The sequence below is a fragment of the Streptomyces sp. NPDC058683 genome (assembly GCF_042716195.1).
GTDB lineage: Bacteria > Actinomycetota > Actinomycetes > Streptomycetales > Streptomycetaceae > Streptomyces.
Map to the genome: position 1 here is coordinate 166,407 of NZ_JBHXSK010000001.1, position 115,343 is coordinate 281,749.

General features: G+C 69.8%; 98 protein-coding genes and 1 pseudogene (2 of these 99 cut by a window edge). 64 read left to right on the plus strand and 35 right to left on the minus strand.

Annotated features, from left to right (window positions below; all coding sequences use genetic code 11):
* Positions 1 to 560, plus strand: the 3' portion of a protein-coding gene (locus ACFWXC_RS00915; RefSeq protein WP_384470914.1) for a VOC family protein. The gene continues 382 nt to the left of window position 1, outside the view; 560 of the gene's 942 nt are visible here — the last part of the coding sequence; the start codon falls outside the window, past its left edge; the stop codon is at positions 558 to 560.
* Between the two features lie 181 nt (positions 561 to 741).
* Here the strand turns inward: ACFWXC_RS00915 and ACFWXC_RS00920 are convergent, their stop codons facing one another.
* The gene (locus tag ACFWXC_RS00920) at positions 742 to 1,779 is read right to left on the minus strand and encodes a LysR family transcriptional regulator (protein WP_384470917.1); all 1,038 of its coding nucleotides are present in this window, start codon (positions 1,777 to 1,779) and stop codon (positions 742 to 744) included.
* Positions 1,780 to 2,173: 394 nt separating this feature from the next.
* On the opposite strand from ACFWXC_RS00920, the gene ACFWXC_RS00925 reads away from it, so the two are divergent.
* The 4 genes from ACFWXC_RS00925 (at position 2,174) to ACFWXC_RS00940 (ending at position 5,694) form a co-directional block, all read left to right on the plus strand.
* Positions 2,174 to 3,112, plus strand: a complete 939-nt coding sequence (locus ACFWXC_RS00925) for a fumarylacetoacetate hydrolase family protein (protein ID WP_384470920.1) — start codon at positions 2,174 to 2,176, stop codon at positions 3,110 to 3,112.
* Positions 3,109 to 4,041: an amidohydrolase family protein gene (locus ACFWXC_RS00930; protein ID WP_384470923.1), complete on the plus strand. Its 933-nt coding sequence runs from the start codon at positions 3,109 to 3,111 to the stop codon at positions 4,039 to 4,041. Before ACFWXC_RS00925 ends, ACFWXC_RS00930 begins: the two co-directional genes overlap by 4 nt.
* A 91-nt stretch (positions 4,042 to 4,132) precedes the next feature.
* Positions 4,133 to 4,984, plus strand: a complete 852-nt coding sequence (locus ACFWXC_RS00935; protein WP_384470926.1) for a hypothetical protein — start codon at positions 4,133 to 4,135, stop codon at positions 4,982 to 4,984.
* Between the two features lie 110 nt (positions 4,985 to 5,094).
* Positions 5,095 to 5,694: a TetR/AcrR family transcriptional regulator gene (locus ACFWXC_RS00940; protein WP_384470929.1), complete on the plus strand. Its 600-nt coding sequence runs from the start codon at positions 5,095 to 5,097 to the stop codon at positions 5,692 to 5,694.
* A 135-nt stretch (positions 5,695 to 5,829) separates the two neighbouring features.
* On the opposite strand, the gene ACFWXC_RS00945 is transcribed toward ACFWXC_RS00940, so the two are convergent.
* From ACFWXC_RS00945 to ACFWXC_RS00955, 3 genes are read right to left on the minus strand one after another with little or no spacing between them, the layout of a single operon-like run.
* On the minus strand, positions 5,830 to 6,990 hold the full coding sequence (locus tag ACFWXC_RS00945) for an acyl-CoA dehydrogenase family protein (protein WP_384470932.1): 1,161 nt from the start codon (positions 6,988 to 6,990) through the stop codon (positions 5,830 to 5,832).
* Positions 6,987 to 7,580, minus strand: a complete 594-nt coding sequence (locus ACFWXC_RS00950; protein ID WP_384470935.1) for a carboxymuconolactone decarboxylase family protein — start codon at positions 7,578 to 7,580, stop codon at positions 6,987 to 6,989. Before ACFWXC_RS00950 ends, ACFWXC_RS00945 begins: the two co-directional genes overlap by 4 nt.
* Before the next feature lie 37 nt (positions 7,581 to 7,617).
* Positions 7,618 to 8,277 (minus strand): cupin domain-containing protein, encoded by a 660-nt coding sequence (locus ACFWXC_RS00955; protein ID WP_384470938.1) that lies wholly within the window; start codon positions 8,275 to 8,277, stop codon positions 7,618 to 7,620.
* A gap of 1,046 nt (positions 8,278 to 9,323) precedes the next feature.
* Between ACFWXC_RS00955 and ACFWXC_RS00960 the strand changes: the two genes are divergently transcribed.
* From ACFWXC_RS00960 to ACFWXC_RS00990, 7 genes are all read left to right on the plus strand, one after another.
* Complete coding sequence (locus tag ACFWXC_RS00960) at positions 9,324 to 11,570, plus strand: MMPL family transporter (protein WP_384470941.1); 2,247 nt, start codon at positions 9,324 to 9,326, stop codon at positions 11,568 to 11,570.
* Between the two features lie 133 nt (positions 11,571 to 11,703).
* The gene (locus ACFWXC_RS00965) at positions 11,704 to 12,927 is read left to right on the plus strand and encodes a sensor histidine kinase (protein ID WP_384470944.1); all 1,224 of its coding nucleotides are present in this window, start codon (positions 11,704 to 11,706) and stop codon (positions 12,925 to 12,927) included.
* Positions 12,924 to 13,601, plus strand: coding sequence for a response regulator (locus ACFWXC_RS00970; protein ID WP_384470947.1), 678 nt, complete (start codon positions 12,924 to 12,926; stop codon positions 13,599 to 13,601). The genes ACFWXC_RS00965 and ACFWXC_RS00970 overlap by 4 nt, the downstream gene beginning before the upstream one ends.
* A 199-nt stretch (positions 13,602 to 13,800) precedes the next feature.
* Entirely contained in the window at positions 13,801 to 14,670 is an 870-nt protein-coding gene (locus tag ACFWXC_RS00975) for a fumarylacetoacetate hydrolase family protein (protein WP_384470950.1), read from the plus strand.
* 350 nt (positions 14,671 to 15,020) lie between these two features.
* Entirely contained in the window at positions 15,021 to 15,995 is a 975-nt protein-coding gene (locus ACFWXC_RS00980) for an MFS transporter (RefSeq protein WP_384470953.1), read from the plus strand.
* A 184-nt stretch (positions 15,996 to 16,179) separates the two neighbouring features.
* A complete protein-coding gene (locus ACFWXC_RS00985; protein ID WP_384470956.1) occupies positions 16,180 to 17,202 on the plus strand; it encodes an ornithine cyclodeaminase family protein in 1,023 nt (340 codons plus the stop codon).
* 29 nt (positions 17,203 to 17,231) lie between these two features.
* A complete protein-coding gene (locus ACFWXC_RS00990) occupies positions 17,232 to 18,248 on the plus strand; it encodes a dihydrodipicolinate synthase family protein (RefSeq protein ID WP_384470959.1) in 1,017 nt (338 codons plus the stop codon).
* Between the two features lie 82 nt (positions 18,249 to 18,330).
* On the opposite strand, the gene ACFWXC_RS00995 is transcribed toward ACFWXC_RS00990, so the two are convergent.
* Positions 18,331 to 19,350: a LysR family transcriptional regulator gene (locus ACFWXC_RS00995; protein ID WP_384470961.1), complete on the minus strand. Its 1,020-nt coding sequence runs from the start codon at positions 19,348 to 19,350 to the stop codon at positions 18,331 to 18,333.
* Positions 19,351 to 19,504: 154 nt separating this feature from the next.
* Positions 19,505 to 20,539: an aldo/keto reductase gene (locus ACFWXC_RS01000; protein WP_384470964.1), complete on the minus strand. Its 1,035-nt coding sequence runs from the start codon at positions 20,537 to 20,539 to the stop codon at positions 19,505 to 19,507.
* Positions 20,540 to 20,706: 167 nt separating this feature from the next.
* On the opposite strand from ACFWXC_RS01000, the gene ACFWXC_RS01005 reads away from it, so the two are divergent.
* From ACFWXC_RS01005 to ACFWXC_RS01030, 6 genes are all read left to right on the plus strand, one after another.
* Positions 20,707 to 21,189: a flavin reductase family protein gene (locus ACFWXC_RS01005; protein WP_384470967.1), complete on the plus strand. Its 483-nt coding sequence runs from the start codon at positions 20,707 to 20,709 to the stop codon at positions 21,187 to 21,189.
* Positions 21,190 to 21,369: 180 nt separating this feature from the next.
* Positions 21,370 to 22,311, plus strand: coding sequence for a fumarylacetoacetate hydrolase family protein (locus ACFWXC_RS01010; RefSeq protein WP_384470970.1), 942 nt, complete (start codon positions 21,370 to 21,372; stop codon positions 22,309 to 22,311).
* A gap of 220 nt (positions 22,312 to 22,531) precedes the next feature.
* Positions 22,532 to 23,710 carry a thiolase family protein gene (locus ACFWXC_RS01015; protein WP_384470973.1) on the plus strand — a complete coding sequence of 393 codons (1,179 nt, stop codon included), beginning with the start codon at positions 22,532 to 22,534 and terminating at the stop codon, positions 23,708 to 23,710.
* Positions 23,707 to 24,423, plus strand: a complete 717-nt coding sequence (locus ACFWXC_RS01020; RefSeq protein ID WP_384470976.1) for a 3-oxoacid CoA-transferase subunit A — start codon at positions 23,707 to 23,709, stop codon at positions 24,421 to 24,423. The genes ACFWXC_RS01015 and ACFWXC_RS01020 overlap by 4 nt, the downstream gene beginning before the upstream one ends.
* Positions 24,420 to 25,073: a 3-oxoacid CoA-transferase subunit B gene (locus ACFWXC_RS01025; RefSeq protein WP_384470979.1), complete on the plus strand. Its 654-nt coding sequence runs from the start codon at positions 24,420 to 24,422 to the stop codon at positions 25,071 to 25,073. Before ACFWXC_RS01020 ends, ACFWXC_RS01025 begins: the two co-directional genes overlap by 4 nt.
* A 79-nt stretch (positions 25,074 to 25,152) precedes the next feature.
* A complete protein-coding gene (locus ACFWXC_RS01030; RefSeq protein ID WP_384470982.1) occupies positions 25,153 to 25,758 on the plus strand; it encodes a TetR/AcrR family transcriptional regulator in 606 nt (201 codons plus the stop codon).
* Positions 25,759 to 25,875: 117 nt separating this feature from the next.
* Here ACFWXC_RS01030 and ACFWXC_RS01035 read toward each other — a convergent pair whose 3' ends face one another.
* The 5 genes from ACFWXC_RS01035 to ACFWXC_RS01055 all read right to left on the minus strand — a co-directional run bounded on the left by ACFWXC_RS01035 (position 25,876) and on the right by ACFWXC_RS01055 (position 30,654).
* On the minus strand, positions 25,876 to 26,799 hold the full coding sequence (locus ACFWXC_RS01035) for an MFS transporter (RefSeq protein ID WP_384470985.1): 924 nt from the start codon (positions 26,797 to 26,799) through the stop codon (positions 25,876 to 25,878).
* Between the two features lie 202 nt (positions 26,800 to 27,001).
* Positions 27,002 to 27,940, minus strand: coding sequence for an amidohydrolase family protein (locus ACFWXC_RS01040; protein ID WP_384470988.1), 939 nt, complete (start codon positions 27,938 to 27,940; stop codon positions 27,002 to 27,004).
* On the minus strand, positions 27,937 to 28,875 hold the full coding sequence (locus ACFWXC_RS01045; protein WP_384470991.1) for a fumarylacetoacetate hydrolase family protein: 939 nt from the start codon (positions 28,873 to 28,875) through the stop codon (positions 27,937 to 27,939). The genes ACFWXC_RS01040 and ACFWXC_RS01045 overlap by 4 nt, the downstream gene beginning before the upstream one ends.
* Before the next feature lie 120 nt (positions 28,876 to 28,995).
* Complete coding sequence (locus ACFWXC_RS01050; RefSeq protein WP_384470994.1) at positions 28,996 to 29,448, minus strand: flavin reductase family protein; 453 nt, start codon at positions 29,446 to 29,448, stop codon at positions 28,996 to 28,998.
* Positions 29,449 to 29,709: 261 nt separating this feature from the next.
* The gene (locus tag ACFWXC_RS01055; protein ID WP_384470996.1) at positions 29,710 to 30,654 is read right to left on the minus strand and encodes a VOC family protein; all 945 of its coding nucleotides are present in this window, start codon (positions 30,652 to 30,654) and stop codon (positions 29,710 to 29,712) included.
* A gap of 475 nt (positions 30,655 to 31,129) precedes the next feature.
* On the opposite strand from ACFWXC_RS01055, the gene ACFWXC_RS01060 reads away from it, so the two are divergent.
* From ACFWXC_RS01060 to ACFWXC_RS01085, 6 genes are all read left to right on the plus strand, one after another.
* Positions 31,130 to 32,347: an acyl-CoA dehydrogenase family protein gene (locus ACFWXC_RS01060; protein WP_384470999.1), complete on the plus strand. Its 1,218-nt coding sequence runs from the start codon at positions 31,130 to 31,132 to the stop codon at positions 32,345 to 32,347.
* A 69-nt stretch (positions 32,348 to 32,416) separates the two neighbouring features.
* Complete coding sequence (locus tag ACFWXC_RS01065) at positions 32,417 to 33,304, plus strand: alpha/beta fold hydrolase (RefSeq protein WP_384471002.1); 888 nt, start codon at positions 32,417 to 32,419, stop codon at positions 33,302 to 33,304.
* Positions 33,305 to 33,337: 33 nt separating this feature from the next.
* Positions 33,338 to 33,994 carry a CoA transferase subunit A gene (locus ACFWXC_RS01070; RefSeq protein ID WP_384471005.1) on the plus strand — a complete coding sequence of 219 codons (657 nt, stop codon included), beginning with the start codon at positions 33,338 to 33,340 and terminating at the stop codon, positions 33,992 to 33,994.
* Positions 33,991 to 34,629, plus strand: a complete 639-nt coding sequence (locus ACFWXC_RS01075) for a 3-oxoacid CoA-transferase subunit B (RefSeq protein ID WP_384471008.1) — start codon at positions 33,991 to 33,993, stop codon at positions 34,627 to 34,629. The genes ACFWXC_RS01070 and ACFWXC_RS01075 overlap by 4 nt, the downstream gene beginning before the upstream one ends.
* A gap of 42 nt (positions 34,630 to 34,671) precedes the next feature.
* Positions 34,672 to 35,160 carry a cupin domain-containing protein gene (locus ACFWXC_RS01080; protein WP_384471011.1) on the plus strand — a complete coding sequence of 163 codons (489 nt, stop codon included), beginning with the start codon at positions 34,672 to 34,674 and terminating at the stop codon, positions 35,158 to 35,160.
* Between the two features lie 147 nt (positions 35,161 to 35,307).
* Positions 35,308 to 36,789, plus strand: a complete 1,482-nt coding sequence (locus ACFWXC_RS01085; RefSeq protein ID WP_384471014.1) for an aldehyde dehydrogenase family protein — start codon at positions 35,308 to 35,310, stop codon at positions 36,787 to 36,789.
* Between the two features lie 118 nt (positions 36,790 to 36,907).
* Here the strand turns inward: ACFWXC_RS01085 and ACFWXC_RS01090 are convergent, their stop codons facing one another.
* Entirely contained in the window at positions 36,908 to 37,507 is a 600-nt protein-coding gene (locus ACFWXC_RS01090; protein ID WP_384471017.1) for a TetR/AcrR family transcriptional regulator, read from the minus strand.
* Between the two features lie 377 nt (positions 37,508 to 37,884).
* On the opposite strand from ACFWXC_RS01090, the gene ACFWXC_RS01095 reads away from it, so the two are divergent.
* Complete coding sequence (locus ACFWXC_RS01095; protein WP_384471020.1) at positions 37,885 to 39,927, plus strand: MFS transporter; 2,043 nt, start codon at positions 37,885 to 37,887, stop codon at positions 39,925 to 39,927.
* 150 nt (positions 39,928 to 40,077) lie between these two features.
* Positions 40,078 to 41,208: a PP2C family protein-serine/threonine phosphatase gene (locus tag ACFWXC_RS01100; protein WP_384471023.1), complete on the plus strand. Its 1,131-nt coding sequence runs from the start codon at positions 40,078 to 40,080 to the stop codon at positions 41,206 to 41,208.
* 15 nt (positions 41,209 to 41,223) lie between these two features.
* Here ACFWXC_RS01100 and ACFWXC_RS01105 read toward each other — a convergent pair whose 3' ends face one another.
* From ACFWXC_RS01105 to ACFWXC_RS01120, 4 genes are read right to left on the minus strand one after another with little or no spacing between them, the layout of a single operon-like run.
* The gene (locus tag ACFWXC_RS01105) at positions 41,224 to 42,753 is read right to left on the minus strand and encodes a sensor histidine kinase (protein ID WP_384471026.1); all 1,530 of its coding nucleotides are present in this window, start codon (positions 42,751 to 42,753) and stop codon (positions 41,224 to 41,226) included.
* A complete protein-coding gene (locus tag ACFWXC_RS01110; RefSeq protein WP_384471029.1) occupies positions 42,750 to 43,499 on the minus strand; it encodes a response regulator transcription factor in 750 nt (249 codons plus the stop codon). Before ACFWXC_RS01110 ends, ACFWXC_RS01105 begins: the two co-directional genes overlap by 4 nt.
* Before the next feature lie 30 nt (positions 43,500 to 43,529).
* Positions 43,530 to 45,791: a glycosyltransferase family 39 protein gene (locus tag ACFWXC_RS01115; RefSeq protein ID WP_384471032.1), complete on the minus strand. Its 2,262-nt coding sequence runs from the start codon at positions 45,789 to 45,791 to the stop codon at positions 43,530 to 43,532.
* 34 nt (positions 45,792 to 45,825) lie between these two features.
* The gene (locus tag ACFWXC_RS01120; RefSeq protein WP_384471035.1) at positions 45,826 to 47,100 is read right to left on the minus strand and encodes a glycosyltransferase; all 1,275 of its coding nucleotides are present in this window, start codon (positions 47,098 to 47,100) and stop codon (positions 45,826 to 45,828) included.
* 1,126 nt (positions 47,101 to 48,226) lie between these two features.
* On the opposite strand from ACFWXC_RS01120, the gene ACFWXC_RS01125 reads away from it, so the two are divergent.
* Genes ACFWXC_RS01125 through ACFWXC_RS01135 form a run of 3 tightly spaced genes read left to right on the plus strand, consistent with a single transcriptional unit; the run spans position 48,227 to position 51,101 of the window.
* Positions 48,227 to 49,225, plus strand: a complete 999-nt coding sequence (locus ACFWXC_RS01125; protein WP_384471037.1) for a sugar ABC transporter substrate-binding protein — start codon at positions 48,227 to 48,229, stop codon at positions 49,223 to 49,225.
* A complete protein-coding gene (locus tag ACFWXC_RS01130) occupies positions 49,222 to 50,322 on the plus strand; it encodes an ABC transporter permease (protein ID WP_384471040.1) in 1,101 nt (366 codons plus the stop codon). The genes ACFWXC_RS01125 and ACFWXC_RS01130 overlap by 4 nt, the downstream gene beginning before the upstream one ends.
* Positions 50,323 to 50,324: 2 nt before the next feature.
* Positions 50,325 to 51,101 carry an ATP-binding cassette domain-containing protein gene (locus ACFWXC_RS01135; RefSeq protein WP_384471043.1) on the plus strand — a complete coding sequence of 259 codons (777 nt, stop codon included), beginning with the start codon at positions 50,325 to 50,327 and terminating at the stop codon, positions 51,099 to 51,101.
* Positions 51,102 to 51,419: 318 nt separating this feature from the next.
* Here the strand turns inward: ACFWXC_RS01135 and ACFWXC_RS01140 are convergent, their stop codons facing one another.
* Together ACFWXC_RS01140 and ACFWXC_RS01145 are read right to left on the minus strand one after the other, a co-directional pair.
* On the minus strand, positions 51,420 to 53,840 hold the full coding sequence (locus tag ACFWXC_RS01140; protein ID WP_384471046.1) for a SpoIIE family protein phosphatase: 2,421 nt from the start codon (positions 53,838 to 53,840) through the stop codon (positions 51,420 to 51,422).
* A 123-nt stretch (positions 53,841 to 53,963) separates the two neighbouring features.
* A pseudogene (locus tag ACFWXC_RS01145) lies at positions 53,964 to 54,877 on the minus strand (transposase family protein).
* Positions 54,878 to 55,919: 1,042 nt separating this feature from the next.
* Here ACFWXC_RS01145 and ACFWXC_RS01150 point away from each other — a divergent pair.
* The 9 genes from ACFWXC_RS01150 (at position 55,920) to ACFWXC_RS01190 (ending at position 64,142) form a co-directional block, all read left to right on the plus strand.
* On the plus strand, positions 55,920 to 57,125 hold the full coding sequence (locus ACFWXC_RS01150) for a tyrosine-type recombinase/integrase (RefSeq protein WP_384471049.1): 1,206 nt from the start codon (positions 55,920 to 55,922) through the stop codon (positions 57,123 to 57,125).
* A 465-nt stretch (positions 57,126 to 57,590) separates the two neighbouring features.
* On the plus strand, positions 57,591 to 58,910 hold the full coding sequence (gene pcaC, locus ACFWXC_RS01155) for a 4-carboxymuconolactone decarboxylase (RefSeq protein WP_384471051.1): 1,320 nt from the start codon (positions 57,591 to 57,593) through the stop codon (positions 58,908 to 58,910).
* 28 nt (positions 58,911 to 58,938) lie between these two features.
* Complete coding sequence (locus tag ACFWXC_RS01160) at positions 58,939 to 59,574, plus strand: MBL fold metallo-hydrolase (RefSeq protein ID WP_384471054.1); 636 nt, start codon at positions 58,939 to 58,941, stop codon at positions 59,572 to 59,574.
* Between the two features lie 36 nt (positions 59,575 to 59,610).
* On the plus strand, positions 59,611 to 60,390 hold the full coding sequence (locus ACFWXC_RS01165) for an exodeoxyribonuclease III (RefSeq protein WP_384471057.1): 780 nt from the start codon (positions 59,611 to 59,613) through the stop codon (positions 60,388 to 60,390).
* Between the two features lie 16 nt (positions 60,391 to 60,406).
* The gene (locus tag ACFWXC_RS01170) at positions 60,407 to 60,814 is read left to right on the plus strand and encodes a DUF6278 family protein (RefSeq protein ID WP_384471060.1); all 408 of its coding nucleotides are present in this window, start codon (positions 60,407 to 60,409) and stop codon (positions 60,812 to 60,814) included.
* A 149-nt stretch (positions 60,815 to 60,963) separates the two neighbouring features.
* Complete coding sequence (locus ACFWXC_RS01175; protein WP_384471063.1) at positions 60,964 to 61,707, plus strand: amino acid ABC transporter ATP-binding protein; 744 nt, start codon at positions 60,964 to 60,966, stop codon at positions 61,705 to 61,707.
* Between the two features lie 16 nt (positions 61,708 to 61,723).
* On the plus strand, positions 61,724 to 62,641 hold the full coding sequence (locus tag ACFWXC_RS01180; RefSeq protein WP_384471066.1) for a glutamate ABC transporter substrate-binding protein: 918 nt from the start codon (positions 61,724 to 61,726) through the stop codon (positions 62,639 to 62,641).
* A gap of 11 nt (positions 62,642 to 62,652) precedes the next feature.
* Positions 62,653 to 63,297 (plus strand): amino acid ABC transporter permease, encoded by a 645-nt coding sequence (locus ACFWXC_RS01185; RefSeq protein WP_384471069.1) that lies wholly within the window; start codon positions 62,653 to 62,655, stop codon positions 63,295 to 63,297.
* Positions 63,294 to 64,142 carry an amino acid ABC transporter permease gene (locus tag ACFWXC_RS01190; protein WP_384471072.1) on the plus strand — a complete coding sequence of 283 codons (849 nt, stop codon included), beginning with the start codon at positions 63,294 to 63,296 and terminating at the stop codon, positions 64,140 to 64,142. The genes ACFWXC_RS01185 and ACFWXC_RS01190 overlap by 4 nt, the downstream gene beginning before the upstream one ends.
* A 43-nt stretch (positions 64,143 to 64,185) precedes the next feature.
* Here the strand turns inward: ACFWXC_RS01190 and ACFWXC_RS01195 are convergent, their stop codons facing one another.
* Together ACFWXC_RS01195 and ACFWXC_RS01200 are read right to left on the minus strand one after the other, a co-directional pair.
* Complete coding sequence (locus ACFWXC_RS01195; RefSeq protein WP_384471074.1) at positions 64,186 to 65,790, minus strand: alpha/beta fold hydrolase; 1,605 nt, start codon at positions 65,788 to 65,790, stop codon at positions 64,186 to 64,188.
* Positions 65,791 to 65,907: 117 nt separating this feature from the next.
* Complete coding sequence (locus ACFWXC_RS01200) at positions 65,908 to 66,672, minus strand: hypothetical protein (RefSeq protein WP_351730115.1); 765 nt, start codon at positions 66,670 to 66,672, stop codon at positions 65,908 to 65,910.
* 143 nt (positions 66,673 to 66,815) lie between these two features.
* Here ACFWXC_RS01200 and ggt point away from each other — a divergent pair, with 143 nt between their 5' ends.
* Positions 66,816 to 68,609 (plus strand): gamma-glutamyltransferase, encoded by a 1,794-nt coding sequence (gene ggt / locus ACFWXC_RS01205; RefSeq protein WP_384471077.1) that lies wholly within the window; start codon positions 66,816 to 66,818, stop codon positions 68,607 to 68,609.
* Positions 68,610 to 68,684: 75 nt separating this feature from the next.
* On the opposite strand, the gene ACFWXC_RS01210 is transcribed toward ggt, so the two are convergent.
* Together ACFWXC_RS01210 and map are read right to left on the minus strand one after the other, a co-directional pair.
* Positions 68,685 to 71,228, minus strand: a complete 2,544-nt coding sequence (locus ACFWXC_RS01210; RefSeq protein ID WP_384471080.1) for an ATP-dependent Clp protease ATP-binding subunit — start codon at positions 71,226 to 71,228, stop codon at positions 68,685 to 68,687.
* A gap of 641 nt (positions 71,229 to 71,869) precedes the next feature.
* A complete protein-coding gene (gene map, locus ACFWXC_RS01215) occupies positions 71,870 to 72,649 on the minus strand; it encodes a type I methionyl aminopeptidase (protein ID WP_384471083.1) in 780 nt (259 codons plus the stop codon).
* Positions 72,650 to 72,706: 57 nt separating this feature from the next.
* Here map and ACFWXC_RS01220 point away from each other — a divergent pair, with 57 nt between their 5' ends.
* From ACFWXC_RS01220 to ACFWXC_RS01260, 9 genes are all read left to right on the plus strand, one after another.
* Positions 72,707 to 72,958, plus strand: coding sequence for a helix-turn-helix transcriptional regulator (locus ACFWXC_RS01220; RefSeq protein ID WP_351730127.1), 252 nt, complete (start codon positions 72,707 to 72,709; stop codon positions 72,956 to 72,958).
* Positions 72,959 to 73,084: 126 nt separating this feature from the next.
* A complete protein-coding gene (locus ACFWXC_RS01225; protein ID WP_384471087.1) occupies positions 73,085 to 74,536 on the plus strand; it encodes a hypothetical protein in 1,452 nt (483 codons plus the stop codon).
* Between the two features lie 137 nt (positions 74,537 to 74,673).
* Positions 74,674 to 75,516 carry a nitrilase-related carbon-nitrogen hydrolase gene (locus ACFWXC_RS01230; protein ID WP_384471090.1) on the plus strand — a complete coding sequence of 281 codons (843 nt, stop codon included), beginning with the start codon at positions 74,674 to 74,676 and terminating at the stop codon, positions 75,514 to 75,516.
* The gene (locus ACFWXC_RS01235) at positions 75,513 to 76,799 is read left to right on the plus strand and encodes an aspartate aminotransferase family protein (protein WP_384471093.1); all 1,287 of its coding nucleotides are present in this window, start codon (positions 75,513 to 75,515) and stop codon (positions 76,797 to 76,799) included. Before ACFWXC_RS01230 ends, ACFWXC_RS01235 begins: the two co-directional genes overlap by 4 nt.
* Before the next feature lie 217 nt (positions 76,800 to 77,016).
* Positions 77,017 to 78,600, plus strand: a complete 1,584-nt coding sequence (locus ACFWXC_RS01240; RefSeq protein ID WP_384471096.1) for a PucR family transcriptional regulator — start codon at positions 77,017 to 77,019, stop codon at positions 78,598 to 78,600.
* Positions 78,601 to 78,770: 170 nt separating this feature from the next.
* Positions 78,771 to 79,613, plus strand: a complete 843-nt coding sequence (locus ACFWXC_RS01245; RefSeq protein ID WP_351730141.1) for a nitrilase-related carbon-nitrogen hydrolase — start codon at positions 78,771 to 78,773, stop codon at positions 79,611 to 79,613.
* Between the two features lie 105 nt (positions 79,614 to 79,718).
* On the plus strand, positions 79,719 to 81,122 hold the full coding sequence (hydA, locus tag ACFWXC_RS01250; RefSeq protein WP_384471099.1) for a dihydropyrimidinase: 1,404 nt from the start codon (positions 79,719 to 79,721) through the stop codon (positions 81,120 to 81,122).
* A gap of 11 nt (positions 81,123 to 81,133) precedes the next feature.
* Entirely contained in the window at positions 81,134 to 82,153 is a 1,020-nt protein-coding gene (locus tag ACFWXC_RS01255) for a TIGR03842 family LLM class F420-dependent oxidoreductase (RefSeq protein ID WP_382544992.1), read from the plus strand.
* A 134-nt stretch (positions 82,154 to 82,287) separates the two neighbouring features.
* Entirely contained in the window at positions 82,288 to 83,814 is a 1,527-nt protein-coding gene (locus ACFWXC_RS01260) for an NCS1 family nucleobase:cation symporter-1 (protein WP_384471102.1), read from the plus strand.
* A gap of 22 nt (positions 83,815 to 83,836) precedes the next feature.
* Here ACFWXC_RS01260 and ACFWXC_RS01265 read toward each other — a convergent pair whose 3' ends face one another.
* The gene (locus tag ACFWXC_RS01265; RefSeq protein ID WP_384471105.1) at positions 83,837 to 84,520 is read right to left on the minus strand and encodes a hypothetical protein; all 684 of its coding nucleotides are present in this window, start codon (positions 84,518 to 84,520) and stop codon (positions 83,837 to 83,839) included.
* Between the two features lie 237 nt (positions 84,521 to 84,757).
* Positions 84,758 to 85,036 (minus strand): GlsB/YeaQ/YmgE family stress response membrane protein, encoded by a 279-nt coding sequence (locus ACFWXC_RS01270; RefSeq protein ID WP_351698876.1) that lies wholly within the window; start codon positions 85,034 to 85,036, stop codon positions 84,758 to 84,760.
* Between the two features lie 236 nt (positions 85,037 to 85,272).
* Between ACFWXC_RS01270 and ACFWXC_RS01275 the strand changes: the two genes are divergently transcribed.
* The 4 genes from ACFWXC_RS01275 to ACFWXC_RS01290 all read left to right on the plus strand — a co-directional run bounded on the left by ACFWXC_RS01275 (position 85,273) and on the right by ACFWXC_RS01290 (position 89,294).
* Positions 85,273 to 85,635, plus strand: coding sequence for an ArsR/SmtB family transcription factor (locus tag ACFWXC_RS01275; RefSeq protein WP_384471108.1), 363 nt, complete (start codon positions 85,273 to 85,275; stop codon positions 85,633 to 85,635).
* Between the two features lie 237 nt (positions 85,636 to 85,872).
* Entirely contained in the window at positions 85,873 to 87,576 is a 1,704-nt protein-coding gene (locus tag ACFWXC_RS01280; RefSeq protein WP_384471111.1) for an LCP family protein, read from the plus strand.
* A gap of 285 nt (positions 87,577 to 87,861) precedes the next feature.
* Positions 87,862 to 88,602, plus strand: coding sequence for a hypothetical protein (locus ACFWXC_RS01285; RefSeq protein WP_384471113.1), 741 nt, complete (start codon positions 87,862 to 87,864; stop codon positions 88,600 to 88,602).
* A complete protein-coding gene (locus tag ACFWXC_RS01290) occupies positions 88,551 to 89,294 on the plus strand; it encodes a YcnI family protein (RefSeq protein ID WP_384471116.1) in 744 nt (247 codons plus the stop codon). Before ACFWXC_RS01285 ends, ACFWXC_RS01290 begins: the two co-directional genes overlap by 52 nt.
* A gap of 164 nt (positions 89,295 to 89,458) precedes the next feature.
* On the opposite strand, the gene ACFWXC_RS01295 is transcribed toward ACFWXC_RS01290, so the two are convergent.
* Entirely contained in the window at positions 89,459 to 90,367 is a 909-nt protein-coding gene (locus ACFWXC_RS01295) for a helix-turn-helix transcriptional regulator (protein ID WP_384471119.1), read from the minus strand.
* 218 nt (positions 90,368 to 90,585) lie between these two features.
* Between ACFWXC_RS01295 and ACFWXC_RS01300 the strand changes: the two genes are divergently transcribed.
* Positions 90,586 to 91,563 carry an aldo/keto reductase gene (locus tag ACFWXC_RS01300; RefSeq protein ID WP_384471122.1) on the plus strand — a complete coding sequence of 326 codons (978 nt, stop codon included), beginning with the start codon at positions 90,586 to 90,588 and terminating at the stop codon, positions 91,561 to 91,563.
* Between the two features lie 49 nt (positions 91,564 to 91,612).
* The gene (locus tag ACFWXC_RS01305) at positions 91,613 to 92,641 is read left to right on the plus strand and encodes a zinc-binding dehydrogenase (protein WP_384471125.1); all 1,029 of its coding nucleotides are present in this window, start codon (positions 91,613 to 91,615) and stop codon (positions 92,639 to 92,641) included.
* Positions 92,642 to 92,767: 126 nt separating this feature from the next.
* Here the strand turns inward: ACFWXC_RS01305 and ACFWXC_RS01310 are convergent, their stop codons facing one another.
* Positions 92,768 to 93,688, minus strand: coding sequence for an SDR family oxidoreductase (locus ACFWXC_RS01310; RefSeq protein ID WP_384471128.1), 921 nt, complete (start codon positions 93,686 to 93,688; stop codon positions 92,768 to 92,770).
* Between the two features lie 83 nt (positions 93,689 to 93,771).
* Between ACFWXC_RS01310 and ACFWXC_RS01315 the strand changes: the two genes are divergently transcribed.
* From ACFWXC_RS01315 to ACFWXC_RS01335, 5 genes are all read left to right on the plus strand, one after another.
* Positions 93,772 to 94,398 carry a TetR/AcrR family transcriptional regulator gene (locus ACFWXC_RS01315; protein WP_384471131.1) on the plus strand — a complete coding sequence of 209 codons (627 nt, stop codon included), beginning with the start codon at positions 93,772 to 93,774 and terminating at the stop codon, positions 94,396 to 94,398.
* 56 nt (positions 94,399 to 94,454) lie between these two features.
* Positions 94,455 to 96,257 carry a gamma-glutamyltransferase family protein gene (locus tag ACFWXC_RS01320; protein WP_384471134.1) on the plus strand — a complete coding sequence of 601 codons (1,803 nt, stop codon included), beginning with the start codon at positions 94,455 to 94,457 and terminating at the stop codon, positions 96,255 to 96,257.
* A gap of 142 nt (positions 96,258 to 96,399) precedes the next feature.
* Positions 96,400 to 97,248 (plus strand): inositol monophosphatase family protein, encoded by an 849-nt coding sequence (locus ACFWXC_RS01325; RefSeq protein ID WP_384471137.1) that lies wholly within the window; start codon positions 96,400 to 96,402, stop codon positions 97,246 to 97,248.
* Between the two features lie 86 nt (positions 97,249 to 97,334).
* Positions 97,335 to 98,744 carry a phytoene desaturase family protein gene (locus ACFWXC_RS01330; protein ID WP_384471140.1) on the plus strand — a complete coding sequence of 470 codons (1,410 nt, stop codon included), beginning with the start codon at positions 97,335 to 97,337 and terminating at the stop codon, positions 98,742 to 98,744.
* On the plus strand, positions 98,741 to 99,250 hold the full coding sequence (locus ACFWXC_RS01335; protein WP_384471143.1) for an O-acetyl-ADP-ribose deacetylase: 510 nt from the start codon (positions 98,741 to 98,743) through the stop codon (positions 99,248 to 99,250). Before ACFWXC_RS01330 ends, ACFWXC_RS01335 begins: the two co-directional genes overlap by 4 nt.
* A gap of 49 nt (positions 99,251 to 99,299) precedes the next feature.
* Here the strand turns inward: ACFWXC_RS01335 and ACFWXC_RS01340 are convergent, their stop codons facing one another.
* Both ACFWXC_RS01340 and ACFWXC_RS01345 read right to left on the minus strand, forming a co-directional pair.
* Positions 99,300 to 100,199 (minus strand): LacI family DNA-binding transcriptional regulator, encoded by a 900-nt coding sequence (locus ACFWXC_RS01340; protein ID WP_384471146.1) that lies wholly within the window; start codon positions 100,197 to 100,199, stop codon positions 99,300 to 99,302.
* A gap of 32 nt (positions 100,200 to 100,231) precedes the next feature.
* Positions 100,232 to 101,149, minus strand: coding sequence for a LysR family transcriptional regulator (locus tag ACFWXC_RS01345; protein WP_384471149.1), 918 nt, complete (start codon positions 101,147 to 101,149; stop codon positions 100,232 to 100,234).
* Positions 101,150 to 101,294: 145 nt separating this feature from the next.
* On the opposite strand from ACFWXC_RS01345, the gene ACFWXC_RS01350 reads away from it, so the two are divergent.
* Positions 101,295 to 102,191 (plus strand): SDR family oxidoreductase, encoded by an 897-nt coding sequence (locus ACFWXC_RS01350; RefSeq protein WP_384471152.1) that lies wholly within the window; start codon positions 101,295 to 101,297, stop codon positions 102,189 to 102,191.
* A gap of 100 nt (positions 102,192 to 102,291) precedes the next feature.
* Here the strand turns inward: ACFWXC_RS01350 and ACFWXC_RS01355 are convergent, their stop codons facing one another.
* Positions 102,292 to 103,653, minus strand: coding sequence for a HupE/UreJ family protein (locus ACFWXC_RS01355; protein WP_384471155.1), 1,362 nt, complete (start codon positions 103,651 to 103,653; stop codon positions 102,292 to 102,294).
* A gap of 3 nt (positions 103,654 to 103,656) precedes the next feature.
* Positions 103,657 to 104,859: a DUF3500 domain-containing protein gene (locus ACFWXC_RS01360; RefSeq protein ID WP_384471157.1), complete on the minus strand. Its 1,203-nt coding sequence runs from the start codon at positions 104,857 to 104,859 to the stop codon at positions 103,657 to 103,659.
* A gap of 136 nt (positions 104,860 to 104,995) precedes the next feature.
* Between ACFWXC_RS01360 and ACFWXC_RS01365 the strand changes: the two genes are divergently transcribed.
* The 4 genes from ACFWXC_RS01365 (at position 104,996) to ACFWXC_RS01380 (ending at position 109,330) form a co-directional block, all read left to right on the plus strand.
* Positions 104,996 to 105,721, plus strand: a complete 726-nt coding sequence (locus ACFWXC_RS01365) for a response regulator transcription factor (RefSeq protein ID WP_384471561.1) — start codon at positions 104,996 to 104,998, stop codon at positions 105,719 to 105,721.
* Positions 105,718 to 107,184 (plus strand): sensor histidine kinase, encoded by a 1,467-nt coding sequence (locus tag ACFWXC_RS01370; protein WP_384471160.1) that lies wholly within the window; start codon positions 105,718 to 105,720, stop codon positions 107,182 to 107,184. Before ACFWXC_RS01365 ends, ACFWXC_RS01370 begins: the two co-directional genes overlap by 4 nt.
* Before the next feature lie 174 nt (positions 107,185 to 107,358).
* Positions 107,359 to 108,837 carry an AlkA N-terminal domain-containing protein gene (locus ACFWXC_RS01375; protein WP_384471163.1) on the plus strand — a complete coding sequence of 493 codons (1,479 nt, stop codon included), beginning with the start codon at positions 107,359 to 107,361 and terminating at the stop codon, positions 108,835 to 108,837.
* A gap of 10 nt (positions 108,838 to 108,847) precedes the next feature.
* Complete coding sequence (locus ACFWXC_RS01380; protein WP_384471166.1) at positions 108,848 to 109,330, plus strand: methylated-DNA--[protein]-cysteine S-methyltransferase; 483 nt, start codon at positions 108,848 to 108,850, stop codon at positions 109,328 to 109,330.
* A 16-nt stretch (positions 109,331 to 109,346) separates the two neighbouring features.
* Here the strand turns inward: ACFWXC_RS01380 and ACFWXC_RS01385 are convergent, their stop codons facing one another.
* From ACFWXC_RS01385 to ACFWXC_RS01405, 5 genes are all read right to left on the minus strand, one after another.
* Complete coding sequence (locus ACFWXC_RS01385; RefSeq protein WP_384471169.1) at positions 109,347 to 110,690, minus strand: D-arabinono-1,4-lactone oxidase; 1,344 nt, start codon at positions 110,688 to 110,690, stop codon at positions 109,347 to 109,349.
* Positions 110,691 to 110,738: 48 nt separating this feature from the next.
* Positions 110,739 to 112,010 (minus strand): MFS transporter, encoded by a 1,272-nt coding sequence (locus tag ACFWXC_RS01390; protein ID WP_384471172.1) that lies wholly within the window; start codon positions 112,008 to 112,010, stop codon positions 110,739 to 110,741.
* A gap of 80 nt (positions 112,011 to 112,090) precedes the next feature.
* Complete coding sequence (locus ACFWXC_RS01395; protein WP_384471563.1) at positions 112,091 to 113,269, minus strand: amino acid deaminase/aldolase; 1,179 nt, start codon at positions 113,267 to 113,269, stop codon at positions 112,091 to 112,093.
* A gap of 128 nt (positions 113,270 to 113,397) precedes the next feature.
* Positions 113,398 to 114,237, minus strand: a complete 840-nt coding sequence (locus ACFWXC_RS01400; RefSeq protein WP_384471175.1) for an SDR family NAD(P)-dependent oxidoreductase — start codon at positions 114,235 to 114,237, stop codon at positions 113,398 to 113,400.
* A 130-nt stretch (positions 114,238 to 114,367) separates the two neighbouring features.
* Positions 114,368 to 115,343 carry the 3' portion of an SMP-30/gluconolactonase/LRE family protein gene (locus ACFWXC_RS01405; RefSeq protein ID WP_384471178.1) on the minus strand. The gene runs 5 nt beyond the window's last position, so only the last 976 of its 981 coding nucleotides appear in the window; the start codon falls outside the window, past its right edge — the gene reads right to left on this strand; the stop codon is at positions 114,368 to 114,370.

Here is a 115,343-nt window from a genome sequence, read left to right on the forward strand (position 1 = left end):
AGCACCGGCGGATCGAGGAGCGTGAGTCGATCCCGGTCCGGCTGTCGCACGTGGTGCTCAACTCCCCGGACATCAACAAGACGCGGGAGTGGTACGAGCGTCATCTGAACTTCGCGCTGTCGGACACCATCCGGCACCCGAAGATCGGCGATGCGATGCACTTCATGCGGATGAACCCGCAGCACCACTCCATGGCGATCGCCGCGGCTCCGCACCAGTCGCTGCACCACATCTCGTTCGAGATGCGTGGTCTCGACGAGTACATGCGCGGTACGGGCCGGGTGAAGAAGTCCGGCGCCACGTTCATGTGGGGGCCGGGGCGGCACTTCGCCGGCGACAACACGTTCAGCTACTTCCTGGACCCGCAGGGGAACATGGTCGAGTACACGACGGAGCTGGAGATCCTGGACGAGGACACCTGGCACCCGCACGTCTACGACCCGTCCAAGGACGGGGTGTCAGACCAGTGGGGCACGGCCAACAACCCGATGGAGGAGGCCATCGGCAAGGAGACCCACAACGAGGCCGACCACAGCGCCTTCATCGCTCCGCCGGTCTGAACGACCCGGCTGACCCGGTCCTGCGGATCTTCGCTCGACCACAGCTGATCTCAGTGGCCCGCCCGTCAGTCAACGGATGCCACGGTGAGCGGGAGAGCCGTGACGACCGAGGCCCGGTACGGGCAGATTCACCGAGAAGGGCCGCGGCGATTTCCTCCGCGGCCCTGTGCCTTCGCACCCCTCAGAGTGCACCGATGGCGGAGAGCACTCGGTCATCGGCCTCCAGCTCCGGCAAGGACGACGATCCGGTGTCGGCCTCGCCGGCGGCGACATCCGCGATCATCTGTCGCAGCCAGACGTGCGCCGGATCCGTATGAGCCAGATCGCTCCAGTACATCGTCTCGTGGAGCTCCGGCATCGGAAACGGCGGCTCGAACACCTTGAGGTCGGCGATGTCGCGGAAGTGGTGGGCGAGGCGCTCCGGGACCAGTCCGACCAGCCGGGTTCCCTTCACCAAGAAGGGCGCCAACATGAGGCTGTCGGCGACGACGTCCCTACGGCGGTCGGCGCACCGGTCCTCGGCCGGCCGCGGACCGAGGAAGGTCGAGAGTTCACTGATGAGCGAGCCGGTTCCGGGTTTCTGCGCCAGGAGAGCGCTCATCCATGGCTGCCAGGCGATGGCCAGATGGGGGAGGGACTCAATCAGGCTGAGGGGCAGTTCGTCACCGACATCCGGGTTGTCGGCAGAGACAATGCATACGAATCGTTCGGTGGACAGCCGTTGCGAGTGGATTCCGTCCAGATCCACGCCCGCGCCAATGACGAGATCGGCGCCATGGTGTCCGAGCATGCGGGGCACCAGATCGTTGAGCTGGCGCGCCTCAAGACCGACGCCTGGCGCCTGGGCCGCCGCACGACAGAGGGCGGGCTGGAGAATCCGGAGCATCGTGTAGTCGGACATGACCAGCGAGAAGCGGCGCGAGGCCACGGCGGGATCGAATGTGACCCGGTGCTCGATCGTGTGCCGGACCCGCGCGACCACGTCCTCCACCGGTTCGATGAGGGTCTGCGCCAGCGGCGTCAGCTCATAGTGGCGGCCGACTCGGGTCAGCAGCTCATCGTCGAACATGCGCCGCAGCCGGCGAAGCTCGGCGCTGACCGCCGACTGCGTAAGGTTCAGCTGCTCACCTGCCTTGGTGACGCTGCGGGTATGAAGCAGGGCATCGAGCGCCACCAACAGGTTGAGATCGAACTTACGAAGATTCACGGCTGACGTCATGATCACCTGTCCAAGGAACGGGGACGCCCTGGGCCCGGTACCCGAGCCGATAGTAAGGTACGTTACCGTACTATAAAGTCGGCGTAACGTCAGGACCTCGCGCACAAGGCGAGCACCTGGGCTCGCCCGCTCCCTGCCGCCTCTCGCTCCCGCTGCTGCCCGACGCCTGCTCCAACGAGGCGCCGATCATTACCTCTGGTCATGCCAGAGATGGATGAGCGTGCTTTCCCCGAACCTCATTACCTCTCCATTCCTTGCTATCTTCCATCGAGGGGAAGAGCGGAATGCCATGAAAGCGACGTCGCTCCCAGAAATCGGCGCTCCGGACCTGGTAATTCGATGACGAATTTCGCGAGGGTTTACATATGGGCCCGTCGCAGAGAAGGGTGTGTTTATGACTTTCGGACTCGGTACGTTCTCCGCCGCAGACGGTGTTGCCTTTCCCGGCTTGGTCGTCGACGGTCGGGTACACGACCTGCGGCCTGAGTTCAGCGACACGCTGTCGATGCTGAACGACTGGGAAGCCTCGCTGGGACGGCTCCGCGAGCTGGCCGTCGCGCTGCCGGGTGAGGGCCTGGCGCTCGACAGCCTTCGCCCGCTCCCGCCGGTGGCCTCCGGGCAGGTCCTGTGCGGCGGCGCCAACTACTACACGCATCTCGAGCAGCTGCACGCCGCGCTGCTGCGCAAGCAGGGCGACCAGCGGTCGGACGAGGAACTCTTCGCCGAGGGCCGGAAGTTCGGGCGCAGCCGCCTGGACGGGGAGGCGTTCGTCTTCGCCGCGCTCCCGAGCACGGTGAGCGGGGCCACCGACGACGTCGTGCTGTGGGGCCCGGGCGAGCAGCACGACTGGGAGCTCGAGCTCGCGGTGATCATCGGCCGCGGTGGCCGGGACATCGACGTGACGGACGCGCTGGACCACGTGGCCGGCTACACGATCTCCAACGACATCAGCACCCGCGACGTTATGAGCCGTCCCGACGTAGGAATGACCGACTACCTGATGACGAAGGTCAGGCCGACGTTCTTCCCCACCGGCCCGTACTTCGTGCCGCGCGAGTTCGTGCCCGACTACCGGGACCTGCGCATCACACTGAAGGTCAACGGCGAGGTCATGCAGAACGAAAGCGTCGACGACATGATCTTCGGGGTCGAGCAGCTGGTCGCCTACGCGTCGACGATCCTGGAACTGCGCCCCGGCGACCTGCTGCTAACCGGTTCCCCGGCCGGCAACGCCGGCCACCACGGCAACCGCTGGCTCGTCCCCGGCGACGTCATGGAGGGCGAGATCACCGGCCTGGGAGTGCAGCGCAACCGCTGCGTGAAGCCGGCATGAGGATCGACACCCACGTCCACATCAGCCCGCAGAACCTGCCCGCTCCGCCCGTTCCGGCTGGTCTGCCCCGCCCGCCGTCGCTCACCGCCGGCGCGATTCTGGGCATGTTGGACCGCTACGCGATCGACGGGGCGGTGCTGTCCCCGATGGCCATGGGCCTGAACGCGGGGGGCGGCGCCCAGGCGGCCAAGCTGGCGCGGATGATCAACGACGAGCTCGCGGAGACCGTGCGCTCGCACTCGACCCGCTTCGCCGGGCTGACGGTACTGCCGCTTCCCGATGTCGACGCCGCGGTCGCGGAGGTCGCCCACGGCCTCGACGTGCTGGAGCTGGACGGCGTCCTGCTGATGACGAACTACCAGGGCACGTACGCCGGCGACGAGAGCTGGGAGCCTCTGTACGCGGAGCTGGACCGCCGTGAGGCGTACGTCTTCCTGCATCCGACCCTGCCCGCATGCGGAATGCCGCTGGAGCATCCGCCGTGGCTGTACGAGTTCACCTTCGACACGACGAGGGTGCTGGCGAACCTGATCTACAACGGGATCTTCGAGCGCTTCCCGCGGATCCGCTGGCAGGTGGCGCACTGCGGAGGCGCCACACCGTTCCTCGCGGAGAGGATCGCCTCGCTGGCCGTCCGTGAACCGCAGCTCGCGCGGAAGGCGCCGGCCGGCGCTCTGGCGTACCTTTCCCGCCTGTACTACGACACGGGTCTGTCCAACAACGAGATCGCCTACCGGACGACCCGTCTGGTGGCTCCCGCGGACCGGATCGTCTTCGGCACCGACTGGCCGAACCTGCCGCTGCCGGAAGACGGCGACGACCCTGCTCCGGGGCTGGCCTTCCTCGACGAGGAAACCCGCTCGGCGCTGGACGCCAACGCCGCCGCACTCGTGCCCCGGCTGGCCGCCCTCATCGCCGCTTCCACCTGACCGACCACCGGGCGAGGCACCCCAGGGCGGAGCAGTTTGGCCGCTCCGCCGGTCCGATCTGCCCACAGAGCTGGAGCCACGGAGGAGACAGATGTCTGATGACACGTCGACCGGCGAGGATGCCAAGCCGCCGTTCCTGCCCGGAGAGCTGAGAACTCTGCGACTGGTGGCCAGCGAGCCGGTGCCCGAGAGGCTCTTCGCCTGCTCGGCGAAGGTGCGCGAGGACGTCGCGGCAGCTCTGCGGTCCCTGTTCGACAAGGGGATCGATCTGCCTGCGGAACTCGATTCCCTCTACCGCAAGCACATCGCGTACAACCACGGGTTGCGCGAGAAGTTCTACGAGGCCGGCCCCTCGGCCGACTTCACCGAGATCCTGTACATCTATCGGACCGAAACCCTCGAAGAGGCCCGTGAACTGATGCACGCCGATCCGCTCTTCACGGGCGGCGCCATCGGCGGAGAGTGGTTCTTCGAATGGCGCGTCCACGCTCCGCTCTACAAGGCCGGTCCTCACGTGCCGCCACTGCCGGAGCAGGAGCTCGAACTCGAGGTCACGATCACCACGCCCGAGACGCTTGTCGCGGCGTTCGGCAGCTTCGACTTCGATGCCGAACCGCTGCGCGCCTGGCGGCTGGACGGAGCACCACGCCCCCTGTTCGATGTGCTGCACGCCTACAACATGCACGGCCAGGGCGGTATCGCGGCGATGGGTATGGCCTGGGGCTGCGGGCCTACCGGCGACTGGAAGCACGCACTGCACATCTTCGCCACACCGACCGTCGAGATGGCGAAGTTCTACAACGAGGGTGACGCCCTGTGCCGCTGGGGTATCGCGAAGGACTTCCGCTACTTCGAGTGGTGCATCCACTACCCCGTCAGAAAGGCCACGCCACGGCACAAGGAGATTCTTAAGCGCTTCGTCGAGAACTCCGACGCATCCTGAGCACCTCGACGGCGCCCTCGACAACGAGCGCGCCGTCGCCTCTCCATGACGTGAGCACGGCATCGTATTATGGTACGGAACCGTACAGTTTTATCGAGGGGTTTTCTGGCATGCACGAGCAAGCAGTGCGCAGCGCTGTCCGCCGTCCGCGTATGACGCCGGATCGTGCGAGCGAACTCCTTGACGTCACGCTGGATATCCTGCGTGAGGTAGGATACGGCTCGCTGTCCATGGACCTCATCGCCTCCCGGGGGCGATGCAGCAAGGCCACCATCTACCGGCAGTGGGGCAGTAAGGCGCAGATGGTGGCGGCCGCGGTGGCGGCGCTGCGGCCGGCCGACTCGGTCGGCGGCGATGCGGGAAGTCTCCGCGGCGATCTGCTCTTGCTGTTCGAGCAGTTGGGATCACGGGCGGACAAGGACACGACCATGATCGCGGCTCTGCACCACGCTTTGCTGACGGACGCGAAGCTTGCCGAGGCGTTCCGTGTGTCCATGCTGGAGCCCGCGCGGGAGGAGCTCGCGGGGATTGTCGAGCGTGCGATGCGGCGCCAGGAGCTGCCTGACCGCCCTGGGGCGGCGCAGTTCCTGCCGAGCCTGGTGTGGAGCGCGTTGGTGGCACGCCCCTTCTTCGAGGGCCTCACCGCGGACGCCGACTACCTGGAGCAGTTCGTGGACGACGTCATCTTGCCTGCCCTGCAGCACTCGTGAGCCCTGCCATGTACTTGAGATCAGCGTTATGAGGGCATTCTCGAGCTTCACGCCGCGGCGAACGACGGCGCCCTTGATGGCCGACTCCGCATAGCCGGCCATCAAGGGACGATTCACATCAGGCACCCTCGGGGGCTACCACAACTCCGGGCTCTCGACCCCGAGGCGGAGCTTGCCGTACCGTGCCGCGGATGCGTCCCACTGGACGGCCGCCTGGTGTGATCCAGCGTTGACGTCCCGGTGCATCCGCGCCAGGAAACTCGACTTGAACAGCGCGCCCGCGCCGGAAGCCTCGAAGAGGCGGTTGACGGCGGAGACGGAGAGTTTCGCCGCGTAGCACTGGTTGCGCCAGATACGGGCCCGGTCCAGAGGGGACAGTGCACCGCCGGCAGCGCCGAGCTCGATGAGTTCACGCAGGTCGGTACGGAGAATGCTGCGTGCGGCGTCCGCCTCGGCGGCCGACTCGGCGACGCGGAACTGCCCTCCCGGATCCTCGGCCATCGAGACCCTGTTCGGACCTCGCTTGGTCACCCGCTTCTGGGTGAGGTCCACGAACTCGTTCACCGCCCCCTGCGCGATGCCGATCAGTGGTGTGGCCAGCACGGCCGGCATCACCTCGAACTGCGGAACACCGTAGGAGCCCCGCCCGTGCTTGTCGCGCCACTCCAGGTTGGGCGGGCCGCCCGCCTTCATCTCCCGGTGGCGGGGGACGAACACCGGCTCGTCGATGACGATCGTCTTGCTGCCGGTGCCCTTGAGACCGGAGACGTACCAGTCGTCGTCGATCGATATGTCCGCGCGCGGGACCATCAGGGCGTACAGGGATTTCGATTCCAGGTCGAGGGCGCCGAGCATGACCCAGTCGGCGTGGTCGACGCCGCTGGAGTACGGCCATCGGCCGGAGATCCACCAGCCGTCCTCGACCCGCTTCGTCTGTCCGGTCGGCGCGTACGCCGACGACGAGATGACGTCGGGCGAGGCGAAGTACTCGTCCTGCGCGGCCTCCGAGGCCGTTCCCATCCACCAGTTGTGACTCTGGGACACGGTGTAGAACCAGCTGGTCGCGCCGCAGACCTGGCCGAGCCGCCAGCCGATCTCGAAGCTCGTGTCGATGTCGAGGCCGTAGCCCCCGTACCGGGTCGGGTTGCCCACGCGGATGAGTCCCGCGTCCTTCAGGTCGCGTACCGTCTCGTCCGGGACGCGCCGCAACTCCTCGGTCTCAGCGGCTCGTTCCGCGATGACGGGCAGTAGCTCCTCGGTCCGGCCGATGAGTTCGGCCGCGGTAAGAGTGGTCACGACTTCGCCTTTCGGCCCTTGATGTCCTTCAGGAACTGGCCGACCGGGTCGAGCTTGTACGGCTCCTCGAGTTCGACGTCGAGCGCGGCCATGATGCGGGCTCCGTTGTTGTAGTAGGCGATGTTGAGAACCAGCTCGACCAGTTCCCGCTCGCTGAGGAACTCGGCGGCCGCATTCCACGTCTCCTGCGACACGTGGACCTTGACCGTCGACTCGTACGCGAGCCTGATCACGGCGCGCTCGCGGTCGTCGAAGGCCTCCGACGTCTCGAAGTCGAGGATGCTCGCGATCTGCTCCTCGGTCGCGCCGTGCAGGACGGCGGGACCGGCGTGGTGTGCGATGGCGTACTCCACGCCGGTGGCGTGAGCGACCGTCAGGATCGCCAGCTCGCGCAGCTTGTCGTTGATCACTGTGTCGGCACGCAGCGCCTGCCCATAGGTGAGGGAGGCGGCAAGCACCTGCGGGGAGTGCGCGGTGAGTCGGAAGACGGCGCCTATGGGCTTCGGCCGCTCGGTTTCCAGGCGGTGCCAGGCGGCCTGCGCCTCTGGTGTCTTCATGTCCTCACTGTCGAGGTACTTCACTCGTGCCACAGTGGGCTCCTCTCGGATCTGGCAGTGAAAGGTCAGGTCAGGCCTGGGGCGGCTTGGGCAGTGTGATGGGGGTCGGCGCGAGTTCCCGGCCGTCGACGACGACCGGCTTGGCGTCGACGAGGATGAAGGCGACGGTGCACGACTCGTCGGTCTCGTTGGCCCAGATGTGGTTCGTGCCACGCTGGACGACGACGTCACCGGCCTTCAGCTCCACCCGGTCTCCGCCGTCGAGTTCGAGCACCAGACGGCCGTCGAGGACGATGCCGTAGTCGATCGAGAGCGTTCGGTGCATCGGCGAGCGATGTCCGGGCTCGAGCCGGCCGATCCTGAAGACCGTTCCGCCCGCTACCGTCACGCCTGCCCCGCGCAGCGCGCCATCGGTGTCGTCCATGTTGTCGGCAGGTGATGTGGCGGTCGTCCAGACCAGGTTCGAGAACGGATTCGGCCCGGTGCTCACCTGGTCGCTGATGACCACCGCTCGGCCCTTGTCGTCGTGGCCGGTCACCACACGGCGGATCTCCGGTGCGCTCATGGCGGACAAACACCTTCCCTGGCGGACTGTGCAGTGAGGCTTGGCTCGGTGTGTGCAACGCCGGCCGTTCTCCGGTTCCGCGGCGCTGACTGAAGAAAGCGAGAAGTGCATTTCCTTGCCTTCTCGCAAATGCGTCCTGCCGGAGGTCGATTCAACTTCCGCCATGACTGGTTTCCTCTGCTGATTGTGCATCCAAGCGAGAGGGTTTCGGTAATGGGGAGCGGTCATGCCAGACATGCGCGTTGTTCATACGCGGAGGGGAAGACACCTGGTGCGCTGCATCGGTATTTCACCTGCTTGATTCCGTGGCGGTCAGCGTGCGTCGGGGACGGACTGCAGGGGGCCCCGACGATCGTGCGGGGCAAGGCTGGTGCGGGCGGCTGCGACAGCAAGTCGGCGACGGAAAGCGACAAAGCCGCGGAGCAGAGTGGGCCGATATATGTCGACGTCACCCCAGATCGTGAACACATTCGCTGAGCTGCCGCTGCTGCAATTCCGCAGTGCGCCGAGTGGCCTGGCTGTCCCTTCGCCCGACGAGGATGCGATCGGGGTCCCGCTCCCTCGTCCATCGCCGCTCCACCCCGCTACGACGTGCCGCGCCAAGGCGTCGATGATCAAGTAGCGGGGCGAAGGTGCCGCCGACCTCTCGGGGGAAGCGACGCAGCGGCGCGTGGATCCGGGCCACCCGCCAGCCGCTTGCACAAATGACCCGGCGGCCTGCGTCAGCGAGGTGTCCTGACGGCAACCGCCACCGCGCTGCACCTGTCAGTGCACACGAGAACCTCCTGCTCACCGGGGTGCAAATCGTGGCCGAGATGACGCTGGCCACCGAGTGCCCGGCGTGAACATGCAGGCCGGCCCGGCAACAGCTGCGCCGGGAGTCGAGTGGCGGCTGTCGTACGGCCGGAAACACAGGCAGGTCGCCGGCCCCGCCGCGCGCTGAGTGCCCGGTGGTGAGTCCTCTCTCCGCAGGACCCGTCGTTCTCACGGACTACGTGGACCTCGCCGGACGAACCCGGATCTCCTTCATCGGCAGTAGGCGCGATTGCGTGCCGGGCGACGATGCCGATGAGGCGCCCCGCCACGAAGGATGGCTGCATGCTTCGCGCCTCCCGTCGGAGGCGCACTGCCTACCGCTGCTCCGGTGGCCCGCCGTGCCTTGCGGCGCGCAGGTCGCCCGTTGTCGAGATCCAGACTGGAGTGCCTTCGTCGTGGCCACTTTTCTCTATCGACTGGGCCGAGTGTCGTTCCGTAAACGACACTGGTTCCTGTTGCTCTGGGCGGCGGTACTCGCCGTCGCCGTCTTCGGCGCGGCCAAGGCTCCGGCCGCGCCGAAGGACTCATTCTCCATTCCCGGTACGGAGTCCCAGAAGGCGTTCGACCTCCTGGACGAGCGCTTCCCCGACAGCGGCAGCTCCGACGGAGCCACCGCCAGGCTTGTCTTCGTCGCCCCCGACGGACAGAAGATCACCGCGGCCGGCAACAAGGCGGCGATCGAGCACACGGTGAAGGAACTCGCCGACGGCAGTCAGGTCCAGAGTGCCCTCGATCCCTTCACGACGCATGCCGTGAGCAAGGACGGCACCACCGCCTACGCCACCGTCAACTACACGAAGTCGAACAGCGAACTCACCGACGCCACGACCACCGCGCTCAAGGACGCGGCGCAGGACGCCCGCGACTCCGGTCTGACCGTGGAGATCGGCGGCGACGCCCTGCAGTCGATGGAGATGTCCTCCAGCAGCGAGCTGATAGGTGTCGCCGTCGCGGCAGTCGTCCTGCTGATCGCCTTCGGGTCCATCGTGGCAGCCGGCCTGTCGCTGCTCACCGCGCTGTTCGGCATCGGTACCGGCGTCGCCATCATCACCGCGCTCGCCAGCACCATCGGCTTCTCCTCCACGACCACCACGCTGGCGCTGATGCTCGGGCTCGCCGTCGGCATCGACTACGCGTTGTTCGTGCTTTCCCGGTACCGGTCCGAACGGATGGAGGGCCGGGATCCCGAGGAAGCCGTCGGGCGGGCCGTCGGTACGGCGGGTTCCGCCGTGGTGTTCGCCGGCCTCACCGTGATCATCGCCCTCGTCGGCCTGTCCGTCGTCGGTATCGGGATGCTCACCAAGATGGGCCTGGCCGCGGCGTTCACGGTCCTGATCGCGGTGCTGATCGCCCTGACCCTGCTGCCCGCGCTGATCGGCTTCTTCCCGAAGGCCGTGATGCCCCGGTCCGTGCGCAAGCAGGCCAAGAAGGGGAAGCCGGCCGAGACTCCCGCGCACGGCGCCCACTCGTCGGAGAAGCCGCGCCTGAGCACTCGCTGGGCTCGCTTCGTGATCCGTCGGCCGCTGCTGGTGCTCCTGTTCGGTGTGGTGGCCCTGGGTACCTGCGCCGTGCCGGCGCTCGATCTCCAGCTGGGCAATCCGGGCGACGAGTCGAAGCCCACGTCGACCACCGAGCGCCGGGCCTACGACGACCTGTCCAAGGCCTTCGGTCCCGGCTTCAACGGCCCGCTGACCGTTGTTGTGGACGCCAAGGGCGCCGACGATCCCAAGGGCGCCGCCACGACCGTCGTCGAAGACCTCGAGGCCACGGATGGCGTCGTCAGTGTGACGAAGCCGATGTTCAACAAGGCGGGCGATACGGCCGTGCTCACGGTCACCCCGTCGACGGCTCCCAGCAGCACCGAGACCAAGGACCTCGTCCACACGATCCGGGACGAGGCCGACGGCATCAAGGCCGGCACCGGCGCGGACATGCTGGTCAGCGGCAACACCGCCGTGAACATCGACATGGCCGACAAGGTCACCGGCGCGATCCTGCCCTACCTCGCGCTCGTCGTCGGGCTGGCCTTCCTGCTCCTGATGGTGGTCTTCCGCTCGGTCCTTGTTCCGCTGAAGGCGGCGCTCGGATTCCTGCTGTCGGTGTGCGCGTCGCTGGGCGTGATCGTGGCGGTCTTCCAGTGGGGCTGGCTCGCCGACCTGCTCGGCGTGCAGACGGTGGGCCCGATCTCCAGCATGATGCCGATCTTCCTGATCGGCGTGGTCTTCGGCCTGGCCATGGACTACGAGGTCTTCCTCGTCACCCGCATGCGTGAGGCGTACGTCCACGGCGACCGGCCCGGACAGGCGATCGTCTCCGGCTTCCGGCACAGTGGCAAGGTCGTCGTGGCCGCGGCCGTGATCATGATGTCGGTGTTCGCCGGGTTCATCGGGATGAGCGAATCGACGATCAAGATGATGGGCCTGGGTCTCGCCTCGGCCGTCTTCTTCGACGCGTTCCTCGTCCGCATGACCATCATCCCGGCCCTGCTCGCGCTCCTCGGGGACAAGGCCTGGTGGCTGCCGCGCTGGCTGCAGAAGATCCTGCCGAACGTGGACGTTGAGGGCGAGAAGCTGAACCGGGCAGTCGAGTCCGCTCAGGGCGCCGGGTCCGACGACGCGGAGCGCGAACCGAGCCGCGTCTGACCGCCTCCTGGTCTTGCACGGAGCGGTGGGCCACCCCCTCCAGGAGGGACGGCCTACCGCTCCGCCGCGCGTCACGAGCGTCATCGGGGATGCTGGTGGAACAGGGAACAAACAAGGGACACGGCTGAAAGACATGATGATCAGCGACTGGCGCGACAAAGCGCGCCGCCACCCACGTGCGGCGGACGGTGCCCTGGCCGTGGCCACCTTCGCCATGGGAGTCGTCGCGAACGCCCTGCCTCCGGGGAGCCCCACGCACCTGAGAGTTCCCGCCACACACGTGGTGGTGATCGTCGCCGTGGGAGCGCTGTCCCTGTTCCTGCACCGCGGTCACCCACGGCTCACAGCGGGGCTCACCACGGCGTGTGCGCTTGTCCTGGCGCTCAGCGGCATCCAGCTCAACCCGCTGCTGCAAGCGCCGTGTCTCGTGGCACTCTTTTTCCTCGCCCTCCGCACCGATCGGCGTACGGCCCGGGTCGGAGCGGTCACCGCCACCATGACCCTGCTCGCGGCCACGCTGGCCCGCGACCCCGAGTCCCCCTGGGGGCTCGTCATCGTCGGGATGATGTCGTGGACGCTGCTGCCCGGAGCACTCGGTGACGCTGTGCGCAGCAACACCGAGTATCTCGCCGCCGCCGAGGCCCGGGCGGAGCTCGCCGAGCACACGCGCGAGGAGGAAGCCCTTCGCCGGGTGAGCGAGGAGCGCCTGCGGATGGCCCGCGATCTCCACGACGTGGTCGCTCACCACATCGCGCTCGCCGCCACGCAGGCCCGTACGGCGACGTACCTCATGCATCACCACCCGGAGCGCGCACCGAAAATGATGGCGAGCTTCGTCGACTCCACCGATGAAGCGCTGAGGGAACTCCGGGCGACCGTCGGGCTGCTGCGCCAGAAAGGGGACACCGACTCCCCGCGGGACCCGGCCCCCGGACTCGCCCAGCTTCCGACCCTGCTGGAATCCTTCGAGCGCGTGGGACTGAGTGTGCACGTCATCACCGAAGGGGAAGCCCGCCCGCTGTCGCCCGGTGTGGAACTGACGGCATACCGGGTCGTCCAGGAAGCGCTGACCAACGTCACCAAGCACGCGGGCACCGCCAACGCCACGGTGCGTCTCACCTACACCCCGAGCTGGGTGACCATCAGCGTCGACAACGACGGCCGAGCCGACGTCGCGGCACCCCTCCCTGATCGGGTCTCCGGCTACGGGCTGATCGGCATGCGGGAACGCGCACAGTCCATCGGCGGTCGGCTGCAAGCCGGGCCCAGGGCGGAGGGCGGCTTCACCGTCACGCTGGGCCTCCCGATGCACAAGAAGGCACAGCATCCGAATTCCGAGGAGATACCGCTCCAGTGACCATCCGCGTACTGCTCGCCGACGACCAGGCCCTCGTCGTCGGTACGTTCCGCCTCCTGATCGATCTGAGCGAGGACTTCGAGGTCGTGGGCGTCGCCGCCAACGGCAGAGAGGCCGTCGACCTGGCCCGCGCCACCCGCCCCGATGTCGTCGTCATGGACATCCGTATGCCGGTCCTCGACGGAATCGCGGCAACCGCCGAGATCACAGCGGACGAGACGTTGCGCGCCACGAAGGTGCTCGTCCTCACCACGTTCGAGACCGACGAGTACGTGGCCGAGGCCATCCGCGCGGGGGCCGCCGGATTTCTCGGCAAGGGCATCGGGCCGGAGGAACTCTTCGCGGGCATCAAGACGGTGGCCGGCGGCGACGCGCTCCTGTCGGCCACCGCCACGCGAGCGCTGATCTCCCAGTTCCTCGCCCCACCCGAGGCCAGTGGAGCCACCGTTCTCAGCGACGACGTGCTTCCCGAACTCACCGCGCGAGAGCGGGAGGTGGTCGCCGAGGTGGCGGGCGGCCTGTCCAACGACGAGATCGCGCAGAAGCTGTACGTGAGCCCGCTGACCGTCCGTAGCCACGTCCAGCGCGCCATCGCGAAGCTCGACGTGCGGGACCGGGTTCAGCTCGTGGTGCGGGCCTACCAGTCCGGCCTGGTCCGGGCCTCACGCGAGTAGAGCGGGAGCATCCGAATACCGCCCCCTGCGCCTACTTCGCCGTCATGGAAACCATGAATAGCTCGGATGAACACCGTGCGTTTTGAGAGGGCTTGGATTTGGCTCCGGTACCGAACAAAGTGGGGGTATGACTTTCGGACTCGGTACTTTCTCCGCTGCGGACGGTATTCCTTTTCCCGGTTTGGTGGTCGATGGTCGTGTGTACGACCTGCGGCCTGAGTTCAGCGACACGCTGTCGATGCTGAACGACTGGGACGCCTCGCTGGACCGGCTCCGCGAGCTGGCCGTCGCGCCACTCGGGAAGGGCGTGGCGCTCGACAGCCTCCGCCCGCTCCCGCCGGTGGCCTCCGGCCAGGTGCTGTGCGGCGGCGCCAACTACTACACACACCTGGAACAGATGCACCGCTCGATGCTGCGCAACCGTGGTGACGAGCGGCCGGACGAGGAACTGCTGGCCGAGGGACGGAAGTTCGCCCGGGGCCGCAGGGATGGCGGGGCGTTCGTCTTCGCAGGCCTCCCGAGCGCTCTGAGCGGGGCCACCGACGACGTCGTGCTGTGGGGGCCTGGCGAGCAGCACGACTGGGAGCTCGAGCTCGCTGTGGTCATCGGTCGGGCCGGCCATTACATCGCCGAGGAGAACGCGCTGGAGCATGTGGCCGGCTACACGATCTCCAACGACATCAGCACCCGCGACGTGATGAGGCGCCCCGCCCTTGGGCCGATGACCGATTTCCTGACGTCCAAGGTGCGTCCGGCGTTCTTCCCCACCGGGCCCTACCTCGTACCGCGCGAGTTCGTCGACGACTACCGCCGGCTGCGCATCACCCTGAAGGTCAACGGCGAGGTGATGCAGGACGAGAGCGTCGACGACATCATCTTCGGCGTCGAGGAACTGGTCGCCTACGCGTCCACGATCGTGGAGCTGCGCCCCGGCGACCTGCTGCTGACTGGTTCACCGGCCGGTAATGCCGGTCACCACGGCAACCGCTGGCTCGTCCCCGGCGACGTCATGGAGGGCGAGATCACCGGCCTCGGCATCCAGCGCAACCGCTGCGTGAAGTCTGCGTGATGCGCATCCGGTGCAGGCGTGGGAACACCGCCCGGCCTGCACCGCTCCATTGTCGAGCTCGGCTTTTGATGGCTGCGCAGCGGATCACCGGTAGCTGGCCGTGAAACCGGCCGACAGAAATGGTCGGCGCCATCTCACGGTCGGGACTTTCACCGACTCCGACAGGGTCACCCGTCTGCGCCCGGTCATCGACGGCCTTGCGCACGAACTGCGTCGACTGGCCGAACACCCGCTCGCCGAGAGCGCCTGGACCCGCTCCGAGCCCGAGCCGTCTCGCCCCAGCCACCCGCACCGAGCCGGTTGTCGCGGACACCCGGAGCAGGCCGCACGCAGCGGCGGGAAGAGGAAGCGTGAGCAACGAGACATCGAACGAGGCGCGCGTGGAAGCTCCTCGAACCACGGTGGAAGCTGAAGTCGCAGAAGGAGAGACGCCCGACGCGCGGCCCCTTGACGCACAGGCCCCGGATGCGAAGCCGGAAGGTGCCCAAGCCGCCGCTGATGTGGGCGCCAGGCTGGCACGGCTGCCGTTCACCGGCCACCACCTGCGGACGGCGATCATCCTCGCCCTGGGGGGTATCGGCGCCACCTTCGGCCTCACGGCGATGAACGAGGTGAAGACCGCCCTGCGCGACACGCTCCACATCAGCCTCGTCCAGGCCGGTTGGGCCGGTGCGATCGCCATCGTGGGATCGATCGTGGGCGAGCGTCTCACCGCGGTCTTCGCACAACGCCTCGCTCCCCGAAGGGCACTCGCACTCTCCCTCGTCGCGTACGGCACGTTCAGCTCCGCGTCCGGACTGGCTTGGGACTACACCAGTCTGCTGGCCTTCCGCGCACTCTTCGGTCTCGGCGTGGGAGCCATGATTTTCCACCTCGCCGCGACGGTCCGCGAGTCCATCGGATCGCCTCGCCAACGAGCCCTCGCCACCGGGGTGCTGATCTGCCCGGCCTTCGGCTTCATGTCCTCCCCGATGGTCGCTTCCGCGGCCCGGCACCTGTTCTCCGACGAGACCGCCTGGAGGGTGACCGTGCTCGCCGGAGGCTTTCCCCTGCTGGTCGGTCTGTACGCTCTGGCCCGCTGGCCGGAGTCGCCGCGCTGGCTGGCGGCCCACGGGCGCTACGCCGAGGCCGACCGCATGGTGCGCGGCATCGAGGACTCCCTCGTACGGAAAGGCGTTCACCTGGAGGAGCCTCGGAGCAGGCCCCGGGTCGAAATCGCCCCTCGGGTGCCCAAGGTGTTGTCCCATCCGTATGCGCGCCGCACGCTGGCCTGCGTGGCGCTGGGCCTGGGAGTCTTACTGACGCACAACATGTATTTCAAGTAGCCAGCGATATGGTTCAGTACGGGGCACACCGTTCTGCAATCCATGAGTAGATTTGCGGCGCGAATAACAGACATTCTCTGAATTCATTTCTGATTGCACTGCGGCCCTGCGCAGACTGGTGGTCGCGAGGGCGGGCGTACATGCCCTGCGTGAGCAGATCAACGGTGTCAGGAGAGCAAGCACGATGAATGCACGGGTTGGCGACGCACCGTACTTCGTGTCGAACCAGGCGGCGGAGACCGTCTTCGACATGGGCGAGGCGATCAGTGCGCTGCAACGCGCCTACGCCGGCCCCGTCACCCTGGCGAACAGCCCTTCCCGGACGAATGTGCGCGGCGAGGGGCTGGATTTCCGGGTACTGCCCGCTGCACCCGCGGGCTCGCGGTACTTCGGCGCCAAGATGATGGGCGTCACCTTCCAGCCCGGCGGAGGCGGGTTCAAGGGCGCCGGCTACGTCATCGTCCTGTTCGACCGCGAGAAGAGCGAGATCGGGGCGTTCGTCGACGGCAAGTTCATCACCGGGTACCGGACGGCCGCGACCTCCGGGGCGGCCCTGGACCGTCTCGCGGATCCCGGGCCCGTCCGGCTGGGTGTGCTCGGCAGCGGCTTCGAGGCCACGACGCATGTGCGGGCCTTCGCGAAGGTCCGGAAGATCAGCGAGATCACGGTCTACAGCCCGACCCCGGAACGCCGCGCCGCATTCGCGCGGACGACGGCCGAGGAGCTCGGGATCCCCTGCGTCGCGGCGGAAAGCCCGGAGGCGGCCCGGGAGTACTTCCGCGAGAGAGCCGACGTCGTCCTCGCCGCCGCACGCTCCCACGGCGAGAAGCCGATCCTGTTCGGCGACGACCTGCGTCCCGGCACGACCGTGGTCTCCATCGGCTCGACGGCCCCGCACCAACGTGAGCTGGACGTCAGTGTCGTCGAACGCTGCGACGTCATCGTCTGCGACGACGTGGCCGAGGTGACGGAGCAGACCGGCGACCTGATCGCCGCCGACGAGGCCGGTGTCTCCTTCCGGGACAAGTGCGTCTCGCTGCACGCCCTCATGAGCGGTGAGGCACAGGCGGCCGTGGGCCGAGCCGGCATCCGGATGTTCAAGTCGGTCGGCGGCGGCCTCCAGGACGTGGTGACGGCCGGGATCGTGCTGGACAAGGCGGTGGCGGCAGGGCTGGCCGTTCCGCTGCCGGCGCACTTCGCCCACTGACCGACCGCCCGGAGACAGGAGAGGAACCCATGGCGTCGTACACCCGCGAAGAGGCTCGTGACTGGGCCCGCGCACACCTCAAGGGCGTGATCAATGTGATCATCCCGTCGTTCACCACTGATCTGGAGGGAATCAACGAGGCCGCTGTCCGCAACGACGTGCGCAAGCAGTTCGAGTACGGCTTCGACGGCGCGCTCCTCGTCTCCGAGGTCGTCCTCAGCCTCGACGAGTACCGCCGGTTCTGCGAGGTCGCCGCGGACGAGGCGAAGGGCGGCCAGACCTTCGTCCACCACTCCGCCTGGAGCACCCTGGAGCAGGCCCGGAAGGCACTGCGGGTGGCGGAGGACACCGGCGCGGAGCTGGTCCTGCTGACCTATCCCCCGGGCTTCTACCCGACGTCCGAGGAGGACGTCTACACCTACACGAAGGCCATCTGCGACTCGACGCGCCTGGCCGTGATGCTGTTCCCCGTGCCCACCTGGGGTTTCGGCTCACGGATCCATCCGTCCGAGATCCCGGTCGGGTTGATCCGGCGGCTCATCGACGACTGCCCCAACATCGTCGCCATCAAGGCCGAGGGCGGCGCGCCCACGGCGATGGGCCTGATCGAGTGTTACCGGCACTTCGGCGAGGAGATCGTCATCAGCTGCCCGATCGAGGCCGAGCTCATTCCCCTCGCCCAGGTCATGCCCATCGAGCTGTCCGCCACCAGCGACCACGAGTACTACGGCCCGATGATGCCGCGGATCATGAAGCATCTGCAGGCCGGTGAGTTCGACGCGGCGACGGATCTGTTCTGGCAGCTCCAGCCCGCCCGCAAGGCGAAGATGGGTACGGCGTCCGCCCATGGCCTCGGGCTCATCAACCGCACCATGTGGAAGTACCAGGCTTGGCTGCAGGGTTACAGCGGCGGACCGCTGCGCCACCCGACCATGCGGATCCACGACGCGCAGATGAACGCCCTGCGCAGGGGCCTCGTCGCCGCGGGTCTGGAACCGACCAAGGACCTCGACAGCGAGTTCTTCGTCGGTCGTTACCCGAGCTGAAGCCGGTGAGGGAAGGGTGGGCCGACCCCTTGCACGGACCGCCCCTCCCATGGCCATCGACGACGAGGAAACACCCTCCGGCTCACACCGCCGTGAGCATCCGCCGGTCAGGATCGGGCCCCGCCAGGGACGGCTCGGGGATGCCGGCGGCGACGTCCATGATCATGCCGCGCAGCCAGGCATGGGCCGGATCGGTGTCGGCCAGATCCGTCCAGTACATCGTCTCGTGCAGGTCCGGCGCCTTGAACGGCGGCTCCATGATCCTGATGCCGGCCATCTCACGGAAGTGCTCGGCCAGGCGCTCCGGAACGACGGCCACCAGACGGGTTCCCCTCACGAGGAAGGGGGCCAGGGTGAAACTGTCGGCGATCACGTCCGAGTGGTACACGGCGGACAGATCGCCCGCCGATCGCGGGCCCATCAGGCCGACGAGATTCCCGGTGAACGACCCGGCACCGGGTCGCTGCATATGAGGGTTGCCGAGCCAGGACTGCCAGGCGATCGAGAGATGGGGCAGTGATTCGAACTGCTCCGCGGTCAGTTCGTCGCCGACCTCCGGATTGTCCGCGGAGACGATACACACGAAGCGATCACTGAACAGCCGCTGCGAGTGAACGCCGTCCAGGTCCAGGTTGGGCCCGATGACGAGATCGATCCCGCTCTGCCCGAGCAGCCGCTGAATCTGGTCGTTGAACTGGCGCGTCTCCAGACCGACCCCCGGCGCCTGCTTCGCGGCCCGGCACAGGGCGGGCTGGAGCAACAGCAGCATGGCGTAGTCGGACATGACCACGGAGAACCGGCGAGCCTCGACAGCCGGGTCGAAGGTCCGGCGGTGCTCGATCGTCCGCTTGATCCGGGCGACCACGTCACTCACCGGCTCGATGAGGTCCTGCGCCAGCGCCGTCAGCTCGTACTGCCGGCCGACCCGGACGAGCAGTTCGTCACCGAACATGCGCCGCAACCGCCGAAGCTCGGCGCTCACGGCGGACTGCGTCAGATTGAGCTGCTCGCCCGCTCTGGTGACACTGCGCGTGCGCAGCAGCGCATCCAGCGCCACCAGCAGATTGAGGTCGAACTTCCGGAGATTTGCGCCTGGCGCCATAACCACCTCGCCGTGCGTTCACAGAGCCCGTCGGCATGCCGAGCGACTCTGGAAGCGGATCATGTTTAGTACGATACGGTTCCGTACTAAACATGGAGCGTAGGTGTAACGCGGGAGAAACGCAACAGCTCCATACGAGGTCAGGAAGTGAACGTCAGGCGGACTGTCCCCCCTCGGCCAGCAGGGCGTTCACAGCCGTACGCTCTTCGTCGGTCAACGGTTTCGTCGCCGCGGCGACTTGCGGCGCCAGGGCATCGGGCGAGCGCGGGCCGACCAGCAGTGAGGTCACCGGCTTGTGGGCGAGGACCCACGCCTGGGCGAGCTCGCCCATCGTCCGGCCTGCCGCCTGTGCCACGGCCTGGAACCGATCGAGGAAGGCGAAGGTGGACTCCGTCCAGTACATGTCCATGTACCGCTGCAGGGAGCCGAGGCCGGTCGGTTTCGCGGAGTCCCGGGCGAAGCGGCCGGTGAGCAGATCACCGGCGAGCGACTGGTGCGCCAGGACGCTCACGCCGGCGGCCCGCGCCGCGGGGAGGTACTCGGTCAGCGCCCCCCGCTCGAGGATGTTGAACCGGGTCTGCACGCACTCGTACCTGCTCACTCCGAGCTTGTCACTGGCCCACAGCGCCCGGTACAGCTGCCACGGGGCGGTCTGCGACACTCCGAGGTAGCGCACCTTGCCCGCCCGGACGAACCCCTCCAGGGTCTCCAGCGTCTCCTCGATCGGCGTCTCGTAGTCCCAGAAATGGGGTGCGTAGACGTCGATGTAGTCGGTGCCCAGCCGCCGCAGGCTGGCTTCCAGCGCCTGGGTCAGATGCTTGCGCGACAGCCCCCGCGAGGTGGGAGCGATGCCCTTGCGCCACAGCGCCGCGTGATCCAGCGCGCCGTCGCCGTGCGTGGCGTTCAGCTCCTCGCGGCCGAGCGGGACCTGAGGCGTTCCCACCCGGTAGCCCGCCTTGATGATCAGCACCGCGTCGTCGCGCCACGGCCCGAGGTGCTTTCCCAGCGCCTCCTCGGCCGCTCCGTCGCCGTACACGTCGGCCGTGAAGAAGGTGTTGACACCGCTGTGCCGCGCCGCTGCGATGACATCGGCGGCCTCGTCCTCGGGCAGGCCCTCGCCGAGATACAGCCCGCCGAATACGAGACGCGAGACCTTGAGTCCCGTGCGCCCCAGGTTGCGATATTCCATGCGCTCCCGCCCATCGCCTCTGATGCCTTCCGGCTTTCCAGTATCGACAGGGAACCGCACCGGCGGTCATCATTATCGGTCATACCAGGCATGAATAGATTCCCTTTTCCGTCAGCCTTTCCGGCGTTCACGCGCTGCTACGGTACCTGTGAAAAAGGGAGGACCGAATGGCAATAGACCAGATTGCGTTTCGCCACGCGATGACGCAGTTCGGCAGCGGCGTGACCATTCCCGTCACTGTCGACGACGCGGGGCAACCACGCGGATTCACGGCCAACAGCTTCTGCTCCGTGGCGATGGACCCGCCCCTGGTCCTGGTGTGCCTGGCCCATGGCGCCGAGTCCTACCCGGTGTTCCGCGACGCTCAGCGGTACGCGATCCACGTACTCGGCGCCGACCAGGGCCCGGTCGCCCTGCGGTTCGCGGAGAAGCGCACCGACAAGTTCGAGGACGACCAGTGGACCACGGGAGCGGACGGGCTGCCCGAGCTGCGCGGTGCGCTGGCCCGTGTCAGCTGTGAAGCCCACGCGGTGTACGACGGCGGTGACCACGCGATCCTGGTCGGCCGGGTCGTGGAGGCGGCCGTCGACGACATGGAAGGCCGGCCCCTGCTCTACTTCCGGCGGAAGTTCCTCGACGCCGCGGCATGATCACGGCCCGATGGACCACGGCCACAGCGTTCCATTCTCCATGAACTAATTCCCACCCCTGTGTGCGGTCCACTTCGGTTGAACCCCCGCCAGGCAATGTCGGGCGTGAATGTCTCATATTCACGCCGGTCATCGGACCATGCCTTGGACGACTGCACATGACCAAGTGAAGGTGTGCACATGTCTTTCGCAATAGGGACGTTCTCCGGCGCCGACGGCGTCGCTTTCCCCGGACTCGTCGTCGACGACCGTGTCCACGATCTGCGACCGGAGTTCACGGACACGCTGTCGATGCTGAGGGACTGGGACACCACCCTGGTGCGGCTGCGCGAGCTGGCGGCCGCGCCTCCCGGCGTCGGCCAGTCCCTGGCGAACCTGCGGCCCCTTCCCCCGGTGGAGCCCTCCGGTCAGGTGCTCTGCGCCGGCGCCAACTACTACACGCACCTGCGCCAGATGCACTTCTCCCGGCTCAAGCGCCTGGGTGACCCGCGGCCGGACGAGGAGCTGCGCGCCGAGTCGGCGCGCGTGGCGGCGGAGCGGCCGCACGGGGAACCGTTCATCTTCGCCGGACTGCCCAGTGCCCTGAGCGGAGCCGACGACGACGTCATTCTGTGGGGCCCGGGGAAGGACCACGACTGGGAGCTCGAACTCGCCGTCGTCATCGGCAAGGGCGGCCGTGACATCGCCGAGGAGGACGCGCTCGACCACGTCGCCGGTTACACGATGTCCAACGACGTCAGCACCCGCGACGTGATGAACCGGCCCAACTTCGGGATGACCGACTTCCTGGCGACGAAGGTCCGGCCGACGTTCTTCCCGACCGGCCCCTACCTGGTCCCGCAGGAGTTCGTCCCGGACTACCGTGCTCTGCGGATCATCCTGAAGGTCAACGGCAAGATCATGCAGGACGAGAGTGTCGACGACATCATCTTCGGCGTCGAGCAGCTCGTCTCCTACGCCTCGCGCCTGGTCGACCTCCGGCCGGGCGACCTCCTGCTGACCGGTTCCCCGGCGGGCAACGCCGCGCACAACGGGGGCCGTTGGCTGGTGCCGGGTGACGTCATGGAGGGCGAGATCACCGGCCTGGGAGTCCAGCGCAACCTCTGCGTGAAGCCATCCTGACCCGGACAGAAGTCCGGCACCCCATTGCAGGGACTTCCTCCGGCTCCTCGTCGAGGGTAGGGCAGCCGGCAGGAAAGATCAGCGGGGCCCACACTCCCACTCCCGTGGGCCCCGCTGAGCGGGGCGCGGTCCTCCGGATTCGCCGCGTCCACAGATCGAGCCCACGCCGTGGACGGCGGCTCGCCCACAAGCTTCAGCAGGTACTCGACTAGGAGAAGTAATGAACGGGAGTTTCCTCTACTCGGCCGTGCGCACCCCCTTCGGCCGCCACGGGGGAGCCCTGACCGGGGTCAGGCCGGACGATCTGGCCGCCACTGTGATGAGCGCGCTGGTGGACAAGACCCCGCGACTGGAGCCGGCACGCATCGACGAGGTCGTGTTCGGCAACTCCAACGGTGCCGGTGAGGACAGCCGCAACGTCGGCAGAATGGGCGCGCTCCTGGCCGGTCTGCCCGTCACCGTTCCGGCGACGACGGTCAACCGCCTGTGCGGGTCGAGTCTGGACGCGGCGATGATCGCCTCCCGCACCGTCGAGACCGGTGACGCGGATCTCGTCATCGCAGGCGGTGTGGAGTCCATGACCCGCTCGCCGTGGGTGCTGCCCAGGCCGCAGAAGCCGTACGCGCCGACCGACGCCACACTGGTGTCCACCACGCTCGGCTGGCGGCATGTGAATCCGCGGATGCCGAAGGAGTGGACCGTCTCGCTGGGTGAGGCCAACGAGCAGCTCCAGGAGAAATTCGGCATCTCCCGCGAGCGCCAGGACGCGTTCGCGCTGCGTTCGCACCGGCTCGCGGCCCGGGCGTGGGACGACGGTTTCTACGAGCCGCTCGTCACCCCGGTCGCCGGCGTCGTTCTCGGGCGGGACGAAGGGATCCGCACCGACACGACCCTGGAGAAGCTCGCCTCGCTCAGGACGTCGTTCCGGTCCGATGGAACGATCACGGCCGGCAATGCCTCCCCGCTCAGCGACGGCGCCTCCGCCCTGCTGATCGGCTCGCAGCGGGCCGCTGACCACGTGGGCGTCCAGCCACTGGCGCGTATCGCCGGGCGCGGTGCTGCCGCACTGGAGCCGCAGATGTTCGGATACGCGCCCGTCGAGGCGGCCGAACGCGCGCTGGCAGGCGCCGGTATCGACTGGGGCGACGTCGGCGCGGTGGAGCTCAACGAGGCGTTCGCCGTGCAGTCGCTGGCCTGCATCGACGCGTGGGGCATTGACCCGGAGATCGTCAACACCCGCGGCGGCGCCATAGCCCTCGGTCATCCGCTGGGCGCGTCCGGCGGCCGGATCCTGGGCACCCTGGCGCACGTGCTGCGGGAACGCGGTGCGCGGTGGGGCGTCGCCGCGATCTGCATCGGAGTCGGACAGGGACTCGCCGTGGTCCTGGAGTCGGTGTGATCGAGACCTGCCCGGACACCGACAGCGCGGTGCGTGGCATCGCCCCGGGATCCACCGTGCTCATCAGTGGATTCGGAGGCGCGGGCATGCCGTTCGCCCTGGTCGATGCCCTGTGCCGGACCGAGGTCGGTGACCTCACCCTCGTCAGCAACAACGCGGGCAACGGCACCACGGGCCTGGCCGCCCTGCTGGCCCGCGGCATGGTCCGCAAGGTCGTCTGCTCCTTCCCCCGGCAGAGCGACTCCTACGTCTTCGACGAGCTGTACCGAGCCGGCAAGGTCGAGCTCGAACTCGTGCCGCAGGGCACCCTCGCCGAACGCATCCGCGCCGGTGGCGCCGGGATCGGCGGCTTCTACACCCCCACCGGGGCCGGCACGCCCCTGGCTGAGGGCAAGGAGACCCGCGTCATCGACGGACGGGACCACGTCCTCGAATTCCCGATCAAGGGCGACATCGCGCTGATCCGCGCCCACCGGGCCGACCGCATGGGCAACCTCGTCCACCGCAAGACGGCACGCAACTTCGCCCCGATCATGGCGGCCGCAGCGACCCTCACCGTCGTCGAAGTCGACGAGATCGTTCCTGTCGGCGCTGTGGACCCCGAAACAGTCGTCACGCCGTCCATCTACGTCGACCGGCTCGTCGCCGTCGACCGGCTCGTCGCCGTCGACCGGCTCGTCGCCGTCGACCGGCTCACGGAGGCGACCGCATGAAACTGCTCACCGACCGCACGGTGGAGCATACCGACCGTGGACCGCTCGACCGCGTCGAACTGGCCGCCCTGGTGGCGCGGGACATCCCCGTCGGCGCCTACGTCAACCTGGGTATCGGACAACCCACTCTCGTCGCCGACCATCTGCGGCCGGAACAGCAGGTCGTCCTGCACACCGAGAACGGCATGCTCGGCATGGGCCCCCAAGCGCACGGTGACGCGGCCGACACCGATCTCGTCAACGCCGGCAAGATCCCCGTCACCGAGCTGCCCGGTGCCGCCTACTTCCACCACGCCGACTCCTTCGCCATGATGCGCGGCGGCCACCTCGACGTGTGCGTGCTCGGCGCGTTCCAGGTCAGCGCCGCCGGGGACCTCGCGAACTGGCACACCGGCGATCCGCACGCCGTACCCGCCGTGGGCGGCGCCATGGATCTCGCCATCGGGGCCAAGCAGGTCTTCGTGATGATGACCCTCTTCACCCGTCAGGGAGCCGCCAAGCTCGTCGACGCCTGCACCTACCCCCTAACCGGCCGCGGCTGCGTCAGCCGCATCTACACCGATCGCGGTGTCTTCCTTGTCACCTCCAGTGGCATCGAGGTCCGTGAAACCTACGGCACCACGGTCACCGAACTGGGCCAACGGCTTTGACACCCGGGCCGAACGCCGTCAGCCGCAGAGCCGACCGCTCTTCTGATGCCTGACGGTGAACCTGATGGAGGCAGGACCCATGACGAACGCGGACCCACAGCGGCGCCGCCGGATGACCCCGGTACGCAGAGCCGAGATCTACGAGGCGGTCCTCGCCCTCCTGAAGGATGTCGGCTACGAAGCCCTGACCATGGACGCAGTCGCCATCCGGACAGGCTGCGGCAAGGCGACCCTGTACCGCTGGTGGGGTGGCAAACCCGAACTGGTCGTACGAGCCATTCGACACGAGTCGCCCGAGGCCGCTCCCGTGGCCGATACCGGCTCACTGCGTGGTGATCTGCATGCCCTGTTGGCCCTTGAGGACGACCGCACGATGGAGCGGCGCACAGCCCTGCTGCGCAGTGTGGCGATGGCAGTCAACCACGATCGAGTACTTCTCGAAGGAGTACGCAGCCATTTGGTAGGCCCCCAGACCGCCGCTGTCAGACACGTGATCCAGCGGGCCATCGGCCGAGGTGAAGTCGCCGCCGACTGCGCAGCCCTGCCCTTCGTGACAGAGGTGACGCTGGGGGCTCTGATCGCGCGCACCCTCTTCGAGGGCGAACCACCGACGCAAGTCTTCCTCGCCGCCTATGTCGATGCCGTGCTCGTCCCGGCGCTCACCGCTCCGGCCAGGCGTAGTTGAACGGGCTTCGAGAGCCGTCGGCCCAGGGTGCCGTCAGCCGGCTGACCAACCCGCGGTGAAGCCAAGCACGAACGCCGCCGCCTCGTACCGGTACGAGGCGGCGGCGCGGTCGGTGATCTACTGGAAGTAGATGTTGTAAGCGATGAAGACCGTCAGACAGAACACCGCGAAGGCGAGCGTGTGCCGCACGATCGGGGGGATCCGACGTCGTTCGGGGTCGACCCGGGGCGTGGTCCGGGGCTCCGCGAGCTGACCGCCGCGCCGCAGGACGGAAGCCTCGACGCCGCTCACGATGCGGTCGGCCTCGGCGAGCCGCCCGTTGGCGGCCAGCCAGCGCGGCGACTCGGGCACCCGGGCCACCGCGTACAGGCCGACCAGCACCGGAGCGCCGCCGATGAGCAGCATCGTCCGGAACGCGGTCTCGTGGGACATGGCCGAGATGGCCGCGGAACCGAAGGCGGAGGAAGCGAACAGGCCGAGGCTCGGGCTGAACACGGCGAGCACGATGAGCGGCTTGCGGCGAGGCGATGCCGCGGACTCGCGGACCACCGCACCGAGGGCGGTGATCATGGCTCCCAGGCCGATCCCGAACAGGGAACGGAAGACCATCAGGCTCGCGTAGTTCCACGCCAGCCCCGACAGGGCGCCGAACGTGCCGTACACGACGAGGGAGATGGCGAGCGCCCTTCTGACGGCCAGGCGCTTCGCGACGATCCCGGTGAGGGGGCCGCCCAGGACCGCGGTGGCCATGGCGATCGCGCCGGCCCAGCCGGCCTCGACGCGGCTGAGGCCGAACATGTCGCGCACCGCGGGGAGCAACGGGTCCATCAGCGTGAGATCGAAGGTGCCGAAGATCCCTGCCAGGGCGAGGACGATCGCCATCTGCAGGTGGTAGCGCGTGAACGGCAGCCGCTCCAGTCGGGCCGCTATCCGATCGTCGGCCGGGAGGATGTCGGTGGACTGCTGCTGCGGGGTCTTCGTGTCCGGGGGCTGCGCACCGGACCTCTGTGCGCCGACGGCTCCCGCTGTTTCGTTGCTCACGGTTCCTCATCCCGCCGCTGTGCGCGGCCTGGTGCAGGCGTCCGCCACGAGACCGGTCCGGCGCTCCTCCCGTGGAGCACCGAACCGGTTACCTGATCAGGTGTGAGGACGCCGGTGGCGGGGGCGGCGGGGCGGTCCCGCTGCCTGGGTGATGTGGATCGTCTCCGGCGACGGTCGCCGACGGATCAGGCAGAACGTCCCGCTATCTCAGGCCGGCCTCCCGGGCCGCCGCGATCCGCGCGGCGAGCCGCGGCACCAGCACGGCGGCGTTGGCGTCCAGTGCGGCACGCTCGGCGTCGTCGAGGAAGGCCAGGCCCGGAGCAGGGTCCGAACCCTCCTCGGGCAGAGGGCAGTTCGGCCAGTCGGTGCCGAACACGAGCCGGTCGGCCGGCACCACCAGGCGCGTCCCCCGGTAGGCGAACTCGTTGTTGGCCAGACCGGTGTCGTAGTAGAAGCGCGAGAGGTACTCGACCGCCCCCGCGGGGGCACGCTCGGCGAGCTTCGGCGCACGCTCGGAGAGCGAGCCGATCCGGTCCGCGAGGAACGGAGCCGTGCCGCCACAGTGCGCTATCTGCCAGCGGATGCCGGGGTACTCCTCCGCGACGCCGCCGTAGATGAGGTTGGTCACCGCGCGCGTGGTGTCGAAGGGGAACTCGTACAGCCACGGCGGGTGCTCCAGCGCCTGCCCGTTGCCCGGCATGGTGGGGTGCACGAAGACATAGGCGCCCCGGCGGTCCAGTTCGGCGTAGAGAGGGGCCCAGCTCGGGTCACCGACGTAGGTGCCCTTGTAGTTGGTCATCAACAGCACGCCGTCCAGTCCCAGGACGTCGAAGCCGTAGGCCAACTCGGCAAGCGCGGCGTGGAGGTCGGGCAGTGGCAGCACCATGAGTCCGGCGAACCGGTTCGGGTGGGCACGGACCGCCTCGGCGACCTCCTCGTTGACCAGCCGCGCGCGCTTTCCGATGTCGGCCGGGTCGCCGAAGAAGACGCCCGGGGCCACCGGCGACAGCACCGCGCCGTCGATCGAGTAGCGGTCGATCATGCCCAGCAGCGCCTCAGCGGAGACGAAGGGCGGGGCGGGCATACCGGGCGGCGGGGGGCAGCTGGCGGTGCTCAGGTGGACGTGGGTGTCGATCCTCATGCCGGCTTCACGCAGCGGTTGCGCTGCACTCCCAGGCCGGTGATCTCGCCCTCCATGACGTCGCCGGGCACGAGCCAGCGGTTGCCGTGGTGACCGGCGTTGCCCGCCGGGGAACCCGTCAGGATCAGGTCGCCGGGGCTCAGCGCCACCAGCGTCGACGCGTGGGCTACGAGTTCCTCGACCCCGTGGATGATGTCGCTGACGCTCTCGTCCTGCATGACCTCACCGTTGACCTTCAGCGTGATACGCAGATCCCGGTAGTCGGGCACGAACTCGCGCGGCACGAAGTAGGGACCGGTGGGGAAGAAGGTCGGCCGGACCTTCGACGCCAGGAAGTCGGTCATCCCGGAGCCGGAAGCCCGCATCACCTCACGGGTGCTGATGTCGTTGGAGATCGTGTAGCCGGCCACGTGGTCCAGCGCCTTCTCCACCGGGATGTAGTGGCCGCCACGGCCGATGACCACGGCGAGCTCCAGCTCCCAGTCGTGCTGCTCACCCGGACCCCACAGCACGACGTCGTCGGTCGCCCCGCTCAGAGCGCTCGGCAGCCCCGCGAAGACGAACACCCCGTTCGTCTTGCGAGCGATCGCGAACTTCCGCCCCTCGGCGTGCAGCTCCTCGACCGGCCGCTCGTCACCCCGGTTGCGGAGCATCGCGGCGTGCATCTGCTCCAGATGCGTGTAGTAGTTGGCGCCGCCGCACAGCACCTGGCCGGAGGCCACCGGCGGGAGCGGGCGGAGGCTGTCGAGCGCAACGCCTTCGCCGGAGGGCGCCGAGGCTAGCTCGCGGAGCCGGCTCAGGGACGCGTCCCAGTCGTCCAGCATCGACCGCGTGTCGCTGAACTCCGGCCGCAGGTCGTACACACGACCGTCAATGACCAGACCGGGAAAGGCGACACCATCGGTGCCGGCGAATGTTCCGAGTCCAAAACTCATGGGGCACACCTTGCGTGATCACGGGTCCTCATCCAAGACCCTGTTGAATGAATGGCGCCGATAGCAGTTATTCACGGCGTGCATGTCGCCAGAATTCCAATCGGCCGAGATGGCGATCGCTCAGCTGGCGACCGGGTCGAGAAACCGCCGCCGGAAGTACAGCAGCGGCGCACCTGCCGCCTCGTCGACCTCCGCGTGGACCACGCGGCCGATCAGGATGGCGTGATCTCCGCCGTCGTGCACGGCATGGGTGACGCAACTGACCCTCGCCAGAGCGCCGTCGAGAGCGGGCAGTCCGTCCGCGGCCTGTCGCCAGCGCCCCTCCTCGAACTTGTCGGTCCGCTTCTCCGCGAAACGCATGGCGACATCGGACTGGTCCGAGCCGAGTATGTGGATCGCGAAGCGCCGGCTGTTCACGAACGCGTTGTACGACTCGGCGCTGCGAGCGGGGCAGACCAGCACCAGCGGCGGGTCCAGGGCCACCGAGCAGAACGCGCTCGCGGTGAACCCCCAGGACCGCCCGGAGTCGTCGGCGGTGACCGGTACGGTGACACCGCTTCCGAATTGCGTCATCGCATTACGGAAAACATTGTTGTCCACCACGGGAAAATCTCCTCCTTCGTCTGATCCGGACGATAGCAATGAAATATCGGCCACGACCTGGACCGAGGGCGGCAGTTATTCATCCCTGGTATGAGGGAAGGAAATGCCCGAGCCGACTGTTCACGGGCAGCATTCAGCACGACGAATACGAAAAGGCCGGTCGGACCCCACGGGAGAGCAGCTCACCCCCGCCTCGGTCGGGCGAAGCGGAGGCTGCGGCGCGTCGGGGGCTCAGACCGGCGGAGCGATGAAGGCGCTGCGGTCGGGGTCGTTGAAGGCGTGGTCCCCCGTGTCCTCTTCCTTCGGGTTGTTCGCGGTGCCCCACTGGTCCGCGACGTTCTCCTTGGAGGGGTCGTAGACGTGCGGGTGCCAGGTGTCCTCGTCGAGCTGCTCCAGCTCCGTGGTGTACTCGATCATGTTTCCCTGCGGGTCCAGGAAGTAGCTGAACGTGTTGTCACCGGCCACGTGCCGGCCCGGGCCCCACAGGTACCTGGCCCTGCCGTCCTTCTTGACCCGGCCCGTGCCCCGCATGTACTCGTCGATGCCGCGCATCTCGAAGGACATGTGATGCACCGACATGTGCGGGCACTGGGCGATGCCGATGGAGTGGTGCTGGGAGTTGATGCGCATGAAGTGCATCGCGTTGCCGATCTTCGGGTGCTGAATCGTGTCGGACAGCCGGAACCCGAGGTGGCGGGCGTACCAGTCACGCGTGACGTCCAGGTTCGGAGAGTTGAGCACCACGTGCGACAGCCGCACGGGGATCGACTCGCGCTCCTCGATACGGCGGTGCTTGCGCGGGGAGACGTCGGCGCTGACCTCCACGGTCCGGCCGTCGACGTCGAAGAAGCGGAAGCCGTAGCCGCCGCCGGGGGTGTCGATGCGCCCCGGCTGCGCGATCAGCTTGACGCCGTCGGCGAGCAGCTGCTCGGCCAGCGTGTCGACGTCCACCGTGGTCGCGGCACCGAAGGCGACCAGGTCCAGCCGCTTCTCCTCAGCCTTGCGCACACGCACGATGTACTGTTCCGGACTGCCCTCGGCGGCCAGAAAGGCGATCCCGCTGTCGTCCGCGACCTTGGTCAGGCCCCAGGCACTCGAGTAGAAGTCCAGCTCCTTGTCGTAGTCCGGCACGGCGATGTCCACATGCCGCAGATGGGTGAGCAAACGGTCGGTCATGATCGTCCTTCGGTGATCGACGGTGGTGCCGCGGAAAAGGCTCCGAATTGAAAGCCGCTCTGGCGATTTACGCCCTGCGGCGGATACCCTCTCCTCGCCAACTGTGCCAGCCGTGGCGGACCATTTGAAATGCATCCCCTGAATGTCAGGCATGCATGGCATCACTGGCGCCCACCCAATACCGTGCCGTTGGGGCATGGTCTCCGACCTGGGAATATTCATCCGAGAAATGTCGGATATCGATGCCGTGCGTTTGCCGTACGCGCAGGCCTGAGCGCAATGTAGGTCGCATCGTCGCGGAAAAGATGCGCCTGCGACGCAAAAGCCCGGAATAAACGGGTCCGGGCTTGGAGGGACCAGTCGAGAACGCCCGTCGTCACCTTGTCGGCCGTCGGATCGCGCGGGCCGCCGCTCCTCGCCCCACCCGATCTCGATCCCCCCACTGTTCAGAGAGTCTTGCGTCCTAGGAGGGCCCATGTCGTACCAGAGCGTTTCCGAGCCACCTCTGTCGGAACCGACCTCTTCGGGACGGGGAGGCGCCGAGGCCGCTCCCACCCCCGCCGAACTCGTCGCGCGTGCCGAAGAGCTGGTACCGGTCCTCGCCGAGCGTGCGGCCAGGACCGAGGAGCAGCGACGCGTCCCGGACGAGACAGTCCGCGATCTGGTCGACGCCGGGCTGATCCGGATCGCCACGCCGCAGACCTACGGCGGACACGGCGTGGACATCGACACCCTCTTCGAGGTCGGCTGGCGGCTTGCCCAGGGCTGTGGAGCGACCGGCTGGTTCTACAGCGTGACCCAGAGCCACAACTGGCTCATGGGCACGGCCTCCAAGGAGGTCCAGGACGAGTACTTCGCCTCGCCGGACGTGATCTCCTCCTCCGCCTTCGCACCCACCGGCAAGACCGAGCAGGTTCGGGACGGCTGGCAGATCTCCGGCCGCTGGCCCTTCTCCAGCGGGGTCGACCACGCGGAGTGGGTGTGGCTCGGCGCGATGGACATCCCGCGCAAGCGGCAGGCCTACCTCCTGGTCCCGCGCAGCGAAATCAAGATCGTCGACGACTGGTACCCGGCCGGGCTGCGGGGCACGGGCAGCAAGAGCGTCGTCATCGAGGAGTCCGTGTTCGTCCCCGAGTACCGGGTGTTCTACCCGGGGCCGGCTCATCCCGAGGCGCGGGACCGGCACGGGCGGGCGTCCTACGCGATGCCGCAGTCGCAGGTCATGCCGATCTGGCTGTCCACGCCGCTGGTCGGAATGGCGCAGGGTGCCATCAAGGAATTCGCAAGGCGCACCCCGGAGCGCCGCCTGCCGGGCGGGCGCAGCCACGCCGACCTTCCCGGTCCGCAGCTGCGGCTCGCGGAGTCGGCCGCCGAGGCCGACGCGGCGATGGCCCTGCTCCGTACCGACCTGCGCGACCTGATCGAGTTCGGCGCGGCCGGCAAGCAGCTGACCGACGAGGAGCGCGCCAGGTTCCGGCGCAACCACTGCTACACCGCGAAGCTGGCCGTCAGCGCCGTCAACCGGCTCTACGACGCCTCCGGCGCGAACGCGATCCTCGACCCCAGCCCGATCTCCCGTATCCACCGCGACGTCAACGCCGGCTCTCACCAGATCGCGGTGGCGTGGGACAACATCGCCGAGCTCTACGGCCGGGTCCTGCTCGGCGTCGAGCCGAACATGGCCATGTGGTGACGGTCTGAGGCCCACACCGGCACGGTCGGCAGCGCAAGCGGGACACATCTCAAGGAGAGAAGGCAGTCAATGAGTTCGGTGGAGATCAACGGCGGCATCGTCGTCTACGAGGTCCTGGGCGAGGAGGACGGGATCCCGGTCGTCCTGACTCCGGGCGGTCGCGCGCCCAGGGGGTTCCTGCGGTCGCTGGGTGGGCTGCTGGCCGAGGGCGGGTTGAAGGTCCTCATCTGGGACCGGCCCAACGGCGGTGAGTCGGACATCCAGTTCGGTGACCGCTGGCCGACCGAGTCGCACATGCACGCTGACACCCTCCAGCAGCTGATCAAGCACCTCGGCTGGGGACCGACCGTCGTCGTCGGCGCTTCAGCGGGCGCCCGGGTCTCGATCATCACCGCGCTCGAATACCCCGAGATCACCCGTGGGCTGTTCCTCTGGCACATCGCCGGCGGCATCTACCCCACGCTGGCGCTGGGCAACGCCTACATCGTCGAGAACATCACCACGGCCCGCAAGGGCGGCGTCGAGGCCGTGATGGAGCTTCCGCACTGGAAGCAGCGGATCGAGCAGAACCCCCGCAACAAGGAGCGGTTCGAGGCGCTGTCCAGCGAGGAGCTCATCAGCGTCCTCAAGCTGTGGCTGTCCGCCTTCATCCCGACTCCCGGCCAGGTGATCCCCGGCGTCCGCGACGACGAACTCGCCACGATCAGCGCGCCCACCGCGATCATCCGCAGCGGCGAGAACGACGAGGAGCACCCGCTGCTGACCTGCTACTCGGTCCACGCCCTGATCAAGGGCTCCAAGGTGGTCGAGCCGCCGTGGGAGGAGGACGCCTGGGAGAAGGCCTTCGCCAACACCCTCAAGACCGGCGGCCCCAACAACGCCTTCGCCCTCAACGACAAGGCGGCGCCGCTGATCCTGGACTTCGCCCGCACCACCGGACCGGGCGCCGGCGCCTGACGCCGGGTCCGAGGTCCCGAGGAAGGAATTCACATGGACACCGTCTTCGAGCACGCGAAGACGGCGATCGCCCGGGTGCGGGACGGCGACACCGTGATGTGCGGTGGCTTCGGGCCCGCCGGGCTTCCCGTTCGCCTGATCGACGCGCTGCTAGAAAGCGGTCGGCGTGATCTGACCATCATCAGCAACAACCTCGGTCAGCCGGGCAAAGGCCTGGGCGCGCTGCTTCGCGCGGGACAGGTCCGCCGGGTCGTCGGCTCGTTCTTCTCCGGCAACCCCGAGGTGGCGGCCGCCCAGCGGGACGGCGGCCTGGAGGTGACCCTGCTCCCGCAGGGAACGTTCGCGGAGGCGATCCGGGCGGGCGGCGCGGGCATCCCCGCGTTCTACACCCCGACCGGTGCCGGGACGGTACTCGCTGAGGGCAAGGAGTCACGGGTGTTCGAGGACGGCCGTACGTACCTTCTCGAACGCGCGCTCATGGCCGATGTGGCCCTGGTCCACGCCAACCGGTCCGACCGTCTCGGCAACCTCCTCCACCGAGGTGTGGCGCAGAACTTCAACCTCGCGATGGCGACGGCGGCACGCCTGGTCATCGCCGAGGTCGACGAGGTCGTACCGACCGGTGAGCTCGCTCCGGCGGAGATCAGCACCCCTCATCTGTACGTCGACGTGGTGGCGGTGCCCCAGTGAATCCCAGCGACATCAAGAACCTGATCGCCCGCCGTGCCGCCGCCGAGCTGCACGACGGGGACGTGGTCAATCTGGGCATCGGCATCCCCACCCTGATCCCCACGTTCCTCGACGGGCGCCGGGTCCATCTCCACAGCGAAAGCGGCCTGTTGGGGGTGGGGCCGCCGCCCTCGCCGGACGAGTTCGACCCGGACCTGGTGGACGCCGGCCGGCAGCCGGTCACCGCGGCGCCCGGCGCATCCTGCTTCTCCAGCACGGATGCCTTCGCCATGATCCGCGGCGGCCACGTCGACGCGACCGTACTGGGAGCCCTGCAGATCTCCCGCCGAGGCGACCTGGCGTCGTGGATGGTGCCGGGCCGGGACGTCCTGGGGGTCGGCGGCGCGATGGATCTCGCCATCGGCGCCCGGAAGGTCATCGTCGCCACCACCCACCGTGACTCCGCCGGCCGCTCCAAGCTCGTGCCCCAGTGCACCTACCCGCTCACCGCCGAGGCGGTGGTCGACACGGTCGTCACCGAACTCGCCGTCCTCGACGTACGCGACGGGCAGCTGGTGCTGCGCGAACTGCAGCCCGGCGTCACGAAGGACCACGTGGCCGCGGCCACCGAGGCGCCCTTCGACTCGGCGATCTGATCCCGCCCCTCCATCGGCCTCCATCGACAGAAGGAATCCACCATGCCCGCACCCGACATCCGCCGCGTCGTGACCGGACACGACAGCGAGGGCCTCGCCGTCATCGCCAGCGACCGGCTGCTCGACGAGCCGAGCAAGTTTGGCCGTGTCATCTGGACGACCGACACCAGCCCCGTCGACAACACGGACCCGACGGACGGCGCGGAGCGCAAGGTCGGCGTGACCGCCAAGGGCGGCACCGTGTTCCGCATCGGCGAGCTCGAGCCCGGCCACCGCTCTCCCATGCACCGCACCAACTCCATGGACTACGCCATCGTCCTCGGCGGCGAGCTCGGCCTGGAGCTCGACAGCGGGGAGCAGACCAGGCTCAAGACCGGTGACGTCGTCGTGCAGCGGGGCACCAACCACATCTGGTTCAACGACACCGACGAGCCCGTGGTCGTCGCCTGGATCCTGATTGACGCGGAGCCCGTGAAGATCGGCGACCGGGTGCTCGAGCCCACACCGCTGCACCGCCCGAGCGACAGCTGACACAGCCGGCACCACGCCCGGCGGGCGACCGAGGGCTCGCCCCGGCCCACATGCCTGGGAGAACACGCAGGGCCGCCGCCCTCATCGAGAGGCCCGCAGCCCTGGGTGACGACCGTTGATCTGTTGGCCCCTATCTGAGGAACCCGCATGAGCACCGTTACCGAGCATCAGACCGCCCCGTCCCAGCCCCTGTGGGAGGGGAAGATCTTCAACGGCTCCTGGACGCAGGGCGCGAACGGCACCATAGAGGTGACCGCTCCCGCGACCGGCCAGGTCATCGCCACGGTGGGCGCCGCCTCGCCCGCCGACCTCGACGCGTCTGTCGCGACCGCGCGGGTGGCCCAGCGCGCCTGGGCCAAGCTGCCCTACGACCAGCGGGCGCAGGTCTTCCGCAAAGCGGCGGCCTTGCTGGAGGCCGACCCGGGCCGCATCCTGCGCTGGCTGATCCCCGAATCCGGTTCCGCCGCGGGCAAGGCCGGCTTCGAGGTCGCCGGCCTGGTCGTCGGCGAGCTCCACGAGGCCGCCGCGCTCAGCTCCGAGCCGTACGGCGAGCTGCTGCGAAGCTCCAAGCCGCGGCTGTCCCTGGTGCGCCGTCTCCCCCTCGGCGTGGTCGGCGTCATCTCGCCCTTCAACTTCCCCGCCATCCTCGCCATGCGATCGGTGGCGCCCGCGCTCGTCCTCGGCAACGCGGTGATCCTCAAGCCCGACCCGCGAACCCCCATCGCCGGTGGTCTCGCCCTCGCCGAACTGCTCGCCGATGCGGGTCTGCCCGAGGGACTGCTGCACGTGCTGCCCGGCGGAGCCGATGTCGGGCAGGCGCTGGTGGCCCACCCGGACGTGCCCTGCATCTCCTTCACCGGCTCCACCCCGGCCGGCCGCGCCATCGGTGCGGCGGCGGCGCCGCTCCTGAAGAAGGTCCACCTGGAGCTCGGCGGCAACAACGCGCTGCTGGTCCTGCCCGACGCCGACCTCGACGCGGCCGCCTCGGCGGGAGCCTGGGGCTCGTTCCTCCACCAGGGTCAGATCTGCATGACCACCGGCCGCCACCTGGTGCACTCCTCCGTGGCGGAGGAGTACGTGGCGAAGCTGGCCGCGAAGGCCGACGCGATCCCGGTGGGCGACCCCACCGACCCCGGCAACGCCCTCGGCCCGATCATCGACGAAGGCCAGCGCGACAAGATCCACGACATCGTCACGCGCAGCGTCGAGCAGGGCGCGGTCCTCGCCGCCGGCGGCTCCTATGAGGGCCTGTTCTACCGGCCCACCGTGCTCGCCGGGGTGCCGCGCGACTCGGCCGCCTTCACCGAGGAGATCTTCGGCCCGGTGGCGCCCGTCACGACGTACGAGACCGTCGAGGAGGCCATCGACATCATCAACTCGTCCCCCTTCGGGTTGTCGGTCTCCGTCCTCACCCAGGACGTGTACGGCGCCCTCGAACTCGCCGAGCGGATCGACTCCGGGGCGGTCCACATCAACGACCAGACCGTCGACGACGAGGCCGCCGCCCCCTTCGGCGGCACCAAGGCCTCCGGCACGGGCGGCCGGTTCGGCGGCAAGGCCAATCTCGACACCTTCTCCGAGGTGCAGTGGGTCACGGCGCAGGGCGAGATCCAGCGCTACCCGTTCTGACCCTGTCGACACCCGCAGGACAAACCAGCTCCGGGGGCACGACGGCCCTGTCAACTGCCCTGACTCACCCTGTCGTGCTCCCGGCCCCACCGCATACCGACGTCCCCGGACCGCACGCTCACGAGTGCTGCAAGGCAGGCAGCAACACATCGTCCACGAAGCGGACGAGGTAGTCGGTGTCCGCCGTGACACCCTCGAACAGGGGACGTGCCACGATCGCACTCAACATCAGATGAGGCAGGAACCGCGTCGCGGCAGGCCGGCTCGACAACTCCCCACGGGTCACCGCACGTTCGATGACGCGCTTGAGGCCCTCCTCCTCAGGTTCCAGAAGAGACGTGCGGAACGCCTCGGCAAGATCGGCGTCCGTCAGCAAGGCGTGGTGAAGAGCGGCGATGACCATCGTGTCCTGGTCCGGTCCCGCCACCAACTGCTGGAGCCGGGAGAGCAGATCTCCACGCAGAGTTCCTGTGTCGATGCAGTCCGAGGCGACCGGGCGCAGTAGTGACACCGCTGCCACCATCATGCCCGCCTTGTTCCGCCACTGCCTGTAGAGCGTGTTCTTGCTGCAGTGCCCTCTTGACGCGATGAGGTCCATGGACAGTGCGCCGTATCCGACCTCGCGCAGCGCATCGAGCGCCACCATGAGCAGTTCGGACTCCCGCTCAGGCGTCACACGCGGACGGCGGACGATTCTGCGCACTGCTTCGTCGGGCATGTCGGAAATCCCTCGGTGGAACTGAACGGTTCCATACGAAGACTAATGTGCTGGAGCCGTCGGGCCGACTCGGCAGGGGGGAGCGGGGCGCACCGGGCACCCTCACCACAGCGACTGATCAAACTGCGTTCCCGCAGCGTTAAGGCCGCCGTATAGTACGATACCGTAGCGTACTTTAAGCTTGGATACGCCACCATGAACCGCCTCCACATGGCCAGGTGGTGGTTGGCCCGGGTCGGTCGGCATGCGAGTTCACAGCAGTGGCGCGTGACCTCGTTCATCGCCGGACCGTCCGCATCTCTGGGTCCCTCGGCCGGCCGGGGGACCCGAATGGCCGCCACTGGTTCCGGACGGCACGCAGAAGAAGCACGAGTTCCATGAGTGAGGCCACGGTGCAGAGAAGTCCCCAGGTACTCAGCGGCAGACAGACGAACCTCGCGTTCGTCGCGATCCTGCTGGCCATGCTGATGGCAGCGCTGGACCAGACCATCGTCTCCACCGCTCTGCCGACCATCATCACCGAGCTGGGCGGGTCCGGGCACATGGCCTGGGTCGTCACGGCCTACATGCTGGCCGAGGCCATCTCGACGGTGCTGGCCGGCAAGTTGGGCGACCTGTTCGGCCGTAAGTGGGTCTTCCAGATCAGCGCGATCGTCTTCCTCGCCGGGTCGATCCTCGCGGGCGCCTCGACCAGCATGACCATGCTGATTGTGGCGCGTGCGATCCAGGGCATCGGCGGCGGTGGCCTGATGGTCACGGCCACGGCGCTGATCGCGGATGTGATCCCGCTGCGCCAGCGCGGCAAGTACCAGGGCGCACTCGGTGCGGTCTTCGGCGTGTCGACGGTGCTCGGCCCCACCCTGGGCGGCTTCTTCACCGACAACGGCAGCTGGCGCTGGTGCTTCTACGTCAACGTGCCGATCGGCATCGTGGTCCTCATCGTAGTGGCCCGGGCCATCCCGCAGGTGAAGGCCGCGATTCGCCCGGTGATCGACTACGCGGGCATTGCCTTCGTGGCCCTGGCTTCGTGTGCCCTGGTGCTCGCTCTCGAGTGGGGCGGCAACGAGTACGCCTGGGGCTCGGCGATGATCATCGGACTGCTCGTCGGCTCCGTCGTGCTGTACGCCGCCTTCGTATGGGTGGAGTTGCGGGCCGAGGAGCCCATGCTCCCCATGACGTTGTTCCGGCAGCGGGTGTTCACCGTATGCGCGATCCTCAGCTTCATCGTCGGCTTCGCGATGATGGGCTCGATGTCGTACCTGCCGACCTATCTCCAGTACGTCGACGGAGCGTCCGCGACCTCGTCCGGGCTGCGCACGGTGCCCCTGGTGCTGGGTCTGCTGGTCACCTCGGTGATCTCCGGCAGCGTGATCAGTTCCACCGGCCGCTACAAGGTCTTCCCGATCGTCGGTTCGGCCCTCATGGGTACCGGCCTGTATCTGATGTCCACGATGGGTCCAGGCACCGGCGTGTGGCTGGAGTCGCTTTACATGCTCCTGCTGGGAATGGGCATGGGCTCGGCCATGCAGGTCCTCACCATCGCGGTGCAGAACACCGTCCCCTACAGCCAGATGGGCACCGCGACGTCCGGAATCACCTTCTTCCGGTCCATCGGAGGATCGTTCGGCACCGCGATCTTCGGCACCCTCTATCAGAACCAGCTCGCCGGTGAACTGCCCACGGCACTGCGCCAGAGCGGTGTGTCCCAGGAGGTGGCCGGGAGCGCGTCGGTACTGTGGAAACTACCGAAGGCCCAGATCACCCCGGTCCTCAACGCCTATGCGGACGCCCTCACCTTCGTCTTCCGCTGGGTCGTCCTCGCGGCCGTCGTGGGCTTCGTGGTCGCCTGGTTCCTCAAGGAAGTACCACTGCGCGACAGCGCCCGGGCCGAGGCGGCCGACATGGGAGACGGCTTCGCCGCCCCCGACTCACAGGACAGCGTCGCTCGGCTCGAACGCGAACTCGCCGCCGTCATGGGCAAGCTAAAGGACGACCCGGCAACACGCGAGGACTTCCTCACCGCCTCCGGGAGCGGCCTGGACCGCAGCCAGGCATGGGCACTGGGCGAGATCTACTGGTACGACAAGCTCAAGGGCGAGGCATCCCAAGACGCCATCGCCGAAGCCCACAGGGTTCCCCCTGCGGCCCTCACCCCCCTGTTCGACAAGGCAGTACGGGCGGGACAAGCCGAACGTGACGGTGACGCACTGCGGCTGACCTCCGCAGGAGAAGCCGAATTCGACCGGCTGCGCGCCTCGTGGCAGCGCTGGCTCGACACCCGCCTCCAGGACTGGGACCTGACCGACCCCGCCGACCGCGCCCTGTTCGACCAGGCCGTGACCAACATCGTGACCAGACTCATCCTCGAGAACGAACCGCCGGGCACGCTGATCTCTCAGGCCGCGGAAACCGGGAGCTAGCAGGCCGGCCACTTCCACGGCGACGTTGCGCGGCAGCCGTCGGCTCCCGCGCAACGCACGCCGTGGCCCATTCGGGTCGGAAAGGGCTACGGCCTTCACTCCCGCGTACCCGCATCCGTACTGAAGTTCCCCATCCGACCAGGAGATGTCGTGCCTCGTAGTCGCCCCGAGCCTTCAGCCGAGGCCTCAGAGACGATCAAGCCGCCGAGCAATGGCGAGTTGCTGGCCGGCATGCTCGGGATGACGCTGCTGGTCCTGCTGCTCGGTGTCGTCGCTGACTCCGTGGCATGGCTCGTGGGCTTCATGGTGTTCCTCCCCGCAGCGGCGGCGGCGCTGTGCACCGTCCGCCAAACAGTGTTCGTCTGCGCCTGGACGGCAACTGCGGCCACCCTCATCTCCTTCGTCTGGGGCGGAAACCGGGGATCGCTTCTCGACGGCGTCCTGATGACGCTCTTCACCGTGTGCCTGGGAGGCGCGTCGGTCTACGCCTGCCGCAGGCGCGTCCAGGGCGAGCAGGACATGCTCCGGCTTCGCTCCACGGCCGGGGCCATGCAACGGCAGATCCTGCGGCCGCTGCCGCTCGTCACACCTGACGTCCTGGTCCACGGCTTGTACGAACCCCTGCAGGAGGACCGGCTCGTGGGCGGCGACATCTACGATGTCATCGACTCCCCCTGGGGCACCCGCGTACTTGTCGGAGACGTACAGGGCAAGGGACTGGCCGCGCTGGGCGCCGCGTTCGCAGTCATCGGCGCATTCCGCGAGGCAGCTCACCGTGAACCCACGCTGACCGCACTCGCCGACGTTCTGGACTCGTCCGTCGTGCGGCACAACTCCTACGCCGACAGGGCCGGCGACGACGAGCGGTTCGTCACCGCCCTCGTCGTCGGCATCGATGCCCACGACGAGGTGCAGGCCGTCAACTGCGGACACGTACCACCGCAGCTGCTGCATGACGGCAAGGTGAGCACACCGGACCTCGACGTCGGCGTCCCCCTCGGGCTCGCGGCACTGGCCGAACAACCCGTGACGGTCAGCTGGTTCCCGTTCCCAGCCGGTGCGACCCTGGTCCTCAGCACCGACGGGCTCACCGAGACCCGGGCGGCCGACGGTACGTTCTACCCCCTCGATGAACGCCTGGCCGCCCACACGGATGTCGCCCCGACGACTCTGCCACGGGCCCTGTACGACGACGCCCGCGCATTCGCCCGTCCTGGCGAGCCGCAGGACGACTTCGCCGTCCTGGCCGTCCGCCGTTCCCCACGGCGTGTTGCCCACTGATCACGGCCGGCCTTCTCAGGCGTGCCGGACGCCGTGGGCCAGTGGGAGAACCAGCCGAAAGGTGCAGCCCTCGCCCGCGCCGGTGTCCAGTTCCACACGCCCGCCGTGGCCCTGGGCGATCGCCGACGCGATGGCGAGGCCGAGGCCGCTGCCGCCCCGGTCACGGGAGCGGGAGGGGTCGACCCGGTAGAAGCGCTCGAAGACCCGCTCGGCCTCCTGTGCGGAAAGTCCGGGACCCTGGTCGGCGACCTCGATCACGCCGATCGGCACGGACACGGCCAGGGGAGGGCAGGCGCTGGTCCGGCCGGGCCGGTCGGTTCCGCCGGTGATCGCTCCGGCCCAGGCAGTACCGACGCGCACGTCGACCGGGGTGCCCGGGGGCGTGTGGACGAGGGCGTTGGACACGAGGTTGTTGACGACTTGGAGCAAGCGATCAGGATCGCCCACCGTCTCGACGACCTCCAGTTCGGCGTCCTCGGTACTCGTGTCGAGCGGGCTGAGCGTCACACGGTGCTCGCCGTTCGCGCGCACGGCCGCGGCGCTCACCGCGTCGGCCGCGAGTGACAGCAGGTCGACGGGGTCGCTGCGGTAGGCGGGCTGCTGGTCGAGTTTGGCGAGCAGCAGAAGGTCGTCGACAAGGAGGTTCATGCGCTCGGCGTTGCGGGCGATCTGTTCGTCAGCCTCCCGGCGTTGCTCGGCGGGGCGGTCCGGGTGGCGCAGGGCGAGCTGGGCGAAGCCCTGGACGGTGGTGAGGGGGGTACGCAGTTCGTGTCCGGCGTCGGCGACGAACCGACGCAGCCGCGCCTCCGAGAACTCCCCTTGCTGCAGGGCCTGTTGGAGGCGGTCGAGCATGTCGTTGAGTACGGTGCCCAAGCGGCCGGTCTCGGTGCGTGGGTCGGTGTCGGGCAGCCGTAGACCGAGTTCCCCGGCGGTGATGCCCTGGGCGGTGTGCTCCATGCGGGTCAGCGGCAGGAGGCCGAGGCGGACGACCGTGCGGCCGATGGCGATCAGACCGACCAAGGCCGCGCCCAGGACGATGGCGTTGAGGGCCAGTTGCTTCGACAGGGCTCCTTCCACCGTGTCGAGTGGCAGGGCCACCACGTAGGTGGTGCCGCGCGTCGGGGCTGCGCGCCACAGGACCCGCCATTGGCCGTCCCCCGACTCGGCGGGAATGGTGGTCTCCCGTCCCCGCGTCAGATGCAGCTCGCCCGTGGACCGGGCGAGCTTCGGGCCCGGCGTGCTTCCGCCGCCGAGGGTGCCCTGCTCCTCACCCGAGGCGTTGTAGAAGGTGACCCGGAAGTCCGATGGAAGGGTCCCGGAGTCCGGCACGGGTCGGACAGCGGGGTCGGGGTGTTGTGTGAAGGCCCGGTCCGGGAGGGCGAATTCGGTGAGCTGCTGGTCGACGCGGTTCAGGAGCCAGGAGTGCATCCCCGCGACCCCGATGGCCTGCGTGGTCAGGACCACGGCCGCGGCCAGCAGGGTCACGCCCCACACCAGCCGGCCGCGCAGCGAGCGGGGGCGCAGGGTCCACCGACGCCGGATCACTTGTCGGCTCCCGCGCTGTGGCCCTGGGGAAGCCTGAGGCAGTAGCCGACGCCACGCACGGTGTGCAGCAGGGGCGGATCGAAGCGGTCGATCTTGCGGCGCAGGTATTTGATGTACGTCTCCACGATGCGGCTGTCGCCCGCGAAGTCGTAACCCCACACCTGGTTGAGGATCTTGGTCTTGCTCAGCACCCGGTTGGGATTCTCCAGGAGATAGGTGAGCAGGTTGAACTCGGTCGGCGACAGTTGGATGTACTCGCCGGCCCGGTGCACTTCGTGGGCGTTCTCGTCCAGCTCCAGGTCGGCGAAGCGCAGGATCCCGCTGTCGGTGCCGTCCGGGCCGGACAGGTGCTCCGGGTAGGTCCGGCGCAGGATGGCACTGATGCGCAGGAGCACCTCCTCGATGCTGAACGGCTTGGTCACGTAGTCGTCGCCGCCCGCGCTCAGTCCCGCGATGCGGTCGGCCAGCTCACCGCGGGCCGTGAGGAACAGCACCGGCGTGCGGACCCCGGCCGCCCGCAGCCTGCGGGTGACCTCAAGGCCGTCCAGGTCGGGGAGCATGATGTCAAGGAGCACCAGGCCCGGCCGGCACTCCTCGACCTCCCGCAGTGCTTCCTGGCCGCTCGCGGCACCGAAGACCTCGTAGCCAGACAACCGCAGCGCCGACTCCAGCAGCATGCGGATGCTGGGGTCGTCCTCGACCACGAGGAGGCGGTGCGGAGCGGGCGCGGCAGCCGGGTCGGGCATGGTGCTGTGTGGTCCGTTCTGCCGGGGCCGCTAGTTGGTGCGGGTCTTGGCGGCGCAGTCGTACAAGGTTGTGCTCATACCGCCCATCATGCCGCCTGCGGCGGAGCCGCTCCCGTTGGTGCTGCCGCCATACTCCTTGGCGGGTACCTCGGTGCAGTTGTCGCTGATCCAGGTCGACCGCTTGGCAGCCGCGCTGTTCTCGCCACCCATCCGGGCGCCCATGCCGCCGGATGAACCGAGTACGTAGCGCAGGTCTCCGTTCTTGGTCCATTTGTCCAGCTGCTGCAAGGAGGGAGCGTTGTCGCTGCCGAGGAAACCGCCCATGCCGATCACCGTGGCGTCGCTGTTCAGGATGTAGGCGGCCGCTCCGGTCGCTCCGCCGTCGACGGCGAGGGTGATGCGGGCGCCTTTGGAGTGCTCGGTGGCGTAGGCGAGGATCTTGTGCTGATCGGAAGTGAGGGTGGTGCCGCGGTCCCCTCCGCCGAATCCGCCCGGCCGCTCGGTGAAGCCGCCCGAGCCACTGCCGGTCCCCGGGAACGAGGGCATCGTGCCGCCGGAGCCCGGCCCCGGAGCTGCGTTCCTGCCTGAGCCCGTACCGGGACCACCGCTGCCGCCGAACCCTTCCGGCATCTCGAAGTCTTCGGGCAGATTCCCACCGCCGCTGCCGCCCGGCATCTCGAAGTCCTCGGGCAGATTGCCGCCTCCGCTGCCCCCCGGGATCTCAAAGCCCTCAGGCAGGTTGCCACCGCCGCCACCCGGTACGCGCCCGGAGCCGAAGGACATCGTCACCGGTCCGGCCGTCGGATTCGCTCCGCCCATGGCCGATCCTGAGCCGCCCGGCACGCTCACGGCCCAGGCACCCGGAGCCAGCACGATCGCCAACACCCCTCCACCGAGGGCGGCCACCACCAGCCGTGAATTCGACATCGCCGCGACCAGCAGCCCCACCGAGGCCAGCCCCAGCAGCAGTACCACCCAGGCCAGCCAACCGTGCCAGGACGGAACCCGCCGCATCACGACCACGGCCCAGCCCACGGTCAGCAGGACGGTCCCGGCACCCACCGGCAGTGCCCAGCGGGCCCCGGCTCGATGCGCCCGCGCCAGTGCGGTGACCAGGCCGCCCGTCAACGCAGCGATGGCGGGGGCGAGTTGGGTCGTGTAGTACGGGTGGAACGTGCCTTCCTGGGTGGAGAACACGAGAGCGCAGACCAGCAGCCAGGTCCCCCACAGCACCCACCCTGAGCTCGGCAGTGCTCGGCCCGCCGTGGCGGCGCCGCGCCGACGCAGCACCGCCCCGGTCACGGCCACGGTCAGCGCCGCGGCGCTGACCGGCAGCAGCCAGCTGATCTGGCCGGCCACCTGATCGTTGAACAGTCGCAGCAGGCCCGCCTCACCGCCGAAGGCGCCACCGATGTTGCCCATGCCGCCGCTGCCCGCGCTCTCGCCGAAGATCCTGCCGAGCCCGTTGTAACCGGTCACCAGGTCCCAGGCCCCGCCGTCGGTGCTGCCGCCGATGTACGGCCGGTCGCCCGGCCACCAGGCGACCGTTGCCACCCACCACAGCGAGGAGACGGCGCACACCGCACCGGCGATCAGGAGCCGCCCGGCCCGTGACAGCCAGGTGCCGGTCGCGCCGACCAGCCAGGCCGCGGCGAGTGCCGGCAGCACCATCCAGGCCGCCATCATCTTGGTGAGGAAGCCGCAGCCGATCAGGAATCCGCTCGCGCACAGCCACCACGTGCCGTGTCGGCCCGACTCGGACTGGAGGGCACGCGTCAGCGCGTACGCGGCGGTGACCAGGAAGAGCACCAGCAGTGTGTCGGGATTGTTGTCGCGGTTGATCGCCACGGTGATCGGGGTCAGGGTCATCACCAGGGCGGCGAGGAGCGCCGTACCCTCGCCCGCCCAACGTCGTACCGTGCGGTGCAGCACGAAGACGGTGGCGACCCCCTCCAGCAGTTGAGGCAGGAGCAGCGCCCACCCGTGGAGTCCGAAGATCTTGCTGCTGATCACCTGCGGCCAGAGCGCGGCCGGGGGCTTGTCGACCGTGATCACTCCGGCCGGGTCGAAGGAGCCGAACAGGAAGTTCGTCCAGCTCTGGCCCATGGACTTGACGGCGGCCGAGTAGTAGCTGTTGCCCCAGCCGAGAGAGCCGAGCGCCCAGCCGTACAGCAGCGCGGACAGCAGCAGGATCGCGCCCAGCGCGACGGGGGCCGCCCAGCGCGGCAGGGCTCGGCCGATGCCGGGAAGGCGCGTGACGGTGCCCGAAGGCACCTCGGTGGTGTGTGTCACGGGGAGATTCGCTCTCGGGTCTCGGGGAGGGGGATCAGGACGCGCGGCGGAACACGGCCAGCCGCAGTACCAGGAAGCGAATGCCGGTCACCAGGACCGAGGAGACGGCCAGTACGAGCGTCTCGGCGGCCGCCGACGCACCGGGCACGGCGTCGCGGAAGACCAGGACGGCGGCCGAGGTGATGAGGTAGCCCACGACGAACAGTGCGCCCGCGCCCAGGTGGACGCGTCCGGCGCCGACGCCGTCCGCGGAGTAGCGGAAGGTGAGCCGGCGGTTGGCCTCGGTGTTGAGGAGTGTGAGCACGAGCAGGGAGACGAAGTTGGCCGCGGCGGGCTGCCACCAGCCCCGCAGCAGCCAGTAGAGCAGGGCCTGCCCAAGGGTCGAGGCGATGCCGATGAGGACGAAGCAGCCGATCTGCCAGGCGAGTTGGGAGCGGGCCGCGTCCGGGGCCAGGACCGCGTCGGGGTGTTCGGCGGCCGGTTGCGGGCGGGCCGGAACGGGGACGCGCGCGGCACCGGACGCCTTGAGCCGGGCCATCCGCCACAGGCCCTTGAGATCGTCGGTCGCGGTGCCGACGACGTCCACCCGGGTGTCGACGTCCTCCACCCAGTCGACCGGCACCTCGTGGATACGCAGTCCGTTGTGCTCGGCGAGCAGCAGCAGTTCGGTGTCGAAGAACCAGGCGTCGTCCTCGGTCTTCGTCAGCAGCGGACGCAGCGCCTCGGTGCGGGCGGCCTTGAACCCGCACTGCGCGTCGCTGAAGCGGGCACCGTGGGTGACCCGGATCAAGGCGTTGTAGCAGCGGGAGATCAACTCCCGGCGCGGGCCGCGCACGGTTCGGGCGCCGGGGGCGAGGCGGCTGCCGATGGCAAGGTCGGAGTGGCCGCTGGCGAGCGGGGCGATCAGCGGCAGCAGCCCGTCGAGGCCGGTGGACAGGTCGACGTCCATATAGACGACGATCTCGGCGTCGCTCGTGCCCCAGACGGTGCGCAGCGCGAGGCCTCGTCCTTTGCGTTCGAGGTGGACAACACCGACGCCGGGCAGTTCGTCGGAGAGTTCCCGGGCCACGTTGAGGGTCCCGTCGACGCTGGCGTTGTCGGCCACGGTGATCCGCCAGGGGTACGGCAGCTCGTCACGCAACCGCGCGTGCAGGGTGCGGATGCAGCCGGGCAGCGCGCGTTCCTCGTTGTAGACCGGGATGACGATCTCGACGGTCGGCGTGCGGGTCGCGGCCGGGTCCGCGGCGTCGGCCAGTGTCGGCGGCTGGAAACTCCGGGCCGTACGCAAGCCACTGGTTGTCTGCGTCATGGGTTCCTCGAGGGATGGGGGTCGGTGGGGGCGGCTCCCGCGCACGCCCACGTCCTGGCGGCGCACGGGTCGACTCTGACCTGTGCGACAGGGGAAACGCGGGGAGGAAGCTGGGAACTGACGGGGAGTCCGCTGTCAGTCCCTCCGCCGACTGGCGGCGGGGTACGTCGCCGATCCTTGCTACAGAAGATGAGAGGACGAGGTCAGCGGGCCGAGAATCGGCCGAGAGAATGCTGTGCGACCACCCCGGCGACGGCCGTGGCATGACGTGCCCGTTCGGGCCGGTCCATGGGCCTACGGCATGAATGCCTTCGGCGCTGGTGTGGAGGTCCGTCGGCTGCGTCCCTGAGGGCAGGAGCGTGCTCTCGTCGTTCTGGTCTGCGCGATCGCGGCGATCTCGATGGAGCCACCTGTCTATGAGCTGCTCGGTGGACTATCGACAGGCCTGTAGAGCAAGTGCGGCGTCCGTCAGTCCATCCATCCTGTTCTCTGGCACTGGCTCACGTAGTGGCTACCACTTCGGCGCAGCAAACTTCCGCGTACGGAAGCGATCAGCGGATTGAAGCCGCTGGTTTCGCCGGCGGTCTGCTGATGTCGGTGCTCGGTCCAATGAAGGCGCGAGAGAGGAAGGCTTTCCTTCGGCCAGATGAACGCGGACGGTGTTCCCGATCGCATTGAATGCGAATGCGACTTCGATGGAGGGAACCAGGGCTGTCATCGTCGAGGCTCGATATCAGTAAGAGAATCGCCGCACATCAGTGATAGCGCGAGCCCCCGCGTCATTGATGTCATCAATAGCCGCTATTCGCGGCAGTGCTGTGCAGGAATCTCGCAGTTTCTGTGATGCACGACCTACGGTTGCGCCCGGTACCTGGTAGTGCACGTCACCACGCAGCCCTCACCAGAGAGACACGAAAAGCCACGCGGGTCAAAGCCTGGGCGCACCTGCTCAGAATTCAGGACGGCGACGACTTCACGTGAGCGACGGGACGAACTGTTCAGCCCACGCGACATCACAGGACCGGACCGGCATCACCGGTGCCATCCGCGCACGCCGGCACTTCGTGAGCACCACTGGTACGAGCCCCGGACGGCAGTGAAGCCGTCCTCGGAAGTAGGAGCACAGATGCAGTACGCCCGCCCCCTTCGTCGTGCAGTGACTGCCGCGGTCTCCGTAGGCGCACTCACCGCACTCGCCGCTTGCGGCGGCACCACGGACCCCGCCGGCAGCACTGACGCGAAGAAGTCCGGTGAAAGTGGCTCCGGGAGCAGGACGATCATATTCTCGCCCGGTTACGCCAGCTCACCGGCCTTGCAGGAGCTGGCCAAGGGAGTGAAGGCCGAGGCCCAGAAACAGGGCTACAAGGTCATCGTCCAGGAAGCCAACGGCAGCGCACAGACACAGCTCAACCAGCTTCAGAGCGCGGTACAGACCGGTCAGGCCGCGGGCGTCTACGCGCTGATGCTCGACCCGAAGACCGCAGGCCCCCTCGTGGAGTCGGCGCAGAAGAAGGGTGTGCCGATGGTCATCACCGGCACACCCTCGGACTACGGGCTGTCCGGGATGACGCAGGGCATCACCTTCGACCGTACGGACAACGCGGCCATCGGCAAGGCACTCGGCACACAGCTCGGTACCTGTATCAACGAGAAGCTCGGAGGGAAGACCGAGGTCATCCACACGGTCAACGTCCCGGGCATCTCCGGCGCGGCCGCGACCGAGGCGGCCACGAAGGCTGCCCTGACCGCCACTGCCCCTGGTGCCAAGATCGTCGCCACGATCCCGGCGGCCCCGGACACCGTGAAGGCTCAGACCGACATAGGCAACTCCCTCCAGGGGCACCCCAACACCCAGGCGGTCGTCGGTGCCGTCGACGAAGCTGCTCAGGGTGCGATCGGGGCGTTCGCCTCTGCGGGCAAGAAGCTTCCATGCCTGGTCACCGCCGGAGGGGCTCCGGAAACCCTGGCGAAAGTGAAGACCGGGAAGATCTACGCCCTCGTCGCCCTGGACTACCAGGCGGATCTCAACCAGGCCATGGACGCACTGTTCAAGTTGGTGAAGGACCCCGCCGCGAACGGCGAACAGCTCACTGTGCCGCAGAAGATCACAAAGGCCGGCCAGTGACGACGGCGCCCACCGGCCGGCAGGCTGCGCCGTCCGAGGCAGAAGACGAGACCGAGGACCGGGGAGCAGTCGCTCCCGCGCCCCACAGTCTGCCGCGATCCGTCTCCACGCTGGTCTTCCTGCGCGATCAAGGTGTCTTCGTGATGTGGGGCATCCTCATCGTGGTCTTCGCCTTCCTCGGGTCACCGTACTTCTTCACCATGACGAACGCCGTCCTGGTAGCCAACGCGGCAGCGATCACAGCGATCTTCGCCGGCGGTGTCGCCATCGGCGTCATGACCGGATCCCTGGATCTCTCCCTGCCCGGAACGGCCGCCGTCGCCAGCTGTGTGTGCGGCTGGCTCCTCACCCATGGCGCTCCCACCTGGCTGTCCTTGGCCGCGGGGCTGGCCTGCGGACTGGTCGTCGGCTTGCTCAACGGCCTGATCGTGCTGCGCGGCTTCAGCTCCATCATCGTGACCATCGGCGCCTTTTCCGCGCTCTCAGGTCTGGCGGCCGTCATCTCCCACGGCCAGTCGTTCCCCGGTCTGACCCAGCTGAACTTCATGGGGACCCACCACTACTTCGCCTACGGAGGTTTCACAGGCATTCCCGGTCCCGTCTTCATCGTCGCCGCCGTCTACGTCATCGGATTCCTGTTCCTGACGCGTACCCGCGACGGCCTGCGGGTCATGGCGGTGGGAGCGAACGGCGAAGCCGTACGCCGCGCAGGAATCAACAGCGGCGCGTACCGGCTCATCGGCTTCGTCATCTCGGGGGTATTGGCGGCTCTTGGGGGTCTCGTCAGCACCGCGACGGTGACACTGGCCAGTCCGACCGCTGACGCGTCGATCATCTTCAACTCACTCACCGCCGTGTCGCTCACCGGCATCGTGCTCTCCGGAGGCCGCGGCAGTTTCCCCCGGGTCCTCGTGGGTGCGCTGATCCTGGCGACCATCTCGAACGGGCTCACCATCCGTGGCGTGCAGCCCTACTGGGCGACCGTGTCCACCGGTGTGCTTCTGATCGGTTCGCTCTTCGTGGAGCGAGCCATCCACACCAGCGTCGCCAAGCGCTTGATGTCCGCCAATCTCTCGGTCCATCAGAAGGGGGTGTAGGAATGGCTGTCCCCGCGATGGAACTGTCCGGTATCGAGCACCACTACGGATTCGTACGTGCGCTTGACGGTATCGACTTCCGCGTCGACCCCGGAGAGGTCGTAGGCCTGCTGGGAGACAACGGCGCGGGCAAGTCCACGTTGCTGAAGGTGATGTCGGGTGCACACCGTCCGACGCAAGGCACGATCCTCGTCAACGGGGAGACCCGCACCTTCCACGCACCGAAGGATGCCGCCGCCGCCGGCATCCAGATGGTCTACCAGGACCTGTCCCTGGTGGAGCCCCAGGACATAGCGACCAACCTGAATCTCGGTCGGGAGATCCTCTACCGGGGACCGCTCGGCTGGTTCGGGTTCGTCAACCACAAAGCACAGCGCCGTCATGCGGAGGAGCAACTGGACAGACTCGGTGTCCGCACCGCGCCGATGATGCGCCCGGTGGAGCTTCTGTCAGGCGGTCAACGCCAGGCCATCGCCTTCGCGAGAAGCGCCATCCGGGTCGCCGGAGAGGCACACGGAATTCTCCTGCTCGACGAGCCCACGGCAGCGCTCGGATACGAACAGACGCGCCAGGTCGAGGACCTCATCCGGAAACTCGCCGAGCAGGGAACAGCAGTCGTGGTCGTCTCGCACGACCTGCCCTTGTGCTACGAGGTCACCCATCGCATGGTCATCCTCAACCGAGGACGCAAGGTCGCAGATGTTCGAACGGCCGAGGCAGACCGTGACCGCGTCGTCGGCTGGATCACCGGATCCCAGCCCTCGATGTTCGGTCCCTGACGGGCGAGCCGACCGGACGACTCCACGTCGCCGTGGTCGTCACGGTCGGCGCGACCGACGGCGGGCAGACGGAAAATGGGCTCGTCGGCAGGTGGCGAAGGATGCGTCCGCGGACACCCTGACGGTGACCGCGGCCCTCACCAGCGGCGGCGAGGCGCCCTGCCTGCCGGGCCTGTCCTTACACCAGCTGACCGATCTCCATCCGGGCAACTGCTGCACAACGTCGACGGCGCTTCAAGAGCCGCTTCCGGGATTTGGCTTCGGGGGCTCTCGGTCTGGTTCCGATCCGGCACCCACCGCAATGCGCGGCGACCAGGGCTACGCGAGGTGGTCAAACGCTCGAGTCAGCGGTTGTTCGGCCCAGATCGTCTTACCGGAGTGCTGGCTGTACCGGCTGCCCCAGCGCGTGGAGAGTTGGGCGACAAGGAACAGGCCGCGGCCTCCCTCGTCGCTCCATCGGGCCCTGCGCAGGCGGGGCTGGGTGTTGCTGGGGTCGACGACCTCGCAGACCAGCACCTCCTCACAGATCAGGCGCAGCCCGACGGGGCCGCCGGCGTAGCGGACGGCGTTGGTGACGAGTTCACTCACGATCAGCTCGGTGGTGAAAGCCAGTTCCTCCAGGCCCCAGGCGGCCAGTTGACGGGCGGTGGCCTCGCGGGCCTCGGCCACGACGGCCGGATCCGCGGGGAACTCCCAGCTCGCGAGGGACTGGGCCGGGACGGCGCGCGTGCGGGCCAGAAGGAGTGCGATGTCGTCACGAGGCGGGGCGTCGCCGAAGTCGACGAGAATGGTGCGGCCGATGTCGTCCAGTGCCCGGCCGGGTTCGGAGAGTGCCGCGAGGCGGTCCGTCAGCCGCAGCAGCTCACTGTCGATGTCGCCGTCGCCGCTTTCGAGCAGTCCGTCGGTGTAGAGGGCGAGGACGCTGCCCGGGTCCAGATCGATGACGGTGGTCTCGAACGGCATCCCGCCCACCCCCAGGGGCGGACCGGGGAAGATGTCGATCACCTCGACGGTGCCGTCGGGCCGGACCGCCACGGGCGGTGGGTGGCCCGCACTGGCCAGGGCGCAGTGGCGCGAAACAGGGTCGTACACGGCGTACAGACAGGTGGCGCCGACGGCGTCGCCGGGCTCGGGCCCGGGCTCCCCGGCGAGTTGCTGAACGAGATCGTCGAGATGGGTAAGGAGTTCGGTGGGATCGAGTTCGAGGTCGGCGAGAGTACGGACGGCGGTGCGCAGCCGGCCCATGGTGGCGGTGGCGTGCAGACCGTGGCCGACCACGTCCCCGACGACCAGTGCAACCCGCAGAGAGGGCAGGGGGATGACGTCGTACCAGTCGCCGCTGATCCCTGCTGCGTCGCCGGCGGGCTGGTAGATCCCCGCGGCCTCCACCGCCGGGGTGTCGGCGGTAGCCGCGGGCAGAAGGCTTTGCTGCAGCCCGAGCACCGCGCGGTGCTCGCGGGTGTAGCGGCGGGCGTTGTCCACGCTCAACGCGGCCCGGGAGACGATCTCCATCAGCAGGTCCGCGTCCCCGGGACACAAGGGCTCCGGCTGCTCGGTGCGCCAGACCGAGACGGAGCCGAGCACCAGGCCGCGTGCGAACAACGGGGCCCACACCCCCGAGTGTCCGTGCTCGGGCACCAGCAGCTGAATCACCGCGGGGTCACCGATCATGGCGCGTACCTCCGCCGGATCGATGAGAACGGCACGGCCGTGCTGCCAGCTCCGCAGATCGGCCGTGTCCGGTACCGAGAAGGGCGCTCCGCCGAGTTGGAGAAGGGCAGCGGGCCAGCTACCGGTGGCCGCGGCCACGGCGACCCGGCGCAGGTGCAGATCTCCGCCGCCGAGGATTTTCGGCGGCTCGTCTCCCTCGAGCACGGCTTCCGCGAGGTCGACACTGGCCAGGTCCCCGAAGGCGGGGACGAGGACGTCCGCCAGGTCTTGTGCGGCATGGGTGACGTCGAGAGAGCCACCGATGCGGGTGGCGGCCTCGTGTAGCAGATCCAGCTCACGGTGGGCCTGCCGCCGCCTGATGGTGTCCGTGACCAGCACGACGACACCCGTCGCAGCCCCATGGCAGTCTTCCATCCGGAATGCCGACAGCGACAAGGTCCCCTGCCGCCCCGGTTCCCGCGGCGACCGCACCGGCAGGTCTTTCCCCGTCAGCGGCTCACCCGTGGCCAGCACCCGGCCCAGCGCGGTCTCGATGGCCTCGGCGTGCTGCGGGGCGAGCACGTCCGTCAGCCGGCCGCCTGGGAGCAGGGCGAGGCCACCGAAGGTGTCGGGCGAGACATTGGTCCGTGCGACGGTGAGGTCCACGTCGTGAACAATGATCCCGACCTCGTCCTGGCCGAGCAGAGAACGCAGCACACTCGCGCCCTGCTCCCAGTCGGTCACCTGCCGAGCGGGCGCGAACAGCAGAAAGGACCCAGAAGGGTCCGACGGCAGGGTCCGGTAGGCGACATCGACCGAGCCGCCTGAGCGATGCCGCAGAAGCGCTCGGCCCCCCGCCGGGATCCCCGCTTGCCACCCCACGGTCCCGAATGTGTGATCGGACGCGCCAGCGAGCAGGGACCGGACCGGGCGGCCACATACCTCTTCGGCCCCGCGGTCCAGGAGCTCGGCGGCCATCCGGGACCAGCGAACCACGGTGCCCTCGCCGTCGAGCACGACCGTCGCGATACCGGCGAGTGCGTCCAGTGCGTCCTCCGTCTCTCCAGCTCCAGCAGTGGACCCGCGCATCTCACTTACTCCTCAAACTCGGCTGCCCCACCCCTCAAGGCAATATGCCCATTATGTCGATATTTGTGGAACTCTGGAGCCTGGTTCCCGGTGAGGTGTGTCTCGCCTAATCGTGGCCTGTTTTCAGGCGGTGACGGTGCGGTCGGAGACGAGGCTGGCGATGGCAGGGTAGGTGTCGGGCAGGCGGTCGCGGCGGTGGGTCCAGCGGGCCAGTTGCTTCCAGCGTTTGTGGTCGGCGAGGGCGTGTTCGACCGTGATGCGGTCGGACGAGTGCCCGTGACGGTCACGTTCCCACTGCGCGACTCGACCAGGCAGTGCTCCGGGTCGTGGCCTTCTCGGCGGGGTGATGGCCTGGCCGGGGTGGTCGCGGCTCAGGCCGAGGTAGCCGTCGTCCAGGAGGACCTCCACTTCGGGGAAGTGCTGGAAGCAGATGGCGATGCCTTCGTTGCGGGCGGCTGTGGCGTCATGCATGTGCCCAGGCCGTAGGGCATCGGTCCATAACGTGCGGCCGTGCCAGTCCGCGATCACGGTGGCCTTCATAGTGTTCTGTTTCTTCTTGCCGGAGACGAACGCCCGCCGTCCGCCGCGGCCAGCCGGTGGCCTGCGCACCTGGATCTCGGTGGCGTCAGGCGCAGCTCGATGTTCTCGGCCCGGGCATAGGCGAACACATCCGTCAGCGTCCGAAGACGCAGGCCAGGGCTGTCCGGGACCGCGCACCCCCTCTCAGCCAGGAGCGTGCGTACCTCTCCGATTGTGCGCGTGACGGTGGAGCGGTCGACGCCGAACAGCAGTCCCAGCATTGAGTGCGGCAAGTCGTGCCGCAGATGGATCGGCGTGGCCACCAGCCGGTCGACGAACACCAGCTGATGGCGGGCGCCGGCACCTTCGGCCCGCTTCCGGACTCCGCCTCGCGCGGCATGGCGACGACCGCCGACCCCGGCCTGTCACGGCACGGCTAACTCCTGGGCCAGGCACGCGAGATGACGTCGAGAGAGCCCCGTGAACAGCCGATGTGCCAACACCGCCCGATTGACCATGATCGCCACAGCGGGATCATGCCATCTGCCTGGCACGACACCTCACCCGCTATCACGCACCAACTCGTAATAGGGCCTGCAGAGAATCAACTTGTGGGTTTTGAGACTTGACATCGCAGGTCCGGGCGCTGGCTACCCCCAAGTTGTTCTTCTGCGAGCCCTTAGTGTGCCGTTCAACGGCGCATCGCCCGGTCGTGGGTTGTTGTCCTCGTCGCGGACGGACCCGCCCTGTCGACACTAGTCGTCGCTTACTTCATCATTTGGGTGGAAAAAGCCGAATCATTCCCCTTGGTTTCCCAGGGCGGTCGTGATGCTGCGGCGAGCCTTTCCCGCGTCGCCTCCTTACCGGATCAATCCCTCATGAAACGATAAGTAGGAGATTCGCCGACGGCAGACAAGAAATAGCGCCGAAAGACTGGAAAGCTAGGCCGGGACCATGTCAATGTAAAACGTCCCGCGAAACGCCAGGCCAGACGGTGCTACTCGTCGGCTGCGCTCAGTTTCCGAAACGGCTCGGAATGACGCGTTGCGTGAGTTGTCCCGCTGGCGTGGCCCCTACTTGGGAGGCCCGACTGTCAGACTCCGCTATCTGATCTGTCCGCTTCACTTCACCCGCACTCTTTGTCCCTGGCGGACTGAACGCTTGGGTCGGTCAAATGGCGGGTGACTACCTTGCGGTGTCCATCGGGCTCTGCGTCTGCGCGGCCGGACTGTTCGGTGAGCACTCCTGCACTCCGAGCCTTGCGCTCATATCAGCTTGCCCTCCCCGATGGTGAGCTCAAGCAGACGCCGGGTTCGTGATGCAGCGCGCAACATAGACGACGATCGCCGGTTAGCCAAACCGGCGATCGTCGCGACCATTGAGCACGTCCGCATTTGGCTGTACTTGGCGGTGGAGCCGTAGCGGACAGGGCAGAAGGCAGCGCTCCCTCAACCCGCCTGCGAGGAAGAGGAGGGGCATCAGCTGCTGCAGCCCTGATGCCCGCAGCGCCCTTCGCTGAAGCGCAGCGGCTCTTGTGCAGTTTCCACACCCTCAAGGAGAGTGAGTATTCTGTCCGATCCCATCAAGAAACTTCCGTCGAACTCGAAGGGGAAGATCCGATACCGGTTTGTTGTCGACGTAGGAATCGATCCCGAAACGGGGAAGCGTAAGCAGTTGCGGCGTACCTTCGACTCGTTGAAGGAAGCTAGGGCCGAGTACGCGAACATAACTAATCGGCGGCATGATGGGTCGCTTGTGTCGCCCAACAAGATCACCGTGGGTGAGTGGCTCGACCGATGGCTGGCCATGAAAGCGGAGGATCTCGAAGAAACCACCATCTACAACTACGGGATTACCCTGGACCGAGTTCGAGGGAGGCTCGGTAATATCCGCCTCCAGGACCTTACTGAAGAGCACGTGGAAGAGTGGAGGGACTGGGCGCTGGCGCATGGTCGCGTGCGTGGTAAAAGGGCGGGGACGCCACTCAGTGTCACGAGTGTGGACATGAGCCTTGCTCGACTGAAGGAAGCGCTTGGGAGAGCTGTTACCCGGCGGTTGGTGTACGTCAATGTCGCTGCGCACGTGACCATTCCCCGGAGAGCACGCAAGGAAGAGCGGAAGACTAAAGAGGAGGTGCCGCCCTGGAATGTCCAGGAGGTTCAGAAATTCATACATGGAATTAGGAGTGAGCGGCTCTATGCTGCGCTTCTTCTTTCACTGATGGGGCTTCGTCCAGCTGAAGTCTGCGGCCTCCGCTGGGAAGACGTTGACTTGGGAAACGCCACGATCGTCATTGCCAACACGCGCACGATGATGGGCAACCGGTACGTGGTGGAGAAGGACACCAAGTCTCTTGCGGGTGAGCGGGATCTGCCGCTGCCAGCGCTGGTGCTGGGAGCCCTCAAGGCATTCCGGGCGCTCCAAGCCGAGGAGAGGCTCGCTCTGGGGGAGGCGTACACGGTGTCGGGCTACGTGCTGGTGCACGAGGCGGGCGACGCCTTCACGATCAAGCAACTTCGCCGACGCGCGTACCGGCTTATGGAGCTTCTCGGGCTCCGTCGCGTCAGGCTCTACGACGCACGCTCGTCGTGCTTCACCTTCCTGGCCAACAACGGTGTCCCGGACCATATCCTCGCGCGATGGGCCGGACATACGAACGTGAAGACGACCAAGCGGTGGTACGTCAAGCCGGATGTAGAAGATCTCCGCGGAGCCGCCACCACTTGGGATGGCCTGCACGGGGGTGCGGCGGAGGGGCAGGAGTGAGCCACGCGGACTATCAGCCGAGCGACTTGCGAGCCGCATGGCCAGCAGGATTGGGGGAGGTGGAATCGGAGTCCGCTTGCTGGTTCTGGACATGTGGCTGTAACTGGGAACATCCGGCTACGGCCAAGCCTTCTACCAAGCGTTCACCGTGTGGTCTTCAAGCTGCTGTTGGGCGGGATTCCGGAAGGTTTCCAGGTGAGTCACGCCGAGCCTCCTCCGTGCCACCACACTCGATGCTGCAACCCGACCCGTCTGGAGTCCGTGATCAAAGAGGAGAGCGTTGCTCGCAGCGACTGAAGGAGGGCACGCGCCCGGAGCGCCCACTGTCAACACGGCCACGAGTGCATGCCGGAGAACGTATACCTGTATTTTCGTTGGCAGGTCCGGCAGTGCAGGAGTGGGGCATGGCCCGCTAGGTTCACCCCGGCGATGTGACATCTCGTGACAGATGAGAGGGTCAGGCGGGTGAGTGAGACACCGACGAACACCCTGCAATACCGCTTTGACGGGCCAGAAGACGCTCCGGTCCTGATCCTCGGTCCCTCACTGGGTACCACATGGCACATGTGGGACCGGCAGGTCCCGGAGCTGACCCAGCAGTGGCGGGTCTTCCGCTACGACCTGCCCGGGCACGGCGGCTCCCCGGCGCACCCGGCCGGTTCCGTCACCGAGCTGACCGCCCGGCTGCTGGCCACGCTCGACTCCTTCGGCGTCCAGCGCTTCGGCTACGCCGGCTGCGCGCTCGGCGGTGCCGTCGGCATCGAGCTGGCCCTGCGGCACCCGGAGCGGATCGCCTCCCTCGCGCTGGTCGCCGCCTCACCCCGGTTCGGGACGGCGGACGAGTTCCGGCAGCGCGGTGTGATCGTGCGGACGAACGGCCTCGACCCGATCGCCCGGACCTCGCCGGAGCGCTGGTTCACCAGCGGGTTCGCCGCCGCGCAGCCCGCGATCACCGAGTGGGCCGTCCAGATGGTGCGCACCACCGACCCCGGCTGCTACATCGCCTCCTGCGAGGCCCTGGCGGGCTTCGACGTACGGCACGAACTCGCCCGGATCGGCGTGCCCACGCTCGTGCTGGTCGGCTCGGACGACCAGGTCACCGGGCCCGCCGAGGCCCGCACCCTGGTCGCCGGGATCCCCGACGCCCGGCTCGCCGTGGTACCCGGCGCCTCCCATCTGGTCCCGGTCGAGCAGCCCGCCGCCGTCACCGACCTGCTGGTGCGGCACTTCTCCACCGCCTGGCAGCCCGCCTACGACTCGACCACGGGCCAGATGGCCATCCCGGCCGCCCCGCTGAAACCGGTCCTGCTCGCCGCACCGCAGGTCGTGCCCCAGGTCGCTCCGCAGGTCACGCCCATCGCCGAGATCGCCCCGGCCGTCGCGGTGCCGCAGCCGCTCGGGCGGCCCGATCCCTACGACGCGGGACTCAAGGTCCGCCGGGAGGTGCTCGGGGACGCGCATGTGGACCGGGCGCTGGCGCAGGCCGACGACTTCTCCGGGGACTTCCAGGAGTTCATCACCCGCTACGCGTGGGGCGAGATCTGGGACCGGCCCGGACTCGACCGGCGCTCGCGCAGCTGTGTCACGCTCACCGCGCTGGTCGCGGGCGGCCACCTGGAGGAGCTGGGTTTCCACGTCCGTGCGGCCCTGCGCAACGGCCTCACCCCGGACGAGATCAAGGAAGTCCTGCTCCAGGCGGCGGTGTACTGCGGGGTGCCGGCGGCGAACAGCGCGTTCCGGGTCGCCCAGCAGATCATCCGCGAGGAGACCACTCCCGAGGACTGACGGACGGCCCGGGGGCAGGATGGTGACCATGAAGCTCACGAAGAAGTCCCACGCGTGCGTGCGCCTGGAGAAGGACGGGCGCACGCTCGTCCTCGACCCCGGAGGTTTCAGCGAGGAGGACGCGGCCGTCGGCGCGGACGCGATCCTGATCACGCACGAGCACCCCGACCACTTCGACGAGGGCCGGCTGCGGGCCGCGCTGGACGCGGACCCGGCCGCCGAGATCTGGACCCTGAAGTCCGTCGCCGACCAGCTCGCGGCGGCCTTCCCGGGCCGGGTGCACACCGTCGGCCACGGCGACACCTTCACCGCCGCCGGCTTCGACGTCCAGGTGCACGGCGAACTGCACGCGGTGATCCACCCCGACATCCCGCGCATCACCAACGTCGGCTACCTCGTCGACGGCGGCAAGGTCTTCCACCCCGGCGACGCCCTCACCGTCCCCGACCACCCCGTCGAGACGCTGATGCTCCCGGTGATGGCCCCCTGGAACAAGATCTCCGAGGTCATCGACTACGTCCGCGAGGTGAAACCGCGGCGCGCCTACGACATCCACGACGCCCTGCTCACCGATCTGGCCCGCCCGATCTACGACCGCCAGATCGGCGCCCTGGGCGGCGCGGACCACCAGCGGCTGGCCCCGGGGGCCTCGGCGGACGTCTGAGGCGCGTTGTCAGAGGGGCCCGGTAGGTTGTCAGGCATGCGCATCGCGACCTGGAACGTGAACTCGATCACCGCCCGCCTGCCGAGGCTCCTCGCCTGGCTGGAGAGCAGCGGCACCGACGTGCTCTGCCTCCAGGAGGCCAAGGTCGCCGAGGCGCAGTTCCCGACCGAGCAACTGCGCGAGCTGGGCTACGAGGCGGCGGTCCACGCCACCGGCCGGTGGAACGGCGTGGCGGTGCTGTCCAAGGTCGGCCTGGCGGACGTCGTCAAGGGCCTGCCCGGCGACCCCGGCTACGACGGGAGCGTGGAGCCGCGCGCGATCTCGGCGACCTGCGGCCCGGTCCGGGTCTGGTCGGTGTACGTGCCCAACGGCCGCGAGGTGGACCACCCGCACTACGCCTACAAGCTCCAGTGGTTCGAGGCCCTCAAGGCGGCCGTGGCCGGGGACGCGGGCGGCAGCCGCCCCTTCGCGGTCCTCGGCGACTACAACGTGGCGCCGGCGGACGACGACGTCTTCGACACGGCCGCCTTCGAGGGGCTCACCCATGTCACCCCGGCCGAGCGCGCCGCCCTGACCTCGCTGCGCGAGACCGGCCTGTCCGACGTGGTCCCGCGCCCCCTGAAGTACGACCACCCCTACACCTACTGGGACTACCGCCAGCTGGCCTTCCCCAAGAACCGCGGCATGCGCATCGACCTGGTGTACGGCAACGAACCCTTTGCCAAGGCTGTGCAGGACGCCTACGTCGACCGCGAGGAGCGCAAGGGAAAGGGTGCTTCCGATCACGCTCCGGTGGTGGTGGACCTGGAGGTGTAAGTGTCAACCTGGGTCCATGAACATCCCCTTTCTGGGCAACAGGCACGCCAAGACCGGTGACGTGCCCCTGACCGCCGACCCCGATCTGCTCGCCGAGTGCGAGCTGCTGCGCGCCCAGGCGGCCGAGGAGGGTGTCACGCTCGACGACACCCCGGCCTCGCTGGAGGCCCTCGACCAGCTGGTCCCGCGCTGGCGGGACGACGAGGAGACCATGACCTGGCTGGGCACCGACGCCGGCCTGTATCTGGGCACCGTCCTGACCCGGACCGTGGCCGGCGCGGAATGGGAGATCCGCGCGGACGGGGAGCCGGTCGTACGACTGGAGTCCGGCCGGGAGTTCGAGGTCGTCGAGTCCGGCCACGACTGGGCCGCGAGCGGGGTCCCCGAGCTCTCCCAACTCTACGCGGAGGTCGCCGAGACCTGAGCGGCGGCCGTGCGAACGGCGATCACTGCAGCGATAAAAGCGGCGTAAATACGGCTAATGCCCGAAAAGTGCGTGTCGTGCCTCAAGTCTGCTCGCGGCTGGATAGTTTGCGGCAACCACGACACAGCTGAGAGTGGGTAGGGCTGCGGATGGCCGTCGATCCTTTGATCGAGCTGCGCGACGTCAACAAGTACTACGGCGAGCTCCATGTCCTGCGGGGCGTCGATCTCACCGTCGGCAAGGGGGAGGTGGTCGTCGTCATCGGCCCCTCGGGGTCGGGCAAGTCGACGTTGTGCCGCACGATCAACCGCCTGGAGACCATCCAGTCCGGGAGGATCACGCTCGACGGGCAGCCGCTCCCCCAGGAGGGCAGGGCCCTCGCGAGGCTCCGTGCCGAGGTCGGCATGGTCTTCCAGTCCTTCAACCTGTTCGCCCACAAGACGGTCCTGCAGAACGTCTCCCTCGCCCAGATCAAGGTCCGCGGGCGCAGGAAGGAGCAGGCCGACCGGCGCTCGCACGAACTCCTCGACCGCGTGGGCCTGTCGGCGCAGGCCGGGAAACTCCCCGCACAGCTCTCCGGCGGTCAGCAGCAGCGGGTGGCCATCGCCCGCGCCCTCGCCATGGAACCCAAGGCCCTCCTCTTCGACGAGCCCACCTCGGCCCTCGACCCCGAGATGATCAACGAGGTCCTCGAAGTCATGCGGCAGCTCGCCCGCGACGGCATGACCATGGTCGTCGTCACCCACGAGATGGGCTTCGCCCGCTCCGCCGCCAACCGCGTGGTGTTCATGGCCGACGGCCGGATCGTCGAGGACCGCCCGCCGGAGGAGTTCTTCACCGCCCCGCGCAGCGAGCGTGCCAAGGACTTCCTGTCCAAGATCCTCAAGCACTGAGCGGGGAACACCACCCATGGCCCGTACCGCCCGTGTGCCCAGCGCCGTGGCCCTGCTCACCGTACTGCTCGCCGCCGCCGGTGGCTGCGGCAAGGAGGGCAGCCCGCCGAAGAAGGGGCCGGCGGCCGAGGCGCTGCCCGACTACCAGGTGGCGCAGGACTTCCGGCTGCCCGATTCCCCGACCTGGAATCGGGCGAAGAAGCGCGGTCACTTCACCGTCGGCGTCAAGGAGGACCAGCCCTACCTCGGCGAGAGGGATCCGGCCGCCGGCGTCTACTCGGGCTTCGACATCGAGATCGCCAGGATGATGTCCGCCTCCCTCGGCCTCGCCCCGGAGACCATCCGCTTCCGGACCATCGCCTCCGCCAACCGCGAGACCGCCCTGCAGAACGGCCAGATCGACTTCTACGTCGGCACCTACACCATCAACGACAACCGCAAGAAGCTGGTCGGTTTCGCCGGGCCGTACTACATGGCGGGCCAGTCCCTCCTTGTCCGCCACGACGAGAACGACATCCACGGCCCGCAGGACCTGGCCGGCAAGCGCGTCTGCTCGGCCGCCGGTTCGACGCCGTACCAGCGGATCAAGACCGAGTTCCCGAAGGCGATCCTGGTCGCCTACGACACCTACTCCGTGTGCGTCGACAACCTGCTCACCTACCAGGTCGACGCCGTCACCACCGACGACGCCATCCTCATCGGCTACGCGGCGAAGGCCCCCGGCGAACTCAAGGTCGTCGGCAAGCCCTTCTCCGAGGAGCCGTACGGCATCGGCGTCCCACGCGGCGACACCGCCCTGCGCTTCGCGATGGACGACGCATTGGAGGCCCGTGAGAAGAACGGCGACTGGAAGAAGGCCTACGAAGCGACGCTCGGCCTGTCCGGCGTCCCCGCCCCGAAACCGCCCCCGATCGACCGCTATCCCGCGAGCTGAGCGAGGACGGCATGAACGTACTGACAGACAACTTCGCCACGTATGCCCACGGTTTCCTCGGCACCGTCGAACTGACCGTCTACGCCTCGGTCCTCGCCCTGGTCCTCGGCTTCCTCATGGCGTCCTTCCGGGTCGCCCCCGTCGGCTCCCTGCGGATCCTCGGCACGGCCTGGGTCACCGTGCTCCGCAACACCCCGCTCACCCTGCTGTTCTTCGCGGTGCTGCTGGGCCTGCCCCGGTTCGGACTCGTGCTGCCCTTCCAGGTGTTCGCGGTCCTCGCGCTCGGCTGCTACACCTCGGCGTTCATCTGCGAGGCACTGCGCGCCGGCATCAACACCGTGCCCAAGGGGCAGGGCGAGGCGGCCCGCAGCCTGGGCATGACCTTCGGGCAGACCCTCGGCCTGGTGATCCTGCCCCAGGCGTTCCGGTCGGTCATCCCGCCGGTCGGCTCCACCCTCATCGCGCTCGCCAAGAACTCCGCGATCGCGGGCGCGTTCAGCGTCACCGAACTCCTCGGCACCTACAAGACCTTGAGCGAGCTCGGCTACAACATCGTCTGGACGTTCGTCTGGATCGCCGTCGGCTACCTCGTCATCACCCTCGCCATCAGCGCCGTGTTCAACGTGCTGGAGCGGAAGTGGGGGGTCGCCCGATGACCGAGGCCACCGCGCTCTACGACGTTCCGGGTCCCGTCACCAGAAGACGGCACACGGTGTACGGCATCCTGTCGACCCTCGTCATCCTCGCTCTGGTCGCCTGGATCCTCTATCTCCTCTTCGACACCGGACAGTTCACGCATACGAAGTGGATGCCCTTCGCGTACAAGGGCATCCAGGAACTCCTGCTGCGCGGCCTCGGCAACACGCTCGCGGCCTTCGCTATGGCCGCCGTCCTCTCCCTCGCGCTGGGCGGCCTGCTGGCCACCGGACGGCTTTCCGACCACCGTTCGGTGCGCTGGCTGGCCACCGTCGTCGTGGAGTTCTTCCGTGCCATGCCCGTACTGGTGATGATCTTCTTCATCTTCGTGGCGCTGAAGGTCCAGCCGCTGCCCGCCCTGGTCGCCGGACTCACCCTCTACAACGGCTCGGTGCTCGCCGAGGTATTCCGCTCCGGGGTGAACAGCGTCGAACGCGGCCAGGGAGAGGCCGCGTTCGCGCTCGGCATGCGCAAGACCCAGGTCATGTCCTACGTCCTGGTGCCACAGGCCGTACGGGCCATGCTGCCCGCCATCATCAGCCAGCTCGTGGTGGCCCTCAAGGACACCTCGCTGGGCTATCTCATCACCTACGAGGAGTTCCTCCATGCCGGGAAACTGATCGCATCCAACCTCGACTACGATTTGCCCTTCATCCCTGTGGTGATGGTGATCTCGCCGATCTACATCGGGATGTGCATGTTGCTCTCGTGGTTCGCCGGCTGGGTGGCCAGACGGGAGCGGCGCAGTCCCAAGACCGAGGCCGTCGAGGTGGCCCCGGCCGAACCAGGGATGCTGCTGCCGTAGGGGGCGGCAGCCAGGGCCAGGCCCGGCCGGCGGCAGCCGGAGATCACTGCTCGCGCAGCGGAACGGACACGTACGACGGGTCGTCCACCGGCGAGGAGAAGGTCAGCTGCGCGCCGGACGGGTTGTGCTCGATGTAGAGCGGATCCACCGTGTCGACCACCAGCGCGAGCCGGTGCCCGGCCGGCACGTCGTAGGCCGTGGAGAACAGGTCCAGGTCCACGTCGAACGCCTTGCCGGGCGTCCGGCCGTACCAGGTGTACGGCGCGTTGGTGACCAGCTTGCCGAGGCCGAGCGGGCCCACGTCGTACAGATAGGCCACGAGGGTGCCGCTCTCCTTGGTCGGGGTGAGGGTCGTGTGCAGCCGGGCCGTGCCGCGCACCCGCTGGGCGCCGGCGTACCGTTCGGACTGCCAGACCGCGGCCCAGCGGCGGGGCAGCAGCGGGATCGCGGCGACCGGCGGCAGCCGGGCGATCTGGTCGAGGAGGCCGGAGAGGAGGACGACCCCGCCGTCCGCGCCCGAGTCGACGTTCGCGTGGATCGTGGTCGAGCCGGCGAGGGCGACCTTCTTGCGGGTGGCGCCCACCGACTTCCAGTCCGGGTAACCCTCGTAGCCGCCGTCGGTGCGGGACTTGAGCTGGACCGGCTGCTCGCGGTCGATGCCGTTGTCCTCGCCCTTGAGGTAGTGGTCGAACCAGCGCTCGGTGTCGGTCCACACGTCGTTGGGCAGCCCCAGCAGGCCGGTCAGCTCGGCGGTGGCGTGGTCGCCGGGGCGCAGCTCCAGGCGCTTCGGGCCGGTCAGCTTCCCGTAGAAGTCGGCGTACTGGTTGGCCGGGAAGATGGAGTCGCTCCAGGCGTTGGCCATGAAGACGGCCGCGCCGTTCTTGTTGAGCTGGTCGACATAGGTCGCGACGGAACGTTTCGCCCCCCAGGCGATCATGTCCTGTTCCCGCTCCAGGTTCGAGGCGTAGAAGTCCTTGAAGATCTGCCGGACTTCGGGGCTCTCGCGCCCGGTGAGGGTCGCCGAGCCGTCCAGGAGGGCGGCCGCCTCGACGTGCTGGGTCCGGCCCGAGTAGATCGAGTCGATCAGATCCGCCCAGCCGCTGAGCGCGCCGACCGCCTTGATCCGCTTGTCGTGCGCGGCGGCCAGCAGACTGATCCCGGCGCCGTACGAGACCCCCGCGATGCCGATGTGCCGGGGATCGGCGGTGGTGTTGGCGAGTGCCCAGTCGATGACCTTGGACGCGTCCGCCACGTCCGGCGGACCGGCCACTTCGATCTGCCCGCCGGACTGCCAGAATCCGCGCACGTTGTAACTGAGCACGACGTAGCCGGCGTCGGCGAGCTTCTGGGCCTGGGCCAGATACTCGATCTGGGGCAGCGACCAGCTCGTGGGCAGCACGATGAGGGGGTAGCGGTGCGTGGCGCCGACGCCCGCGGGCGTGACGACGTTCGCCTTCAGGACGGTGCCGCCGTCGCCGGTGATGTCGACGAAGCGGACGGAGGCGGCGGCCTGTGCGGCCGGCGCCAGACCGACGACGCCGGCGGCGACCAGCGCCGCCGAGACGGCCCCCGCGGCGGTCGTGCGCAGAGCGGCGGTGCGGCGGCCGGCGGTATTGCGGCGGCTCGTTGTGGTGCGACCTCGTCCCATGGGGTCACTCCTCACTCGTGTAAGTGCAAAGTGACCAGACGGTAACCGCGACGACTTACCGTAAGTAACCCGTCGGTAAGTTACGTGCGGGTAACGATTGTTGAATGGTGCAGCTACTCAGGAGGCGCGGTGCGAGGAGCGTGCGGTCTCGGTCGTGGCGGGCGGCAGCGGCGCCTGGGCGGCGCGGGTGACGTCCGAGACGAGTTCGACCACGTCCGGGCCGTACGCCTGCGAGTTGACCACCTTGAGGAGCAGCACGAAGGTGCTGTTGCCGTGCTTGCGGGCGAGCCGCTCGTGGTTGCGGGCGAGGTAGCGGGTGGCCGCCTGGTTGGTGATCGCGCGCTGTCCGCAGAACAGGAACACCGGGCGCGCGTCGGGGCGTTGGCCGGCGGTGAGACGGGCCAGCAGCACGTACTCCGTGATGCCCGGGTCCAGGCGGTAGCGCTCGGTGCCGATCTGGAAGGCGCCGCGGTCCGGACCCGGTTCCGGGTCGATGTTGACCCGCACGCCCGGGAGCATCGCCGACATGTGCGCCAGCATGCGCCGGTTCGACCCGGGCCCGCCCACGCAGAACTCGGTGCGCTCGCCGAAGCCCTGCTGGACGTTGTCCTGAGTCACCATCTGGAGGTTGGCGCCGCAGTCCTTGATCAGCGCGGCCAGCTCCAGGAGCGCGAACACGTCCAGGCGGTGCACCGCGGGTTCGGAGGTGGCCGGATCGCGGTTGACGACCAGCAGCGACTCCGAGTTCTCCGGAAGACCGAAAAAGGCCTGCTTGCGGCGCAGGCCGCGCCGCCACAGCGAGGTGCGGGCCAGCCAGCCGAGCGCCGCGCTGATGCCGGCGGCCACGACGCCAAGGATAATGTTGCGCAGGTCGTCATTCATGGGCGCGCATGGTAGCGGTCACAGGTGGCCGGAACGTACCCGTGTTCGAAGTGTGGCGGTCATATGACAGTGCCCTGAATGTGGCTGTCGGGGCCGGGGCCCCGCCGATACGCTGCGCGGACGTTCCGGAACTGGAGGTGCGGATGCGTCGCCCTGTCACGCGGAAACTGACCGTTCTGGCGGTCTCGGCCGTCGTGGTGTCGGTAGGGGCGGCAGCGCCTCCCGCTCCCGGCGGTGCGGCCGTCGCGAAGTCCCCGGTGGCCGTCGGCTACGGCGGTGCGGTCTCCAGCGTGGACGCGGACGCCACCGCCGCCGGTATCGAGGTGCTCCGCAAGGGCGGCAACGCGGTCGACGCGGCCGTGGCGACCGCCGCCGCGCTCGGCGTCACCGAGCCCTACTCCTCCGGCGTCGGCGGAGGCGGCTACTTCGTCTACTACAACGCCAAGTCCCGTACGGTGCACACGATCGACGGCCGCGAGACCGCACCGCTGACCGCCGGCTCCGACCTCTTCGTGGAGAACGGCAAGCCCCTCGCCTTCGCGGACGCCGTCAGCAGCGGGCTGAGCGTCGGTACGCCCGGTACGCCCGCCACCTGGCAGACGGCGCTGGACCGGTGGGGGAGCGAACGGCTGGGCACGGTGCTGAAGCCGGCCGAGCGGATCGCGCGCAACGGGTTCGTCGTCGACGACACCTTCCGGTCGCAGACCGCGTCCAACGAGACCCGGTTCCGGTACTTCCCGGACACGGCGAAGCTGTTCCTGCCGGGCGGGCAGCTGCCGGTGGTGGGGTCGACCTTCAAGAACCCCGAGCTGGCCCGGACCTATCGGGAGCTGGGGCGCAAGGGGGTCGGGGCGATCTACCAGGGGGACCTCGGCAAGGACATCGTGTCGACGGTCAACCATCCCCCGGTGGATCCCGGTTCGGGGTGGAAGGCCCGGGCGGGCAAGCTGTCGGCGAAGGATCTGGCGGCCTACCGGGCCAAGGTGCAGGCGCCCACCGAGACGGCGTACCGCGGGCTGAAGGTGTACTCGATCGCGCCGTCCTCGTCCGGTGGGACCACTGTTGGGGAAGCCCTCAACATCCTTGAGAACACCGACCTCTCGAAGGCCGGTGAGGTGCAGTACCTGCACCACTTCATCGAGGCGAGCCGGATCTCGTTCGCGGACCGGGGGAGGTGGGTCGGCGACCCCGCGTTCGAGGACGTGCCGACGAAGGGGCTGCTGTCGCAGCGGTACGCCGACGAGCGGGCGAAGCTGATCAGCGACGACGCGGTGCTGACCAGCCCGGTCGCGCCGGGCGACCCCAACAACCCCGGGTCGACCGGGACGGCGGCGCCGACCACGTACGAGGGCGAGAACACGACGCACCTCACGGTCGCCGACAAGTGGGGGAACGTCGTCTCCTACACGCTGACCATCGAGCAGACCGGCGGCAGCGCGATCACCGTGCCGGGGCGCGGGTTCCTGCTCAACAACGAGCTGACCGACTTCTCGTTCACGCCGGCGAACCCCGCGGTGCACGACCCGAACCTGCCGGGGCCGGGCAAGCGGCCGCGGTCCTCCATCTCGCCGACGATCGTGCTGGACAAGGCCAACCGGCCGGTGGTGGCGGTCGGTTCGCCCGGTGGGGCGACCATCATCACCACCGTGCTCCAGGTGCTGACCGAGTTCCTCGACCGGCATCTGCCGTTGGTGGACGCGATCGCCGCGCCTCGGGCGTCGCAGCGGAACGCGGCGAAGACCGAGTTGGAACCGGCGCTGTACAACGACCCTGTGCTGAAGGGGAAGTTGGAGGCGATCGGGCACGCGTTCTCGTTGAATCCGGAGATCGGGGCGGCTACGGGGGTGCAGCGGTTGCCGGGTGGGAAGTGGCTGGCGGCGGCGGAGACCCGGCGGCGGGGCGGTGGGTCGGCTCAGGTGGTGAATCCTGCGCCTTAGGTGCCGGCTGCGGGTGCGTGGGGGGCTGGTCGCGCCCACGCGGCGGCAGCCGCACATCGACACAGCCCCGCGCCCCTAAAGGGGCGCCTTCTCCGGCTGGAACTCCAAGTGACCGTCCATGACATCCACCGTCACCCTGCTTCCCTCCGTGACCGTGCCGTCCAGAAGCAGCCGTGACAGCTGGTTGTCGACCTCTCGCTGGATGGTCCGCCGTAGCGGTCGTGCGCCGTACTCGGGCTGGTAGCCGTGTTCTGCCAGCCAGTCGACCGCCGCGTCCGTGAAGTGGGCCGTGATGCCCTGGGCGTGCAGCATGCGGCGGGTGTGTTCCAGGAGCAGTTCGGTGATCTGGTGCAGCTGGTCGCCGGTGAGCTGGCGGAAGACCACGATCTCGTCGATGCGGTTCAGGAACTCCGGGCGGAAGTGGTCCCGGAGCGGGCGGAGGACCTGTTCACGGCGGGCCTCCTCCGTCGCCTCCTCCCCGCCGGGGCCGAAGCCGATGCCGGCGCCGCGCCTGGTGATCACGTCCGAGCCCAGGTTGCTCGTCATCACGATGACCGTGTTGGTGAAGTCCACCGTGCGGCCCTGGGAGTCGGTCAGGCGGCCGTCGTCCAGGACCTGGAGCAGGATGTTGAAGACGTCCGGGTGGGCCTTCTCCACCTCGTCGAGGAGGAGGAGCGAGTAGGGGTGACGGCGCACCACCTCGGTGAGCTGCCCGGCCTCCTCGTGGCCGACATAGCCGGGCGGGGCGCCGACCAGGCGGGAGACGGTGTGGCGCTCCTGGTACTCGCTCATGTCCAGCCGGACCATCCGGTCCTCGCTGCCGAACAGGACCTCGGCGAGCGCGCGGGCCAGTTCGGTCTTGCCGACGCCGGTCGGGCCGAGGAAGAGGAAGCTGCCGATCGGGCGGTCCGGGCTGGCGAGCCCGGCGCGGGAGCGGAGCACCGCTTCGGAGACGGCCGCGACCGCCTCGTTCTGGCCGATGACCCGATGGTGCAGATGCGCCTCCAGGCCGAGCAGCCGCTCCTTCTCCTCCTGGGTGAGGCTGCTGACCGGGATGCCCGTCTGGCGGGACACCACCTCGGCGATCGCCTCGGCCGTCACCTCCAGGTTCAGCCCCTCGTCCACCTCGTCCTCACCGGAGAGTTCGGTGGTGCGAGTCCTCAACTCGCCGATGCGGTCGCGGAGCTGGGTGGCGCGTTCGTACTGTTCGTCGGCGACCGCCTGGTCCTTGTCGCACGTGAGCTGCTCGATCTCGCGCTCGATCGCGCGTACGTCGGTGCCCTTGGTGCGGGCGCCGAGGCGGACCCGGGCGCCGGCCTGGTCGATCAGGTCGATCGCCTTGTCCGGGAGCCTGCGGTCGGTGAGGTAGCGGTCGGAGAGCTCCACGGCGGCGACCAGGGCCTCGTCGGTGTAGCGGACCTGGTGGTGGGCCTCGTAGCGGTCGCGCAGGCCGCGCAGGATCTCGATGGTGTCCGGGACCGTCGGCTCGGGCACCAGGATCGGCTGGAAGCGGCGGGCCAGCGCCGCGTCCTTCTCGATCTTGCGGAACTCCTCAAGGGTGGTCGCGCCCACGATGTGCAGCTCGCCCCGGGCCAGTGCGGGCTTGAGGATGTTGCCCGCGTCCATCGAGCCGCCCTCGCCGCCGCCTCCGGCACCGACCACGGTGTGCAGTTCGTCGATGAAGACGACCAGCTGGTCGGAGTGGGCGCGGATCTCGTTCACGATGTTGGTCAGGCGCTCCTCGAAGTCGCCCCGGAAGCGGGTGCCCGCGACCACGCCGGGCAGGTCGAGGGCGATCACCCGGCGCCCGGACAGGATGTCCGGCACGTCGCCGTCGGCGACCCGCTGGGCCAGGCCCTCGACGATCGCGGTCTTGCCGACACCGGCGTCGCCGATCAGCACGGGGTTGTTCTTGCCGCGCCGGGAGAGCACCTCGATGGTCTGCTCGATCTCGTCGTCGCGGCCGATGACCGGGTCGATCCGGCCCTCCCCGGCCAGCCCGGTCAGATCGCGGCCGTACTTGTCCAGCGTCGGCGTGGTGCTACGCCGCCGGCTGTCCGTGCCGGTGAGGGGGCGTTCGGTCTCCGGGGCCTCCGGCGGCAGGCCGGCGGCGAACCGGGCCGCGTTCAAAATGTGCCCGGCGGCCGAGTCCGGGTTCGCGGCGAGCGCGCCCAGCACGTGCTCGGGGCCGATGTATCCGGCGCCCCCGGCCCGGGCCAGGTCGTGCGCGTCCAGCAGGGCCCGCTTGACGGCCGGGGTCAGGGACAGCGAGGTCGGCGGGGGCGCCTCGCCCGGCGGGTGCTGGATCGGGCCGGCGCGGCCGTCGATCTCCGTCGCGAGTGAGTCGGGATTCGCACCGAACCTGCTGAGCAGGGAGCGCGTCGGCTCCGCCGTCAGGGCCGCGCGCAGCAGATGCTCGGTGTCGAGATCCCGGCTGCCGTGTTCGGCGGCGTACTGGGCGGCGCCCTTGACCAGCTCCCGGGCGGGCTGGCTGAGCAGCCTGCCGATGTCGATCTGACGGGGGCCCGGGCGTTCCCCGCCGCCGCCGAAGAAGCGGGCGAGGAACTCTCCGAAAGGATCCTGTCCGAAGTCGCTCGGTCCGGGGTAACCGCTGCTCATGAGCGTTCGTTCCGTTCCGGCATCCCGGCGCCTGGCGGGACGCGCTCGCTGGTCGACGTGGCCGGTCCACGCGGGTGCCCCCTGCAGGGCCCGGTCACACCACCTTCGCACGCCCGCCCGAGGGGGGCATGTGCAGCACCGCGGGCCCGGGCGGCGTTGCGCGCGGGACGGCACCCCGCGGGCGCACCCGGTCGCGCTCCGTCCGGCCGGTCCTCAGGAAAACCGGAATTGCCGCGGTATTGCTCCTACGGATATCGTCCGACCTGCCACGGCGGTCAATGAGTGAATTCTTTCGGGATGCCGGACGCGGACCGAGCGAAGGCGGGCACACCTTCGCTCGGCCCGCGCCGACGGGAGTGTTACGTCACGTGATCAGCGGCCGACCGGGCGCGGCCGGGGTGGCCGCTTCCCCTGCGGGGGCTGCGGCGGAGGCACCGGGCGCCGCCGCGGGGGCAGGGGGACCGGAACTCGCATGCGCACGTTTTCCATGAGAACTCCTTCGCTGATGTGGACGGCTGTTTATCCGCCCGTCACGGATATGTGTACGGGGGGACGGCTGTCATTGTTCAGCGCTTCGGAAAATTCATTCGTGCGGTATCGGACCGCATATCGCGATTAGAAATTCGCAGGACTGAGCTGTGTCAGTTCTTTGAATTCCTTTCCGTGAGGATCCGCGGCCCCGCCTCGGTGATCGCCACCGTGTGCTCCACGTGCGCCGCGCGGGAGCCGTCGTTCGTACGCAGGGTCCAGCCGTCGGGAGCCTCGTGGTAGCCGTCCCGGCCGCTGCCGATCAGCATGGGCTCGATCGCGAGGGCCATGCCGTGCCGGAGCGGGAGACCGCGGCCGGGGCGGCCCTCGTTCGGCACCTCCGGGTCCTCGTGCATACGGCGGCCCACGCCGTGTCCGCCGAAGCCCTGCGGGATGCCGTAGCCGGCCTCCCGGCACACGCTGCCGACGGCGTGCGCGATGTCGCCGATGCGGTTGCCGACGACCGCCGCCGCGATGCCCGCCGCCAGGGCCCGCTCGGCCGTCTCGATGAGCCGTACGTCCTCCGGCCGCGGCCTGCCGACCGTGAAGCTGATCGCCGAGTCGCCGACCCAGCCGTCGAGTTCGGCGCCGCAGTCGATGGAGACCAGGTCGCCGTCGCGCAGCCGGTAGGAGGTCGGGATGCCGTGCACGATCGCGTCGTTGACGGAGGCGCAGATGACGGCGGGGAACGGGGTGGCCGCGAAGGAGGGCCGGTAGCCGAGGAAGGGGGAGGAGGCCCCGGCCGCCCTCAGCACCTCCCGCGCCACCTCGTCCAGCTCGAGGAGGGAGACACCGACGGCGGCGGCCTCTCGTACGGCCGTCAGGGCCTGCCCGAGGACCTGGCCGGCCCCGTACATCGCGTCGATCGATACGTCTGTCTTCAGTTCCACCATGCCAATTACTATACCGGCTTTCTAGACCGGATTAGAATGACGGCTTAGACTGATGGCATGGTGCGCACCCCCCTCACCCCGGAAGAGCGTGAACGCGGCGAGCGGCTCGGGCAGATGCTGCGCGAGGCGCGCGGCGGCCGGAGCATGACCGAGGTGGCGGCCGAGGCCGGTATCTCGGCCGAGACGCTCCGCAAGATCGAGACTGGCCGGGCGCCGACCCCCGCCTTCTTCACCGTCGCCGCGCTGGCCCGCGCGCTCGGCCTGTCGATGGACGAACTGGTGGCCCGCTGCGCGCTGGCACCGGTGTGACGCGCATCGGTCAAGATCCCGTAATGAGGGCTCTGCGCGCCCGCTGAAAACTCCCCGTAGCAGCCCCGTAACACAACTGGTGTTGCCTACGGAACCGGAGTGTTCCGGTCGGGCGGGAGTCGAGCGATGACTGTGGATCAGCTCCCGGGCCGGGTACGGGAGTTCACGAACTACCTCAACGGCCTGCTGGCGCGCCTGGACCAGGGCGCCGGCTGGTGCGCGGTGTTCTGGCAGCGCGATCCCGACGGTATGCAGGCCTGCCTCGGCGGGCGGGAGGTCCCGCCCTGGGACGTCGTGGAGGCGCTCCTCCAGGACCTCGCGACCGCCTACGGCCCCGAGGCCGCCACCCGTGCGGCCGGGCAGGCCCGGCAGCTGCACGCCGGCGCCCTCGCCGCCTACGACGCCCGGCCGGGTGCCCGGGAGGACCTGAGCGATCGCCTCGATGTCACGCTCCGCGAACAGCGCTACGCCGCCGAGCGGCTGGCCCAGCTCGGCCGCGCGTACAGCGCCGCGCGCTCCCGCGAGGAGGCCGAGGCCCTCGACATCGACCTCGCCTGGGCCCGCGACGACCACGACCGGGCCTCCGTCCGGTGTGCCGAACTCCGGTCCCGCATGGGACGGCTGGACCAGCGGGCCGAGCCGGGGCCGCCGTCTCCCGGCCCGGCCGCCGAACCGACCGCGGCCGCACACGCGTCCGTGACCGCACACACGTCCGTGACCGCGCACGTCTCCGCGACCGGTACGAGGATGCGCGGCCGTTCGGGCGGGGTCACGCCCGACGGCGGTGCAGCCCCGCCGTCTCCCGCCCCGGAGGCGTCCGAAGCCCCGGCGCCCGCCCCCGCCCCCGCCAAGCAGCGCAAGCGGCGACGGGGCAGTGCCCGTTTCGCCGGGATGGCAGAGGACGAGGCCGTGCCCTCCGCCGTACCGCAGACACCCGAGGCGGCCGTACCCGCGGCCCCCGGTGGCCGTCGTACCCCGCGCGGGGCCCGGTTCGCCGGGGCCGCCGAGGCGCCGGTGCGGCCGGAGCCGGTGGTGGAGCAGGCCGACGAGGAGGCGGGACAGGCCGTGGCGGGTGCCGTGGCGCGACTCGAACGGCTGCGTGCCGAGGGCCGTACCGGCGAGGCACACGCACTTCTGGCCGAGGCCGCGCAGTGGCCCGCCGCCCGGTTCCCCCTGCTCGCGGACGCCCTCCAGCGGGCCGGGCTCGGCGCCGACTGGGCCACGCTGCTGTGGGAGACGGCCTCACTGCCGCCCGCCCGGCTGGTGGCGGCCGCCGACGCCCTGACCGCCGCGGGCCGGACCGCCGACGGCCGCCAGATCCTCCGTCAGGGCGTGGTCCGCCCCGCCACCGAGATCGGCGAGGCCGTCCTCGCCCTGGACACGGCGGGCCGCCACCGCGAGGTCCGGGCCCTGCTGGACACCTACGTCCAGGTCCGCACCCCGGAGGAGGCGGCGCACAGCGCGGAACCCGACCCGCACCGACTGGTTCCGCTGCTCCTCCGCTCGGCCCAGGCGATCTCGGACCAGCGCCACTGGGACCTGCTGCACGCGCTCAGGGTGGCCGGCCTCGCTTCCTGACGGACGTGCGCATCGGCCCGTGCATCCGCCAGCCAGGTTAGAAACGAGATCGACTCGGCGGCTTAACGACGATGGTCTTGGCAAGGACTCCGAGGAGGCTTACTTTCGACCCTCTACGGGCGTAGAAGGAGCAGCTCATGGCCAACGTCGTACGCGCCGCTCTGGTCCAGGCCACCTGGACCGGCGACACCGAGTCCATGGTGGCGAAACACGAGGTGTTCGCCCGCGAGGCGGCCCGCCAGGGTGCGAAGATCATCGGATTTCAGGAAGTCTTCAACGCCCCCTACTTCTGCCAGGTCCAGGAGCCCGAGCACTACCGCTGGGCCGAGCCGGTCCCGGACGGCCCCACGGTCCGTCGCATGCAGGAACTGGCCCGCGAGACCGGCATGGTCGTCGTCGTCCCGGTCTTCGAGGTCGAGCAGTCCGGGTTCTACTACAACACCGCCGTCGTGATCGACGCCGACGGCAGCGTCCTCGGCAAGTACCGCAAGCACCACATCCCGCAGGTCAAGGGCTTCTGGGAGAAGTACTACTTCAAGCCCGGGAACGCCGGCTGGCCGGTCTTCGACACCGCCGTCGGCAAGATCGGCGTGTACATCTGCTACGACCGCCACTTCCCGGAGGGCTGGCGGCAACTCGGGCTCAACGGAGCCCAGTTGGTCTACAACCCGTCGGCGACCTCGCGCGGCCTGTCGGCCCACCTCTGGCAGCTGGAGCAGCCCGCGGCCGCCGTCGCCAACGAGTACTTCGTCGCCGCCATCAACCGGGTGGGCCAGGAGGAGTACGGCGACAACGACTTCTACGGCACGAGCTATTTCGTCGATCCGCGTGGGCAGTTCGTGGGGGAGGTGGCGAGCGACAAGAGCGAGGAACTGGTCGTCCGTGACCTCGACTTCGACCTGATCGAAGAAGTACGGCAGCAGTGGGCCTTCTACCGCGACCGCCGTCCCGACGCCTACGAAGGGCTGGTACAGCCGTGAACAACGACCTCTTCGCCCGTCACCGCCAGGTCCTGCCCGACTGGCTGGCCCTCTACTACGACGAGCCGCTGGAGATCACCCACGGCGAGGGCCGGCACGTCTGGGACGCGGACGGCAACCGCTACCTCGACTTCTTCGGCGGCATCCTCACCACGATGACCGCGCACGCCCTCCCCGAGGTGACGAAGGCGGTGAGCGAGCAGGCCGGCCGGATCATCCACTCCTCCACGCTCTACCTCAACCGCCCCATGGTCGAACTGGCCGAACGCGTCGCCCACCTGAGCGGCATCCCGGACGCCCGGGTCTTCTTCACCACCTCCGGCACCGAGGCCAACGACACCGCCCTGCTGCTCGCGACCACCTACCGCCGGACCAACACGATCCTGGCGATGCGCAACAGCTACCACGGCCGCTCCTTCAGCGCCGTCGGCATCACCGGCAACAAGGGATGGTCCCCGACCTCCCTCTCGCCGCTCCAGACGCTGTACGTCCACGGCGGCGTCCGCACCCGCGGCCCGTACGCCGAGCTGAACGACCGTGACTTCATCGCGGCCTGCGTCGACGACCTGCGCGACCTCCTCGGCCACACCCGCCCGCCGGCCGCACTGATCGCCGAGCCCATCCAGGGCGTCGGCGGCTTCACCTCCCCGCCCGACGGGCTGTACGCGGCCTTCCGCAAGGTCCTCCAGGAGCAGGGCATCCTCTGGATCGCCGACGAGGTGCAGACCGGCTGGGGCCGCACCGGCGAGCACTTCTGGGGCTGGCAGGCACACGGCCAGAGCGGCCCGCCGGACATCGTCACCTTCGCCAAGGGCATCGGCAACGGCATGTCCATCGGCGGGGTGATCGCCCGCTCCGAGATCATGAACTGCCTGGACTCCAACAGCATCTCGACGTTCGGCGGCACCCAGATCACCATGGCGGCGGGCCTAGCCAACCTGGCGTACCTCCTGGACCACGACCTCCAGGGCAACGCCCGCCGGGTGGGGGGCCTGCTCATCGAACGTCTCCGCGCCGTCTCCGCCCAGCTGCCCGGCGTACGGGAGGTCCGGGGCCGCGGTCTGATGATCGGTGTCGAGCTGGTCAAGCCCGGCACGGACGAGGCCGACCCCAAGTCCGCGTCGGCGGTTCTGGAAGCGGCGCGCGAAGCCGGCCTCCTGGTCGGCAAGGGCGGCGGCCACAACACGAGCGCGTTGCGCATCGCCCCGCCGTTGTCGCTGACGGTGGCGGAGGCGGAAGAGGGGGCGGCGATCCTGGAACAGGCGTTGAGGAGTGCCTACTAGGTGCTCCGCCGGAAGTGCCGCGACCCGTTGTGTGCCGACTGCGGCGCCGTCGTGGCCGATCGCGCAGTTCCCCGCGCCCCTAAAGGCAGGGGGCTGCACAGCGCCCCTTCGGGGGCGCGGGGCCAAATCGATGTGCGGCTCCGCCGCGTGGGCGGGACCAGCCCCCACCGGCCCGCAGTCTTCGAACGCACCGAATCCAACCAAGGGATCACGCAAGATGACCGCCACCTGGGATCCCCCGAACACCACAGACACCCCCATACTGTCGGTCCGTCAGATCCTCGCCCTGGAACGGGTCCTGGCCGGCGACCCCGAGGTGGTCGCCGGTGCCACCCACCTCGACCGCCCCGTCCGCTGGGTGCACGTGGCCGAGGCCCCCGACGTCGGCGTCATGCTCACCGGCGGCGAGATGGTCCTCACCACCGGCGTCCTGCTCGCGGGCGACGCGCACAAACAGGCCGAGTACATCCAGTCCCTGCACCGGGCCGAGGCCGCCGCGGTCGTCCTCGGCCTCGGCCGCGCCTTCCCGTCCCCACCCGACGCCATGCGCCGCGCGGCGGACCGCTGCGGCCTCCCCCTCGTGGTCCTGCACCGCCCCTTCCCCTTCGCCGAACTGACGGAGGAGGTCCAATCCCGGCTGGTACGGCGGAAGTTCGCCGCCGTCAGCCTCTCCGAGTCGGTCCGTACCGCCCTCACCGGCCTCATCACCGCCGGCGCCCCCCTGCAACGCCTCCTCGACGAGGTCGCCGTGCACAGCGCCTGCCCGGTCGTCGTCACCAACCTCGCCCACCGGGTGCTGGCCACCGCGGGGGAGCGGTCGGCCGTGGACGACGTGCTGCGCGACTGGGAACGCATCGCCCGGCAGGCCGGCGGCGGCGAGGGCGGCGGCTGGATCCGCGCCGAACTCGGCGGCCGCGGGGAGCGCTGGGGCCAGATCATGCTCTGCGGCTACCGCGGCGACACCGCCACCGGGCGGCTGCTCGCCGACCGCGGCGCCGAGGCCCTCGTCCTGCACCGCATGCTCGGCGGCGGCTCCGCCCACAGCTGGGAGGAGCAGTCCGCGCAGAGCCTGCTGACCGACCTGGTCTCCGGGGTCGTACCGGCCCGGCAGCTGCTGCCCAGGGCGCGGGCGGCCGGACTGCCGGTCAACCGGCGGACCTTCGTCCCCCTCGTCGTACGGGACGCCGAACCGGCCCAGCTGGAGCGGACCCTGCGCCTGTTGGGGCTGCCCGGACTCGTCGCGGAGCTCACCGAACAGGTCACCGCCGTCCTGCTCAGCCTCGCCCGCGACCAGGACGCCGACGCCCTCGCCACGCACTTCGCCGTCCGGCTGCACGGCGAGGCGGCTCAGCCGCAGGCGGTGGTCGCCGCCGCGGGCCCCCGTACCGGCTGGGACGACGTGCCCGCCGGCCTGCGCGAGGCCCGGCACGTGGCCGACGCCGTCGCCGACTCCTCGGACGCCCTCGACCTGCCACCCGTCGTACGGCTCAAGGACGTACACCTGCGGGGCCTGATCCGGCTGCTCCGCGACGACCCGCACGTCCAGTCCTTCGCCGAGCGCGAGCTGGACGGGCTGCTGTGCGGAAAGGGCGTCGACCAGGACCTGCTCGGCGTCCTGCGGACGTATCTCGCCACCGGCCGCAACAAGTCCCGCACCGCCCAGCTGCACCACGTCTCGCGGCCCGCGCTGTACCGCCGCCTGGAGGCGATACAGGCCCGGCTCGGCGTCGACCTCGACGATTTCGAACAGGCGGCCTCCGTGCACATCGCACTCCTCGCACATGACGCGCAACAGGGGTGAAACATGCGACGACCTGGGAAAACGGCGGTGAAACATGAGCCGACGACCGCGTGACACGGTGACACGCGGAGCGCCCGCAGACGTGACACGCTGCCACTCAAAGCCCGCTTTCGGACTTCCTAGGCTCCTCGCACATCGAGCGACACATGCCCGAGCGACCGGAGGTCCCGATGAGCCGAGTGATTCGAGCCGCCCTGTTCCAGACCGCCTGGACCGGCGACAAGGAGTCGATGATCCAGGTCCACGAGCAGGCGGCCCGCGACGCGGCCGCGCAGGGCGCCCAGGTCCTGTGCTTCCAGGAACTGTTCTACGGACCGTACTTCTGCCAGGTCCAGGACAAGGCGTTCTACGAGTACGCCGAGCAGGTACCGGACGGCCCGGTCGTCCAGCGTTTCCAGGCCCTCGCCCGGGAGCTGGGCATCGTCCTGATCCTGCCGGTGTACGAGGAGGAGCAGCCCGGCGTCCTCTACAACACCGCGGCCGTGATCGACGCGGACGGCTCGTACCTCGGCAAGTACCGCAAGCACCACATCCCCCAGGTGCCCGGCTTCTGGGAGAAGTTCTACTTCCGCCCGGGGAACGCGGGCTGGCCGGTCTTCGAGACCGCGGTCGGGAAGATCGGCGTCTACATCTGCTACGACCGGCACTTCCCGGAGGGCTGGCGGGCGTTGGGCCTCGGCGGTGCGGAGATCGTCTTCAACCCGTCGGCCACCTCGCGCGGACTCTCCCGCTACCTCTGGCAGTTGGAGCAGCCGGCGGCGGCCGTCGCCAACGAGTACTTCGTCGGCGCGATCAACCGGGTCGGCGTGGAGGACCTGGGCGACAACGACTTCTACGGGACCTCGTACTTCGTGGACCCGGAGGGCCAGTTCGCCGGCGAGGTGGCCTCCGACAAGGAGACCGAACTCGTCGTCCGCGACCTGGACCTGGCCAAGCTCCGCGAGGTCCGCGACCGCTGGCAGTTCTTCCGGGACCGCCGCCCGGACGCGTACGGCCCACTGACGGCTCCGTAGACGCGCCCCATAGGGGCGCGGGGCGGCACTGGATATGCGGCTGCCGCCGCGTAGGCGCGACCAGCCACCGTCGGACCCGCACATGACCACGAAGGAGAGGACCCCATGACCGGCCGTACAGTAATCCGCGGCGGACTCGTCATCACCGCGTCCGACGAGATCCACGCCGACGTCCTGATCGAGGACGGCCGTATCGCCGCCCTCGCCGCCTCCGGAACCCCCGCCGCCGAGGCCTTCACCGCCGAGCGGACGATCGACGCCACCGGGAAGTACGTCATCCCGGGCGGCGTCGACGCCCACACCCACATGGAACTGCCGTTCGGCGGCACCTTCGCCTCCGACACCTTCGAGACCGGCACCCGCGCCGCCGCCTGGGGCGGTACGACGACGATCGTCGACTTCGCGGTGCAGAGCGTCGGGCACGGTCTGCGCGAGGGGCTCGACGCCTGGCACGCCAAGGCCGAGGGCAACTGCGCGATCGACTACGGCTTCCACATGATCGTCTCCGATGTGAACCAGGAGACGCTCAAGGAGATGGACCTGCTGGTCGAGGAGGGGGTGACCTCCTTCAAGCAGTTCATGGCCTACCCGGGCGTCTTCTACTCCGACGACGGCCAGATCCTGCGCGCCATGCAGCGCTCCGCCGAGAACGGCGGACTGATCATGATGCACGCCGAGAACGGCATCGCCATCGACGTGCTGGTGGAGCAGGCGCTGGCCCGCGGCGAGACCGACCCCCGCTACCACGGCGAGGTGCGCAAGGCCCTGCTCGAAGCCGAGGCCACGCACCGGGCCATCAAGCTCGCGCAGGTGGCCGGCGCGCCCCTGTACGTCGTACACGTCTCGGCGATGGAGGCGGTGGCCGAGCTGGCGCGGGCACGCGACGAGGGGCTGCCCGTCTTCGGCGAGACCTGCCCGCAGTACCTGTTCCTGTCGACCGGCAACCTCGCCGAGCCGGACTTCGAGGGCTCGAAGTACGTGTGCAGCACGCCCCTTCGGCCCAAGGAGCACCAGGCCAAGCTCTGGCAGGGCCTTCGGACCAACGACCTCCAGGTGGTCTCCACCGACCACTGCCCCTTCTGCTTCGTGGGCCAGAAGGAGCTGGGGCGAGGCGACTTCTCGAAGATCCCCAACGGCCTGCCCGGCGTCGAGAACCGCATGGACCTGCTTCACCAGGCCGTCGTCGACGGGCACATCTCGCGCCGCCGCTGGATCGAGATCGCCTGTGCAAGCCCGGCCCGGATGTTCGGGATGTACCCGAAGAAGGGCACCATCACCCCGGGTGCCGACGCCGACGTCGTCATCTACGACCCGCACGCCGAGCAGGTCGTCTCCGCCGAGACCCACCACATGAACGTCGACTACTCGGCGTACGAGGGCAAGCGGCTCACCGGCCGGGTCGAGACGGTCCTCTCGCGCGGCGAACTCGTCATCACCGAGCGGGAGTACACCGGACACGCCGGGCACGGTGTCTACACCCCGCGCTCCACCTGTCAGTACCTCAACTAGGAGTGGCGCCCATGGACTTCGGACTCGTCCTGCAGACCGACCCGCCGGCCTCCCGTGTCATCAGCCTGATGAAGCGGGCCGAACGCAACGGCTTCTCCTACGGCTGGACCTTCGACTCCGCCGTGCTCTGGCAGGAACCGTTCGTGATCTACAGCCAGATCCTCGCCAACACCACGAAGCTGACGGTCGGGCCGATGGTCACCAACCCGGGCACCCGCACCTGGGAGGTCACCGCCTCCACCTTCGCCACCCTCAACGACATGTTCGGCAACCGCACCGTCTGCGGCATCGGCCGCGGCGACTCCGCGATGCGGGTGGCGGGGCGCAAGCCCAACACCCTCGCCCGGATCAGCGAGGCCATGAAGGTCATCCGCGCCCTGGGCCGGGGCGACGAGGCCGACCTGGGCGGCACGGTGATCCGCTTCCCGTGGATCAAGCCCGGTGCCGAACTCCCCGTCTGGATGGCCGCGTACGGCCCGAAGGCGCTCAAGATGACCGGTGAGGAGGCCGACGGCTTCATCCTCCAGCTCTCCGACCTCTACCTCACCGAGTACATGGTGAAGGCGGTGAAGGACGCGGCGGTGGCTGCCGGACGCGACCCGTCCGAGGTCAGGATCTGCGTCGCCGCCCCGGCGTACGTCACCGAGGACGACTCGCCCGAGGCCCTGGCGCACGCCCGCGACCAGTGCCGCTGGTTCGGCGGCATGGTCGGCAACCACGTCGCCGACCTCGTGGCCAAGTACGGCGAGCACTCCGCCGCCGTACCCGAGGAACTCACCGACTACATCAAGTCCCGGCAGGGGTACGACTATTCGCACCACGGGCGCAGCGGCAACCCCGACACCGAGTTCGTACCCGACGAGATCGTCGACCGGTTCTGCGTCATCGGACCGGCCGAGAAGCACATCGAGAAGCTGAACGCGCTGCGCGAGCTGGGCGTCGACCAGTTCGCCGTCTACGACATGCACGACGCGCAGGAAGCCACCATCGACGCGTACGGGAGCAAGGTCATCCCGGCCGTCAACGGCTGATCCCCGCACACCCGTTGATCTCCCCCTTCCCGCCGTCCCGGGAAGGGGGTCCCCCACACCCCCCGCTCACCTCCCCCCTCGACGCCACCCGCACGGCCTTTCTCCCGTCCCGTCTCCTCCCGATTGGCCTGCCCATGACCGACACCGCTCCCACGGCCATACCGCCGTCCGGCCAAGTCACCACCTCCGACGGGCGCGTCGAGCTCGCCCCGGGCTCCCCGCCGCCGACCGGTCCCTACGCCAACGAGGACCTGCTGCCGGTCCCCGTCGAAAAGCGCACCTGGACCACGTACAACTTCTCCGCTCTCTGGGTCGGCATGGCCCACAACACGGCCTCCTGGACCCTGGCCTCCGGGCTGATCGCGGTCGGCATGGACTGGAAACAGGCCGTGTTCACCATCGCGCTGGCCAACCTGATCGTCCTCGTCCCGATGCTGCTCACCGGCCACGCCGGACCGAAGTACGGCATCCCCTTCCCGGTCTTCGCCCGCGCCAGCTTCGGCGTACGCGGCGCCAACCTCCCCGCCGTCGTACGGGCGTTGGTGGCCTGCGGCTGGTTCGGCATCCAGACCTGGATCGGCGGCGAGGCCATCTACTTCCTCGCCGGCAAACTCATCGGCGACAGCTGGGCGAACGCCTCGCACATCGGCGGCTACGCCTGGACCATGTGGCTGTCGTTCGCGATCTTCTGGGTGCTCCAGGTCGCCATCATCTACCGGGGCATGGAGACCATCCGCCGCTTCGAGAACTGGGCCGCGCCCTTCGTGATCGTCGGCGCGGTCGTGATGCTGATCTGGATGAGCGACAAGGCCGGCGGTCTCGGCCCGCTCTTCGACCAGCCCTCCAAGCTCGGCTGGGGCGGCGACTTCTGGAAGCTGTTCTGGCCCTCGCTGATGGGAATGATCGGCTTCTGGTCCACCCTGAGCCTGAACATCCCCGACTTCACCCGGTACGGCAAGAGCCAGAAGGCGCAGACCTGGGGGCAGGCCCTCGGCCTGCCGACCACGATGACCCTGTTCGCGTTCCTGTCGGTCCTGGTGACCTCCGGTTCCCAGGCCGTGTACGGCGAGCCGATCTGGGACCCGGTCCAGCTGGCCGCCAAGACGGACAACGTGGTCGGGCTGCTCTACGCCCTGGTCACCGTCCTCGTCGCGACCCTGTCCGTGAACATCGCGGCCAACCTGGTGTCGCCGTCGTTCGACTTCTCCAACATCGCGCCCCGGAAGATCAGTTTCCGTACCGGCGCCCTGATCACCTGCGTGCTCGGTGTGGTGATCTTCCCCTGGAAGCTGTACTCCGACCCGCAGGGCTACATCTTCACCTGGCTCGGTCTGGTCGGCGGTCTGCTCGGCACGGTCGCCGGCATCCTCATCGCCGACTACTGGCTGCTGCGCCGCACCCGCCTCGACCTGACCGACCTGTACCGCACGGGTGGCCGCTACTGGTACGACGGCGGCTGGAACTGGCGGGCGGTCGTGGCCTTCGTCGTCGGCGGTGTCCTCGCCGTCGGCGGCGCCAGCTTCAAACCGCTGTTCGACGGCCGCCCGATCCCGGCGCTGTCCCCGCTCGCCGACTACGGCTGGGCGGTCGGCCTGGGCACGTCCCTGGTGCTGTATCTGGGACTGACCCTGCTGACGCGGCGCCGCTACGGCAACGTATGAGCGCGAAGGGCAGCCGGGTCGGTCACTGGCTGCCCTTCAGCGCGGTCACCGCGCTCTTCGCCGCCTTGATGGCGCCCTTGTTGATCTCGTCCGTGTCCGGCGCCTTCTTGCTCTCGAAGTCGCTGCCGTTGTAGGTGACGACCACCAGCGCGTTGGAGACCTGGGCCATCACCACGCCCTCGCGGGTCTGCTGCTTGTCCTCGGTGGTGAGGTTCACGACCGAGTAGCCGCCGTCGCCGAGGCCCGGCACGGCCCCGCCGCCGCTCTTCTCCGCGACCCGCTGCTTGTACTCCTTCGCCGCCGCCGCGTCCGTATCCATGATCTCGAAGGAGACGTCGAGCCAGCGGTAGTCGTAGCCCTTGAGCGCGTTCCAGGAGCAGGTGCGGCGCAGCTTGGTGTCGGTGGAGGGGATCTCCTTGCCGACCGTCTTCGCGCCGGGCACCAGCGACTTGATGGTGGCCACGGGGATGCTGCCGCAGGGCGCGGGCGCGGCGGCATACGTCTTGGTGGCCGCCGCCGTCGACGGCGTGGACGACGAGGGGCCGTCGCTCACCGACTGGCCGGCCGTCTGCTGGGTCGAGGTGTCACCGGAGGCGGTGGTGGACGTCTTGTCCGGACCCGACGCCATCGCCCAGCCCGCACAGGCGAGCACGGCGACCGGCGTCAGGCGCGCGGTGAGGGCGAGTGGCAGTGGTAGAGAACGCAAGTCGCACTTCTCGTGGGGGACGGTGTGCCGAGGTGTCCACACTGCGGACGGGACGCCAGTGTCACACGACTCCCCGTGGGGTGGAAGTGGAATCGGCGTCTTGCTTGTGCGGCAGGCACTTACGCCCTGTTGACAAGGCTCGGGGGCCCGTCCCCGTACATCCGGAATGTCGTGTGGCCGTGGTCCCCGTACTTCCGGAATGTCGTGACTGCATCCGGCTCTGGAAGGTGACCGGAGTCACCGCCGCGCGCGGTCGCGGGAGTTGCCGAACAGCAGCCGGTAACCGACGAGGAGGACCAGGGAGCCGGCGATCGCGGCGCCCCAGGTGTAGAGGTCGAAGAACTGCTTCTCCACCGGGCGGTCGAGGAAGCGGGCCGAGAGCCAGCCGCCGACGAAGGCGCCCGCGATGCCGATGAGGGTGGTGCCGATCAGGCCACCCGGGTCACGGCCGGGCAGCAGGACCTTGGCGATGGCTCCGGCGAGGAGGCCGAGGATGATCCAGCTGATGATGCCCACGTTCGTTGTCCTCCCGGTACGGGGTGGTGCCTTGCTCAGTTGCCTTGTTGCGCAAGCTTAGGAACGGAGGAGGTCGTTCGGGGCGCCTGACGCCGAGCCGTCGATGATCTGTCACCCGCTCATGACAATGCGGGGAACACGTGGAGGACATTGCGGGGAGGCCGTACGAGGGACGGTGACCGTCCGCCTACACTGAGTGCACTTCTGTGCGACGACTGTGAGGGAGGGAGCGGGCTGTGGGGGAGGACATCGGTAACTTCACGGACCCCTCCGACGGGGTGCTGACGGAGGCGGCCGCGGTGTTCGGGCTGCTCGCCTCGCCGGCCCGGCTGCACCTCATGTGGGCGCTGTCCCAGGGCGAGAGCGACGTGACATGCCTCGCCGACCGGGTCGGCGGCGCCCTGCCCGCGGTCAGCCAGCACCTGGCCAAGCTCAAGCTGGCCGGTCTGGTGCGGTCCCGCCGGGAGGGGCGCCGGCAGATCTACTATGTGGACGATCCGGACATCGTGACCGTGGTGCGGGTGGCCGTCGGCCAGCTCACCGCCCGCTCGCACCAAGTCCCGGCACCGCTGCGCCGGTTGCGCGAGGCCGGGGTCTGAGGGTGCCGGGGCGGACCTGACGGCACGGGCGCTCCCGGGGTTCCGTGGGGGTGTCCGGGCGTTTCCATGAGATCACTCACCTGTGAAATCGGGCGGGATCCGTGCTGCTCGGGCTGTGGGTTTGTTAGATTGCGCAATCACGCAACCCAAGTGGGCCCACCTCGCGCCTGCCCGTACACCGCCGCGTACGGGACGACCTTACTGTCCGCGGGCCCCACCCGTTCATGGGAGTGGAAGATGACCGACCCGTGGGACGGCCCGGGGGGGCAGGCCACGCGGAGCCGCACCGACCGGGTGCCCGGACAGCGCGGTGCCCTGCCCGACGGGACGCGCCCGACCGGTGGCCGGGCCGCGGCCCGCCAGGCGGCCAGATCCCGCGGCGGCAGAGGGGCCCGACGGGCCAAGTCGGCGGGCCGCGGCCGGCGGGCGCTGAAGGTCGTCGGCCTGGTCACCGCCGTCCTGGTCCTGGTCACGGCCGGCGCGGGCTGGTGGTTCTACCAGCACCTGAACGGCAACATCAACAGCGTCTCCCTCGACGGCAAGGGCGGCACCGAGAAGGCCGACGCGTTCGGCCGGACCCCGATCAACATCCTGGTGATCGGCTCGGACGGCCGTACCAGCTCCGAGGACTGCAAGCTCGGCGGCGGCTGCAAGGAGACCGGGGTACAGACCGGCAACGGCAACGCGGACGTGGAGATGGTCGTCCACATATCCGCGGACCGCTCCAACGCCACGGTCATGAGCATCCCCCGCGACACCATGGTCAACGTGCCGGCCTGCAAGGACGGCGCGAGCGGCCAGTCCACGTCCGGCTACTACGGCCAGGTCAACAGCGCCCTCGAGTACGGGCCCGCCTGCCAGGTCGACACCATCCACCAGCTCACCGGCATCACCATCGACCACTTCGTCAAACTGGACTTCTCGGGCGTGGTCAAGATGTCCGACGCGGTCGGCGGTGTCTCCGTCTGCGTCAACTCCAACGTGTACGACACCTACTCGCACCTCAAGCTGTCCAAGGGCGCCCACACCCTCAAGGGCGAGGCCGCGCTGGAGTTCGTCCGCTCCCGGCACGGCTTCGGCGACGGCAGCGACCTCGGCCGTACCGTCTCCCAGCACATCTTCCTCAGCGCGATGATCCGCAAGTTCAAGAGCGCGGGCACACTCACCGACCCCACCGCGGTCTACAAGCTCGCCGACGCCGCCACCAAGGCGCTCACCGTCGACGACGGCCTCGGCACCGTCAAGAAGCTGATATCGCTCGCGGCCGACGTGAACAAGGTCCCCACCAAGCGGATGACCTTCACCACCATGCAGACCGCCCCGGACCCGAGCAACAGCAACCGCGTGGTGGTGGGTGACGGCGCCAAGGACCTGTTCGCGACCATGGCCAACGACCAGTCGCTGACCACCAGTTCCGGCAAGAAGTCGTCGGCCGCCGAGGCCACCGCGAAGCCGAAGGCCACCACCTCGACCGTGCCCGCCGCCCAGATCGCCGTGACCGTCGAGAACGGCACCGGCATCACGGGCCGCGCCTCCGCGATCGCGACCTCACTGATCTCGCAGGGCTTCAGCAGCGGTACCACCACGGCCAACGCGCCCAGCTCCGCGACCACGACCACCGTGACCTACGGAAGCGGCGACAAGGCCGAGGCACAGACCGTCGCCAAGGCCCTGGACGTGCCCAGCTCGCACATCAAGCAGGGCACCGGCACCGGCGTGACCCTCGTCATCGGCAGCGACTGGACGACCGGCACCAGCTACCCGGCCAGCTCCGGCGACACCAAGGCCGCCGTCTCCAACGCCAACGCCTCGACCGCCGACGACTCCAAGACCTGCGCCAAGGTCAGCCCCTACAAGACCGTCAGCCTCAACGGGGTCGCGATGACACCGGCCCAGGCGTACGCGGCGGCGAGCGGCAAGCCCGACTCGGACGAGGGATAGGAGCAGGAGGGACAGGACGCCGTCCACCCCCGTCCCACCCTCCAGAGCACCTTCGGCATGGTGTCCGCCGCCCAGGCGCGCGGACCTGCGGTGATGAGTGCGCGCCCGATACGCGTGGGGGCGCGCCCCTGCCGTTGCCTGCCTTCCGGCGGAGATCCCGGGAACTGAACGGCACCCGCATCCGACTCGTATGGAGGAGGCAGGCTGACCAGGTAGGACGCGGGCGGTGATGACATGCGAGCGCAGCGGGAGAGGTCCTCGGACCGCGTGGCGGCATCGGCGGGCATGAGCGTGTCCCTCCCGGTGCGGAGCCTGCGCGCGGCGGTGTTCGCCGTGCTGTGCGTGCTGCTCGCCGTCGGGGCGCACGTGCTGGCCATGGGCGGGGCGCCGCCGGTGTGGACGCAGGTCGCCGGCGGTGTGCCGGTCTTCGTGACCGGCTGTCTGCTGGGCGGCCGGGAGCGGTCACTGGCCGGCATCGGAGGCGGGACGCTGGCCGCGCAGGGCGGGCTGCATCTGGCGTTCGACGCGGTACGGCCGCACACCGGGACGGCCATGCACGGTATGCACGGCATGCAGGGCATGCAGGGCATGCAGGGCATGCAGGGCATGCGTATGGCGACGTACGCCCATACCTACGCCCATGCCCACGCCCACGCGCTCACCCCACACTCGACCGCCGCTCATGTCGGAGCGGCCCTGGTGCTGACCTGGTGGCTGCGGCGCGGTGAGGCCGCGCTGTGGTCGCTGCTGCGCCGGGCGGTCGTCTTCGTGCCGGGGCTCCTCGCCTGGTGGCAGATGGAGCGCGGGCTGTGGGGCGGACAGCTGGTCCCGGTTCCGGCGATGGTCCGGGCCGCCCCCGACAGGACGCGGCCGACGCGGCTGCGGTACGCCGTGCACCGGCGCGGACCGCCGACGGGGATGTCGTACGCCGTCCGACCCCGACATCCCTTCCTCAGCACGGAGATCACTCACTCATGTCCACGACACGCACTCTCCTGCGCCGCGCCGGCGCCGTCACCGCCCTGACCGCCGCCGGGCTCCTCGCCGCGGCCGGTGTCGCCTCCGCGCATGTCACCGTCCATCCCGAGAGCTACGCCAAGGGGGCCACGGACGGTGTGCTGACCTTCCGTGTGCCCAACGAGGAGGACACGGCCTCCACCACGAAGGTGCAGGTCTTCCTGCCCACCGACCACCCCGTCCTCGGCGTCCTCGTCTCCCCGCGGGACGGCTGGACCGCCAAGGTGACCACCACCAAGCTCAAGACGCCCGTGAAGACGGACGACGGGACCATCACCGACGCCGCGTCCGAGATCACCTGGACGGGTGGGAAGATCGGGGCCGGGCAGTTCGAGGACTTCGATGTCGCCTTCGGCCAGCTGCCCGAGGACACCGGCGAGCTGACCTTCAAGACCCTGCAGACGTACTCCGACGGCAAGGTCGTGCGCTGGATCGAGGAGGCCGGGAGCGGCGGCGAGGAGCCGGAGAACCCGGCGCCGACGATCAAGCTGACCGCGAACGGCGCCGACGACGACAGCGCCACGGCCGCCTCGGCCGCGGCCCCGAAGAGCGCCGACACCTCCACCTCGACCGCGGCCGGCAGCGACTCGACGGCCCGGAGCCTCGGCAGCGCCGGGTTGATCGTGGGCGTGCTGGGACTGGCCGCGGGGGGATACGCCGTCGTGCGCGGCCGGCCGGGCGCCGGGCACCGGGGGGAGTGAGTGTCCGCCCTGCCGGCGGGGCTTCCTGCCGGCAGGGCGACGCCCGCCCCGTCGACGCGGCCCGGCGCCCAGGGGGTGCCCCTCGCCGTCCTGGTCGTGACCGGCCCCTGCGCGTGGGGACTCGCCACCGGCGACCGGGAGGCAGGGCGGGTGCCCGACGTGGCCTACGGCTGCCGGCCGGTGGCTTTCGGGGCGGGAGCGGGACGTTCTGCCGGCCGCGGTGCGGTCATGTCGAGCAGGAGGAGGGCGTCGTGGTCCGGGCTGCCGGGTTCGGCGGTGTAGACGCCGATGCGCTGACCGGGGGTGCCTTCCACGTGCAGAGACTGCGGGGTCAGGGTGACCGTCCCGACCTGGGGGTGCTGGAACGTCTTGTGCGCGGGCTTGCGTCCGGTCACCTCGTAGCGTTCCCACAGGCCCGCGAAGTCGGGGCTCTTGAGGAGGAGTTCGCCGACGAGGTGGGTGAGGTCGGGGGCGTCCGGGGCCGTTCCGGCGATGGCGCGCAGGCGGGCGACGCAGGCGGTGATCTGCCGGTCCCAGTCGGGGAAGAGGCTGCGGGCCGCAGGGTGCAGAAAGAAGTAGCGGGCCAGGTTGCGCTGTGTGGCGGGCCAGTCGTCCAGGCCCGCGTAGAGGGCGAGGCCACCGGGGTTCCAGGCGAGTATGTCCATGCTGCGGCTGATGACGTAGGCCGGGTTCGGGCGCAGTGATTCGAGCAGCAGCCTGAGGTGGGGGCGCACGGTGCGGCTGGGCGCGGGCGGCGGCTCCGGGGCGTAGCGGGCGGCGCGCGCGGCGAGTTCGCGCAGGTGCTGGTGTTCCTGGTCGTCCATGTGCAGGGCGCGGGCGAGCGAGTCGAGGACGGCGGGGCTGGGCCGGGTCTCCTTGCCGCGTTCGAGGCGCACGTAGTAGTCGATGCTGATGCCGGCGAGGGTGGCCAGTTCCTCGCGGCGCAGGCCGGGAGTGCGGCGGATGCCTGCGCCGACGGTGAGGCCGACGTGCCCGGGGCTGGTCTGGGTGCGGCGGGCGCGCAGGTAGCGGCCCAGCTCGGCGCCCTCGCTGTGCGCGCTCTCGGATGCCATGACCCCAGTCTCACCCGCTCGGTACCGGTCGCGCAGGCAGGAGGGGGGCCCTGCCGTTACCCCTGAAGGGCCCGCCCTGCCACACCGGAGCGATCCGGGCGAAGGTGAAGGAGCAGAACGCCGGCACCTCGGCACCCCGCCGGAGCCACCACAGGCAGGCCGTGGCCGGCGGGGCGAGAGTGAGGGTGCCGGGTACGCCATGGACGGGAGAGGACGAGATGCGCTACATCAAACTTCGGGACCTGGAGGTTTCCCGGATCGGTCTCGGTGCGATGGGGATGTCCCACGGCTACACCGGTTCCGGCACCGACGAGGCGGAGTCGATCAGGACCGTGCACCGGGCGCTGGAGCTGGGCGTCACGCTCATCGACACCGCCGAGATCTACGGCCCCTACACCAACGAGGAGCTGCTGGGGCGGGCGCTGAAGGGGCGCCGGGACCAGGTGGTACTGGCCACGAAGTTCGGCCTGGTCTCCCACGGTGGCGGCGGCGCCTGGAACCTGGATTCCGGCCCGGCCAACATCCGTACCGCCGTCGAGGGGTCCCTGAAGCGGCTGGGCACCGACCACATCGACCTGTACTACCAGCACCGGGTGGACCCGAACACGCCGATCGAGGAGACCGCCGGCGCCGTCCGCGAGCTGATCGCCGAGGGCAAGGTGCGGGCGTTCGGTCTCTCGGAGGCCGGCCCGGACACGATCCGCCGCGCCCATGCCGTCCAGCCGGTCACCGCGGTCCAGTCGGAGTACTCGCTGTGGACGCGCGGGATCGAGGAGCGCGTCCTGCCCGTCCTGCGGGAGCTGAACATCGGCCTGGTGCCGTTCTCGCCGCTCGGCCGCGGTTTCCTGACGGGCACCGTCCGCTCCACCGACCAGTTCGACGAGGGCGACTTCCGGCGCGACAACCCGCGCTTCACCGGCGAGAACTTCCAGCGCAACCTGGCGATCGCCGACGAGGTGCAGGGCGTGGCCGCCGAGGTCGGTGCCACGCCGGCGCAGGTGGCCCTGGCCTGGCTGCTGGCCCAGGGCGACGACATCGCCCCGATTCCCGGCACCAAGCGGGTCAGCAGGGTCGAGGAGAACACCGCCGCCGACTCCATCACGCTGAGCGGCCCGCAGCTCGACAAGCTCAGCAGCCTGCCGCCTGCCGCAGGTGACACGCACTCCGAGGCGCAGGCGCGGATGCTCGAACGCTGATTCCGCCCCGTCGTGACAGCCCACCCCCCCGTTTGGAGCAACACCCCTCATGCGTGCAGCAGTGATGTACGGAGCCGGCGACGTCCGCGTCGAGGACCGGCCCGACCCGAAGATCGTGCGGCCCACCGATGCCGTGGTCCGCACAGTCGCCTCGTGTGTGTGCGGCAGCGACCTGTGGCCCTACGGGTCGATGCCCGCCACCGACACCGGCCGTCCCATGGGGCACGAGTTCCTCGGGGTCGTCGAGGAGACCGGCGCCGACGTGACCGGCCTGAAGGCGGGTGACCTGGTCGTCGCCCCGTTCACCTACAGCGACAACACCTGCGACTACTGTGCGAGGGGCCTGCACGTCTCGTGCCGCAACGGCGGCCGGTACGGCTTCGACGGCGTCGACGGCGGACAGGGCGAGGCCGTCCGCGTCCCCTACGCCGACGGCACTCTGGTGAAGCTGCCGGTGGCGGCCGACTCCGCGCTGCTCCCGTCCCTGCTGGCGCTGTCGGACGTGATGACCACCGGGCACCACGGCGCGGTTGCCGCCGGCGTCACCCGCGGGGATACGGTGCTGGTCGTCGGTGACGGCGCGGTGGGCCTGTGCGCGGTGATCGCCGCGAAGCGGCTCGGTGCCGAGCGCATCGTCCTCACGGGCCGCCATGAAGCGCGCACCGACCTGGGCCGGGAGTTCGGCGCCACCGACGTCGTAGCCGAGCGCGGTGCGGAGGGCATCGCCCGCATCCGCGAGCAGACCGGCGGCGTGCACAAGGTGATCGAGGCCGTCGGAACCCGCCAAGCCCTCGACACCGCCCTGGGCGCGGTCCTGGACGGCGGCACTGTCAGCCGGCTCGGTGTACCGCAGTACGAGCAGGGGCCGATCGGGCCGGCCGCCTTCATGCGCAACATCACCCTGACCGGCGGCGCCAGCCCCGCCCGCGCCTACATCGAGCAGCTGCTGCCCGACGTCCTGGACGGCACGATCGTCCCCGGCCGCGTCTTCGACCGGACGTTCGCCCTCGACCGTACCCCGGACGCCTACCGGGCCATGGCCGACCGCCACGTCCTCAAGGCCCTCGTCACCCCCTGACCCCCGGGCCCTGGCGGACACCGCGTCGACGAGGACGGTTCCGTAGGTTCGCCCCCTGCGGAAAGCGGACGCGTCGCTGCCCGGCCCCTTGCCGTAGCCGTCGAGGGCGACCTCGTGCGGAGCCGGTCAGGTGGTGGCGGGGGTGTGGAAGTAGTGCCCCTTGGCGAGGTCTTCGAGCAGGCTGGGGTGGGTGGACTGCCAGTCGAGCAGTTCGCGGGTCAGGGTGTTCGACACCGGGACGTCGAGGCTCATGAAAGGGCTCAGCCAGGCGAAGTGCTCCTCCGCCGTTTCGGGGGCAACGGAGGTCACCGGTACGTCGAGGCGGCGGCCGATCGCCTCGGCGATGTCGCGGAGCGCGACGCCCTCCTCCGCGACGCCGTGCAGCGCCGATCCGGCGGGCGCCTTCTCGACGGCCAGGCGGAACAGCCGTGCGATGTCGAGACGGTGGACCGCCGGCCAGCGGTTGGCGCCGTCGCCGAGGTAGGCGGAGACGTTCTTGGCGCGGGCGGTGGCGACCAGGTGCGGCACCCAGCCGTAGTCCCCCTCGCCGTGGACGGTCGGGGAGACCCGCACCGCCGATGAGCGGACGCCGCGCGAGGCGAACGCGAGCGCGGCCTGGGCGGTGGCCGACCGGGTCACGTACGGCGAGCCGTCGACGGCGGGAGCATCCTGCTCGGTCACCGTGCGTCCCGTCGGGAAACCGATGAAGCCGGTGGCGAGGACGAGGGGGCGATCGGTGCCGGCGAGCGCATCGCCGAAGGTGTCGACGACGCGGCGATCGGCGTCGGCGGCGCCCTGGTAGTCGCCGGTGAACGCGCGCTCGCCGTTGAAGGCGAGGTGGATCACCCCGTCCGACGCGGCGGCCGTGTCCCGCAGCAGCTCAAGGTCGTCGAGGGTGCCGCGGACGACCTCCACGCCGGCGCCGGTGAGCGCGGCGGCGGAGGCGTCGGAGCGGGCGAGCCCGACGACCTGGTGCCCCGCGCCGATGAGCTCGGGAACGACGGCGGAGCCGATGAAGCCGGACGCGCCGGTCACAAAGATGCGCATGGGAGACCCCAACACTTGACTTCAGTTACTGCAATCGACCCTAACAGCTGATTGCAGTCTCTGAAATCACGTAGGATCCGCCCATGGGTAGATGGCAGCCGAACGCACGCGGGCGCCTGGCGGCAGCGGCGCTGGAGCTCTACAGCGAGCGCGGATACGAGCAGACCACCGTGGCGGAGATCGCCAGGCACGCCGGGCTCACGGAGCGGACCTTCTTCAATCACTACGCCGACAAGCGCGAGGTGCTGTTCGCCACCGCCGGCGAGTTCCAGGACCGGTTCGTGGGAGCGGTCTCCGGCGCCCTGGAGTCCCTGGCGCCGATCGACGCCCTGGCCGTGGGTCTTGACGCGATCGCCGAGATGCTCGCCGGCCAGCGCGACTTCGTACGCGCCCGGCAGGCCGTGATCATGTCGAACCCCGAGCTCCAGGAGCGCGACCTGATCAAGCTCGCCTCGACCTCGGCCGCGCTCGCCGACGCCCTGCGCGGGCACGGCGTTGCGGAACCGGACGCGAGCCTGGCCGCCGAGGCAGGGGTGACCCTCTTCAAGGTCGGCTTCCACCGCTGGGTCGCGGCGGACGAGGAACGCGAGCTGTCGCAGCTGATGCGGGAGGCACTGGACGCACTCAAGGCGGTGACCGCGGGCGGTCGGTGCGCGGCCGGACCCCTCCAGCCGGCCGGAGCATGGGAGGGGGCCGAGGGCGATCGGTAGTGTCCTGGGCGTAGATCCGACCGGCCGACGTGCGTAACAGCGAGGTGAGAGCCCACATGTTCACCACCCGACCCACCCTCCAGGGCACCTTCGGCATGGTGTCCTCCACGCACTGGCTGGCCTCCCAGTCGGCGATGGCGGTCCTGGAGAACGGCGGCAACGCCTACGACGCGGCCGTCGCGGGCGCGTTCGTCCTGCACGTGGTCGAGCCGCACCTCAACGGACCCGCCGGCGAGGTACCGATCCTGCTCGCCCCGGCCGGTGGCGAGGTGCGCGTGCTGTGCGGGCAGGGCGTGGCCCCGGCCGGCGCCACGGTCGCCCACTACCGGGGGCTCGGCCTGGACCTGGTCCCCGGCACCGGCCCGCTGGCCGCGGCCGTCCCCGGCGCCTTCGACGCCTGGCTGCTCCTGCTCCGCGACCACGGCACCAAGCCGCTGGACGAGATCCTGGCCTACGCCATCGGGTACGCCGAGCACGGGCACCCGCCCGTGGAGAACGTCGGCGCGACCGTGGCGAGCGTGCGGAAGCTGTTCGAGACCGAGTGGACCTCGTCGGCGGAGCTGTACCTGCCCGGCGGTTGTCCGCCCCGGCCCGGCGAGTTGTTCCGCAACCCCGCCCTCGCCGCGACCTGGCAGCGGCTGCTCGCCGAGACCGCGGGCGCCGGGGACCGGGAGGCGCGGATCGACGCGGCCCGTGAGGTGTGGCGCACCGGCTTCATCGCCGAGGCCTTGGTCCGGCAGGCCGCCCGCCCCACCATGGACACCAGCGGCGAGCGGCACACCGGCACCCTCACCGCAGCCGACCTGGCCGGCTGGTCCGCGAGCTACGAGGCCCCGGTGTCGTACGACTGGAACGGCTGGACCGTGTGCAAGGCGGGCCCCTGGAGCCAGGGCCCGGCCCTCCTCCAGCAGCTGGCCCTGCTGCCGCCCGAGCTGTCCGAGCTGCCCGAGTACGGCTCCGCCGACTACATGCACCTCCTGATCGAGGGCTGCAAGCTCGCCATGGCCGACCGCGAGGCCTGGTACGGGGACGCGGCCGAGGTACCGCTCGCCGAACTGCTCTCCGACGCGTACAACGCCGGGCGGCGCGGCCTGGTCGGCGCCAAGGCCTCCGAGGAGCTGCGACCCGGCAGCCCCGGCGGACGCCTGCCCCGGCTGCCCGGGCACGCGCGCGTGGAGGCCGCGCGGAGCGGCGCCTTCGACCCGCTCGGCGCGGGCGAGCCGACGGTCGCACAGGTCGCCGCCGACGGCACCACCCGGGGCGACACCTGCCACCTGGACGTCGTCGACCGCTGGGGCAACATGATCGCGGCCACCCCCAGCGGCGGCTGGCTCCAGTCCAACCCCGTCGTCCCCGAGCTGGGCTTCCCGCTGGGCACCCGGCTCCAGATGGCCTGGCTGGAGGAGGGCCTGCCGAACTCCCTCACCCCCGGCCGCCGCCCCCGCACCACGCTCACCCCGTCGATCGCCCTGCGCGACGGCGTTCCGGTGCTGGCCTTCGGCACGCCCGGCGGCGACCAGCAGGACCAGTGGCAGCTGCACTTCTTCCTGGACGTGGCGCTGCGCGGCGAGGTGCGCGGCGGCCTCGACCTGCAGGGCGCGATCGACGCCCCGAACTGGCACAACGACAGCTTCCCCAGCTCCTTCTACCCGCGCGGGCGCCGCCCCGGAAGCGTGACCGTCGAGTCGCGGACGGACCCCGGGGTGGTGGCGGAGCTGCGGCGGCGCGGTCACGACGTGACGGTCGGGCCGGGCTGGTCGGAGGGGCGGCTGTGCGCGGTGGCCCGGGATCCGGGGACCGGGGTGCTGTCGGCGGGGGCGAATCCGCGCGGGATGCAGGGGTACGCGGTGGGGCGTTGACGCCGATGTGCCGACGTCAGGGCGCTGACCTGGCGCGTCCGTCGACGGTCCGCTGATCGTCGGCACCGGCTGTTCGTCCGTATTCCATGTCTCGTACATCCGGGCGGGGGGGATTGTCAGTGACGCGTGCTCTCATGGTGGCATGATCGAAGCAACGGAGACCATCGACGAGTTTCTCCTTCAGCATGCCGGTGACGTCGAGGACGCCATCCGCAAGGCCGCCCGGACCGAGATCCTGCCCCGCTGGCGCCGGCTCGCCGACCACGAGGTCGACCAGAAGAGCGGGCCGCACGACCTGGTGACGGACGCCGACCGGCTCGCCGAGAGGTACCTCACCGGGGCGCTGGGCGCCCTGCTGCCGGGTTCCGTCGTGGTCGGCGAAGAGGCGGTGCACGCGGACCCGGAGACGTACGAGGCGCTCCAGGGCGACGCGCCGGTGTGGATAGTCGACCCGGTCGACGGCACCCGCCAGTTCGTGCGCGGCGAGGACGGCTTCTGCACGCTGGTCGCGCTCGCCCACCGGGGCGTCCTGCTCGCCTCCTGGACCTTCGCCCCGGCCCGCGGCCAACTCGCCACGGCGGTACGGGGGAAGGGCGCCTTCCTGGACGGCGTACGGCTGCACGCCGGGGCGCCCGCGGAGGGCCGGGACCTGCGGATAGCCACCTCCCACCCGGACTACACGACCGACGCGCAGAAGCGCGCGCTGTTCGCCCTGTGGGTCGACGGCGTCGCCCCGCGCGCCTGCGGCTCGGCGGGCCTGGAGTATCTCGCCGTCGCCCGGGGGGAGTTGGACGCGACCGCGTTCTCCTGGGAGGCCGCCTGGGACCACGCGGCCGGGCTGCTGCTGGTCGAGGAGGCGGGCGGTGCCCACCTCACCCTCGCCGGCGAGCCGTTCCGGATCACGGGCGGCAACACCCTGCCGTTCACCGCGGCCCGCGACGCGGCAACCGCCCACCGAGTGGTCGACCTGCTGCAGAACCCCCACTGGTAACCCCGGACGAGGGCGGTGTCAGTCCTCCGGCATATCCTGAACCCGAGTGGCCAATCGGCTGACGAAGGGGTGCGAAGGTGCCGTCGATGCTCGATGCGGTCGTGGTGGGGGCGGGGCCGAACGGCCTGACGGCGGCCGTGGAGCTGGCCCGGCGCGGCTTCTCCGTCGCCGTCTTCGAGGCGCGCGGCACCGTGGGCGGCGGCGCCCGCACCGAGGAGCTCACGCTGCCCGGCTTCCGGCACGACCCGTGCTCCGCGGCGCACCCGCTCGGTGTCAACTCGCCCGCGTTCCGTGCCCTGCCCCTGGAGCGCTACGGACTGGAGTGGCTGCACCCCGAGCTGCCGATGGCCCACCCCTTCCCGGACGGCCGGGCCGCCGTGCTGGCCCGCTCGGTCGCCGAGACGGCGGCCTCCTTCGGACCGCGCGACGCGGGCACCTACCGCAGGCTGGTCGAGCCGTTCCTGCCCAAGTGGGACACCCTGGTACGGGACTTCATGTCCCTGCCGCTGACCGCACTGCCCCGCGACCCGGTCACCCTCGCGCGCTTCGGGCTGGTCGGTCTGCCGCCCGCCTCCCTGCTGCTGCACCGCTTCCGCGACGAGCGGGCCAGAACGCTCTTCGCCGGCCTCGTCGCCCATGTCATGGCCCCGCTCAGCGGCCTCGCGACCGGCGCCGTCGGCCTGGTCTTCGCGCTCGCCGCACACGCCCGCGGCTGGCCGGTGGCCCGGGGCGGCTCGCAGGCCATCTCCGACGCGCTCGCCGCCTATCTCAAGGACCTCGGCGGCGCGATCCACACCGACTACGAGGTCAAGCGCCTCGACGACCTGCCGCCCGCGCGGTCGTACATCTTCGACACCTCGCCGACCGCCCTCGCCCGGATCGCCGGTCTCGGGAACTACTACCGGGACTACCGGTACGGCCCGGGCGTCTTCAAGATCGACTACGCGCTGGACGGGCCCGTTCCGTGGACGGCGCCGGAGGCCCGTCGTGCCGGGACCGTGCAGATCGGTGCGGACAGCGCGGAGATCGGTAGCGCCCTGCGCGCCGCCTCCCGCGAGGGCCGCGCCCCCGACCGGCCGTTCATGATCACCGTGCAGCCCGGGGTCGTGGACCCCTCCCGCGCCCCCGAGGGCAAGCAGGTCTTCTGGGCGTACGCCCATGTGCCCAGCGGCTGGACCGGCGACCTCACCGACGTGATGGAACGTCAACTGGAGCGCTTCGCCCCGGGGTTCCGCGACCGCGTGCTGGCCCGCGCCACCGCCGGACCCGCCGAGCTCGCCGCCCGCAACGCCAACTACGTCGGCGGCGACATCGGCACCGGCGCGGTCTCCGGCCTGCAGATCTTGCTGCGCCCCAAGCTCTCCCTGTTCCCGTACGGCACCCCGCATCCGGCTGTCTTCATCTGCTCGTCGGCCACCCCGCCCGGTCCAGGGGTACACGGCATGTCGGGGCACAACGCGGCCAAGGCCGTCTGGAGGAGGCTGAGACAGTCATGACCCGCATCACGCTCGTCCAGGGCGACATCACGCAGCAGACCGCGGACGTGATCGTCAACGCGGCCAATTCCTCCCTGCTCGGTGGCGGGGGCGTCGACGGCGCCATCCACCGGCGCGGCGGCCCCGCGATCCTGGCCGACTGCCGCAAGCTCCGCGCGGGGCACTACGGCAAGGGCCTGCCCACCGGCCAGGCGGTCGCCACCACCGCCGGTGACCTCGACGCGCAGTGGGTCATCCACACGGTCGGACCCGTCCACTCCCCGAGCGAGGACCGCTCCGAGCTGCTGGCCTCCTGCTACCGCGAGTCCCTGAAGCGCGCCGACGAACTCGGTGCCCGCACGGTCGCGTTCCCCGCCGTCTCCACCGGGATCTACGGCTGGCCGCTGGACGACGGCGCCCGGATCGCCGTGGCGACCGTCCGGGACGCGGACACGGCCGTCGAGGAGGTCCGGTTCGTACTCTTCGACGAGCGGGCCTACAAGGCGTTCGCCGCGCAGCTGACCTGAGCGTGGGTGCGCACGCCGACTCTCGCGCTCGGACAGGCTGCGTGGGCGCTCACACCGACTCCCGGACGATGATCCGCGCCGGCACCGGCACCAGCCCCGCCGAGTCCAGCCCCAGCGCGGTGCGCGCCGCCAGCCGGCCATGGGCCTCCGCGTCGATGTGCACGGTGGTCAGGGCGGGGGTGCTCAGCTCGCCGTACTCGGTGTCGTCGTAGCCGATCACCGCCATGTCGCCGGGGACGGCCAGGCCCAGGTCGTGCAGGGCGGTCAGGGTGCGCAGGGCGAGGTCGTCGTCGAAGGCGGCGACCGCCGTGACCTCCGGGTGGGCCTCGCGCAGCCCGGCGACCGCGCCGGTGCCCGCCCGCCGCGGGCGCGGCACCGTGACCGGGACCAGGGGCGGCATGCCCAGGCTGTGCACGGTGTGCTCGGCGAACCGACGCCGGGCCCGGGCCGGCGCCGAGTCCTCCTCGGGCAGGGCCAGCGCGATCCGGGTGTGCCCGTGCTCGGCCAGGTGCCGGATCTGCAGGGCCGCGTGCGCGGCGAGACCGTCCTTCCAGCCACCGCCCCGGTCCTCCAGGTCGTGACCGGTCAGATACGGCTCGGCGAACCGGATCATGGCACGCGGGGTGATCGCGTCGAGCACCTGCCGGGTCGCCTCCGCCGAGTGCTGCCCGTGCCGGACCAGCAGGACATGCCCGTGGGCGGCGAGTTCGTCGTCCAGACCGCGCACATAGCTGCGCGAGTAGTTGCCCTCCAGGCCCCGGTCCAGGTCGAGGACGACCACCCGGGAACTGCCCTCGCGCAGCGCGCGGGCCACCCCGTGCGGGACATAGCCGAGGTCGCGCGCCGCCTGCCGTACCCGGTCGCGGGTGGCGGCCGAGATGGACTGACGCGGGTCGTCGTTCAGGACGAAGCTGACCGTGGCACGCGAGACACCGCTGGCGGCGGCCACGTCGTTCAGCGTGACTCTCCCGGACCCACTCATCACCCGGCCCCGATCCCCGACTCCGGCCGTTCGGTCCAGGCAGGGCCGGCCGGCACCAGATGGGCCTCGGCCGCGCGCCGGAACGCCGGCAGCAGGGGATGGCGGTCGCCGGCCCGGGTGGCCAGGACGACCTGGACGGGGTCCGCGTCCACGACCGGCACGACGACGATGTCCGGCCGCAGGTTGCCCCGGAAGCCGGCCGGCGCCAGCGACACCACCTCGCCGCTCGCCACCAGCTCCAGCTTGTCCTCCAGGGTGTCCACCAGGGCGCCCAGGTTGGTGTGACCGGCGGGATTCGCGCCGATCCGGTCGGCGCCGGTGAAGCGGGGGAGCGGCTCGTCGGCGAAGTCGGCGAGCGTGACCGACTCCTTGCCCGCGAGCCGGTGGCCGAGCGGGACGAGCAGCACGCGCGGCTCGTCGTACAGCACCGTGATGTCCAGGTCGTCGGCGGTGAACAGGAACCGGGTCACCACCACGTCGACCCGGTGGTCGAGCAGCGCGTCACGCGGTTCGTTCCAGTCCACGTGCAGGGTGCGGACGTCGGCCTCCGGGTGGCGGTGCCGGACGTCCCGGACGGCCGGGGTGACGATCTGGTGCGTGGTGTACCCGACCGTGAACGGGCCGTGCGCGGCGGCCGAGCGCGCGCTCGCGGCAGCCCGGGCGGCACTGCGCAGCAACTCCCTGGCCTGCGGCAGAAAGGTCTCGCCGGCCTCGGTGAGCCGGGTGCCGCGAGGGGTGCGATCCAGCAGCCGGACACCCAGTTCCCGCTCCAGACGCCGGATCTGCCGGCTCAGCGACGGCTGGGCCAGATGCAGCGCGTCGGCCGCCCGGCCGAAGTGCAACTCCTCGGCGACCACGGTGAAGTAGCGCACTAGGCGCAGCTCCAGGTCCACCTGCGGTACGAAGGAATCGGGCACCCCTCGACTCTACTCCCGCCGCCGTGAGCTGCGGTCATGACCGGACGGGCATCGCCGGGTGCGGAACGGGTCTTGGACCCCGGCCCCGGGTCGGACACAGGCTGGAGTCATCCCAGCACATTCGCTCTCCGTGAGGTGATTTGTCATGCGTGTGTTCGTCACCGGCGCCACCGGGTTCATCGGCAGCGCGGTCGTCCGCGAACTGCTCGGCGCCGGGCACCAGGTGCTCGGCCTGGCCCGCTCGGACGCGGCCGAGGCGGCCCTGAAGGAGGTGGGAGCGGAAGTGCATCGCGGCGACCTGAACGACGTCGACGGCCTGCGGGTGGCGGCGGACGCGACGGACGGCGTGGTCCACACGGGCTTCAACCACGACTTCTCCGACCTGCCTGGTGCCCTGCGCACCGAACTCGCGGTCCTGGCGGCCTTCGGTGACGCCCTCGCCGACTCCGGTCGTCCTCTGGTCATCAGCTCGGTGACCGGCCTGCTCGCCCCGGGGCGCCTCGGCACCGAGACGGACGGACCCGACCCCGCGGCGCCCGGTGCGCACCGCGGCGAGTCGGAGCGGGCCGCGCTCGCCCTGGCCGACCGCGGGGTACGGGTCTCCGCGATCCGCCTCCCGGCCTCCGTGCACGGCGTAGGCGACCACGCCTTCGTCCCGCACCTGATCGACCTGGCCCGGGACAAGGGCGTCGCCGGCTACCCGGGCGACGGCGCCAACCGCTGGCCGGCCGTGCACCGCCTGGACGCGGCCGTCCTGTTCCGGAAGGCCCTGGAGACCGCCCCGGCCGGTGCCGTGCTGCACGCGGCCGCCGAGGAGGGCGTACCGCTGCGCGACATCACCGCGGTCATCGGCCGCCGCCTGGGCCTGCCGGTGGTGTCCCTCGCACCGGAGGAGGCGGCCGCCCACTTCGGCTGGATGATCCGCTTCGCCGGCAACGACAACCCGACGTCGAGCACCGCGACCCGGGAGCGCTACGACTGGCGGCCCGACCGGCCGGGACTGCTGGCCGACCTCGACCAGGACCACTACTTCGGCGGCTGAGTCCCGCGCCCGCCCTGCCCGGGGGCGCCGACGGCCCAGTGGCCGACCGGCGCCCCCGTCCCCCCGCCCCGGGGTGCCCCGCCCTCGCGGCGCCCCGGAGTCAGCCGTCGGTCCCGGCAGTCCTGGCGGTTCCGGCAGTCCCGGCGGTGCGGGCCGTCCGGGGCGTCCTGGCGGTCCCGGCTTTGCGAACCGTCCCCGTGGCCTCCGGTGGCCGTGGTGCCAGGCCCCACGACACCCCCGCCAGCGCCGCGACCACCCCGGCGATCAGCAGCGGATGACCGACCAGCCAGGTCTGGAGGCTCTCGAACGGGTCGGCCGGGGTCAGTGCCGCCCGTTCCAGCATCCAGGACCCCGAGAACACCAGGCCGACCACGGCGATCCCGATCCGGAACGCCGGGTAGACGGTGGTGCGGGCCAGCACCAGCAGCGACGGCATCAGCAGGGCGACGACCAGCAGCTGGGTCAGCTCGATGCCCAGGTTGAAGCCGAGCAGCGTGGTCACCAGGGACCCCCGGTCGAGCCCCAGCTCACCGATGAGGGAGGCGAACGCCAGCCCGTGCACCAGCCCGAACCCGCTCGCGATCAGCACCTCGCCGCGCGCCACCAGGGGTCGTACGGCATGCAGCGCGGACACCGCGATCGACAGGGCGATGAGCGTCTCGACCGGCCGGGACGGCACATGGACGACCCCGGTGGCGGCCAGCGCCAGCGTGAGTGAGTGCCCCACCGCGAACGCCGACACCACGTGCACGACCCGCATCACACTGCGCCGCGCCGAAGGAGCGGCCGTGCGCCAGCTGCCCCCGGCCGCCAGCAGGGGGGCCGGAATGAGCAGCATCAGCAGGAACAACAGGTGGTCGGCGCCCTCACCGACGTGCTTGATGCCCAGCCCGGCGGCGGTCAGAAAGCCGCGCAGCCAGGACCGCCGGCCCGAGGGGACCTCCAGGGACTTGGTGTCCCAGTCGAAGACGCCCAGGGTGCGGGCGTCGGCGGAGGTGGCCACGCCCTGGTTCAGGTGGTAGCCGACCGTGACGATGACCTGGTGGGTGAGGAGTTCCTCGACGATGACGTCGTAGCGCAGCCGGAAGCCGGTGACACGGGCGTCCGGCGGGCGGATCGTCAGGGGGTAGACGAGGTGGAGGATTCCGTCGATCGTGCGGACCGTCCCCCTGCCGAGGGTGACCGTCCAGGCCGTCCCGTCGTCACCGGTGGCGCCGATGTGCCGGGCGGCGTACCCGTGCAGGAACGCCCGGTCGGTCCCGAGGACGGCGGCCGGGGTGAGATCTCGGTGTACGGCCACCGAGAGCCGGTCGAGGGGCAGTTCGACCTCGCCTGTGACCCGGTCGTCGTGGACGTCCAGAAGGACGGCCGAGGTCGCCATGGGGTGGGCGCCGGCCGCCGGCACGGGACCGGCGACCAGCGCTACGGCGGCGACCAGCAGCGCGAGCAGCAGTCGGCGCACGCGTCACTCCCAGCCGTAGTCGGCGGTCTCGTCCCGGAAGATCGTGTGCTGGTGGACTCCCGAGGTGGACGCGCCCGGCTGGTTGGAGAACTCGATCCAGGCCGAGGGACCGTCGATGCGCACGTAGGTCTGGTTGTTGTCGAGGGTGGTGCCCCCGCTCCAGCCGAGGTACGTCTCGTCGTACTCGGAGACGTACTTGGCCAGCAGTCGCCGGGCCGCCTTCTCGTTGAGGTCGTCCACCCAGGTGGCGAGCATCTTGGTCACCGCGCGCCGCTGCTTCCTGGACAGGTCGCTGACCCGTACGCCCTGGGGCGTGGGGAAGGGGCCGTCGTGACCCGGGCCGAGATACAGGTCGTCGAAGCTGCCGTCGATCTCGGCGGCGGTCAGCTGGTCGGCGGTGAGCGACTGGACGGCGGCGACGCTCGCGGCCCGCTTGTCCGCGAGCGGGGCGTAGTGCACGCCGTCCTGGTCGAACTCCATCGGCTCGACGCCGGTCAGCGTCGGGGACATCGTCACGTTCCGACCGGCGTAGGTGATGTTGTACGCCGCGTGGTGGCCGCCGTACTGGACCATGAACTCGCCCTTGGTGCTGGGCTTTCCGAAGAAGGAGAGGTAGTACCACTCCGAGCCGAAGCTCGCGCCGCCACCACCGGGACGGCCCGTCGGACCACCCGTGGGTGTGCCGGTGGGGGGCGTGCCCGTGGGCGTACCCGTGGGACCGCCACCGCCACCGCCACCGCCACCACCGCCGCCGGGGCCGGTGTTCGGGAGTGAGGCGAGATAGTCGTCGGACGCGCGGATGTCGACGAGTTCTTTGTACCCCTGCTTGCTCAGCGCGGCCCTCATCACCTTGAGGGCGGCCGCCTGCTGCTCGTCGGTGAGGTCGCCCAGCTTGAGGCCGTTGCGCTGGACGACCGGAATCGGGAAGTTGGACCAGCCGGTCTTCTTGACCGGGTCGTCGAAGCTGTAGAGCGCGGCGTCGCGCTGCTCGTCGGAGAGGGTCGCCAGGAAGGCGTTGGCGGCCTTGACCACCTGCGCGGTGTTGGCGCCACCGGCCCCGAAGTGCCTCGCGGAGGCCGGGATCGCCTTGACGGCGGCCAACTCCGCGCCGGACGAGGCCGAGTTGAGCGCGGCGCAACCGGTGACACCGAGGCTGAGGCAGGCGGTGACGGCCACGGCGGGGCGCACGAGTCTGACGGAGTTCATGGGACTCCCAGGTGTGGGGGGACGACGGCACTCATGGTGGGCGTCCGGTCTCAGAGGGTTGCGGGAGGGGATCGGGAGTCGGGTAAGAAATGAGTTCCGCGTTGAGTGAGAGCCCGGAGGGGGTCCTGTGAACGGATTGCGAACTACGCCTGGATCGACCGGAGTTGCCCGTGCGGCGGACCGGGTCCTGGTCGTCGACGACGATCGCGCGGTGCGTGAGTCCCTGGCGCGCGCCCTGGAGCTGGAGGGGTACGACGTCGTCACCGCGGCCGACGGAGTGCAGGCCCTGGCCCGCACCCGCCGGGACGTGTTCAGCGCGCTGATCGTCGACGTGATGATGCCGCACGTCGACGGCGTCGCCGTATGCCGCGTCCTGCGCGCGGACGACGACCGCACCCCGCTTCTCCTGCTCACCGCCAGAGCGGGCACCCGGGAGCGGGTGGCCGGCCTGGACGCCGGGGCCGACGACTACCTGTGCAAGCCGTTCGAGGTACCCGAACTGCTGGCCCGTTTACGCGCGTTGCTCAGGAGATCCCCGGTACCGGACCCCGCGCCCTGCTCCTCCGCGTTACGGGTCGCCGCCCTGCGGATCGCCCCCGCCGAACGCCGGGCCTGGTGGGCGGAGTGCGAACTGGCCCTGTCCAGAACCGAGTTCGACCTGTTGGAACTGCTGGTACGCAACGAGGGCCTGGTCCTCGACCACGCCACCCTCTACCACGGGGTCTGGGGGGAGAGCGCCGGAGTCGACGCCAGGAACCTCGCCGGTTACGTCGGTTACCTGCGGCGCAAGCTCGCCGGCGCCGGGGCGCCCGAGCTGATCCACACCGTGCGCGGGGTGGGCTACGCGGTGCGCCGCCCATGAGCCTGCGCGCACGCCTCGCCCTCTCCTTCGCCGCGGTCGGCGCCGTGGTGGCCGCCCTGGTCGGGCTGCTCAGCTACCGTGCGGCCTCCGACCGGGTCCTCGCGGAGACCGACCGCACCCTGAAATCCACCACGGTGGCCGTGGTGGAGGACCGGGCCGGGGCACTCGCCGCCGTCGACGCGATGACCCGGGGCCCCGCGCTCTACCCCGGGCCGGACCTGCCGGGCCCAGGCGACGAGAAGGAACGGCAGCTCGTCGTGCGGTCCGTGGCGCCGGACGGCACGCCCAGCCACCTCGGGGGACCGCCCGTCGAGCTTCCGGTGTCCGGCGTCGTACGCGGCCTCGCCGCCTCCGGCGCACCCGGCCGGACCGACACCGCCGAGTCCGCCGTGGGCGGCCACACCTACCGGGGGCTGACCACCGCCCTGGGCGGCGGCCGTGGCGCCCTCCAGGTCGCCGTGCGGATCGACCAGACGCACTACGTGCTCGGCGGCATGGCCCGGGAGATGGCCGGCGCGTCCCTCACCGTCACCCTCCTCGCGGCCGGAGCGGGCTGGCTGCTCGCCCGGCGCCTCGCCCGGCGCCTGGAACAGCTGGCCCGGACCGCCGAGCAGGTCAGCGCGGAGAGCCTGACCGGCCTCGACGGAACGGGATTCCCAGCGGAAGCCGGCGCGGCCGGCCCGGAAGACGGGATCGCCGGAACCGGCGGCCGGGACGAAGTGGGCCGGCTGTCGACGTCGTTCAGCCGCATGCTCGCCCGGCTCACCGCCGCACGGGAGGCGCAGGAACGGCTCGTCCAGGACGCCGCCCACGAGCTCCGCACCCCCCTCACCAGCCTGCTCACCAACGCCACCGTGCTGCGCAGGGCGACCGAACTCGCCCCGGACGCCCACGCCCGGCTCCTCGCCGACGTCGAGGGCGAGACCCGCGAACTCGGACTCCTCGTCGACGAACTCGTCCAACTGGCCCTCGCCCGCAGCCGGGACGAACCCGATGAGCCCGTGGACCTGGCCGAGCTGGCGGGGCGCGGGGCACGGCGTGTGTACCGTCGCACCGGACGGCTGGTGCACATCGACTCCGACGGTTCGGTGGTCCAGGGCCTGCGGTACGCCCTCGAACGGGCCATCGGGAACCTCCTGGAGAACGCGGCCAAGTTCGATCCCGACGGCCGGGAGCCGATCGAGGTGCGCATCCGGGCCGGCGCGGTCGTCGTCTCCGACCGGGGGCCCGGCATCGACACCGCCGAGCTCCCCCGTGTCTTCGACCGCTTCTACCGCGCCGACACGGCCCGGGGCCTGCCCGGTTCGGGGCTGGGCCTGGCCATCGTGCGGGAGGTGGCGCGGGTCCACGGGGGAACCGTGTCCGCGGCCCGGCGGGCCGGGGGCGGGGCGATGGTCGGATTCGCCGTGGCGGCGGAGCGGGTGCGGTCGGTGCGGGGTGCCGAGCGGGACGGGCCGGAGTGAGCCCGGCCTGCGGTCACGCCTTTCCGTACGGGGGGAGTGCCTTCGTGCGGGCGGTCACGCCTTTGCGTACGGAAGGAGTGCCTTCGTGCAGGCGGTCACACAGCCGCAGGCCCGCTCACCTACGTGTCGGATTTCCGCCAGCATCGGCGCCGCCCGGTGGCCGATGCTGGACCCATGCAGAAAGGGACGAACCTCGACCGAGAGCACTGTGTACGGGCCGTGCAGTCGAAGGACGCACGGTTCGACGGCTGGTTCTTCACGGCCGTCCTGACCACCCGCATCTACTGCCGGCCCAGCTGCCCGGTGGTTCCGCCCAAGCCCGAGAACATGACGTTCTACCCGAGCGCGGCCGCCTGCCAGCAGGCCGGCTTCCGGGCCTGCAAGCGCTGCCGCCCCGACACCAGCCCCGGTTCCCCGGAGTGGAACCAGCGCGCCGACCTGGTCGCCCGCGCCATGCGGCTGATCGCCGACGGGGTCGTGGACCGCGAGGGCGTGCCCGGCCTCGCCGTCCGCCTCGGCTACAGCCCCCGGCAGGTCGAACGCCAGCTCCTCGCCGAACTCGGCGCCGGCCCGCTGGCCCTCGCCCGGGCCCAGCGCGCCCAGACCGCCCGCCTGCTGATCGAGACGACCGCCCTGCCGATGGCGGAGATCGCCTTCGCGGCCGGTTTCTCCTCGATCCGCACCTTCAACGACACCGTCCGCGAGGTCTTCGCGCTGTCCCCGAGCGAGTTGCGCGCGAGGGCCCCGAAGAGCGCGTCGAGCGCCCCCGGAGCGCTGTCCCTCCGGCTGCCCTTCCGCGCCCCCCTCAACCCCGACAACCTCTTCGGCCACCTCGCGGCCACCGCCGTACCCGGCGTCGAGGAGTGGCGGGACGGCGCCTACCGGCGGACCCTGCGGCTGCCGTACGGCCATGGCGTCGTGGCCCTCGCCCCGAAGCCCGATCACATCGCCTGCCGGCTCACCCTCAGCGATCCCCGGGACCTGCCCGTCGCCATCAGCCGCTGCCGGCGGCTGCTCGACCTGGACGCCGACCCGGTCGCGGTCGACGACCAGCTGCGCACCGACCCCGTGCTGGCTCCGCTGGTGGACAAGGCGCCCGGCCGCCGGGTGCCCCGCACGGTCGACGAGGCGGAGTTCGCGGTCCGGGCCGTGCTGGGCCAGCAGGTCTCCACGGCCGCCGCCCGCACCCACGCGGCCCGCCTGGTGACCGCCCACGGCACCCCGGTCGACGACCCGGAGGGCGGCCTCACCCACCTCTTCCCGACCTCCGAGGCGCTGGCCGACCTGCCCCCCGACTCCCTGGCGATGCCCCGCACCCGCCGCACCACCTTCACCACCCTGGTCGGCAGACTCGCCGACGGCACCCTCCACCTGGGCGTGGAGAGCGACTGGGCGGAGGCCCGCGCCAAGCTCCTCGAACTCCCCGGATTCGGCCCCTGGACCGTCGACGTCGTCGCCATGCGCGCCCTCGGCGACCCCGACGCCTTCCTCCCCACCGACCTCGGAATCCGCCGAGCCGCCCAGGAACTGGGCCTGCCCGGCACGCCGGCCGCCCTCACCGCACGCGCGGCCGCCTGGCGCCCCTGGCGGGCCTACGCGGTCCAGTACCTGTGGGCGACCGACAGCCACCCGATCAACTTCCTTCCCGTGTAAGGACCTTGCCGTGAAGAACCACACCGTCACCGACAGCCCCTACGGCCCCCTCACCCTGGTCGCCGAGGACGGCACCCTCTGCGGCCTCTACATGGAGGACCAACGCCATCGCCCGCCCGAGGAGACCTTCGGTGCCCGCGACGACGACCTCTTCACCGAGACCGAGGAGCAGCTCGCCGCTTACTTCGCGGGCGAGTTGAAGGAGTTCACCCTCGAACTGCGCCTGACCGGCACCCCGTTCCAGCGCGGCGTCTGGGAGCAGCTGACCAGGATCCCGTACGGCGAGACCCGCACCTACGGCGAACTCGCCGACGCCCTCGGCAATCCGCAGGCCTCCCGCGCGGTCGGCCTCGCCAACGGGAAGAACCCCGTCGGCATCATCGTCCCCTGCCACCGCGTGATCGGCGCGAACGGCGGCCTCACCGGCTACGGCGGCGGCCTGCCCCGCAAGCAGCGCCTGCTGGACTTCGAGCGGGGCGCGGGCCTCTTCTGACAGCCCGGCGACCGGCTCAGTCGCCCAGCACCCTGCGCAGATAGGCGTTGGCGAAGCGCCGGTCGGGGTCGAGCCGGTCGCGCACTGCCCGGAACTCGTCGAACCGGGGATAGGCGGCCGCGAAGTAGGCGGCGTCCCGCGTGTGGAGCTTTCCCCAGTGCGGGCGCCCCTCGTGCGCGACGAAGATGCGCTCCGCCTCCGCGAAGTACCGCTGATGCGGCATGCCCCGGTACACATGGACGGCGATGTAGGCGCTGTCGCGTCCGGACGCCGTGGAGAGGGCGATGTCGTCGGCGGGTGTGGTGCGGACCTCGACCGGGAAACCGATGCGCAGATCGGAGTGCTCGATCATGGCCTTCAGTTCGCGGAGCGTGTCGAGGACGGCCGCGCGCGGGACGGCGTACTCCATCTCGATCATCCGGACCCGGCGCGGGCTGGTGAAGACCTTGTAGGGGATGTCCGTGTAGGTCCTGGCCGCGAGGCCCCGGCTGGTGATCCGCGCGATCGCCGGGACGGCGGCGGGAACGGCCCGGCCCACCGAACTGAGCGCCTGGAAAACGTTGTTGGAGAGGAACTCGTCCGCGAACCACGCGCTGAGCCGGCCCAGTGGCGCGTGCGGACCGACGGTCCGGTTGTTGCGCAGGGTGGTGCAGTTGTCCGTGTGCGGGAACCAGTAGAACTCGAAGTGGTCGTTGTGCGCGTGGAGTTCGTCGAAGGCCCCGGTGACCCTGTCGAACGTCATCGGTTCCTCGTGCGCGGCGAGGAGGAAGAGCGGCTCCACGGCGAAGGTGAGCGTGCTGACGACACCCAGGGCGCCGAGTCCGACGCGCGCCGCCGCGAAGACCTCCGGGTTCTCCGTCGCCGAGCAGCTCAGCAGCGAGCCGTCCGCCGTCACCAGTTCCAGGCCACGGAGCTGCGCGGAGAGGGCACCCGAGGCGCGCCCGGTGCCGTGGGTGCCCGTGCTGGTGGCGCCGGCCACGGTCTGTTCCATGATGTCGCCCATGTTCGTGAGCGACAGGCCCTGCCCGGCCAGAGCCGTGTTCAGCGTCCGGAGCCGGGTACCCGCCTCCACGGTGACCGTGCCGGCCTCCCGGTCGATCGCGCGGATGCCGCTGAGGCGGTCGGGGCGTATCAGTACGCCGTCGGTCGCCGCGGTGGTGGTGAAGGAGTGACCGCTGCCCACCGCCTTCACCGGCAGACCGTCCTCGGCCGCCCGGCGTACGACCGCGCGGAGCTCCGCCACCGAGGCGGGCGAGACCACCCGGGCCGGGCGGGCGGTGACGTTGCCGGCCCAGTTCCGCCAGGTGTCCGGGTTCGGGTTCGCGCCATGCCGGGGCGCGTCGGAGCGCAGTGTGTCCACGGCTTTCCTTTCTTCTCGGGACGGGGAGAGGGGCGGAGCCCGGCGTCGCTACCTGACGGACCGGACGCGGTACACGAGCAGCACCCCCACGGCCGCGGCCGCTCCGACGCAGGAGAACAGCAGCGGGTAGCCGCGGTCGGAGGTGATGAGGAAGCTGGCGATCAGAGGGGCCAGCGCGGGCGGGACGACCGTCCCGATGTTCATGATGCCGAGATCCTGGGCGCGGCTCTCGGCATCGGGCAGGACCTGGGTGATCAGCGCCTGGTCGACGGCCATGTACGCACCGAAGCCGCCGCCCATGACGGCGGACGCCACCAGAGTGACGGTGAGGTCGGGAAAGCTCGCCAGGAGGAAGCCCGACGCCGCCTGGAGCAGCGCCGCCAGGGCGACGAAGATCCGCCGTCTGCCGAGGCGGTCGGAGAGCACTCCGGCGACCGAGCTGGCCAGGACACCGGCCACCAGGTAGAGGGCCGTACAGGCGAGAAGGCTGCCGGTCGGATCGGGGACCTTCAGGTCGTCGGTCAGGAAGTAGAGGGTGTAACAGACACCCAGCGAGTTCGCCAGGTTGACCAGCAGCCGTCCGCCGAACGCCCAGGCGAACTCGCGGTTCCTGAGCGAGCGGCCCATGGAGGTGAGCACCGCCCGCAGACTCAGGGCGGGCCCGGAGTCGTACGGGATGTCACGGAAGCGGGCGAGGAACGGCACGGTACAGACGATCAGCAGAGCCGCGATGACGAGGTAGCCGCTCGCAGGGGAGAGCGCGAACGCGGAGACTAGGGCGATGCCGGTCACCACGCCGAGGGCCTGGGGTCCGTAGATCGCGCTGGACACCACACCCCGCTGGCCGGCGGGGACGCGGTCGGCGATCACGGCGGTCAGCCCGGCGGTGGCGGCGCTGAGACCGAGCATGCTCGCCGACCACGCGAGGGTCACACCCGTCACCGTCGTCTGCTCCCCGGTGACCACCAGCCCCGCCGCGAAGGCCAGGGCGCCGCCCGTGAGCCAGAGCCTTCGGCGTCCGAACCGGCTCCGGGAGCGGTCGCACAGCGCCCCGCACACCGGGAGGGCGACCAGTGAGGCCAGTCCGGACAGAGCGTTGACGACGGCGAAGCTGTGCACCTTGGACGCCGCGTCGATGTTCTCCAACTGCTGCGGGAGCAGCAGTTGGAGCGGGACGAGATTCGCCATCCAGTACCCGAACCAGACCAGGCTGAACAGGCCGATCCAGCCACGGGAGACGGGCTCGGCCGGCGCATGGCCGGCAGCGGCCGCGACGGTGGCCTCCGGCACCGGGGCCGGGGGATGGAACTCGGTGGACAACACGGCCTCCGGGGAGCGGAAACGGGCCTGTTCGGGAACGGCTCAAACGGTCCAAAAGGTTCAAACGGTTCAGAAACCGCTCACAGGAAGGCGTGTCCCTCGCCCCGGTAGGTCGCGACCTCGTCGACGATCTCCGCGCCGGACACCAGATGGAGCGTGTTGACGCGTTCGCACAGTTCGCCGGCCTTGGCGTGCCGGAACCACACGTGGTCCCCGAGCCGCAGTCCGTGCGCGGCGGCCCCCAGGACCGGGGTCTGGACCTCGCCGGCCCCCTCCCGGGGGTTCGTGCGCAGGCCGTGCGGCCAGGTCAACGTGGGCTGCCGGTCACGGCCGGGCGGGCCGGAGGCGATCCAGCCACCGCCGAGCACGGTGGCGATCTTAGGGTTCGGGCGGCGCACGACGGACATCACGAAGAAGGCGGCGGGCCGGGGGCGGAAGCGCCGGTAGAAGTCGAAGAGCCCGGGTCCGTAGAGCCCCGATCCGGCACCGATCTCGGTGATGACGGGTTCGGCGGCGGTCTGCTCGACCGAGCCCGTACCGCCTCCGTTGACGAACTCCAGCGGAGCCACGGCCTCGACGGCGGCTATGACGGCCGCACGCCGGTCGGCCAGTTCGGCGGCGGACAGGCGCTGCATGGCGCGGACCGCGGCCCGCCTGAGCAGTGACCCGGGCTGGTTGTCGCCCAGCCCGGCGATCTGGCCTTCGTAGGACATCACCCCGGCCAGCCGGAATCCGGGCCGGTCCCGGACGGCGCGGGCGAGTGCGGCGGCCTGCTGTGGGGTGTGCACGGGGGAGCGGTACGGGCCCAGGTGGATGCGGCCTCCGGCCAGTTCCAGCGAGGCGTCCAGGTCGATGCAGACGCGCAGGTCGGGGCGGGAGGCGCCGACCTGCGCGTCGACGAAGTCCAGCTGGCCGACCGAGTCGATCATGAGGGTGACGCGCGAGGCCGCGCGCTCGTCCGAGGCGAGCCGCTTCAGTGCGGTGCCGTCCGTCGTCGGGTACCCGATCACCACGTCCTCGTGGTCCTCGGCCAGCCACAGGGCCTCCGGCAGGGTGAAGGCGAGGATTCCCCGGTACCCCGGACGCCCGACGGCACGTGCGATCAGTTCACGGCTGCGGACCGACTTGCTGGCCAGGCGGATGGTCGCCGCTCCGGCCGCCCGGTGTGCCAGCTCCGCGGCGTTGCCGTCGAAGGCGTCCAGGTCCACCACGGCGAACGGCGGTTCCAGGTGTTCGGTGGCCCGGTTCAGCTGGATCATCCGGTCCTCGTCCGGCCCGCCGACAGCGGACACGGCCTTTCTCGCGTCCGGCCGGGACGTCGTGTGCGCACTCACATCCGCACCCTTTCTGGGAGGTTCGTTCGAAGAGCGGGCGGGGGAAGGCCCCTTCAGTTCCCGGAGGACGGGATCCCCGGAGCGGAGAGCAGCCGCTCCCGCTGCCGCCGGCCCTTGGCCTCGACGAGGGGGATGACGCGGCGCATCAGCCGGGGGAAGACTCCGGCGATCCGCTGCACGCGGCCGGCGAACGCCGGGAACACCACTTCGACCGGCCTGGTGGCGACCGCGTCGACGACGGCCGCGGCGATCCGCTCCGGGGCGTAGGACTTCTCCGCGAAGGCGATGGCCGAGGTGGGGTCGGCCATTTCCTGGACGAGCATGCCGGTCCGGGTGGACGGCGGATGGACGATGGTGAAGTCGACCGGTCCGTCGCGTTCCTCCATCGCCACGCTGTGGTGAAAGGCGCGCAGGCCGTGCTTCGTGCCGCCGTAGGTGGCGTATCCGGGCAGCGGCAGGAACGACGTCATGCTGCACACGTTGATGATGTGACCGTGGCCCTGCGCGGTCATGCGCTCAAGCGCCGTGCAGACCCCCGTGACGGTGCCGAGCAGGTTGATCTCGACGATGTCGCGGTGCTGCTGGGGGCGCAGATCGCGGGCGTTCCCGGTGTGCGTGATGCCGGCGTTGTTGACCAGCACGTCGACGACCCCGAACCGTGCCCGGGCCGCGTCGAAGGCCCGGCTCCACTCCGCGGGGGAGCGGATGTCCAGGGGGTGTGCGGCGGCGTGTTCGCCGAGGGCGCGGGCGCGGGCCAGGACGGCCTCCTCGTCCACGTCGGTCAGCATGACGCGATGGCCGCGTGCGATCGCCAGTTCCGCGATGGCGGCACCGATGCCGCCGGCCGCGCCGGTCACGAGGATGACCCGGCTCTTCTCGGATGTTTGGGGCATGGCCACAGATTCTCCTGGTCAACTGTCCAAGTCAATTGTTCAGATCGAATTGGCCTGGATTGTTACTTCGGGTTCGCCACTTCGGGTTCGTTACTGCGGGTTCGTTGCTTCGGCTCTGTTGCTTCGGGACTCACATCCGCACCATCTCGATGCGGCCGCCGTCGAGTTCGGCGGCGCGGACGGGATCGTCCGTCGGGACGGTGGCGGCGAAGAGAGTGCGTCCCTCGGGTCCGGCCATCAGGCAGCTCAGGGTGTGCTGGCTGGTGGCGACCCGCTCGACGGCGCGGCCGCCGGGGGCGATGCGCACGCATTCGCCGCGAAGGGCGTTCGCGACCCAGATCGACGTGGAGTCGGCGTCCCATGCGATGCCGTCCGGCGCGATCGGGGACGAGGAGCGCTTCGAGACGGCGGGGTGGTCCAGGAACGCCGAGATCCTGCGGGTGATGCGGCCGGCCGTCCCGGGGTGGTTCACGAGGCGCCACAGGAGCGGCGAGATCAGGGGTGCCCACGGTCGCGGATCCGTCAGGGATCCGTCGGGGTTCCTGGTGAAGGCGGTGAGCCGCATGGCCAGGGTCTCGGCGACGATCACGTTCCTGCCGTCAGCGGTGAGCAGGGTGCCGTTGGGGAAGAGCAGCGGTTCGGTCAGCCCGAGGAGGCTTCCGTCCGGCGCCAGGCAGGCGATCGGGGCTCTCGGCGGCCCGGGTGGTGCGTAGAGCATGGAGTTCGGGTGCTCGCGGGAGTGGGCGTGGTAGTCGAAGCCGAAGTTGCCGACGTAGGCGCGGCCTTGGGGGTCGACGAGCATGTCGTTGACCGGACCGCCGGCGACATGACGCAGATCGGCGTGTTCGACCAGTTCGCCGTCGGCCTCCAGGCGGTGGACGCGGCCCCCGTCCATGGAGACGACGAGCAGGCGGCCGTCGGGCAGCCAGCCGAGTCCGCCCGCCCGGCCGGGGACCTCGAGCACCGTCTCCGGCTCTCCGGTGCCGTCCCACCGGTGCACCGTGCCGTGCGCGAGATCCGAGAACCACAGGGCTCCTTGATGCCAGCGCAGGGACTCGGGAACGCCCAGGCCGCTCAGCGCGACCGATGCCGTCCTTTTCGCCCTT

Coding starts and splice junctions, on each gene's coding strand:
- ACFWXC_RS00920 (WP_384470917.1), bottom strand. CDS start 1,779: ATGACGTCAGCCGTGAATCTTCGTAAGTTCGATCTCAACCTGTTGGTG.
- ACFWXC_RS00925 (WP_384470920.1), top strand. CDS start 2,174: ATGACTTTCGGACTCGGTACGTTCTCCGCCGCAGACGGTGTTGCCTTT.
- ACFWXC_RS00930 (WP_384470923.1), top strand. CDS start 3,109: ATGAGGATCGACACCCACGTCCACATCAGCCCGCAGAACCTGCCCGCT.
- ACFWXC_RS00935 (WP_384470926.1), top strand. CDS start 4,133: ATGTCTGATGACACGTCGACCGGCGAGGATGCCAAGCCGCCGTTCCTG.
- ACFWXC_RS00940 (WP_384470929.1), top strand. CDS start 5,095: ATGCACGAGCAAGCAGTGCGCAGCGCTGTCCGCCGTCCGCGTATGACG.
- ACFWXC_RS00955 (WP_384470938.1), bottom strand. CDS start 8,277: ATGGCGGAAGTTGAATCGACCTCCGGCAGGACGCATTTGCGAGAAGGC.
- ACFWXC_RS00965 (WP_384470944.1), top strand. CDS start 11,704: ATGATGATCAGCGACTGGCGCGACAAAGCGCGCCGCCACCCACGTGCG.
- ACFWXC_RS00985 (WP_384470956.1), top strand. CDS start 16,180: ATGAATGCACGGGTTGGCGACGCACCGTACTTCGTGTCGAACCAGGCG.
- ACFWXC_RS00990 (WP_384470959.1), top strand. CDS start 17,232: ATGGCGTCGTACACCCGCGAAGAGGCTCGTGACTGGGCCCGCGCACAC.
- ACFWXC_RS00995 (WP_384470961.1), bottom strand. CDS start 19,350: ATGGCGCCAGGCGCAAATCTCCGGAAGTTCGACCTCAATCTGCTGGTG.
- ACFWXC_RS01000 (WP_384470964.1), bottom strand. CDS start 20,539: ATGGAATATCGCAACCTGGGGCGCACGGGACTCAAGGTCTCGCGTCTC.
- ACFWXC_RS01005 (WP_384470967.1), top strand. CDS start 20,707: ATGGCAATAGACCAGATTGCGTTTCGCCACGCGATGACGCAGTTCGGC.
- ACFWXC_RS01010 (WP_384470970.1), top strand. CDS start 21,370: ATGTCTTTCGCAATAGGGACGTTCTCCGGCGCCGACGGCGTCGCTTTC.
- ACFWXC_RS01015 (WP_384470973.1), top strand. CDS start 22,532: ATGAACGGGAGTTTCCTCTACTCGGCCGTGCGCACCCCCTTCGGCCGC.
- ACFWXC_RS01025 (WP_384470979.1), top strand. CDS start 24,420: ATGAAACTGCTCACCGACCGCACGGTGGAGCATACCGACCGTGGACCG.
- ACFWXC_RS01030 (WP_384470982.1), top strand. CDS start 25,153: ATGACGAACGCGGACCCACAGCGGCGCCGCCGGATGACCCCGGTACGC.
- ACFWXC_RS01040 (WP_384470988.1), bottom strand. CDS start 27,940: ATGAGGATCGACACCCACGTCCACCTGAGCACCGCCAGCTGCCCCCCG.
- ACFWXC_RS01045 (WP_384470991.1), bottom strand. CDS start 28,875: ATGAGTTTTGGACTCGGAACATTCGCCGGCACCGATGGTGTCGCCTTT.
- ACFWXC_RS01050 (WP_384470994.1), bottom strand. CDS start 29,448: ATGACGCAATTCGGAAGCGGTGTCACCGTACCGGTCACCGCCGACGAC.
- ACFWXC_RS01055 (WP_384470996.1), bottom strand. CDS start 30,654: ATGACCGACCGTTTGCTCACCCATCTGCGGCATGTGGACATCGCCGTG.
- ACFWXC_RS01060 (WP_384470999.1), top strand. CDS start 31,130: ATGTCGTACCAGAGCGTTTCCGAGCCACCTCTGTCGGAACCGACCTCT.
- ACFWXC_RS01065 (WP_384471002.1), top strand. CDS start 32,417: ATGAGTTCGGTGGAGATCAACGGCGGCATCGTCGTCTACGAGGTCCTG.
- ACFWXC_RS01070 (WP_384471005.1), top strand. CDS start 33,338: ATGGACACCGTCTTCGAGCACGCGAAGACGGCGATCGCCCGGGTGCGG.
- ACFWXC_RS01080 (WP_384471011.1), top strand. CDS start 34,672: ATGCCCGCACCCGACATCCGCCGCGTCGTGACCGGACACGACAGCGAG.
- ACFWXC_RS01085 (WP_384471014.1), top strand. CDS start 35,308: ATGAGCACCGTTACCGAGCATCAGACCGCCCCGTCCCAGCCCCTGTGG.
- ACFWXC_RS01090 (WP_384471017.1), bottom strand. CDS start 37,507: ATGCCCGACGAAGCAGTGCGCAGAATCGTCCGCCGTCCGCGTGTGACG.
- ACFWXC_RS01095 (WP_384471020.1), top strand. CDS start 37,885: ATGAGTGAGGCCACGGTGCAGAGAAGTCCCCAGGTACTCAGCGGCAGA.
- ACFWXC_RS01110 (WP_384471029.1), bottom strand. CDS start 43,499: ATGCCCGACCCGGCTGCCGCGCCCGCTCCGCACCGCCTCCTCGTGGTC.
- ACFWXC_RS01120 (WP_384471035.1), bottom strand. CDS start 47,100: ATGACGCAGACAACCAGTGGCTTGCGTACGGCCCGGAGTTTCCAGCCG.
- ACFWXC_RS01125 (WP_384471037.1), top strand. CDS start 48,227: ATGCAGTACGCCCGCCCCCTTCGTCGTGCAGTGACTGCCGCGGTCTCC.
- ACFWXC_RS01135 (WP_384471043.1), top strand. CDS start 50,325: ATGGCTGTCCCCGCGATGGAACTGTCCGGTATCGAGCACCACTACGGA.
- ACFWXC_RS01140 (WP_384471046.1), bottom strand. CDS start 53,840: ATGCGCGGGTCCACTGCTGGAGCTGGAGAGACGGAGGACGCACTGGAC.
- ACFWXC_RS01160 (WP_384471054.1), top strand. CDS start 58,939: ATGAAGCTCACGAAGAAGTCCCACGCGTGCGTGCGCCTGGAGAAGGAC.
- ACFWXC_RS01165 (WP_384471057.1), top strand. CDS start 59,611: ATGCGCATCGCGACCTGGAACGTGAACTCGATCACCGCCCGCCTGCCG.
- ACFWXC_RS01170 (WP_384471060.1), top strand. CDS start 60,407: ATGAACATCCCCTTTCTGGGCAACAGGCACGCCAAGACCGGTGACGTG.
- ACFWXC_RS01175 (WP_384471063.1), top strand. CDS start 60,964: ATGGCCGTCGATCCTTTGATCGAGCTGCGCGACGTCAACAAGTACTAC.
- ACFWXC_RS01180 (WP_384471066.1), top strand. CDS start 61,724: ATGGCCCGTACCGCCCGTGTGCCCAGCGCCGTGGCCCTGCTCACCGTA.
- ACFWXC_RS01185 (WP_384471069.1), top strand. CDS start 62,653: ATGAACGTACTGACAGACAACTTCGCCACGTATGCCCACGGTTTCCTC.
- ACFWXC_RS01190 (WP_384471072.1), top strand. CDS start 63,294: ATGACCGAGGCCACCGCGCTCTACGACGTTCCGGGTCCCGTCACCAGA.
- ACFWXC_RS01195 (WP_384471074.1), bottom strand. CDS start 65,790: ATGGGACGAGGTCGCACCACAACGAGCCGCCGCAATACCGCCGGCCGC.
- ACFWXC_RS01200 (WP_351730115.1), bottom strand. CDS start 66,672: ATGAATGACGACCTGCGCAACATTATCCTTGGCGTCGTGGCCGCCGGC.
- ggt (WP_384471077.1), top strand. CDS start 66,816: ATGCGTCGCCCTGTCACGCGGAAACTGACCGTTCTGGCGGTCTCGGCC.
- ACFWXC_RS01210 (WP_384471080.1), bottom strand. CDS start 71,228: ATGAGCAGCGGTTACCCCGGACCGAGCGACTTCGGACAGGATCCTTTC.
- map (WP_384471083.1), bottom strand. CDS start 72,649: ATGGTGGAACTGAAGACAGACGTATCGATCGACGCGATGTACGGGGCC.
- ACFWXC_RS01220 (WP_351730127.1), top strand. CDS start 72,707: ATGGTGCGCACCCCCCTCACCCCGGAAGAGCGTGAACGCGGCGAGCGG.
- ACFWXC_RS01225 (WP_384471087.1), top strand. CDS start 73,085: ATGACTGTGGATCAGCTCCCGGGCCGGGTACGGGAGTTCACGAACTAC.
- ACFWXC_RS01230 (WP_384471090.1), top strand. CDS start 74,674: ATGGCCAACGTCGTACGCGCCGCTCTGGTCCAGGCCACCTGGACCGGC.
- ACFWXC_RS01240 (WP_384471096.1), top strand. CDS start 77,017: ATGACCGCCACCTGGGATCCCCCGAACACCACAGACACCCCCATACTG.
- ACFWXC_RS01245 (WP_351730141.1), top strand. CDS start 78,771: ATGAGCCGAGTGATTCGAGCCGCCCTGTTCCAGACCGCCTGGACCGGC.
- hydA (WP_384471099.1), top strand. CDS start 79,719: ATGACCGGCCGTACAGTAATCCGCGGCGGACTCGTCATCACCGCGTCC.
- ACFWXC_RS01255 (WP_382544992.1), top strand. CDS start 81,134: ATGGACTTCGGACTCGTCCTGCAGACCGACCCGCCGGCCTCCCGTGTC.
- ACFWXC_RS01260 (WP_384471102.1), top strand. CDS start 82,288: ATGACCGACACCGCTCCCACGGCCATACCGCCGTCCGGCCAAGTCACC.
- ACFWXC_RS01280 (WP_384471111.1), top strand. CDS start 85,873: ATGACCGACCCGTGGGACGGCCCGGGGGGGCAGGCCACGCGGAGCCGC.
- ACFWXC_RS01285 (WP_384471113.1), top strand. CDS start 87,862: ATGAGCGTGTCCCTCCCGGTGCGGAGCCTGCGCGCGGCGGTGTTCGCC.
- ACFWXC_RS01290 (WP_384471116.1), top strand. CDS start 88,551: ATGTCCACGACACGCACTCTCCTGCGCCGCGCCGGCGCCGTCACCGCC.
- ACFWXC_RS01295 (WP_384471119.1), bottom strand. CDS start 90,367: ATGGCATCCGAGAGCGCGCACAGCGAGGGCGCCGAGCTGGGCCGCTAC.
- ACFWXC_RS01300 (WP_384471122.1), top strand. CDS start 90,586: ATGCGCTACATCAAACTTCGGGACCTGGAGGTTTCCCGGATCGGTCTC.
- ACFWXC_RS01305 (WP_384471125.1), top strand. CDS start 91,613: ATGCGTGCAGCAGTGATGTACGGAGCCGGCGACGTCCGCGTCGAGGAC.
- ACFWXC_RS01310 (WP_384471128.1), bottom strand. CDS start 93,688: ATGCGCATCTTTGTGACCGGCGCGTCCGGCTTCATCGGCTCCGCCGTC.
- ACFWXC_RS01315 (WP_384471131.1), top strand. CDS start 93,772: ATGGGTAGATGGCAGCCGAACGCACGCGGGCGCCTGGCGGCAGCGGCG.
- ACFWXC_RS01320 (WP_384471134.1), top strand. CDS start 94,455: ATGTTCACCACCCGACCCACCCTCCAGGGCACCTTCGGCATGGTGTCC.
- ACFWXC_RS01325 (WP_384471137.1), top strand. CDS start 96,400: ATGATCGAAGCAACGGAGACCATCGACGAGTTTCTCCTTCAGCATGCC.
- ACFWXC_RS01330 (WP_384471140.1), top strand. CDS start 97,335: ATGCTCGATGCGGTCGTGGTGGGGGCGGGGCCGAACGGCCTGACGGCG.
- ACFWXC_RS01335 (WP_384471143.1), top strand. CDS start 98,741: ATGACCCGCATCACGCTCGTCCAGGGCGACATCACGCAGCAGACCGCG.
- ACFWXC_RS01350 (WP_384471152.1), top strand. CDS start 101,295: ATGCGTGTGTTCGTCACCGGCGCCACCGGGTTCATCGGCAGCGCGGTC.
- ACFWXC_RS01360 (WP_384471157.1), bottom strand. CDS start 104,859: ATGAACTCCGTCAGACTCGTGCGCCCCGCCGTGGCCGTCACCGCCTGC.
- ACFWXC_RS01370 (WP_384471160.1), top strand. CDS start 105,718: ATGAGCCTGCGCGCACGCCTCGCCCTCTCCTTCGCCGCGGTCGGCGCC.
- ACFWXC_RS01375 (WP_384471163.1), top strand. CDS start 107,359: ATGCAGAAAGGGACGAACCTCGACCGAGAGCACTGTGTACGGGCCGTG.
- ACFWXC_RS01395 (WP_384471563.1), bottom strand. CDS start 113,269: ATGATCCAGCTGAACCGGGCCACCGAACACCTGGAACCGCCGTTCGCC.
- ACFWXC_RS01400 (WP_384471175.1), bottom strand. CDS start 114,237: ATGCCCCAAACATCCGAGAAGAGCCGGGTCATCCTCGTGACCGGCGCG.